The organism is Pseudomonas machongensis (assembly GCF_034961125.1).
GTDB classification, from domain to species: domain Bacteria; phylum Pseudomonadota; class Gammaproteobacteria; order Pseudomonadales; family Pseudomonadaceae; genus Aquipseudomonas; species Aquipseudomonas machongensis.
This window is the reverse complement of record NZ_JAYFUI010000188.1, coordinates 1-94,638: the sequence shown is the minus strand read 5'-3', so window position 1 is coordinate 94,638 and position 94,638 is coordinate 1. Positions and strand designations below refer to the sequence as shown.

The following is a 94,638-nucleotide window of genomic DNA, read 5'->3' as shown; positions in this document are numbered from 1 at the left end:
TGAAGCAAAACCGCATGTGGCGTGAATGGCCTGAACCTTTCACTGCCGCTGCACCGTCAATGGACGCCACAGTTCTAAAACTGGAGCGGGAAACGAGACTCGAACTCGCGACCCCGACCTTGGCAAGGTCGTGCTCTACCAACTGAGCTATTCCCGCATTGGCGTCCCCTAGGGGACTCGAACCCCTGTTACCGCCGTGAAAGGGCGGTGTCCTAGGCCACTAGACGAAGGGGACACACTACAACTTCACTGCCTGCTGCGTTTGGCTGTGTGCTTTACGCTGCAAGTGGCGCGCATTCTATGGATGCCTCGACAAGCCGTCAACCCCTTTGTGGAAATTTATTTAAATCAACGACTTCCGCCCCTGTACATAGGTCGCGCATGATGCGCCCGGGGATTGGCGTTGCTTTTCTGACGCCAGCCCGGCAAGCTCGCATCAAAGTGCCAGCACTGTAGATTTTTGCCCTTGAGCCGACACCCATGGGTAGAGCCTGTCCGCCAGGCTGCACTGTTCGCCCCCTGGCGAACTCACTACACTCAATGATGCAAAACTTCTTCATGAGGCGTTAACGGTGACACCACTTCTGATCACCCTGCTCATCGTGGCGGGTATCGCGTTGCTGATCGTGATCGGCTACCTCAACAATGTCGTGGAAAACGCCAAGCTCGAGCGCGCGCGCCTTAAAGTCGAGCTGACCGAACGCCTGCGCCGCTGCGGCGAGATCACCGAAACCTTCCCCGGCCAACTGATGACCCCGGCGCTCAAGCTGCTGCTGACCCGCCTGGAGCTGAATCTCAATCAGCGCCTGCTGGCGCTGGACAAGCACAACGGCGATTTCAAGGCGCGCATCGTCGAACTCGAAGGGTTGATTGCCAAGGGCGACAAGTTGCCGGTCAACAACCCGCCGAGCCCGATTCAGACCGAGGTCAAGGCCAAGGACGTGCGCTTCCTGCTCGAGTCGCTGCACAACCAGATCGTGCGCGCTACCCAGGAAAACTTCCTGCAGTCCAACGAAGGCAAGTACTGGGTCAGGGAAATTCGCCACATCCTGGTGCTACTGCACATCGAATTCTTCAATAACCTGGGCCAGCAGGCGTTGCAGCAGAATCAACCAGGCCATGCGCGCCTGGCGTTCGAACGCGGCGTGCAGTACCTGCGCAAACAACCGGAACCGAAACAATATGAAGAGCAGCTGACCTACCTGGAAAAACTGCTCGCTCGCGCCAACGCGCAAGTACTGGACCAGATGGAACCGGCCGAAAATGACCAGAACGCGCTGACCCAGGGTCTGAAAACCGATGAAGACGAGACGTGGAAAAAGCGGGTGATCTACGACTGATCCACAACCATTGAAAACAAGAAGGGCCGCAAAAGCGGCCCTTCTTGTTTTTCAGCAGTCGCTCAACGCCAGGAAGATCGACGCCAGGCGTTCCAGCCCTCGCTGATCGGCCTCACTGAAACGCGCAAGGCTCGGGCTGTCCAGGTCGAGCACGCCAATCAGCCTGCCCTCCTTTACCAGCGGAATCACCAGCTCGCTGTTGGATGCGCTGTCACAGGCGATGTGTCCAGGGAAGGCATGCACATCCTCCACTCTCTGGGTCTGCAGGGTGGCTGCTGCCGTGCCACACACACCCTTGCCGAATGCGATGCGCACGCACGCCACCTGCCCCTGGAACGGCCCGAGCACCAGTTCTTCGTTGCGGTTGAGGTAGAAACCCGCCCAATTCAGGTCTTCCACCTGGTGGTAGAGAAATGCCGAGAACTGCGCGGCGTTGGCGATGAAATCACGCTCGTCGGCGAACAGCGCCTGCACTTGCGCAGCCAGCAGGTCGTAGCCATCGAGGCCTTTGCCACTGGCGTTGAGGTCGATCATTGGTTCTGCTCCAGCAATTGCAGTCCAACCCAGTAGCGGGCGAACTGGTAGGCACAACGGCCATTACGGTTGCCGCGGCCGGTGGCCCAGCGCGCAGCGAGGATGTCGAGTTCTTCTGTGCGCTGCCAGGCCAGCCCGGCCGGGCGCGCCAGTTGGCCGATCCAGTGCTCGACCACGTTGAGGAAATGCTCCTGGGTGAACGGGTAGAACGACAACCACAAGCCAAAACGGTCGGACAGGGCGATCTTGTCTTCCACCGCTTCGTTGGGGTGCAGTTCGCCGTCGATCATCTTCCAGTTTTCATTGTCGCTCTGCTTCTCGGGCACCAGGTGACGGCGGTTCGAGGTGGCATAGAGCAGGACGTTGTCCGGCGCCTGTTCGAGCGAACCATCGAGCACACTCTTGAGCACCCGGTAATCGCCCTCTCCTGCTTCGAACGAAAGGTCGTCGCAGAACAGGATGAAGCGTTGCTCGAGCTTTTGCAGTTGCTCGACCACCCGCGGCAAGTCGGCCAGATGATCGCGCTCGATCTCGATCAGGCGCAGGCCCTGCCCGGCATGTTCGGCCAGCAGCGCGCGTACCAGCGACGACTTGCCGGTGCCCCGCGAGCCCCACAGCAGGGCGTGGTTGGCGGGCATGCCATTGATGAACTGATGGGTGTTGCGGCCCAGTTGCTCACGCTGCTGATCGACCCCGATCAGGTCCGAGAGCCGGATGTCGAGGCTGACTTCCAACGGCATGAGGTAGCCGCTGCGGCCATCACGCTGCCAGCGCGCAGCGAGGGTCGACGACCAGTCGATCTGCGGGCGGGGCGCCGGCAGCAGTGGTTCGAGGCGCGTCAGTATGGATTCAGCGTGTTCCAGGAATGCAATGAGGCGGGTGTCCATGAAGGTTTCCTTAATCAAGACCGGTTCAGGAGCCGAGGCGCAGCCATTGCGGGACGACACTGCCCCTACAGAGCCAACACGGGTTGTGGGAGCGAGCTCGTCTCGCGATGGCCGCGCACCGGCCCATTGATTGGATCGCTCGAAACAACAGACAGACCCGCCAGCAGCCGGGGCTGATCGGCTATGCTTGCGCAGCGCAAGGGGCGTTGAACCGGCTCGGGAACCATGGATATCAAGTTCACCAATCGCCTGTCATACAAGCAAGCCCGGTTGACAGTCCTGGTCGGCTTCATCCTGGGAACATTGCTCAGTCTCATCCAGATCGGCATCGATTATGCCAGCGAAGACGCGTCCATCAACCGCGAAGTGCAGGCATTGCTGCAAATAAGCCATGACCCGGCCTCGCGCATCGCCTACAACATCGACGCGGAGCTGGCGCAGGAGCTCACCGGCGGGCTGCTGCAATCGCCAGCGATCATCCGCGCACGCCTGATCGACAACAACGATACGGTGCTGGCCGACGTCCATCGCCCGCGCCAGGAAGACAGCTATCGGCCGCTCAGCGACTTCCTGTTCGGCGAGCAGCGCCAGTTCAAGGATCGCCTGTTCCTCGCCCACATGCCCGACGATTACCTCGGCACCCTGTACCTGGATGTCGACACCTACGCCTTCGGCAGCCGCTTTCTCGACCGAGCCGGCATCACCCTGCTCAACGGCTTCGCCCGCAGCCTGGTGCTGACCGGCATTCTCCTGGGGTTGTTCTACATCATGCTGACCAAACCCCTGGTCACCGTCATCGGCGCCCTGAGCGGCAGCGACCCACGCCAGCCCGGCCAGACTCGTCTGGACTACCCCAACGGTCATGAGCACGACGAGATCGGGGTACTGGTGAAGGTCGCCAACCAGCAATTCGTCAGCATGGCCACCGAGATCCAGCAGCGGCGCAACGCTGAAAACCGCCTCACCCAGTACCTCAACGAACTGGAAGACATCGTTTCGGCCCGCACCGAAGAACTCAAGGCCAGCAACAGCCGGCTGAGCCAGTCCAACGAGGAACTGGAGGAAGCCCGCCGCCGCGCCCTGGACATGGCCCAGGCGCGCGCCGCCTTCCTGGCCAACATGAGCCACGAGATCCGCACGCCGCTCAACGGCATGCTCGGCATGATCGCCCTGGCCCTGGACAGCGGGCTGAACGCCGAGCAACGCCAGCAGCTGTCGATCGCCCACGACTCAGGCAAGGTGCTGGTCGAGCTGCTCAACGATATCCTCGACCTGTCCAAGTTCGATGCCGGGCAACTGGAGCTCGAACGCATCCCATTCGACATGGGGGCAATGGTCGAGGACACCGCCAACCTGCTGTCGCAGAACGCCGCGCCCAGTGTGGAACTGACCTGCCTGATCGCTCCGGACTTTCCCAGCTCCGTGCTCGGCGACCCCACCCGGGTACGCCAGATCGTCAGCAACCTGCTGTCCAATGCGCTCAAGTTCACCCGCTTCGGGCGTGTCGACCTTCGTCTTTCGAGCATCGTTGGCGGCGTACGCCTGGAAGTGTGCGACACCGGTATCGGAATTCCGGAGGAAGCCCAGGTGCGCATCTTCCAGCCCTTCACCCAGGCTGGCGCAGGCATCACCCGCCAGTATGGCGGCACCGGCCTGGGCTTGGCCCTGACCCGTAACCTGTGCAAGGCCATGCACGGGCATCTGCATATCAACTCGCAAACCGGCTTCGGCAGCCGCTTCAGCGCCGATCTCCCGCTGCCCACGCACACCGAAGCAGTCCCGCCTGCGCCGCTGAAGGGTCAGGTGGTGGCACTGAGCAACGCCTCCAGCGGTCTGGCTGAACTGTTGCATGGCCTGCTGCCAAGCTGGGGGCTGGATTATCAGCGACGCGACGATGCCAGTGGGCTCGACGGCATGGCCATCGACCTGCTCATCACCGACGACACCGAGCACCTGTTCGAACTGCGCCCCGGTATCAACGCACCGATCCTGCTGGTCACGGCCTATGGCAACTTCCTGCCCGCAGAGCAAACCGCGCAATTGGCCCCTTTGCACCAGCAGGCTCGCCCGCTGGCGCGCAATGCCCTGTACCAGATGCTGCGCCGCACCCTGCAAGGCGAAAACGCTACACCCGCACCCTCCGAGGTCGGCCGCCTGCTGGAGCGACGCGCACAGATCCTTCTGGTGGAAGACAACCCCGTGAACCAGTTGGTAGCCAAGGGCATGCTCGCCAAGCTCGGCTGCCAGGTGCAGGTTGCCGCCCATGGTGCCGAAGCGCTGGAGATCCTCGAGCGCGAAGGCTTCGACATGGTGCTGATGGACTGCAACATGCCGGTGATGGATGGCTACGAGGCCAGCCGACGCATCCGCCAGAGCGGGCGCTGGCCCGACCTGCCGATCGTCGCCCTGACCGCCAACGCCATGCCCGAAGAGCGCGAACGCTGTCGCGCCGCGGGCATGAACGACTACCTGGCCAAGCCGTTCCGGCGCGAAGAATTACTCGCCCTGATCGACCATTGGGTGCCGGTCAGCGGCTGAGCAGACGCTCGATATCGGCTTCCAGCGCCTGTGGCTTGGTGGTCGGTGCGTAGCGCGTGACCTTGCCACTGGACGGGTCGACCAGGAACTTGGTGAAGTTCCACTTGATCTTCTGCGTCCCCAGCAGGCCGGGCGCACGCTTCTTCAGCTCGGCGAACAGCGGGTGGGCGCCCGGGCCGTTCACCTCGATCTTGCGAAACAGCGGGAAGCTCACGCCAAAGTTGAGTTCACAGAACTGCGAGATTTCCAACGCATCGCCCGGTTCCTGCTTGCCGAACTGGTTACACGGAAAGCCCAGTACGACGAGGCCCTGCGCGGCATGGTCCTGCCACAGCTTCTCAAGCCCCTTGTACTGCGGTGTGAAACCGCACTGACTGGCGGTATTGACCACCAGCAGCGCCTTGCCGGCGAAGTCGCCGAGTTTTTTCTGCTCCCCCTTGAGGGTGACGCAGGGAATGTCCAGCAACGCATCGGCCATGTCGATCTCCCTTCACGCTTGCGGTTTGAAATCCAGGCATACCGAGTTGATGCAGTAGCGCAGCCCTGTCGGTGGCGGGCCGTCCGGGAACACGTGGCCCAGGTGCGCGTCGCACTGGGCGCAGGTGACCTCGGTACGGATCATGCCGTGGGAGGTGTCGCGGATCTCGATCATCGCGCTTTCCTCGATCGGCGCGTAGAAGCTCGGCCAGCCGCAACCGGAGTCGAACTTGGTCTGCGAATCGAACAACGGCAGGCCACAGCAGATGCAGTTATAGATGCCGGCGCGCTTTTCGCTGTTGTATTTGCCTGTGAACGGTCGTTCGGTCCCCTTCAGGCGGCATACCTGGTATTGAGCGGGGTCGAGCATCTCGCGCCATTCTTCAAGTGTTTTGTCGATCTTTTGCATGGATGGACCTCGGCAGGCTGAATTTCACCCTGCGCCGTCTTTTCCCTGGCGCGGGTGGCACGTATATTAGTTGGCTTGTGTGCAGACGATCAGTCTGGCACCCGCGCCCCGTCCTTTTCAAACCTTTTGACGACCGCGCCCCGCGACTTATCCATTCGGGATCACATCATGCAGTTCAGCAAATCGAACAAGCTCGCCAATGTCTGCTACGACATTCGCGGTCCGGTGCTCAAGCACGCCAAGCGTCTGGAAGAGGAAGGCCAGCGCATCCTCAAGCTGAACATCGGCAACCCGGCGCCCTTTGGTTTCGAGGCGCCGGACGAAATCCTCCAGGACGTGATCCGCAACCTGCCGACCGCCCAGGGCTACAGCGACTCCAAAGGCCTGTTCAGCGCGCGCAAGGCGGTGATGCAGTACTGCCAGCAGAAGCAGATCGAAGGCGTCGGCATCGAGGACATCTACCTGGGCAACGGTGTGTCCGAGCTGATCGTGATGTCGATGCAGGCGCTGCTCAACAACAATGACGAGGTGCTGATCCCAGCCCCCGACTACCCACTGTGGACCGCAGCGGTGAGCCTGGCCGGCGGCAAACCCGTGCACTACCTGTGCGACGAGCAGGCCGACTGGTTCCCCGACCTTGACGATATCAAGGCCAAGATCACCCCGAACACCAAGGCGCTGGTGATCATCAACCCGAACAACCCGACCGGCGCGGTGTACTCCAGGGAGCTGCTGCTCGGCATGCTGGAACTGGCCCGCCAGCACAACCTGGTGGTGTTCTCCGACGAGATCTACGACAAGATCCTCTACGACGAAGCCGTGCACATCAGCACCGCCTCGCTCGCCCCGGACGTGCTGTGCCTGACCTTCAACGGCCTGTCGAAGTCCTATCGGGTCGCAGGCTTCCGCTCCGGCTGGCTGATCATCTCCGGGCCCAAGCACCACGCGCAGAGCTATATCGAGGGCATCGACATGCTGGCCAACATGCGCCTGTGCGCCAACGTGCCGGCGCAGCACGCCATCCAGACCGCCCTGGGTGGCTACCAGAGCATCAACGACCTGGTATTGCCGCCGGGCCGCCTGCTCGAACAGCGCAACCGCACCTACGAGTTGCTCAACGCCATCCCCGGCGTCAGCTGTGTCAAGCCAATGGGCGCCTTGTACGCCTTCCCGAAAATCGACCCGAAGGTCTGCCCGATCCACAACGACGAGAAGTTCGTCCTCGACCTGCTGCTGTCAGAGAAACTGCTGATCGTCCAGGGCACCGCCTTCAACTGGCCGTGGCCGGACCACTTCCGCGTCGTCACCCTGCCGCGAGTGGATGACCTGGAGCAAGCCATCGGCCGCATCGGCAACTTCCTGCGCACCTACTCGCAGTAAGCGATCAAGGCCTTGTCGTGCCAACCGGCCGTGTTGGCACGACGCCCTCCGCCCCACGGATGAATTCTTACATCCTGCAACGGTCTATCTCCCGGCGACTCGCCGCGGCTCTGTCATACTTCGCGGTACACAGTTTGAAATAGTCGGCCAGTTGAATCGCCTCGGCCGCCACCTTATATACCCCGCAGTAGAGCGACATTTTCATCCGTCAGGAGAACGTAACAACCATGATGCGCATTCTGTTGTTTGTAGCCACCAACCTTGCGGTGGTGCTGGTTGCAAGCATTACCCTCAGCCTGTTCGGTTTCAACGGGTTCATGGCGGCCAACGGCGTCGACCTGGACCTGGGCCGCCTGCTGGTCTTCTGCGCCGTGTTCGGGTTTGCTGGCTCGCTGGTTTCGCTGTTCATCTCCAAGTGGATGGCGAAGATGACCACCGGTACCCAGATCATCACCCAGCCGCGCACCCACCACGAACAGTGGCTGCTGCAGACGGTCGAGGAGCTGTCCCGCGAGGCGGGCATCAAGATGCCGGAAGTGGGCGTGTTCCCCGCCTACGAGGCGAACGCCTTCGCCACAGGCTGGAACCGCAACGACGCACTGGTCGCCGTTTCGCAGGGCCTGCTCGAGCGCTTCTCGCGGGACGAAGTACGTGCGGTACTGGCCCATGAGATCGGCCACGTCGCCAACGGCGACATGGTCACCCTGGCACTGGTCCAGGGCGTGGTGAACACCTTCGTGATGTTCTTCGCACGTATCATCGGCAACTTCGTCGACAAGGTGATCTTCAAGAACGAAGAAGGCCAGGGCATCGCCTATTACGTCGCGACCATCGTCGCCGAGCTGATCCTGGGCATTTTGGCCAGCATCATCGTCATGTGGTTCTCGCGTCGCCGCGAGTACCGCGCCGACGAAGCCGGGGCTCGCCTGGCAGGCACTGGCGCGATGATCGCTGCCCTGCAGCGCCTGCGCTCGGAACAAGGTATGCCGGTGCACATGCCAGATACGTTGAAGGCCTTCGGCATCAACGGCGGCCTCAAGCAGGGCCTCGCCGGCCTGCTGATGAGCCACCCGCCGCTGGAAGACCGTATCGATGCACTGCGTCGTCGCGGTTGATTCAACGCGGTAAATGGAAAGGGCGACTCAGGTCGCCCTTTTCTTTGCTCGTATTCTGGCCAGAAGGCCGATCAACGCTGCAACCGATAGACCCGCTCCACCAGGCTGCCGACTCCCGCCTTCTGGAACTTGGGGCTGTCCTCGATAATGTCCGGGGCCTCCAGCTCGGCTACTTGCCATCCAGCAAGTCCGCGCCGGACTTCGTCATCCGGCACCGAGAACGGCGGCCCATCCAGACGCGACTGATCGTAGTCCAAGGTGACCATCAGCCCCTGGCAAGCAGCCGGCAGGCAGGCAGAAAGCAACTCAAAGTAATGGGTACGCAGCGCCTGCGGTAGTGCAATCACCGCAGCGCGGTCATAGAGCCCCGCGCACTGTGCCAGATCTTCCGCTTGCAAGGCGAAGAAGTCACCACACCACAGCTCCACCAGGCCGCTGCGCCAAATCTCGAAGGCGCCATGGCGAGACACCTCGGCCTCAAGGCTGTGCTCCCGGAAGAAATCCGCCACCGCACGTTGCGACACTTCCACCCCTAGGACGCGATACCCCTGCCCCGCCAACCAGGCGACGTCCAGGCTCTTGCCGCACAAGGGCACCAGCACCTGGTTGCCGGGGGCCAGCATGGGCCAGTGTGCCTGCAGGTACGGGTTCACCTGCGACTGGTGAAAGCCGATCTGGTTGTCCGCCCACCGCTTGTGCCAGAACGCTGGCTCCATGACTCCTCCGATTTTTTCGATAGATAACTTGCAAAACTTATATTGGATGTCGATCGGTAACTGATCGAAGATGGCGGCATCTTAACCGCTCAGGACCCCGCCATGCTGCCTAGCCTGTTCATTTCCCATGGTTCGCCCATGCTCGCCCTGCAACCCGGCGCCAGTGGACCGGCACTGGCCCGCCTGGCGGCAGGCCTGCCGCGGCCGAAGGCGATCGTGGTGGTTTCCGCGCACTGGGAGAGCCAGGGACTGTCGGTGATGAGTGGCGCCCAGCCCCAGACTTGGCACGACTTCGGCGGCTTCCCTGCTGCGCTGTACGCCGTGCAGTATCCGGCCCCTGGCGCCCCCGAGCTGGCGCGCCAGGTGGCAGGCTTGCTCGGTGACGCCGGACTGCCCGCTCAGCTTGATGTACAACGCCCCTTCGACCACGGCACCTGGGTGCCGCTGTCGCTCATGTACCCGGATGCTGGCATCCCGGTAATCCAGGTTTCGCTGCCCAGCCGCCAGGGCCCGGCCCTGCAGTTGCAGGTTGGCAAGGCCCTGGCCGGCTTGCGCGCCCAGGGCATACTGCTGGTCGGCTCCGGCAGCATTACCCACAACCTGGGCGAACTGGACTGGCATGCCGGGCCAGACGCCATCGAGCCCTGGGCACGCGCGTTCCGCGACTGGGTGGTCGAGCAATTGAAGGCAGAGGATACGGCCACGCTGGAAGACTATCGGCAGCGGGCACCTTACGCGGTGCGCAACCACCCGAGCGATGAGCACCTGCTGCCCTTGTTCTTTGCCATGGGCGCAGGCGACAGGTTCGGGATCGTGCACCAGGGCTTCACGATGGGAGCACTGGGAATGGATATCTACAGGTTCGACTGATTCCAAACACCTCAATCGGCAGGCAAAAAAATCCCCGGCAAGCCGGGGATTTTTCATTGCTGCAGGACTCAGTCCTCGCGATAGCGGCGCAGCTTCAGTTGCTTACCGGCCACGCGGGTGTCCTTGAGCTTGGACAGCAGACGCTCCAGGCCCTCTTCCGGCAGCTCGACCAGGCTGAAGCTGTCGCGCACCTGGATGCGACCGATAGCGTCACGGGCCAGGCCGCCTTCATTGAGGATCGCACCCAACAGGTTCTTGGCGGCGATACCATCACGGGCACCCAGGGCGGTACGGCAACGCACGCGGCCTTCGGCCAGCGGCATCGGCGCGCGACGCTCGCGGTCACCGCGCTCGCTGCGCTCACCACGATCACTGCGCTCGCCGGTGCGCTCACGCGGCGTGTAGTTCGGCACCAGCGGTTGCTCGCGCTCGACGGCAGCCAGGTCCAGCGGCTGGCCATTGGTGGCCTTGCGCAGCAACGCGGCAGACAGCGCGCGAGCCGAGCAGCCCAGGTCGGCGGTCAGGCGGTCGAACAGCTCACCATGGGTGGCCTCAGCTTCAGCCACCAGCGGTGCGAGGCTTGCGGTCAGCTTCTTGATGCGCGCATCCAGCACGGCCTGTGGGCCAGGCAGACGAGCCTCGGCAACCTTCTGCCCGGTCACACGCTCGATCACCTGCAGCATGCGACGCTCACGCGGCGTCACCAGCAGCAGTGCGCGGCCATCGCGACCAGCACGACCGGTACGGCCGATACGGTGCACGTAGGATTCCGGATCGTATGGCATGTCCACGTTGAACACATGGGTGATGCGCGGTACGTCCAGGCCACGGGCAGCGACGTCGGTAGCGACGACGATGTCCAGGCGACCGTCCTTGAGCGAGTCGATGACGCGCTCACGCTGGTTCTGAGCGATATCGCCGTTCAGCGCGGCAGCTTTGTAGCCCTTGGCTTCCAGCGCGGCGGCCAGGTCCAGGGTGGCTTGCTTGGTACGCACGAAGGCGATCAGCGCGTCGAATTCCTCGACTTCCAGCAGACGCAGCACAGCCGGGATCTTCTGGTCGGCGTGGACCATCAGGTGGGCCTGCTCGATCGCGGTGACGGTCTGGGTCTTGCTCTGGATCTTGACGTGCTTGGGCTCGCGCAGGTGACGCTCGGCGATCGAACGGATCGACGACGGCAGGGTCGCGGAGAACAGCACGGTCTGGCGGGTGGCAGGGATGGCGTCGAAGATCACTTCGAGGTCGTCCATGAAGCCCAGCTTGAGCATTTCGTCGGCTTCGTCGAGTACCAGGTACTGAACGGTGGACAGCACCTTCTCGTCACGACGCAGGTGGTCGCACAGACGGCCAGGCGTGGCGACGACGATCTGCGCACCGTTACGGATGGCACGCAGTTGTGGGCCCATCGGGGCACCACCGTACACAGCCACCACGTTAACGCCCGGCATCTGCTTGGCGTAGGTTTCGAAAGCGGTGGCTACTTGCAGCGCCAACTCACGGGTTGGCGCCAGGATCAGGGCTTGCGGTTCGCGCTTGCTCACGTCGATCTTGTTGAGGATCGGCAGGGCGAAGGCAGCGGTCTTGCCGGTGCCAGTCTGCGCCTGGCCGATCATGTCATGACCGGCGAGGATGATCGGGATCGACTGTTGCTGGATGGCCGACGGCTCTTCATAGCCGGTGGCCAGAACGGCGGCAACGATGTTCGGATGAAGATCGAGAGCGGCGAATCCGCCGGTTTCCTGGGTCATGGGTCTGCCTCTATGTGCATCCGCAAAGACCCATGCTCCAAAGCTGCACATGCCTTGAAAGACCCGGAGGTCACCCAGGCAGCTTTGGCGGCGGGGATTTGCGAAAACGATTGAAAAAGAATTACGTGGGAAAGGTCCGCCTAGCGGACGTGCAGCCGAAGCTGGACTCGGAGGGTTTGCACCACCTGATTTTGAGGTCCGCTAAAAGACCGGCGCGTACTATATACGAATTCGCGTTGATCTGTGAGAACTTTTTCACAAATAGTGGCCATTATAGGGCCACCATTTAGTCGAAAACTGAAACGTTTTTTCACGATTGGCGGCGACTGCTTCGCGGGCAAGCCCGCTCCCACAGGGGCAGCGCTGCCCCTTGAGCGTGGCGCCGACCCTGTGGGAGCGGGCTTGCCCGCGAATGAAGGCACCACCCACGCCGGATCAGCTCGCCGGCCGCACTTCCCTGATCAGGTACTCCAGCGAATACCCAAGCCTTGCCGCCAACGCACCGGCCCGTGCCCGCAACCCCTCCAGATCCAGCACCTGCTCCAGATCCGCCGGCACCAGCAGGATCACGTTGCCCTCCTTCACCGGCAGCTCCCAGTAATGCCGGTGATACAACCCACGCAACAAGGCCGCCCCCAACGGCCGACCATCGTCGCCCGCCCACTGGTTGATCACCAGCCAGCCTCCCGGATTGAGCTGCTGTTGGCACTGTTCCAGAAAGCCCCAGGCCAGATGGCCTACGCCCGGGCCATGATCGGTATAGAGATCGACGAAGATCAGGTCGGCCTTTTCAGCCGTGGGCAGCAGTTCCAGGGCATCGCCAACGCGCACGTACAAGCGCGGATCATCATCGAGCCCCATGTATTCCATGGCCAGACGCGGCACGTCCGGGCGCAGCTCGATGGCCTCGACATCCTCCAGCGGCAGGAACTTCAGGCAGGCCTGGGTCAGGGTACCGGCCCCCAGCCCCAGGAACAGTGCGCTCTCCGGCTGCGGATGGCAGAGTGCACCGACCAGCATCGCACGCGTGTAGTCGTACTCCAGCCAACTGGGGTCGGCGGTGAAGGTACAGCTCTGCTCGATGGCGTCACCGAATTCGAGGAAGCGATAATCCTCGACCTCGTACACACTGATGACCCCGTAGGCATCTTCCACCCGGGCCAGCAGCCGTTCTTCCCGCTCCGTCGCCATCGCCTGCCACCTGCACACACAAAAACCGGCATTGTCCGCCAATGCCTGCGGTGCAACAAGCGCGCTGCCAACTGTTAACATGGCAGGTACGCCTGAACCGACCACATCGAGCCCGTGATGAACCGACCCTGGACCCCCGACAGCTGGCGCGCCCTGCCGATCCAGCAACAACCGACCTACCCCGACGCCACTCACCTGCTCAAGGTCGAGCAGACCCTGGCCAGCTACCCGCCGCTGGTGTTCGCCGGCGAAGCCCGCGAGTTGCGCCGCCAGTTCGCCGAGGTCACCCAGGGCCGCGCCTTCCTGCTGCAAGGTGGCGACTGCGCCGAGAGTTTCGCCGAGTTCTCCGCCGCGAAGATCCGCGACACCTTCAAGGTGCTGCTGCAGATGGCCATCGTCATGACCTTCGCCGCTGGCTGTCCGGTGGTGAAGGTCGGGCGCATGGCCGGGCAGTTCGCCAAACCGCGCTCGGCCAACGACGAAACCATCGGCCAGGTCACCCTGCCCGCCTACCGCGGCGACATCGTCAATGGTATCGGCTTCGACGCCGCCAGCCGCGTCCCCGACCCTGAGCGCCTGCTGCAGGCGTACCACCAGGCCACCGCCAGCCTCAACCTGCTGCGCGCCTTCGCCCAAGGCGGCTTCGCCGACCTGCACCAGGTGCACAAGTGGAACCTGGATTTCATCGCCAACTCGGCGCTGGCCGACAAATACCATCAGCTTGCTGATCGCATCGACGAGACCCTGGCCTTCATGCGTGCCTGTGGCCTGGACAGCGCACCGCAACTGCGCGAGACCAGCTTCTTCACCGCCCACGAGGCGCTGCTGCTCAACTACGAGGAAGCCTTCGTACGCCGCGACAGCCTGACGGGGGACTACTACGACTGCTCGGCGCACATGCTGTGGATCGGCGACCGCACCCGCCAGCTCGACGGTGCCCACGTGGAGTTCCTGCGGGGCGTGCACAACCCGATCGGGGTCAAGGTCGGTCCAAGCATGAACACCGAAGATCTGATCCGCCTGATCGACGTGCTCAACCCGGACAACGACCCCGGCCGCCTGAACCTGATCGTGCGCATGGGGGCGAACAAGGTCGGCGATCACCTGCCCGGGCTGATCCGCGCCGTCGAGCGCGAGGGGCGCCAGGTGCTGTGGAGCTCCGACCCGATGCACGGCAACACCATCAAGGCCAGCAGTGGCTACAAGACCCGCGATTTCGCGCAGATCCTCGACGAAGTGCGGCAGTTCTTCCAGGTGCACCAGGCCGAAGGCAGCCACGCCGGGGGTATCCACATCGAGATGACCGGGCAGAATGTCACCGAATGCATCGGCGGCGCCCGGCCGATCACCGAAGATGGCCTGTCGGACCGCTACCACACCCATTGCGACCCACGGATGAACGCCGATCAATCACTGGAACTGGCATTCCTGATCGCCGAAACCCTCAAGCAGGTGCGTCGCTGAGGGCCTGACGCAACGGCCCTGCCGACTCGCGCGCGCAATCCAGGCGCACCCGCTCCAGGCCCAGCCAGCCCGCCAGCCGTTCCAGGCTGCGGGCCAGGGCCTGGAAGCCCTCCTCATCCAGCCCCTGAGCTTCCTCATGCACGGCATGTACCGCCAGCTCACCGCGTGCTCGCTCTGCACGCAGGTCCAGGCGCGCGGCGATACGGCCGTCGTGCAGGAACGGCAACACGTAGTAGCCATAAACCCGCTTGTGCGCCGGGGTGTAGATCTCCAAACGGTAGCGAAAGTCGAACAGCCGCTCGGTACGGGCGCGCTCCCAGACCAACGAATCGAACGGCGAAAGCAAGGCACTGGCCTCCACACGCCGGGGAATGCGCGGCGTGCCAGCACAGTACGCCGGCTGCTTCCAGCCCTGCACCGTGCAGTGTTGCAGGCGATCCTCGGCGAGCAGTTGCGCCAGGGCGGCCCGCGCCTGCGCAGGCGTGAGCCTGAAATAGTCGCGCAGGTCCTGCTCGGTCGCCACGCCCAAGGCCGTGGCGGCTTGCAGCAACAGTCCCTGCTGGGCTTCGCTGTCGGATAGCTCGGGCTGATCGAGGATCGCCGCTGGCAGCACGCGCTCCGGCAGGTCGTACAGGCGCTCGAACCCGCGGCGCCCGGCGACGGTGACCCGCCCGGCCGCGAACAGCCACTCCAGGGCATGCTTCTCCTCGCTCCAGTCCCACCATGGGCCGGCGCGCTCTTGCCGGGTCGACAGGCTCCCGGCGCCCAGGGCGCCCTGGTCGCGCACCGCAGCCAGCACGCGGGCAATGACATCCTGACGCTCGCGGCCGAACTGCGCCAACTGCCGGTAGATACCCTCGCCCTGTTGCGCGCGCGCCATGCGCCAACGCATCAGCGGATAGAGCGACAGCGGCAGCAAGGATGCCTCATGCCCCCAATACTCGAACAACTGGCGCTGACGCCCACGGCCCCAGGCCAACTGGTCGAGCGACTCGGTCGGGTAGTCCCCCAGGCGAGAGAACAGCGGCAGGTAGTGCGAGCGCACCAGCGCATTGACCGAATCGATCTGCACCACGCCCAGGCGCTGCAGCATGCGCTTGAGCGCAGCCGGCGTCGCGGCCTGGGGCTTACCGAAGCCCTGCGCAGACAGGGCCAGGCGTCGGGCCTGCTTGAGGGAAAGGCTGAAGGTCACGGCAACGGCTCCACGGCAAGTCGGCTCACAGTGTAGCGCCATGACCGTCTTTACCCAGCCTTTACCCTGCCCTGACCGCCCTTGACCTTGATCTCCCTAGACTGGGCTCATCCGGTAACCACCGGCCTCAGAAAGGAGAAACACCATGCGCAAGACCCTTATCGCCCTGATGTTCGCCGCAGCCCTGCCGACCGTAGCCATGGCCATGCCAGACGGCGGCCCACGCGGTGACGGCCCGCATCACCGCGGTGATGCGCCTTTCGCGCAGCTCGACCTGACCCGTGACCAGCGCCAGCAGATCGGCAAGTTGATGGGCGAGCAGATGAAGCAGCGCCGCGACGTCACCGAACGCTACCTGGCCAAGCTGCCGGCGGCGGACCAGAAAGCCATGCAGGACGAGATCAAGGCCGGTCACGACAAGACCCAGAGCCAGATCCGCGCCCTGCTCAAGCCAGAGCAACAGAAGCAGTTCGACGAACTGCAGAGCAAACGCGCGGCAGACAAGGCTGAATGGCAGCAGTTCCAGGCCTGGAAAGCTGAAAAAGCCGCCAAGGCCCAGTAAGCTGTCCGACCGGTGCCCGGCTCGCGTCAATGCGGGCCGGGCCTTTCTCGTGTGTGGGAGGTACTCGTCTTGCGTTCATTGTTCTGGCGCATCCTGGCCAGTTTCTGGCTGGCCATCGCCCTGGTTGCGGGCCTGTCGATCCTGCTTGGCCACATGCTCAACCAGGACGCCTGGATTCTCAGCCGCCACCCGGGCCTGAACACCCTGGCCAGCCGCTGGGTACAGCACTATGAACAGGAAGGCCTGGAGGCATCGCAGCGCTTTCTGGAACGACGCAAGCAGCGCTACAAGATCGACGTCCAGGTGCTCGACGACAGCGGCGATGCCGTGGTACCCGGAACCTTCCCGCGTCGCGCCGAAGATTTCGAGCGACGCCAGCACAACGACGAGCGGCGCCTGCCCTGGCGCCGCCTCACCGAGGAGTACACCAGCCCTGCCACGGGCGAAACCTACCTGCTGATCTACCGCATTCCCCACCCGGAGCTGATGGCCTGGCACCGTGAAAGCCTGATCTGGCCGCTCAGCGCCCTGGGAATCGCCCTGGTGGTGCTGACCTTGTTCAGCTTGCTGGTGACCCTCTCGATCACCCGCCCTCTCAGCCGCCTGCGCGGTGCGGTGCACGACCTGGGCCAGACCAGCTACCAGCAGAACAGCCTGGCGCGACTGGCGGTACGCCGCGACGAGTTCGGCGTCCTGGCCAACGACTTCAACAAGATGGGCGCCCGCCTGCAAAGTCTGATCGGCAGCCAGCGCCAATTGCTCCGTGACGTCTCCCACGAACTGCGCTCGCCGCTGGCGCGCCTGCGCATCGCCCTGGCCCTGGCCGAACGCGCCGAGCCCGAACAGCGCCAGGCCCTCTGGCCGCGCCTGACCCGCGAGTGCGACCGGCTGGAAGACCTGATCAGCGAAATTCTGGTGCTCGCCAGGGTCGATGCCGAGCAGGCACATGCCGAGCCCGTCGACCTCAACGCATTGCTCGGCAGCGTGCGCAAGGATGCCCAGCTCAGCGTGCCGGAACAGGAAGTACGCCTGGAGGCCGAGCCAGGGCTGACCCTGCAGGGCTGGCCAACCTTGCTGGAGCGGGCGGTAGACAACCTGGTGCGCAATGCGCTGCGCTTCAGCCCGGCAGGGCAGCCCATCGAGATTCGCGCCAGCCGCGAGCAGGAACACCTGCTGCTGAGCGTGCGCGACCACGGCCCCGGTGTGGCGCCAGAACACCTTGCGCAGCTGGGTGAGCCGTTCTTCCGCGCGCCGGGGCAGGACGCGCCGGGCCACGGGCTTGGCCTGGCGATCGCCCGGCGCGCGGCCGAGCGACATGGCGGGACGCTGGTGCTGGAGAATCATCCGCAGGGGGGCTTTGTCGCGCGGCTGGAGCTGCCGGTGGCCCAGGCAACGGCTTGAGCGTGCAAGAGCCGATGTGCCACGCGACTGGGCTGCGCAGCAGCCCAACACCCCCTCCGATCACTCGCCCCAGGCGCTGACGAACTCGGCCGTCTCCAGCACTGGCGGGGTACGCGGTTCATTGATCGGCGTGCCCAGGTACAAGTAACCGATCAGTTCTTCGTTCTCGGCCAGGCCCAGGCCTTTGTTCACATGGGCATCGAACGCCATGTCGCCGGTGCGCCACACCGCGCCGATCCCCTGGGCATGTGCAGCGATCAGAATGCCGTGGGCAGCGCAGCCTGCCGCCAGGCGCTGCTCCGACTTCGGCACCTTGAAGTGATCCTGCAGACGGGCAATGACCACGATCAGCAAGGGCGCGCGCAGCGGCATGGCCCGGGCCTTGTCCAGTGCCGCCTGGCTGGCATCGCCTTTGGCCTGCACGGCTTCGGCGAACAGCTCGCCGAGCTTTTCGCGCCCCTGCCCTTCGATGGTCAGAAAACGCCACGGGCGCAGCTGGCCGTGGTCCGGCGCACGCAACGCCGCCTGGAACAACCCCTCGCGTTGCGCGGCATTGGGCGCCGGTTCGGTCAGGCGTGGCACGGAAACACGGTTGAGCAATGCGTCGAGAGCCTCCATCGGCTACCCTCCTGGCAGAAGAAATGTGCCGCCATTCTAAAGGACCTCGCGTACATGTGGAGTCGACTTGCCGGCGATCGCGATCAAAAGTCCGTACCCCCACCGCCGGGCACACGTTTACATCCCGCGACCCACAGGTAGAATGGCGCCCTTTCCGTTTCGAGTCAGAGCAGATCACATGGCGTTGCCGACCTTAAGGATCATTGGTTTCATCATCGGCATCTTCCTGATCACCCTGGCGGTGAGCATGGTCGTGCCCATGGCGACCCTGCTGATCTTCGAGCGCACCGGCGACATGCCGTCGTTCCTCTGGTCGAGTCTGATCACCTTCATCGCAGGCCTGGCGATGGTCCTGCCGGGCCGCCCGGAACACGTGCACCTGCGCCCCCGCGACATGTACCTGCTGACCGTCAGCAGCTGGCTGGTGGTCTGCGTGTTCGCCGCCCTGCCCTTCCTGCTGACCCAGCACATCAGCTACACCGACGCCTTCTTCGAAAGCATGTCCGGCATCACCGCCACCGGCTCGACGGTGCTCAGCGGCCTGGACAACATGTCGCCGGGCATCCTCATGTGGCGCTCGATGCTGCACTGGCTCGGCGGTATCGGCTTCATCGGCATGGCGGTGGCGATCCTGCCGTTGCTGCGCATCGGTGGCATGCGCCTGTTCCAGACCGAGTCCTCGGACCGTTCGGAAAAGGTCATGCCGCGCTCGCATATGGTCGCCAAGTTCATCGTCGCGGTGTACGTCGGCATCACCGTACTCGGCAGCCTGGCGTTCTGGTGGGCGGGGATGAGCCCCTTCGACGCGATCAACCACGCCATGTCGGCGATTTCCACCGGCGGTTTCTCCACCTCCGACCTGTCGCTGGCCAAGTGGGACATTCCTGCGGTGCACTGGGTCGCGGTGGTGGTGATGATCCTTGGCAGCGTGCCCTTCACCCTTTACGTGGCCACCCGGCGCGGCAATCGCCGGGCGCTGATCCGCGACCAGCAGGTACAGGGGCTGCTCGGGTTGCTGGTCGCCACCTGGGTCGTGCTCGGCACCTGGTATTGGGCCACCACCGACCTGCACTGGCTCGACGCCTTCCGCCACGTGGCACTGAACGTCACCTCGGTGGTCACCACCACCGGATTCGCCCTGGGCGACTACAGCCTGTGGGGCAACTTCTCGCTGATGCTGTTCTTCTACCTGGGCTTCATCGGCGGCTGCTCCGGCTCGACCGCCGGTGGCATCAAGATTTTCCGCTTCCAGGTCGCTTACATCCTGCTCAAGGCCAGCCTCAACCAGCTGATCCACCCGCGCGCAGTGATCAAGCAGAAATACAATGGTCACCGCCTCGACGAAGAAATCGTGCGCTCGATCCTGACCTTCTCGTTCTTCTTCGCCGTGACCATCTGCGTCATCGCCCTGTTGCTGTCGCTGCTGGGCGTGGACTGGATGACCGCCCTGACCGGCGCGGCCAGTACCGTTTCCGGCGTGGGGCCAGGCCTGGGCGAGGTGATCGGCCCGGCCGGCAACTTCGCCAGCCTGCCGGATGCCGCCAAGTGGATTCTCGCTGGCGGCATGCTGCTCGGCCGCCTGGAGATCATCACGGTGCTGGTGTTGTGCATGCCTGCGTTCTGGCGTCACTGACCACTGACGCCTCCAGGCGCGCGCGGTACTCGCTGGGCGTGACGTCGAACCAGCGGCGGAAGGCCCGGTAGAAATTGCTCGGATCGGCAAAACCCAGCAGATAAGCGGTTTCCAGCAGGGTCATGCCTGGCTGCGCCAGGTATTGCTCGGCGAGCTCGCGCCGGGTGTCGTCCAGCAGGGTCTGGAAACTGGTGCCTTCCTCCTGCAAGCGCCGCTGCAGCGTGCGCTGGGACAGGTGCAAGGCCTGGGCCACGGTTTCGCGCTTGGGTTCGCCCTGGGGCAGGATACGGCACAGGGTCTGGCGCACCCGATGGGTGACGCGACTTTCCGAGAAGCGCGCCAGGTATTCGCCCGCAAAACGGTCATGGAGAATTGCCATCGCTTCGTTGGCGGTGGGCAACGGCGCTTCCATGTCGGCTCGCTCGAGCACCAGCGCATCGTGGGGCGCCCCAAACACCAGTGGCGCGCGGAACGCGACCCGATAAGGCTCGACATTCCTGGGTTGAGGCCCCTGGATCATCACCCGGCGCGGCTGTACCGGACGACCACTGAGCCAACTGCACAGCGACAGTGCGCAGGCCAGCGAGGCTTCCGAGCTGTGCCGGGTCGGCGGCAGGTGATCACCGTGAACGGTAAGAATCAGCGAATAGCCCTCAGGCCCGAGACGAAAACTCAGGTCGGAGCTTTCGGCGATGATCCGCTGATAACGCACCAGCCGCTCGAAACCTTCGGCCAGCGTACGGCTGGACATCAGCGCATAGCCGACCACGTGGAAGGACGCCGGCCGCACCACTCGCGCCATGTTCAGGCCAATGGCCTCGTTTCCCGACAGCTCCACCGCCAACTGCCAGAGGCGGGTCATGGCGTCCTGAGGGAAGCGCGCATCCGGATCATCGAGGGCGGCGAAGTCCAACCCGAGTTGCTTGAACATGGCACGACAGTCGAGCCCTTCCAGCTCGAGCGCCTTGACGATCCCTGATGCCCAGCTGGCTGACGTGGTTCTTTCACTCATGACAGGCTTCTTGTGCTGACCGCTCCAGCGGTGAATCGAAAGGATATTCAATTGGCGCCAATTGTCACTGGTAGCCACTCCCAGTGACTCTAGACTCGAAACAGGCTCCACGCCGTGTATCCTGAACAAAAACGCACCTGCGGGAACACAGCCCATGAACAGCACAGCGCAGTTTCGCAGTTTTGCCGAATTCTACCCCTACTACCTTGGCGAACACGCCAACCCCACCTGCCGACGCCTGCACTTCGTCGGCACCAGCCTGGTCATCGCCCTGCTGGCCTACACCATTGGCAGCGGCAACTGGCTGCTATTGCTGGCCATACCGTTTGCCGGGTACGGCTTCGCCTGGGTCGGACACTTCTTTTTCGAGAAGAACCGACCGGCCACCTTCACGTATCCGCTGTATAGCCTGATTGGTGATTTCGCGATGTTCCGCGATATCCTGCGAGGCAAGATCAGTCTTTGAGAGGCCTGCGGCCGCGCCGCATTACGCTGGCTCGCGCAAAGCCGCAACGCGCTCGGTCTCCCGCGCCTGGGCATCGGCCAGACGGTACAGCTCGATGTGGCCGTCCCAGTGCTCGATCAACGCCGTGCACGATTCGACCCAGTCACCGCAGTTGAGGTACTCGACCTCGCCCACCTTGCGGATCTCGGCGTGGTGAATATGCCCACACACCACGCCCTGGAACCCGCGGCGTGTACACTCATGGGCAATCGCATCCTCGAAGTCGCTGATGAAATTCACCGCACCCTTGACCTTGTGCTTGAGGTAAGCCGACAACGACCAGTAGCCATACCCATAGCGGGCACGCCAATGGTTGAGCCAACGATTGAGCACCAGGGTGAATTCATAAGCACGGTCGCCCAGAAATGCCAACCAGCGGTGATAGCGGGTGATCACATCGAACTGGTCACCGTGCACCACCAGCAGGCGCCGACCATCGGCGGTAAGGTGCTCGGCCTCGTCGACCAGTTGGATATTGCCCAGGATCAGCTTCGAATAACGGCGCAGGAACTCGTCGTGGTTGCCGGTGACGTAGATCACCTCGGTACCGCGCTTGCTCATGGTCAACAGGCGACGAATCACATTGGTATGGGCTTGCGGCCAATAGATACCGCTACGCAGCTTCCAGCCGTCGATGATGTCGCCGACCAGGTAGACGCGGTCGGCCTGGTAGCCCTTGAGAAACTGCGACAAGTGCTCGGCCTGACAATCCCGGGTGCCCAGGTGCACATCGGAGATCCACAGGGTGCGCACCCGCTGCTTGCGTGACGGACGGACAAGTTCGGCATGTGTCATGGGGCGGCCTCCGGCGCTGTTTGCAGGAGACTGGCAGGTGCGCATGACAGATCGGTGGCAGTCGTGTGACGAGTGGTCGGGCGCGGATTGCGCATTGTTTACCTTTCGCGGCTAAAACCGCTCCCCCTGCGCGGCACTGCGATACACTGCTCCCCCGCCCCAAGGATGCTCCCATGGTCGGTCCGATCCTGTCCCTGCGCCATTACCGCGACGAGTTGCTCGCCCACAGCCACGAACACCCGCAACTGGTGTTCGGCCTGCGTGGGCACCTCGATTTCGAGGTACAGGGCCGAGGCACGCGCATCGATCGCCAGGGGCTCATCGTGGTCCCCGCCGGTTTTCACCACACCTGCGCCAGCGACGCGGGCAGCCACTGCCTGGTGCTGGATATTCCAGGCGAACACTGGCTGCGCGAACAGATGGGCGGCCACGCCGAGGCCAGCCACCGCCTGCTCGAACGCCCAGCGGCGCTGCTGCTCGACGGCCGCCAGCAGCAATTGGTGGACTGGCTCGCAGCGAGCGCGGTGGACGATCCGCTGATCAGCCGCCAAGGTGCACTCCTGCTGCTGGCCAGCCTGAACACCGCCGCCGCCCCCACCACCCCCAGCAAACGCCTGCCCTACGCAGCCTTCGATGCGCATATCGAGCGTCATGCCGCACACCCTCTGCAAGTCGCCGACCTGGCAAGGCTGGCCGGTTTGTCAGGTGCTCGCCTGCACGCACGCTTCATCGAGGAATGCGGCATGACACCGATGGACTACATCCGCCAGCGGCGTTTGTTCAAGGCGCGGCAACTGATCGTCCTTACCTCGCTGCCGATGGGCGAAATCGCCGCACAGGTGGGTTACAGCTCGCAGAGTGCATTTTCGGCGGCGATATTGCGGGCGTTCGGCCTTACGCCGCTGGCGCTGCGACGAGAGTCTGGCGACAACTGACGCCAGGATGGCGACAGAATCTGTTTTCCCCGGGCTCTACACTGTGCCTGTGCCAGCCTGTGGGTACGGTCTACCCGCGCAAGTGCCAGCAAAGACCTCGAGCAAGGACTCACCATGAACCACCGTACTGCCCTCGGCGCCCTGCACATCGGCGCGCTGTTCTTCGGCCTCACCGGCGTCTTCGGCAAACTGGCCGCCAGTGCCACGCCCTCGATCATCGTCTTTGGCCGCGCACTCTTCGCGGTGCTCGCCCTGGCCCTGTTCGCCGGCCTCGCCCGCAAGGGCTGGCAGCGACTCAGGGCTCAGGACCTGGGGCGCCTGCTGCTTGGCGGCATATTGCTGGCCGGGCACTGGGTGAGCTTCTTCATCGCCGTGCGGGTCGGCGGCGTTGCCATCGCCACCCTCGGCTTTGCCAGCTTTCCAGCGTTCACCGTGATCCTCGAAGGCGTGCTGTTCCGCGAGCGCATCCGTCGCAACGAAGCCCTGCTGGTACTGCTGGTAAGCATCGGCCTGGTGCTGGTCACCCCGGCGTTCAACCTGGCCAGCGAGGCCACGGGCGGCCTGCTCTGGGCCTTGCTTTCGGGCCTGCTGTTCTCGCTGCTGTCGCTGACCAATCGAGCCGGCTCCGGCCGCGTGCCTGCGGTACAGGCTGCGCTGTGCCAGAACCTGGTGGTCGGTGTGTGCCTCCTGCCCTTCGCCTTGCCGGGGCTCGGCGCGGTGAAGCCCATGGACTGGCTATGGATCGCCCTGCTCGGCATCTTCTGCACCGGGGTAGCGCACAGCCTGTTCGTCGCCAGCCTGGCAGTGATCAAGGCCCGCACCGCCTCGGTGGTGTTCGGCATGGAGCCGGTCTACGGTATCGCCGTGGCCTGGATGGTGTTCGCCGAGACGCCTACCCTGCGCATGCTCGCTGGCGGGGCGCTGATCATCTTTGCCATCGTGCTGTCCAGCCGCCTGTCTGCCGAGCCACCGCCAAGGAGGGAACGCCTGGCCGAAGGCGCATGATCAACGGTCGTTGTGGCCCAGGTCTCGCTGCGGGTCGATCTGGTCACGCACCCGCTGCTTGAGCACCTTGGCCTCGGGGAAGCCACCATCGAGCTTGCGCTCCCAGATCTGCGCGCCGTTGCAGGTGATGCGAAACACCCCACCGGTGCCCGGCTCCAGGGCCACTCGCGCAAGATCGTCGGCAAAGGTGCTGAGCAGCTCCTGAGCCAGCCAGGCAGCACGCAGCAGCCATTGGCACTGCGTGCAATACGTGATGACAACTTCTGGCTTGGTATCGGCCATGTGGAGACAGTTCCTGGTGAGTGAGCCGCTTATACTAGCGGTCTTTGCCCATCGCGTTGAGACTCACGATGCATCATCTGCTGTTATGCCTGTTGCTGGCGCTCACCTCGTTCACCGCCCTGGCCGTGGAGCCGCCTCGGCCCAAGGTCGGCCTGGTGCTGTCGGGGGGTGCTGCCCGCGGCCTTGCGCATATCGGCGTGCTCAAGGCCCTGGAAGAACAGGGCGTGCACATCGACGCCATCGCCGGGACCAGCATGGGTGCGGTGGTTGGCGGCCTGTATGCCTCCGGCTACAGCATCGAGGAGCTCGAACACCTGGCCCGTACCCTCGACTGGCAGCAGGCACTTTCCGACGCTCCGCCGCGCAAGGATGTGCCGTTTCGCCGCAAGCAGGACGACCGCGATTTCCTGGTCAAGCAGAAGCTGAGCTTTCGCGATGACGGCAGCCTTGGCTTGCCGCTGGGGGTGATACAGGGCCAGAACCTGTCATTGCTGCTGGAAAGCAAGCTGGCCCACACCGCTGACATTCGTGACTTCGACAAACTGCCGATCCCGTTCCGCGCCGTTGCCACCGACATCGCCAGCGGTGAGAAGGTGGTGTTCCGCCGTGGTCACCTGCCTCAGGTGGTGCGCGCCAGCATGTCGATTCCGGCAGTGTTCGCCCCGGTCGAGCTCGACGGGCGCCTGCTGGTGGACGGTGGCATGGTCGACAACATCCCGCTGGATGTGGTGCGCGAAATGGGCGTGGACATGGCCATCGTCGTCGATATCGGCACCCCGCTGCGCAGTCGCAAGCAACTGGCCACGGTCGTGGACGTGCTCAACCAGTCGATCACCCTGATGACCCGGCGCAACTCCGAAGAACAACTGGCCAGCCTGCACCGCGACGACATCCTGGTACAGCCAGCACTGGCAGCCTTTGGCGTGACCGACTTCGGCCGTGCCCAGGACATGATCGACGCCGGCTACCGCGCCACCCGCGCCCTCGACGCACGCCTGGCGGTGCTGCGCCAGGCAGGCGGCGACAGCCAGTTGGCCGTGGCACGCTCTGCGCAACAGCGCACGCCCATCATCACGGCGATCAAGGTGGAGAACGATTCAAAGGTCAGCGATGACGTGATCCGCTACTACATCCGCCAGCCCCTGGGCGAGCCGCTGGAGCTGGAGCGCCTGCAAACCGATATGGGTACCCTCTACGGCCTGGACTACTTCGACCGGGTGCAGTACCGCGTGGTGCACAAGGGCGAGGAGAACACGCTGGTGATCAACGCCCGGGGTAAACGCGGCGGTACCGACTACCTGCGCCTGGGCCTGAACCTGTCCGATGACATGCGCGGCGACAGCGCCTTCAATCTGGGTGCCAGCTATCGGATGAACGGCATCAATCGCCTGGGCGCCGAATGGCTGACCCGGGCACAGATCGGCGATCAGCAGGAGCTCTACAGCGAGTTCTACCAGCCGCTGGACGTCGGCTCGCGCTACTTCGTCGCCCCGTACCTGTCGCTCGGCTCGCAGAACATCGAAGCGACCCTGGACAACGACCCGGTGGCCGAGTACCGCCTGGAACGCTACGGCTTTGGTCTGAACCTGGGTCGACAGATCGGCACCTACGGGGAAGTACGCCTGGGCGTAGGCAAGGCCTGGGGTGAAGCTGAAGTGCGCATCGGCGACCAGGACCTGCCAAAGGTCAGCTTCAATGAAGGCTTCTACGAACTGAAATACTCCTTCGACACCCTCGACAACGTGTACTTCCCCCACAGCGGCGAAGACATCGGCCTGACCTTGCGCAAGTACGACCGCTCGCTGGACTCGGACAGCGACTACCGACAGTGGCAGTTCAACATCGACAAGGCGTTGAGCTACGGGCCGAACACCTGGGTATTCGGCGGCCGCTATGGCCGCACCCTGGACGATACCGAGGTGGTGACCTCCAGCTTCGTGCTTGGCGGCGCTCGGCAGCTATCGGGCTTTCGCCAGGACTCGGTGTCGGGGCAGAACATCAGCCTGATGCGCGTGGTCTACTACCGTCGCCTGACACCGCGCGCCTACCTGCCGCTGGACTTCCCGCTGTACCTGGGCGGATCGCTGGAGCGTGGCCGCGCCTGGAACAACGACAACGAGTTCGACAGTGGCTATATCAACGCCGCGAGCATCTTCCTCGGGCTGGACACGCCGCTTGGGCCGCTGAACATCAGTTATGGCGCCAACACCGAGCACCAGAAGGCGGTGTACCTGAATCTGGGACACACCTTCTAGAGCGTACGAAGGCGCGACATAAAAAAACGGATAGGGCGTGAGCCACTATCCGTTTTCTTGTACCGCCAAGCGTGGTGCGGGGGTCAGGACTTCTCGAGATTGCCAAGAATTTTCGCGTGCACACGCATGCACACCTCCAGATCCGCCTCATCGACGCCCGTGAAGAGTTCGGCGCGCAGGGCATTGGCAATGGTTTCGATCTGATCGATGAGCGGTTTTGCAGGTGGGCACAGCAGGATTTTCTTGGCGCGCCGATCTTCCATGACCGCTTGGCGCCGTACCAGCCCCTGACTTTCCAGGCTGTCGAGCAGACGCGCCAGGGTCGGGCCCTCGACGCCGACACTCTGCGCCAGCTCACGCTGGGTCGGCGACTCGTCGAAACGGGCCAGGTGCAACAGCACCAGCCAGCGGGCCTGGGACAGGTTCAGCCCGGCCAGGCGGCGGTCCAGTTCGGCACGCCAGCCCCGGGACATCTGGGCCAGCTGCATGCCGAAGCGGTGTTGGTTGTCGGTCAGGGGCATAAGCAACTCGATCGATAGAACTAATTATTAGTCAGCTAATCATGCCCCGCAGTATCAGGCAAGGCTCGACGAGTGGGAAAGGTCCGATAATCGACAAAAAGAATGACAAAGGTCAGGAATGGCCGGGATATCCGGCGTTGTCAGCGGCACTCTACGCTTGCGGCAGCATGCACTGCTGCCTCAAAGCTCGAACTCCGCCGCCAGCGCCGCCCGCACGCAATACAGCACCCCTTCCGGTACGCGTTGGCCAAACTGCGGGGCGATGGCCGAAACCGGCGGCAGTTCACCCTCCCCGTCGAGGAATGCGTCCTGCACCTCCATCATCAATTCTTCTGGCAAGTCCAGCGCCTGCTCCAGGCTCAGCTCCTGGCGCCCGATGGCCTCAGCCAACAGGCTGTAGACGTTTTTCTCGCTGCAGTTCAACTGCCCGGCGATCTGCGCCGGGGTCATGCCAGCGCGGGCCAGGCTGACCAGTTCGTGCCGCAGGTCGAGCACCACCTTCGGCGCCTCCTCGGTGCCGCCGGCGCCGTTGAGCACTTCCAGGAACGCCTGGCCATAGCGCTCCAGCTTGCGCGCCCCCACGCCGCTGACCTGGGCCATGTCGCTGAGACTGGTGGGCTGGCTGCGCAGCATCTCGAGCAACGTCGAATCGGGGAAGATGACATAGGGCGGCACGCTGTGCTCCTCCGCCAGCTTGCGGCGCAGTGTGCGCAGCGCTTCCCACAGCTCGCGCTCTTCGGCACGCACCAACTGACTGGCTGGGCTGCCTCCGCCACTGCCCGAGGACTTGGCCACGGTCTGCGGCTTGAGATCGCGGCGCAATTGCAGGTTCACTTCGCCGCGCAGCAATGGCCGGCAGGTGTCGGACAGACGCAGGCCGCCATAACCCTCGAGGTCGATATCCACCAGGCCGCGAGCAACCAACTGACGGAACAGCGACCGCCATTCGTGCTCGCCCAGCGCCTTGCCGACGCCGAACACCGACAGCTTCTCGTGACCGAAATTGCGTACCTTTTCGGTGTCCTTGCCCAGCAGGACATCGACCAGATGGCCGACCCCATAGCGCTGGCCAGTGCGAAACACGGCCGACAGCGCCTGGCGGGCAGGCTCGGTGGCATCCCAGGTCTGCACATTGTCGACGCAGTTGTCGCAATGGCCGCAGGGCTGCTCGAGCACCTCATCGAAGTAGGCCAGCAGCGACTGGCGCCGGCAGCGCGTCTCTTCGCACAGCGCCAGCATCGCGTCGAGCTTGTGCTGCTCGATACGCTTGTGACGCTCATCGCCTTCGGAGTTCTGCAGCATCTGCTTGAGCATCACCATGTCCTGCAGGCCATAGGCCATCCAGGCATCGGACGGCAGGCCATCACGCCCGGCCCGGCCGGTTTCCTGGTAGTAGGCCTCAAGCGACTTGGGCAGGTCCAGGTGAGCGACGAAACGCACGTTGGGCTTGTCGATGCCCATGCCGAACGCGATGGTGGCGACCATGATCAGCCCTTCCTCGTTGAGGAAGCGGTGCTGGTTGGCCGAGCGGGTCTCTGCTGCCAGGCCGGCGTGATAGGGCAGCGCCGGGAATCCCTGCTCGCAGAGGAAGGCGGCGGTTTCATCGACTTTCTTGCGCGACAGGCAGTAGACGATGCCGGCGTTGCCGCGCCGCTCGCCGAGAAACGCCATCAGTTGCTTGCGTGGCGACTCCTTGGGCACGATGCGATAGAAGATGTTGGGCCGGTCGAAGCTCGACAGGAAACGCTCCGCGCCCTGCAGATGCAGGCGCTGGACGATTTCCTCACGGGTGCGCATGTCGGCGGTGGCGGTCAGGGCAATACGCGGCACATGCGGGAACAGTTCGGCAAGCTGGCCCAGTTGCAGGTACTCGGGGCGGAAATCATGCCCCCATTGCGACACGCAATGCGCTTCGTCGATGGCGAACAGCGCGATATCCAGGTCGCGCAGGAACTCCAGCATGCGTGGCTGCACCAGGCGTTCAGGCGCCAGGTACAGCATCTTCACCTCACCGCGGCGCAGGCGCCCAGCGAGGTCGCGCTGCTGCTCGGGGCTGAGCGTCGAGTTCAGCGCGGCCGCGGCCACCCCCAGCTCGTCGAGGGTGGCGACCTGGTCGTCCATCAATGCGATCAGCGGCGACACCACCACGGTCAGGCCCGGCCGCAGCAGGCCTGGCACCTGGAAACACAGCGACTTGCCACCACCGGTGGGCATCAGGACCAGTGCATCGCCCCCGTTGGCCACGCATTCGATGATCGCCGCCTGGCGACCTCGGAAGCTGTCGTAGCCGAAGATATCCTTGAGGACGCGCTGAGCCTGTTCGAGCATTTGCCACTCCAAATCGCCGTACCATCCTGGACACAGGCTGGACGATAAATCCGCCGCGCGCACACCGAATGCGTAAGCGGTTTTTGCCGGGCTGCGCAGAAACGCCAGCTGGCTTGAAAAACCGCGGAGTATACCCGACTGCCCTGCTCTGCGGCAGGCTACGGTGACAGACGTTCCCTTTGCCCCGCCAAGGCTGCAAGGTGCTAGAATTCACTATCGTTTATTCCCCAAGGTAGCCCTGTAATGTCCTTCGCCGAGCAACTGACCCGCCTGCAAGCCTTCCTCGACGCCGACGAGCTGCACGAGGAAGCACTGGACTACGTCGCCGCACACGGCTACCTGACCGCGTTGTCGATCTGTGCCGAGGACGTCCCCGAGCGCGAATGGATCGACGCGCTTTTCGCCGAAGAACCTCACTACGCCAGCGAAGCCCAGCGCACCGAGATCGAAGCGACGCTGGTGGCCCTCAAGGGCCACATCGCTCGCCAGCTGGCCAGCGACGAAGAGTTCGACCTGCCTTGCGAGCTGGACCTGACCGACGAGCCGGACGATTCCGACCTGCGCGGCTGGTGCATCGGCTTCATGGAAGGTGTATTCCTGCGTGAAGAGGCCTGGTTCGAGAACGCCGAAGAGGAAGTCAGCGAAATGCTGCTGCCGATCATGGTTGGCTCGGGTCTGTTCGACGAGCAACCTGAGTTCGCCGACATCGCCAGCAACGCCAACCTGCAGGACGACATGGTCGTGCAGATTCCCGAGGCACTCAGCGCGCTGTTCCTGCTGCTGCACGCGCCGGATGAAAAACCAGCCCTGCTCAAGCCGCGCCACCACTGATTCGCAGTGGTGCGCTACCTGCTGCTGGCCGTCGGCTGGCTCAGTGTCGCGCTGGGGGTGCTGGGGATCTTCCTGCCGGTGTTGCCCACCACCCCTTTCCTGCTGCTGGCGGCAGCCTGTTTCGCCCGCAGCTCACCACGATTCCACGACTGGTTGGTGAACCACCCCAGGCTCGGACCGTGGATTCGCGACTACCTCAACGGCGACGGTATCCCGCTCAAGGGCAAGGTCTACGCCATCGGCCTGATGTGGGCGAGCATCGGGCTGTCGTGCTATCTGGTGCCGCTGTTCTGGGCCAGGGCCTTCATGCTCACCAGTGCCGTACTGGTCACCCTCTACATCCTCAAGCAGAAGACCCTGCGCCTGCCCTGAACACGCGCCTACAGAAGGCAAGTCGTCACACGGTATCCACCTTCAACGAATGATCGTTGAGCATGCCGTTGATGACGGTCGCGGTATCGTGCCCCGCCGCGATCATGCCCCCCGCTCCCGCCGTCACCCCGTAATGCTGGGCCAGGTCGACACCGGCAAGATCGATGGTCTGGGTCGCCGCAGCGCCCGCCACGCTGCTGACCTCAATGGTCGAGACCACATTGACCCCACTGCCACTGACCTTGAAGTGCAGGTAGTCATCCAGTGACGCCGCCGTGGCGTTCTCGCCCTGCAGCAATTGCGACAGGTCGAGCCGGTCGCTGCCCGGCGTGAAGTCGGTCACCCGGTCGTGCCCGGTGTCGCCTTTCTGCCAGACGAAGGTATCGTTGCCGCTGCCGCCGGTGAGTGTGTCGTTGCCTGGCCCGCCAATGAGGATGTCGTTACCGCCACCGCCGATGAGGATGTCGTCCCCCAGGCCACCGCTGAGCACATTGTCCCCATCGTTGCCGATCAGCGTGTCGTTGTAGTCCGAGCCGATCAGATTCTCGATGCTGACCAAGGTGTCGAGCCCCGCACCGCCGGTGTTCTGCGCACCGACATGGCCGAGATCGACCGTCACCCCGGCAGTGGCCGACGCGTAGCTGGCGGTGTCATTGCCTGGCCCACCGTCCAGCAGGTCGTTGCCAGGGCCACCGATCAGCAGATCATCCCCCTCCCCGCCATACAGGGCATCGTTCCCCACCCCTCCCACCAGCACATCGTGACCGGCACCACCGTTCAAGGTGTCGTCGCCATTGCCCGCCAGCAGTACATCGTCGCCCGCCGTGCCCTGCAAGATGTGACCTGCCTGGTAGGTGATGTCCACCGCCCCCGAGGCGCTGCCACCATGGTTGTCGCTGAGCGTGTAGCTGCCCTGGTAGACCTCGTTTTCGGCATGGCTGTAGTCGATCACCAGGCTCAGCTTGTAGTTCTCCGCCGCCTTGCTGTTGCCCACGGCGTTCTCGCTGTTGATCACATGAATGCTGTACACACCGTCGTGGCTGGCCGTGAAGCTGCCACCGTCGGCGATGGGCTGGTAGTTGCCATTGGCATCCTTCCATTCCAGCATCAGGTTGCCTGCCGGGCGGTCATGGTCGAGGCTGAGGCTTTCACCCTTGCGCAGGGTCACGGTCAATGTGTCCTCATCGTTGGCATTGCCGGTGCTGATCGAACCCAGGTAGCCAGCAATCACCAAGGCCGCCGTCATGGAACCCGAGACCGCAGTGAAGTCACTGCGCGCCAGGTCCTTGAGCTGGTTCTCGGGCTTGTTGGCGGTGCCGTCGAACTTGAGCGTCTGCACCTGGCTGCCCACCGTGAAGCCCGCGCCCTTGTCGGCAAAGCCCGTGTTGAAGGTGATGGGTGCAGCGCTCAGAGGATCGTGATCCGCATCGCTGTCATTGGCCAGCAGCGCCTCGGCCGGTACGGTGACGCTGGCACCGGCGATGTTGGTGATGATGTGGTCGGCCCCCACCACCGGGGCGCTGTTGCTGTTGATCTTCACCACCAGGCTGGCACTGCTGGTGTCGCCGTCGTTGTCGCTGACAGTGAAGCCGAATTTCTCGACCTGGCTGCTGCCGGTGTCCTTCGGCGGCGTGTAGGTAAATTCGCCGGTGTCCATGTCCACCAGCAGCGTGCCACCGAGCGCTGTCTTGATCGACAGGGTATTGCCGGTGGTGTCGAAACTGGCCTTGTCCGGGCCACCGGCGACCGTATAGCCGCCCTGGCCGGCGTTGGCTTTCGGGTCGAAGGTGTAGGTGGTGCCATCGACCAGCAGCGCCTTGATGAAGCCGCCATCGGCACCGAAGTGGCCACCGCTCATAAGGCTGCCGGTAATCGGCGTACCTTGTACCGTGCCGGACAGCACCGCGCTGAGCTGGCTCAGATCGGTGACCACCACCGAGTCGGTGTCGACATGGCTGCTGCCATCGTAGGCCAGCGGGTCGAGGTTGGCCTGGTTCACCCCGGTGCCGAGGCCAATGGCGTAGGACTTGATCCCGTTGTTGTCTAGGAAGCTTTCCCAGGCTGTTTCGCGCACGGCGGTCATCGAATGGCCATTGGTGGGCACGCCATCGGAGAAGAAGTAGCTGATGTTCTGCGCCCCCGCGATCTTGCCACTGCTGGCAAAGGCCTCCTGAGCCTTGGTGGCCGCCGAGTCGTAGTAGGTCGAACCATCGGCAGTCAGCCCGGCGACGATGCTCTTGGCCTCGGCGATCGACACCCAGACCGGCGTCTTGACCCAGGCCCCGGTGGCGAAGGTGACGATCTGCACCTTGATATCGCCCATGTCGTCGTACTTGTCGAGCAAGGCGTTGATCGCCTGCTTGGCCAAGGCCAGACGGCTCAGCCCCTGCACACCAGAGTCAACGTTCATGCTGCCGGAGACATCGATCACCAGCAGGATATTGGAGTCCACCTGGCCGGGCGTGATGCTGCGCTCGGCGCACGCGGCCTTGGGCACATCATCGACGATGGAAATGGCGATGCTGCTGGTGACACTGTTGCCCAGTGAATCGGTGGCCTTGTAGGTGAAGTACTCGACGACTCGATTGGCGCCATCGTCCGCCCCACCCGGCGTTTTCGGTGCCGAGGTCAGGGTGTAGGTGTAGGAGCCGTCGGCGTTGATCTGGATTTGCCCGAACTGGCCGACAGCATTGCCCACCAGGCGATAGGTCAATGCACCAACACCCCCGCCGACCGATCCCACCAGGCTGCCGGAGGCGGTTTCCGCCGTTGAGTGCGGGTCGCTACCCGTGACCGTACCCGCCGCCAGGTCGTTACCGTCCTTGACCAGGTCGAGCGCTTTCTCGTACACGGTGACGTCACGGTCCTCACAGGCCACCAGCTTGCTGTCCTGCACATTGATGGTGATGGTCGTGGTGCTCTCGTCACCATCGGCATCGCGAATGGTGTAGACGAACACGTCGCTAGCGCCGGCCTTGGACACACTGTCAGGGTTGGCGTGATAAGTCGCATTGCCCTGGGCATCGAGGGTCAGGTAGCCGTACTGGCCCATGACCTGGCTGCCAAGCTGGCCAATTGCCGAAGTCGAAGTATCGGAGCCTGCGCGCACGCCGACCACATACTGACCATCTGCCCGCACATCGGCACCGACAATGTCGTTGTCCAGCACATTGCCGCTGACCACACCACCTTCAGTCACGCTGGTCACATCGCAATGGGCCTTGGGTACGTCGTCGACGATGGTGATGACGATGGTGCTGGTGGTCGAGTTACCTACGGAGTCCGTCACTTGATAAGTGAAGGACTCGGTCAGGCTGTTCGCACCATCATTGATGTTGCCCGGCGTTTTCGGTGCCGAGGTCAGGGTGTAGGTGTAGGAGCCATCGGCATTGAGCTGGATCTGCCCATATTGCCCCGTGGCGTTGCCCACCAGGCTGAAGGTCAGCGCGCCCACACCCCCACCCACCGAGCCCGCGAGGCTGCCGGATGCAGTTTCCGCTGTCGAGTGCGGGTCGCTGCCGGTGACATTGCCTGCCGCCAGGTCGTTGCCATCCTTGTTCAGGTCCAGTGCTTTCTCATACACCTTCACTTCGCTGTCTTCGCAAGCCACCAGTTTGCTGTCGTGCACGTTGATGGTGATGGTCGTGGTGCTCTCGTCGCCATCGGCATCGCGCAGGGTATAGACGAACACATCGGTAGCGCCGGCCTGGGCCACGCTGTTGGGGTTGGCGTGGTAGGTCGCATTGCCCTGTGCATCGAGGGTCAGGTAGCCGTACTGGCCCATGATCTGGCTACCGACCTGGCCAATCGCCGAGGTCGAGGTGTCGGAGCCGGCACGCACGCCGACCACGTACTGGCCGTCCCCCCGCACATCGGCGCCGACAATGTCGTTGTCCAGTACGTTGCCGCTGACCACACCGCCTTCAGTCACGCTGGCCACATCGCAGTGCGCCTTGGGCACATCGTCGACGATGCTGATGACAATGGTGCCGGTGGTAGAGTTGCCCAGCGAATCCTTCACCTGGTAGGTGAAGGACTCCGTCAGCGTGTTCGCGCCGTCGTTGACGTTGCCCGGCGATTTCGGCGCCGAGGTCAAGGTGTAGGTGTAGGAACCATCGGCATTGAGCTGAATCTGCCCGTACTGCCCCGTGGCGTTGCCCACAAGGGTGAAGGTCATCGCCCCGATACCGCCACTCACCGACCCGGCCAGCGAGCCCGATGCCGTCTCGCCTGGGGAATGCGGATCGCTGCCGGTGACGCTGCCCGGCGCCAGATCATTGCCATCCTTCACCAGGTCCAGCGCCTTCTCGTACACCGTCACACCGCCATCAGGCGTCGCGACCAACGAGCAGTCGTGGATATCAATGGTGATGGTGGTGGTGCTCTCGTCACCGTCGGCATCGCGGATGGTGTAGACGAACACATCCGTGGCACCGGGCGGCGCGACGCTGTCGGGGTTGGCGTGATAGGTCGCGTTGCCCTGGGCATCGAGGGTCAGGTAGCCATACTGACCGACCACCTGGACGCCCAGCTGGCCGATGGCCGACGTGGAAGTATCCCCGCCTGCGCGAACCCCGACCACGTATTTGCCATCGGCCACCACATCGGCACCGAACACATCATTGACCAGTACGTTGCCACTGACCGTGCCGCCCTCGAAGACATTGGCAAAATCGCTGTGTGCCTTGGGCACGTCGTCGACGATGGTGATGACGATGGTGCTGGTGGTCGAGTTGCCCAGCGAATCCTTCACCTCGTAGGTGAAACTGTCGGTCAGACTGTTCGGCCCATCATTGAGGTTATCCGGCGATTTCGGTGCCGAGGTCAGCGTGTAGGTGTAGGAGCCGTCGGCATTGAGCTGGATCTGGCCATACTGGCCCACCGCGCTGCCCACCAGCGTATAGGTCAGGGCACCGACGCCACCGCTCACGGAACCCGCCAGGCTACCCGAGGCGGTTTCGCCGGTGGAGCTCGGCGCGCTGCCGGTGACGGTACCCGGCGCCAGGTCATTGCCATCCTTCACCAGGTCCAGCGCCTTCTCGTACACCGTCACGCCATCGTTAGGCCCCGCGATCAGCGAGCAGTCCTTGACGTTGATGGTGATGGTGGTGGTGCTTTCGTCTCCGTCGGTGTCGCGAATGGTATAGACGAACACATCGGTGGCACCGGCCGGCGCCACGGCATTCGGGTTGGCATGGTAGGTGGCGTTGCCGGCGGCATCGATGGTCAGGGTGCCGTACAGGCCACCGATCGCGGTATTGAGATTGCCGATGGCCGAGGTCGAGGTGTCGGCCCCCGCCCGCGCGCCCACCACCACATTGCTGGTGCCAGCCTGGTCGGCGCCCAACTGATCGTTGAGCAGCACATTGCCGCTGACCGTGCCACCTTCCACCACGCTGGCCGAATCGGGCTGCGCCTGGGGCACGTCGTCGACGATGTTCACATCCAGGGTGGCCGTGGCGCTGCTGCCATCGGTGTCCTGGGCGATCACGCTGAAATGCTCGCTCAGGCTGTTGGTGCCCTCGCCCACGGGATGGCCTTCGTTACCGAACAAGGTGTAGCTGTAGCTGACCACGCCGGTGGTCGGGTTGTAGCCGGTGATGGTCAGGGTGTTGCCCAGCGCGGTCGTGAGCGACTGCGGGAAGCCCGCCACCAGGCCGCCGCTGACCACACTGATACCGCCGACCGTCAGGGTCTGCAGGCCGTCCGGTGCACTGACGGTAAAGCTGCCGCTCTGGGTCAGGGCGGTGCTGTCCGGCGCACTGCCGTTGCTCAAGTGCTTCTCGTAGACCGTCAGTTCACCGCCCTTCACATCCAGACCACCGAGCGTTACCGGATCGTCGAGGTTGGTGATGTTCAGGGTCAGGGTCGCACTGCTGGTGTCACCGTCCGCATCCTTCAGGGTGTAGGTGAAGGTCTCGACGCCATGTCCGCCACCGTTGAGGTTCTTGAAGTCCGCATCCTCGGGGTTGAGCGTGTAGGTGTAGGAGCCGTCCGCAGCGAGCACCAGGGTGCCGTAGGTTCCGACGTAGGTACCGGCTACCACGGGGCCGCCGACCACCCGATCGGCGCCCTGGACGTCGTTGTCCAGCACGTTGCCGGTAAGTTGGGTGTGCTGCTCGGTGGCAGTGACCGCATTGGTGTCGTTGACCGCCGTGGGCACATCGTCGCGAATGATCACGTCCAGCGAACCACTGGCCACATCGCCATCCGTGTCGCTGACCAGCACCGGGAAATGCTCGCCGAGTTCGTTGTTGCCCGCTCCGTCCGCATGCTGCTCGGCGCCGGTGAGGGTGTAGCTGTAGCTGACCACGCCCGTGGACGGGTTGTAACCGGTGATGGTGAGGATGTTGCCAAGGCCCGTGGTGATCGACTGGCCCACGCCGGTCACCACCCCGGCAGTCACCACGTTGATACCACCGACGCTGAGGTTGAACACACCATCCGGCGCGACCACGGTGAAGCTGCCGGACTGGGTCAGGGCCGCCGGGTTGCTGGCCGACCCCAACGGCAGGTTCGCTTCGTTGAGGGTCAGTTCGGCGGGGCTCAGGTCGAGCCCGCGCAGGGTCACAGGATTGTCCGGCGGTGTGACAGGCGGATTTACAGGAGGATTGATCGGAGGAATGGCCGGAGGCCCGAACGGCCCTGCATTGTTGTCGACATCCAGGGTACCGATGTAGCGGTTGGCCAGTTCCGGAATACCGTTGAAGCCTGCGGTAGGGAAGCCGATGGTCGGATCGACCCGCCCGGCCACTTCGGTCAGCAACACGAAGCTGTGCCCGCCCCCCAAGGCCCCGGGCGCGCCATTGGCGCCAGGCCCGGCGGCGGGTGCCTCGCCCTCCTGCGTCGGGTCGGCACCTGCGGCAATGGCTTGTTGCAGGCGCTCGACATCGCTGAGCTGCGCCTGGCTGGGCAGCGTATCAGGGGCATGTACGTGGGGAGCTCGATTGGCCAACAGGTCAGGAGTCATCTCCAGGCTGCTGCCTCGTCCCAACGTCAGCTCGGCGCCGTTGTGCAAACGTACGGCCACAGCACCCGCGGCTCCGGTTTCCAGCTGCTCGCCCGCGAACAGCCGATCGCCCTCCACCAGCAGGCGCTTGGCACCGTCGCTGCCCACCGCGAATACCTGACCTATGACCTTGCTGACCACGCCAATTGATTTAGCCATGAACGCACGCCTCCCCTGCCGATTGGCTTTCTGCAGTGGCGGACAGGCCAGGTAATGCGGGAAGCGATCCTTTGCGGGTCTCGCGTCTGTCACAAGGGTGAGAAATCACCTTCACCAAGACAGCTCAACACGTGCGGTAGTCGTAATTGGCCATTATTCTAATGCCAATTTTTTGTCGCCAAATTCCGCCGTTGTTGTCCTCTCCAGGGTCCTTAGCTGCAAAAAATCTGGAACTTTCTCAGAAGCCCGGAAATCAGGTACTGCAGCCGATTTACCCGAGCGCTTGAATAGAACAATGTCTCGGTTTGCTTAGACCGCATAAGTTTTTTTTCGCATAGACCTTATGAAAAAATCTTCTTAGCTCGCCCGTTAAATGTTCTTAGCTCTGTTGTTACAAACCTGAAACGGTTTCAACTCAATTTTTCGTCATTTTTTTGGCGAATAGCAGGATCTTTTTAAAGACCAGGGAGAAGTACCCCATGCGCGTGTTAACCCCCATCACCAGTGCGATTCTGTTGGCCATGGCCTGTGCCAACGCTCAGGCGATGTCGATCACCGAGGCTGTCCAGAGCGCCGTGGACTACCACCCTCAGATCAGCTCCAATCGCAACAGCAAGCTGTCGGCCGATGAGGATGTGAAGTTCGCGCGCGGAGGCTACTTCCCCACCGTCGACCTGGTGGCCGGCTATGGCCGTCAGCGCTCGGACAACCTCAATACGCGCGGCATCAACCCCGACGGCACGCGCAATCACAACAAGGAAACCCTCAACTACACACAGTCCGAACTGCGCCTGCGGCAAATGATCTTCGACGGCTTCAACACCTCCAACGAAGTCGGGCGTACCGAATCAGTGGCCACCTCGCGCGCGTACTACACCCAGGCCATCGCCCAGGATGTCGCCCTGCGTGCCATCGAGGTGTACCTGGAAGTACTCAAGCGCCGTGAGCTGGTGACCCTGGCCAAGAACAACCTGCAGGCGCACCTGCGCGTCAACGACCAGATCGGCCTGCGCAGCGAACGCGGTGTCGGCAGCACCGCCGACCTCGACCAGTCCCGCGCCCGCCGCGCCCTGGCGGAAAACAACCTGGACACCGCCGAGGTCGACCTGGCCGACGCCGAGGCCAACTTCTACAGCGTCATCGGCCGCCAGCCGGACGAGCTGGAAACGCCGACCTCGATCAAGATCCAGATGCCCGGCACCCTAGACGAAGCCCGCCAGGGCATGCGCGAGAACAACCCGTACCTCAAGTCCGCCCAGGCCGATGTCAACGCGGCGGAGAAACAGTACGAAGTGGCCAAGTCGCCGTTCTACCCACGCCTGGACGCAGTGCTGGCCACCGGCGCCAACAACAACCTGGGCGGCGAGCGCGGCCACAGCAACAACGACTGGCAGGCCGGCGTCGAACTCAGCTACAACCTGTTCCGTGGCGGCAGCGACAAGGCGCGCCTGCAGTCCGATGCGCACAAGATCAACCAGGCCATGGACATCCGCAACAATGCCCTGCGCGAGCTCACCGAGAACCTGAGCCTGGCCTGGAACGCCATGAACAACGCGCGCAAGCAGACCCCTAGCGCGCGCGAATACGCGGAGACCACCCAACGCGTACGCGGTGCCTACCAGGACCAGTTCGGCCTGGGCCAGCGCACCCTGCTCGACGTGCTCGACAGCGAGAACGAGCTGTACAACGCCAACCGCCGCTACACCGAGGTGCGCTACACCGAAGAGTTCTCCATGTACCGGGTGCTGGCGACCATGGGCGAGCTGCTGAGCAAGCAGCGCATCTCGCTGCCACCGGAAGCCATCGCCAAGACCGACGTACGCAACGAGGCCCAGTTGCCCGACATGCGCTAGGTCCTGCAACGCGGCCTGGCAACGCCACGGCCGCTTCCCGTCCACTGCGGCAGGAGTAGGCCATCGTGACCAGTATGCAAAGCACGCAGCCCAACCTGGCTGCGGATGATCCGTTGCTCGATGGCCTGCTGATCCTGTGCAAGGTTCATGCGTGCCCGGCCAGCCGTGCCAGCCTGTGCGCCGGCCTGCCGCTGGCCGACCAGCGCCTGAGCCTCGAACTGCTGCCCCGCGCCGCCGCCCGCGCCGGCCTGCAGGCGCGCGTACTGCGCCGCGAACTGGGCGCCATCAGTGCGCTGAACCTGCCGGTATTGTTGCTGCTCGGCGATGGACGCTGCGCCGTGCTGCAACGCTGGAGCGAAGATGGACGGGCGCTGATCCTGCCGTGCGAGGCCGAAGGTGGCGAGCAATGGGTCGAGCGCCAGGCGCTGGAGCAGGCCTACAGCGGGCAAGCCCTGTTCGCCCGCCCACGACATACCCTCGAAGACCTGCGTACGCCACTGCTGCCACGGGTCGAAGCCTGGTTTCGCGACACCCTCAAGCATTCGCGCTGGCTGTACAGCGATGCCCTGCTGGCCAGCCTTCTGATCAACCTGCTCGGGCTGATGGTGCCGCTGTTCGTGATGCAGACCTACGACCGCGTGGTGCCCAACCAGGCCCTCTCGACCCTGTGGGTGCTGGTCATCGGCCTGTTCATCGGTACCGCCTTCGAGCTGGTGCTGCGCATGGTCCGCGCACACCTGTTGGACCAGGCCGGCAAGAAGACCGACCTGATTCTTTCCGCGACCCTGTTCGAGCGCATCACCGGCATGGCCATGAAGGCGCGCCCGGCCAGCGTCGGTGGCTTCGCCCAGAGCATCCACGACTTCCAGGGCCTGCGCGAATTCCTCACCGCCGTGACCCTGACCAGCATCATCGACCTGCCCTTCGTGGTGCTGATGTTGCTGGTCATCGGCCTGCTCGGCGGCTGGCTGGTGGTTATCCCGCTGGTCGCCTTCCCACTGGCGGTGGGCGTGGCGTTGTTCATCCAGATACGCCTGCGCGATACGGTGCAGAAAAGCCTGAGCCTCGGCGCCGTGCGCCAGGCCTTGCTGATCGAAACCCTTGGCGGCCTGGAAACCCTCAAGGCCTGCGGCGCCGAAAGCGAGCGCCAATACCAGTGGGAACACACCAACGGCGCCATCGCCCGTCTCGACGCCCACGCCCGCAACCTGTCGGCCATGGCCAGCAACGGCACGCTGTTCATCCAGCAGTTCTGCGGCATGGCCACCATCGTCGCGGGGGTCTATTCGATCATCGCTGGCAGCCTCAGCGTGGGCGCGCTGGTCGCCTGCTACATGCTCGGCAGCCGCGTGCTGGCGCCACTGGGCCAGATCGCCGGGCTGATCACCCGCTACCAACAAGCACAACTGACCATGCGCAGCACCGACGCACTGATGAGCTTGCCGCAGGAGCGCCAACCCGGTCAGCAGGCGCTGGAGCATACGGTGCTGCAGGGCGGCCTGGGCATCAGCCACGTGACGTTCCGCTACCCCGGCCAGGTCGCCGCCGCACTGAACGATATCAACCTGTCGATCAAGCCCGGCGAGCGCATCGGCATCATCGGCCGCAGCGGTTCGGGCAAGAGCACGCTCGGGCGATTGTTGATGGGGTTTCATCACCCTGACGAAGGCCAGGTACTGCTGGACAACCTCGACCTGCGCCAACTGGATATCGCCGACCTGCGCAATCAGCTTGGCTATGTCGCCCACGACATGCCCCTGCTGGCAGGCAGCCTGCGCGACAACCTGACCCTGGGCGCACGCCACGTCAGCGATGCGCGCATGCTCGAAGTCGCCGAGCTGACCGGTGTCAGCGAACTGGCCCGCCAACACCCGCAGGGCTTCGACCGCCCGTTGGGCGAGCGCGGCCAACTGCTCTCCGGCGGCCAGCGCCAGGCCGTCCTGCTGGCCCGTGCACTGTTGCTGGAGCCGCCGATCCTGATCCTCGACGAACCCACCAGCCACATGGACAACAGCAGCGAAGACCAGCTGCGCCAACGGCTGCTGGCCTGGGTGCCCGGCAAGACCCTGCTGCTGGTCACCCACCGCAGCTCGATGCTCAGCCTGGTGGATCGGCTGGTGGTACTCGACAACGGCAAGGTGGTGGCCGACGGGCCGAAGGACGCGGTGATCGACGCCCTGCGCAAAGGCCGTATTGGCGCAGCCCTGTAAACGACGTGAAGGACGGCGCTGCCACAGGCACCGTGGTTTTCATCGGAGGTAGACATGCCCCTCAGCCATAGTGTGCGCAGCCAGCTCTCCGGAGCCGACAAGCATGCCGAGCGCGACTACATGCCGGAGCTGGCAGGTGCCACCCTGCAGGACTCGCCGCGCCTGTCGCGCATCACGGTGTGGCTGGCAGCAGCGCTGTTGCTGGTGGCCCTGGTCTGGGCCAAGTTCGCCGTGCTCGACGAGGTCACGGTCGGCGAAGGCAAGGCCATCCCCTCGAGCAAGGTGCAGGTGATCCAGAACCTCGAAGGCGGCATCGTCACCGAGATCTTCGTGCGCGAAGGGCAGATGGTCGACAAGGGCGCCACCCTGCTGCGCCTGGACGACACCCGTTTCAAGTCGAACAAGGGCGAGAGCGAAGCCGACCGTTATGCGCTGACCGCACAGGTCGAGCGCCTGTCGGCCGAAGCCGAAGGGCGACCCTTCGCGCTATCGGAAGAAGTCCGCGCCAAGGCACCGCAGGTGGCCGAAGACGAAATCGCCCTCTATCAATCACGCCAGCGCCGGCTCGCCAGCGAGAAGCAGACGCTCAACGAACAACTGCGGCAAAAGACCCAGGAACTCGCCGAATTCCGCTCAAAGGTCGAGCAGTACCGCTCGGCTGTGGGGCTGCTGCAGCAGGAGCTGGACATGTCATCACCCTTGGTGAGCAAGGGCGCCATTTCGCCGGTGGAGATCCTGCGCCTCAAGCAGCGCAGCGTCGAAGCGCGCGGCCAACTGAACGCGACCAACCTCGCCATCCCCCGCGCCGAAGCGGCCATCGCCGAGATCCGCAGCAAGATCCAGGAGTCCGACGCGAGTTTTCGCTCCGACGCCGCCAAGGAGCTCAACGACAAGCGCACGGAGCTGTCGAAGATCACCGCCACCAGCATCGCCATCGACGACCGGGTCAACCGCACCACCGTGGTGTCGCCGGTACGCGGCATCGTCAAGCTGCTCAAGGTCAACACCATCGGCGGCGTGGTCCAGCCCGGCAGCGACCTGGTGGAGATCGTCCCGATCGAGGACAACCTGCTGATCGAAGCCAAGGTGCGCCCGCAGGACGTGGCGTTTCTGCATCCGGGGCAGGTGGCGATGGTCAAGTTCAGTGCCTACGACTACACCATCTATGGCGGGCTCAAAGCCACGCTCGAGCTGATCAGCGCCGACACCGTCACCGACGACAAGGGCAATGCGTTCTACCTGATCCAGGTGCGCACCGAGAAGAACCATTTGGGCGGGGACAACAAGCCGCTGCTGATCATCCCGGGGATGACCGCGACGGTGGACATCATCACCGGGCAGAAGAGCGTGCTGGATTACCTGCTCAAGCCGGTGATGAAGGCTAGGACCGAGGCGATGCGTGAGCGGTGAGGGCCGTGGGACTGGTGGTGGCCTTTTAGCGGGCAAGCCCGCTCCCACAGGGGCCCCACAGCATTCAGAATGCTATGGGGCAGTCCAATTTGTGGGAGCGGCGGTTCGCCGCTGCGACTTGCCCGCGAAAAGGCCCCCGCCAATCTGTCATCCTTCCCCATGATTCCGAGCAAAGGTCTCAGCCCCCATGGCGCTGATCTGCCCCTCGATCAATGCCTCGAACGGCCTGAGCAATTCATCGAAATTCGCGGGCTGCTCCAACATATTCAACACCTGCACCACCGCCTCGATGGTCGACACCGCACCCGCCTCCGGCGCCTTGCGCAGTCGGTAGCGCGATGGCTGGACCTGGCCGAGCGTCACCCGCGGAAGTTCCTCCAGCAGCGGGTTGAGGTACAGCAACTTGCGTGCCTTGCGCCAGGTCCCGTCTGGGACGATCAGCAGCAACGGCAACGCATCGCCTTCGCCATAGGCCGACACCACCTCGGCCTGCTCGCCCGGGAACAGCAGCACCGGACGATAGCCGGGAGTGGCCAGCAGTGCGGGCAGATCCTCGAAGACCTCACCAATCAACAGCTCCGCATTGCGCAGCCCCAACGCTGCCAGGCGTGCGGTGTTCAGGGCGTGGCTGGTTTCACTGGGGTGCTGCAGCAGGACCACGCGGGTGCGGCTGTCGAGTGATGGGATCAGTGGGCAGAGGCAATGGGCGAGCGGGCGCTGGCAGCGCTCGCAGCGGGGTCTGGGCATGGGGGTCTCCGTTGGCGGAGGGATTTTGCCATATGCCGGGGCTATATGCCGGAAATCGGGGCCCGCCTTGCGGGCCATTCGCGGGACAAGTCAGGACGCCGAACCGCCGCTCCCACAGGACAGCACCGCGTTCGAGGCATGTGGTGCACTTGTGGGAGCGGGCTTGTCCCGCGATGGGCCGCGCAGCGGCCCCAGGATCTGTGCAGCTACACAGGATGCACAGGGCTGCTACGCAGCCCTTTCGCGACATCCAGCAGATCGCAGTACCTGGCAGGAGCAGGTTTGTCGGCGTCGCCATACCCCTCTAACGATTGAACCGCTCCGCCAGGCTATGCAGGTACTCCGCCATCCGCTCCAGGTCCTGGCTGATCTCGGCGCCCTGCTTCGCCTGCCCGGCGCTTTCGTCGCACAGGTGGGCAATGCGCACGATCTGCTGGTTGATATCCTCCGCCACATGGCTCTGCTGCTCGGACGCGGTCGCCATCTGCTGACTCATGCCGGTAATGCGGCTCACCGCCTGGACGATACCGGTCAGCGCCGACTGCACCGCCTCGACGCTATGCACGCTGTCGCGGGAAATCTGCTCACCGCGGCTGGCGCTGCTCACCGCACGCTCGGCACCGGCCCGCAGCGAGGCGATGATCTGGTGGATTTCCTCGGTGGAGGTGCGGGTGCGCTGGGCCAGCGAACGCACCTCGTCGGCCACCACCGCAAAGCCCCTGCCCTGCTCCCCGGCACGCGCCGCTTCGATAGCGGCATTGAGCGCGAGCAGGTTGGTCTGCTCGGCGATCGAGGTGATCACATCCACCACACTGCCGATCGACTGGGTCTGCTCGGCCAGGGCATTGACCGCCTGGCCGATGTCGTTCACCGCCTCGCTCATGCTGCCCATGGCCCGCAGGCTCTGCTGGGCGAGGTCACTGCCCTGCTGCGCCAGCTGGTCGGCATCGCCGGCCGCATGGGCGGTGCTCTGCACGTTATGGGTGACCTGCTGGATGGTCGCCGCCATCTGCGCGATGGCGGTGGCCGACTGGTCGGTTTCGCTGCGCTGCCGGTCGAGCATCTGCGCCTGGGCATCAGACAGTTCCGCTGACTGTGCGGCCCGTGACTTGACCCCAACGCCAGCGTCCACCAGCCGCGTGAGCGCAGTCTGCAGACGTGCCTCTTCGCTGATGATCGCCAGGTCGAGCTGGCCGCGCAGACCGGGGTTGTCACTGTAGGTCAGGGCAACCAGCGGGCTGGTGAAGGCCTTGGGATGCTCGGCCAGGGTACGGCGGATGGCCTGGTTCTGCCGGTGCTCGATCAGGTACCAGGCACTGAACAGGCTGACCATCAGCAGGCCCAGCGCCGCATAGGGCGGTAGCCACAGGTAGCCTGCCGCCGCAATCAGCCCGGCACCCACCAGTGGCCAGCCAGTCCCCAGGCCATGCGCCAGCCGCGCGGCCCAGGGCACTGGCGAGCGATCGGCCCGCAGGCGTGCGTACAACGCTTCGGCACGACGAATCTGTTCGCGGGTCGGCACCGAACGCACCGATTCGTAGCCACTGATGCGGCCGTTCTCGTAGACCGCCGTGACATAGGCGCTGACCCAGTAGAAATCGCCGTTCTTGGCGCGATTCTTCACCACCCCCATCCACGGCTTGCCCTGCTTGATGGTTTCCCACATCTGGCCGAACACCGACGGCGGCATGTCGGGATGGCGCACCAGGTTGTGCGGCTGCCCCACCAACTCGTCGTAGGTGAATCCGCTGATCGCCACGAATGCATCGTTGCAGTAGGTGATCCGGCTATTCAGGTCGGTGGTGGAAATCAACCGCTGCTCGCTGGAGAACGTTCTTTCATGCTCGGTTACGGGCAGATTCGTGCGCATCTCGGGCGGTCCTTGCTTGTCTAGACGAGGGGGAAATTTCATCAAAGTAAGTAAAGGTTTAGCAGAGCATTTTCACGTGCGGGATCAGCATTTGTAAGAAAAGTTCCCGACCTGATGGAATGTATTTTCGGCAACGCCGATCAGCCCACATTCAACTGCGACTTGAGCAGGTCGCGGAAGGTCTGGATCAACGGTTCGCGGCTGCGCCCACGCCGGATGATCAACGAAAATGGCGCCTGGTAGCCGAAGGTAGACGGCGATAACACTCGCAGATCACCTTTGTCGGCCCAGGCCTGGGCATAGTGCTCGGGCAGGTAACCGATGTAGGCACCGGACAGGATCAGGATCAACTGCGCCTCCATGCTTTCCACGGTCGCGGCGCTGTGCTTGAAGCCGTGACGAGCCAGCTCCGCCTGGCTCCAGTAACCGCGCCCGACCATGCGCTGCTGGGTGATGACTTGCGCCGGAATGCGCCGCTCGTTGAACAGCGGGTGGCGGCTGCTGCAGTACAGCCAGTGCTGCTCGCGGTACAACGGCTGGTACACCAGGCCGCTCATGCGCGAAGAGAAGGCGCCGATGGCCAGGTCCAGGCGGTTGTCCTGCACACCCAGCTGCAGCTCGTAAGGGCTGGAAACCGACAGGTGCAAATGCACGGCCGGGTGCTCCTGGCTGTAGGCGCCGATCGCCTCGGCCAGGGGCAGCGCGCGATCGCCGACGGTGGAGTCGATCACCCCCAGGTTGAGGGTGCCGCGCAGCTCACCCTTGAGCGCCGCAGCGTATTGCTCGAAACCGTCGAGCTCGCCCAGCAGGCGCAAGGTCTCCTGGTGGAACAGCTCACCCTTGCTGGTCAGGCTGAAACCACCACGGCCGCGGTGGCACAGCACCAGGCCCAGGGCACTTTCCAGCTGGCTCATGTAGGTGCTGATGGCCGACGTGGAAAGGTTGAGGTCACGCTGGGCGTTGGCGAAACCTTGGTGACGCACCACGCTGACGAAGATGCGCAGCAGTTTCAGGTCGGGCAGCGATGAGGCCATGGCGCACAGGTTCCGCAGACTGGAAATCCGTCAGAGTCTACCGCGCCTTCGTCGCGATAGTTCAGAAATTCCTGAAGTAAGTATTTGTCGGTAGCGATTCTTCCGGCGCACTACCTTGCGCAGACTTGGCCGAAATGTCCCTGGTCGCCGGCGTCTTCGCGCTTGCCGAGCGTGCCGCGACACAGGTTCGAACAAACAGAACAATCGACCGACTGATGAGGCCCACCGTGGACAAGATTCTCCACCAACCACTGGGCGGCAACGAAATGCCGCGTTTCGGCGGCATCGCCACCATGCTCCGTCTTCCCCACCTGCAAAGCGCCGAAGGCCTGGACGCCGCCTTCATCGGCGTGCCGCTGGACATCGGCACCTCGCTGCGCTCCGGCACCCGTTTCGGCCCGCGGCAGATCCGCGCCGAATCGGTGATGATCCGCCCGTACAACATGGCCACCGGCGCCGCCCCGTTCGACTCGCTGTCGGTCGCCGACATCGGTGACGTGGCGATCAACACCTTCAACCTGCTCGACGCCGTACGCATCATCGAAGAAGCCTACGACGAGATCCTCGAACACAACGTCATACCCATGACCCTGGGTGGCGACCACACCATCACCCTGCCGATCCTGCGCGCCCTGCATAAAAAGCACGGCAAGATCGGCCTGGTGCACATCGACGCCCACGCCGACGTCAACGATCATATGTTCGGCGAGAAGATCGCCCACGGCACCACCTTCCGCCGCGCTGTCGAGGAAGGCCTGCTGGACTGCGACCGCGTAGTGCAGATCGGCCTGCGCGCCCAGGGCTATACCGCCGATGACTTCAACTGGAGCCGCCGCCAGGGCTTCCGCGTTGTGCAAGCCGAAGAGTGCTGGCACAAGTCGCTGGAGCCGCTGATGGCCGAAGTGCGCGAGAAGGTCGGCGGTGGCCCGGTGTACCTGTCGTTCGACATCGACGGCATCGACCCGGCCTGGGCGCCAGGCACCGGCACCCCGGAAATCGGTGGCCTGACCACCATCCAGGCGATGGAAATCATCCGCGGTTGCCACGGCCTGGACCTGATCGGCTGCGACCTGGTCGAGGTCTCGCCACCGTACGACACCACCGGCAACACCTCGCTGCTGGGCGCCAACCTGTTGTTCGAAATGCTCTGCGTGCTTCCCGGCGTAGTGCGTCGCTGATCACCTGAAACACCTGCAATACCCAGGCAGGAGCCGTGGGACAGGGCCATAGAGGCCCGCCAACACTCGATGAGGAGCGCCGGACGCGGTGAGAGCGTCCGAGCGATCGATCTCGCATAATAAAGATAATCGGAGACACCCATGGCCTTGGACATCATTGTTGTACTGATCTACGCCGCTGGCATGCTCGGGCTTGGCTGGTACGGCATGCGGCGTGCGAAGACCCACGAAGACTACCTGGTCGCCGGACGCAATCTCGGCCCGACCCTCTACATGGGCACCATGGCCACCACCGTGCTCGGCGGTGCATCCACCGTCGGCACCGTGCGCCTGGGCTATGTCCACGGCATTTCCGGTTTCTGGCTGTGCGCGGCCCTGGGCCTGGGCATCATCGCCCTGAACCTGTTCCTCGCCAAACCGCTGCTGCGCCTGCGCATCTTCACCGTGACCCAGGTCCTGGAGCGCCGCTACAACCCGATGGCGCGCCAGGCCAGTGCAGTGATCATGCTGGCCTACGCGCTGATGATCGGCGTGGTCTCCACGCTGGCCATGGGCACCGTGCTGCAAGTGCTGCTCGATGTGCCGTTCTGGATGGCCTTGCTGTTCGGCGGTGGCGTGGTGGTGGTCTACTCGACCATCGGCGGCATGTGGTCGCTGACCCTCACCGACATCGTGCAGTTCGTCATCAAGACCGTGGGCCTGATGTTCATCCTCCTGCCGGTGTGCCTGTACAAGGCCGGTGGCTGGGATGCACTGGTGGCCAAGCTGCCGGCGGCGAGCTTCCAGCTCACCACGATCGGCTGGGACACCATCATCACCTACTTCCTGATCTACTTCTTCGGCATCCTGATCGGCCAGGACATCTGGCAGCGTGTGTTCACCGCACGTGACGAGAAAGTCTGCCAGCGCGCCGGCACCGCCGCAGGCGTGTACTGCGTGATCTACGGCCTGGCCTGCGCGCTGATCGGCATGGCCGCCCACGTGCTGATGCCAGACCTGGCCAACCCGAACAACGCCTTCGCCGAGATGATCAAGACCACCCTGCCCGACGGCATCCGTGGCCTGCTGATGGCGGCGGCACTGGCGGCGATGATGTCGACCGCAAGCGCCGGCCTGCTGGCGGCGTCCACCACCCTGACCGAAGACCTGCTGCCCAAGCTGCGTGGTGGCAAGCGCTCGAGCCTGGGCGTGAACCGCCTGTTCACCCTGCTCACTGGCGTGGCCGTGCTGGTGATCGCCCTGGCGGTGAACGATGTGATCAGTGCCCTCACCCTGGCCTACAACCTGCTGGTTGGTGGCATGCTGATCCCGCTGATCGGGGCGATCTTCTGGAAACGCGCCACCACTCCAGGCGCAATCGCCAGCATGTCGCTGGGCTTTGCCACCGCGCTGTTCTTCATGTTCAAGGACGGCCTGGATGCCAACTCGCCGATCTACTACAGCCTGGCGGTGGGCCTGGTGAGCTTTGTCGTGGTCAGCCTGATGTCGCGTAAACCGACGGCGGCGGTGAACCTGGCCTGATCTCCAGGGCAGAAAATCTCCGGACCAGCCCGCCCCTACCCTGTGGAAGCAGCTGTCTGTTCAAAATCTAAAGGTCAGCCCAATCCCTGTAGGAGCGGGCTGGTCCCGCGATCACCGGCGAAGCCGGTGCCATGCACTGCGAAAGCCACACCACAGATCCCCCTTGCAAAAACGCAAAAGGCCGCCGCATCCCCCAAGGATGCAGCGGCCTTTTTCCTGCGCTAATCAGCGCCGACGCGGCTGGCGCTTGCGCTGTTCTTCGTCGGTGGGGATCGGTACCGGTTGCAATGGCGGCGGTACCAGGCCAAGGGCGACGGCAAGGTCGTGGAGCCAGTTGTACATGCGCTTGTTCATAGTGCCCCCTTCACGGGTCAGCCTTGCGGCAAATCAGTCCTGCGATGCTTCATACAGATCATAGTCCCATGTTCTGTATATCGCCTGCGTCTAATCTTACAGATATGGGCGATTTTGCCGCAGATCAAGCGGAAACGCCGTACTCCGACAGCCGGTTTACTGTTTCACCTTGTTGCAGGTCGATCCACGCCTGCAAATTCGCCCCGCACATACCCTGGCGCCACATCAGCCAGGTCTCGGCATGATCGAACGGCGCCTGCAGCGGATGCGCGCTGACCCGCTCGCGGCCCGGCAGGCTGTCGAGCATCGACTGCGACATCATCGCCACCCCCGCCCCCGCGATCACGCACGCCAGCATGCCCTGGTACGACTCGATCTCCATCACTCGCCCCATTGGCGTGTGGTCGTGCGCATACCAGGCCTCCAGACGCATGCGGTAGGCACACCCCTGGCGGAACGTGAACACCGAACGCCCGGCCACATCACGCGCACTGTGCACCGGCGGATGCTCAGGGCTGGTGATCAGCACCAGCCGTTCCTCGCACAACGGCACGCCATCGAGCCCGGCCAGCCCCGGCGGGCCATCCACCAACGCCGCGTCCAGACGGCGCTCGAGCAGGCCCTGCAACACCTCGCCACTGGGCGCGGCCTGCACCTGCAGGTTCACTGCCGGATAGGCCTGATGGTACCGCGCAAGCAACGCCGGAAGCTGGATGGCCGCCGTGCTGTACATGGTCCCGATGATGAAGTCCCCAGCTGGCTGACCACCCTGCACCGCCGCCATGGCTTCATCGCGCAGTACCGAAAGCCTGTGCGCATAGTCCAGCAACACCCTGCCGGCCGGCGACAGCTGCAAGCGCTGACGCTCGCGCAGGAACAACTCCACGCCCAGCTGCTCCTCGAGCTGACGCAGGCGCGTCGACAGGTTCGACGGCACCCGGTGCAGGCGCTCGGCGGCGCGAGTCACTGACCCCTCCTCGGCGACGGCCTGGAAGATCCGCAATTGGCTGAAGTCCACGACATTCTCCAAAACAGAACAACTTGATCATCATTATTCAATTTTATTGAAAGTCAAGAACTCCTAACCTGCCATCCATCGCTTACCACTGCGCAGGAGTCTTACCATGTCGCCCCTACTGCAACTCATGGCCAGTGCCGTCGCACTGATGATGGCCATGGGCATCGGCCGCTTCGCCCTGACCCCGCAGATGCCCCGCCTGATTGCCGAGGGCCAGTTCGACCTGACCGCAGGCGGCCTGGTGGCCGCTGCCAACTATCTCGGCTATTTCATGGGTGCCGTGGACGGCATGTTCGCCCGCCACCCGCACCAGGTGCGCCTACGCCTGCATGCCGGGCTGTGGTTGTGCGTGCTGCTGACCCTGGCCTCCTGGGCTGCCAACGGATTCTGGAGCCACCTGCTGCTGCGCTTCGGCACCGGTGTGGCAAGCGCCTGGGCATTGGTGATGCTGACCAGCCTCAGCCAGCACGTGGCCAGCAGCCATGGTCGCGCGCGACTCGGCGCACTGGTGTTCGCTGGCCCAGGCGTGGGGATCGCCATCACCGGTTTCCTCGCACTCGGTGCGCACCTGCTCAGCCTCGACTCGGCGGCGCTGTGGTTGATGTACTCGGTGGCCGCGCTGGTGATGCTGCTGGCTGTGCTGCCGTGGCTGCCGCGCGCCCACCTGCTGACGCCTGCGACCACTAACGCGCCAGTACAGACTCATCCACGCCAGGGCGGCATCGCCCGCTTGGCGGTGGTCTATGCGTTGTACGGTGTCGGCTACATCCTCCCCGCCACCTTCCTCTCGCAGATGGCCAGCCAGCAGTTCCAGGGGCAATGGCTTGCCGACCTGTTCTGGCCCGGCTTCGGCCTTGCTGCAGCGCTTGGCGTGGTGATCGTCAGCCTGCGCGGCCCGGGTCGCACCAGCGTCTGGCTGACCGCCACGCTCTGGCTGCAAGCCTTGGGTGTGCTGGCCTGCCTGCTGGGCGGCGGGATTGGTCTGGGGCTCGGGGTACTGCTGTGCGGTGCGCCGTTCCTGGCCTGCATGCAATTGGTGATGCAGCGTTCGCGAGAGCTCGCGCCCCACGCCACCCAGCGCAACGCCGGCCTGCTGACCGCCTGCTTCGCCCTCGGCCAACTCAGCGGCCCCTTGCTGGCCGCGCTGAGCAACCACTTCAGCGGCGGGCTGCAACCCGCACTGTTGCTGGCGGCTGCGGGACTGGGGGTCGCCGGGTTGCTGGTGGCGACAAGCAGATCGGATCAACGCGCCGCCGAGCAACTGGCGACCCCTGTGTAGGAGCAGCTGTCTTGCTCAAAATCTAGATACCAGCCCAGGCCCTGTGGGAGCGGCGGTTCGGCGCCCCGACTTGCCCGCGAACACGGGCGTAGCCCGTGCCAGGCAGCGCGATATCTTCTTCGCGGGCAAGCCCGCTCCTACAAGTCGAGGCGGTTTCATAGCCGGGCTGTGGCCTCAATGCACCGAGTTACGCCCAACCTCCAGGTCGTTCAACAACGCCTTCGCCATCGCGCTCAGGTAGTGCAGCGCGGTGATGCTCACCGGGTCCACCTGTTCCTGCTCGCTCAATTCGCGGACACAGCCAAGGATCACCGACACTTCTTCCAGCACCCGCTCGAAAGGAATGCCAGGTTGTACGCGGTACATGTCCAGGAAAGTCGCCACACCTGCGGTGGTGTAGCCATTGGATAGATCAGACATGGTCACATCTCCTCACTGTGGTGTGGGGAATGTGCGTTAGGCGGGGTGGATCGGGGACGAGCTTTTTCATGGCATGACTCCCATCGTGAAAAACAGGAACTGCCACTCGCTCGTTCTCACAGGATTGGGTGGCAGTCGTACGCGGGGTGAGAACCCGGCCACGATAGGGGAACCGGTCAGGACGAACCTGCCCGCGCACGGCTGCCATAGCAGAGCGGACGCTATCGTGATTAGGGTTCTCACACCCTGTCGTTTGGACGACCCGGCGAAGTTATCCCTGACGCATTTCCACGACAATTAAGACGCTTCCGCAAGCTGCGTAGGATAGATCCTAACGACTCAAAACCTGAAACCGGCGCCCGAGAATTAGGAAAAATCAGACACGCCACAGCACGCTCTACCCCACCACCCGGCGCAACTGCCGCCGCACCCAAGGCTCGGCACTCACCAGCACCACACCACCGAGCACCATCGCCGCCCCCACCACAAAATTCACGCTCAGCGGCTCATCCAGCAACAGCACCCCGAACGTCACCCCGAACAACGGCGTGATGAACGAAAACACCGCCAGGTTCGACGCCAGGTACTGGCGCAGCAACCAGAACCAGGTCAGGTAACTGAAGAACGACACCACCAACCCCTGGAACAGCACGCTGCCCAGTGCCAACGGCGTGAACGACACCGCACCGATCTGCCCGCTGAACAACGCCATCAGCAGCAAGCCGACGAAGCCCACCATCAGCTGGTAGAACAGCGTCAAGGTCGCCGGCGCCTCCGACAGCCGCGAAGCCCGCACCACCACCGTGGTCGCACCCCACATCAGCCCGGCCAGCACCGCCATGGCATCGCCGAGCAGCACCCGCCCATCGAGTTGATCCAGCGACAGCCCGCCCGCAAAGGCCAGGGCAATCCCAGCAAACGCCAGCGCAATCCCCAGCCACTGCAACAAACGCAGACGCTCGCTGGGCAACATGAAGTGCAGCCCCAGCGCGGTGAACACCGGGGCGGTGTAGAGAAACACCGACATATGCGCCGCCGAGGTCAGCTTCAGCCCCTCGGCGATGAACAAGAACTCCAGCCCGAACAACGCCCCGGCCAGCAAACCCGCGCGCCAGGTGCTGCCCAACTGCGCCCAGCCGCCCCGCCAGCACATCAGCAGCCCGACCAGCACCGCAGCGATACCGGAGCGAAACGCCGCCTGCATCACCGGCGCGATATCCACGGCAGCCCATTTGATCATCACCTGCTGGGAGCCCCAGATCAGGCACAACCCCAGCATCACCTGCAGGGCAAAGGCGTCGGTGTTCTTGCGGGCCGCGCTCATAGGCGGGCCTCGTAGCGGGTCAGGGGCATGGGCAACGCTCGGCAGTCGGAAAATGGATCCATTGCCGATTATCGGTGCGCCCGCCCCGCTGATACCAGCCTAAATCGCACCTGGTGTGATCTGCGGCTTGCTCGAGACCTGATCGAAGGTGGACTCATCCAGCGCATCTGCCTGCTGATCCAGCTTCGAGCGTGGGCTGTCCGCTCCTGGAATCGCGCTGTCGATGAGGCTGAGCAGGCGCGAGCCCCTCTCGGTGAGCACGAAGTTCTCACCATTGCCGCCATCCTCTTCAGGCCGGCTTTCGATGAAGCCGCGCTGGAACAGCAGCTTTTCGTATTCACAGGCGCGGGTTTTCAGCTGATCCAGATCGCCCACCGGCTGGCCCTTGGCGGCCATCGCCGCAGCATGCTGCTCGGCGTAGGGGCGTGGCGTGAAGCTTTGACCTGCGCCGTTCTGCACCTCGTGCAGCAAGCGTTCGATCAGGTCCCAGTCGTAGGTGCTCATGGCAGTGGCCTCTTGCTGTGGACGGTGGGTACACAGCATGGGACCGGAGGCCTGCCGTATCCGTTCAGCCGAGTTACTTCGCCATAGCGTTGAGCGATCTGAACTTATCAGCCTCGTCCAACCTCAACCGAACAACCCTCACAGAGGCCATCTCAATGAATACGTTATGCCGCATCGCCTTCTTCGCCACCCTGTCCTGCGCCCTGCCCGCCTGGGCCTGCACACCGGAAGAAGCCACGCAAAAGCGCGAAGAACTGGCCAAGCTGGTGACTCAACTGACCGAGCAGAACCCGCAGAAGGCCAAGGAGATAAATGATGAGCTCCAGGGCATGGAGCTGGGAACGGCGAGCAAGGACTTGCCAGACAAATGCCAGCTGATCGACAAGCGGGTGAAGGAGTTGAAAGAGGCGGAGCAAAAGGCGGGTTGAATCAAAGCTGCCGTGCACCGCATACCACTTGTAGGAGCGGGCTTGCCCGCGAAAAAGACACCGCGCAGCCTGGCACGGGCTACGCCCGTGTTCGCGGGCAAGCCCGCTCCCACAGGGGGATTGGGCTGGCCTTAAGATTTTGAACAAGACAGGTGCTGGGGTTACTCCGCCTTCGGCGTACGCTTCTTCAGCGGTGCCAGGCCATCGGAGCTGGCCAGCGGCGCGTTCGGGCGCGGCTTGGCGGTTGGTTTACGCTTGGCGGCGGTCTTCTTCTCGCCGGTCTTCTTGTCGACCTTTTTCTTCTTCGCGCCCACTGCCTTGCCCGAAGCCTTGACCTTCTTCGGCCCGCTGTAGGTGCCCTTGACCTCCTTGATGACGCGGCGCTCGAACTGCTGCTTGAGGTAGCGCTCGATGCTCGACATCAGGTTCCAGTCGTTGTGGGTGATCAGCGAGATCGCCAGGCCTTCGCCACCGGCACGGCCGGTACGGCCCACGCGGTGCACGTACTCGTCACCACTGCGCGGCATGTCGAAGTTGATCACCAGGTCCAGGCCGTCGATGTCCAGGCCACGGGCCGCCACGTCGGTGGCCACCAGCACCTTGGAGCTGCCCTGCTTGAAGCGCTCGATGGCCAGCTTGCGGTCCTTCTGGTCTTTCTCGCCGTGCAGGACGAACGCCTTCACATCCTTGGCCACCAGGTGACCGTAAATGCGGTCGGCCAAGGCGCGGGTGTTGGTGAAGATGATCGCCTTGTCGAAGGTCTCGTTGGCCAGCAACCACTGCACGATCGCTTCCTTGTGCTGGTCGTGGTCGGCGGTGATGATCTGCTGGCGAGTGCCTTCGGCCAGTTGCGAGACGCTGTTGAGCATCAGGTGCTCAGGGTCTTTCAATACCTTGCCGATGATGTCGCGCAGCGCTGCACCGCCGGTGGTGGCGGAGAACAGCAGGGTCTGCTCGCGGTTCTCGCACTCCTTGCACAGGCGCTCCATGTCTTCGGCAAAGCCCATGTCAAGCATGCGGTCGGCTTCGTCGAGGATCATCACCTGCACATGGGAGAGGTCGAGGTTGCCGGCATTGAGCTGCTCGAGCAGGCGACCTGGCGTGCCGATCAGCACGTCCGGCACCTTGCGCAGCATCGCCGCCTGTTCCTTGAAGTCTTCACCGCCGGTGACCAGGCCGGACTTGATGTAGGTGAACTGCGAGAACAGTTGCACCTGCTTGAGGGTCTGCTGCGCCAGCTCGCGGGTCGGCAGCAGGATCAGCGCACGGATCTCGACCCGCGGCCCGCTCAGGTCGACCAGGCGGTTGAGCAGCGGCAGCACGAAAGCTGCGGTCTTGCCGCTGCCGGTCTGCGCTGTGACCCGCAGGTCACGCCCTTGCAGGGCCAGGGGAATGGCCGCCGCCTGCACCGGGGTCGGCTCGACAAATTTCAGCTCGGCCACGGCTTTGAGCAGGCGTTCGTGCAGGGCGAATTGGGAAAACACGGGTGTACCTCAGACAGATGCGGACAATTCGGTTGCATAGGGTAACGTTTTCCGCGGCTGTAGCCGAATATCTTTTGGCAACATTCGCGGTTTCCGCGCTCTAATGGCGCTCCGTTCGACCCACTGAATGCATTGATTACATGGATATCCAACGAATCTGGCACGACACCCTGGACCTCTGGGGCACCCTCGACCAACACCCAATGCTGCACGCCTCCCTCGGCGTGGTGGTCCTGCTGCTGGTCTCGCTGCTGGTCGGCCGCCTGGCGCGCTTCCTGCTGCTGCACAGCACCCGCCTGCTGGCCCGCCAGCCGCCGCTGCGCTGGCTCGACGACCTGCGCCACAACAAGGTCTTCCACCGCCTGGCGCAGACCACGCCGTCACTGATTCTGCAGTTCGGCCTGAAACTGGTGCCGGAGCTCTCGGCCACCGCCCAGCATTTTCTCGGCAACCTGGCCCTGGCCGTCACCCTGCTGTTCCTCACCCGCGCCCTGTCGTGCCTGCTCGACGGCCTGCTGGACATCTACGCCCGCACCGAACACGCCCGCACTCGCTCGATCAAGGGCTATGTGCAACTGGCGAAGATGGTGCTGTGGGTGTTCAGCGCCATCGTCATCGTCGCCACCCTGATCGACCGCTCGCCGCTGTTGCTGCTGTCGGGCCTGGGTGCGATGTCGGCGGTGCTGCTGTTGGTATACAAGGACACCCTGCTGTCGTTCGTTGCCAGCGTGCAGTTGACCAGCAACGACATGCTCCACGTCGGCGACTGGATCGAAATGCCCCAGGTCGGCGCCGACGGTGATGTGATCGACATCACCCTGCATACGGTCAAGGTGCAGAACTTCGACAAGACCATCGTCTCCATCCCCACCTGGCGCCTGATGAGCGAGTCGTTCCGCAACTACCGGGGCATGCAGCAGTCCGGCGGGCGGCGCATCAAGCGCAGCCTGTTCATCGACGCCACCGGCGTGCGCTTTCTCACCCTCGAAGAAGAACAGCGCCTGGGCGGTGTGCGCCTGCTCGGCGACTACCTGGCGACCAAACGCAAGGAGCTGCACGACTGGAACGAAGCCCAGGGCCTGGTAGCCGAACTGTCGGCCAACCGCCGCAAGCTGACCAACATCGGCACCTTCCGCGCATTCGCCCTGGCCTACCTGAAGAACCATCCCGACGTGCACCCGAACATGACCTGCATGGTCCGCCAGATGCAGACCAGCGCCGAGGGTGTGCCGCTGGAGATCTACTGCTTCACCCGCACCACGGTGTGGGCCGAGTACGAACGGATCCAGGGGGATATCTTTGATTATTTGCTGGCGGTGTTGCCGGAGTTTGGCTTGAGTCTGTATCAGCAGCCTAGCGGTAGTGATATGCGCTCGGGGCTGGCGGCGCGGGTTGAGCGGATGAGCGAGGCCTAAAAAGCGCTCCCCCAATGGATGCGGCGGTTCGCGCCCCGACTTGCCCCGCGAAAGGGCCGCAAAGCGGCCCTCTGCAACGAAAAGCCGCATCCGATAGCCAATGGAAGCTCAAACTCTTGGGTTTCCACCTAAAAGCCGCATAGCAACTCGCGCCTCCCTGCCAGTACCTCGCTTGCGCAACGCGTAGTCGTGCTTATCGGTTCCCCCCAAACCGCAATGATCTGCGTGCCGACCGATCGTGTCGCCGAACCATTTGAGCAAGTCCTATGTCAACGACAGAGCCGCGTACAGATAGGGGCGCGCTGGCCTACAGTGCAGGAAGTGCTTTGGACTGGTGGGCATCAGACGGCAGCTTTATCAGCCCTGCGCGCGACCAGTAACTGCCCATCGCGCTCCCCCTTGTTTTTAGAGACTGCGTCCATGGAACACTCAAGCTGCGCCGCTTCGCACGACCGTGCCCTTGACTGGCTGAACTTCTTCCTGGCGGACGTGCGTGACGGACTCGGGCCCTACCTCGCCATCTACCTGCTTGCCGTGCACCAGTGGCAGCCGGCGAGCATTGGCCTGGTGATGAGCCTGGCAGGCATCGCTGCACTGGTGGCGCAAACTCCGGCTGGAGCCTTGATTGACCGCACCACAGCCAAACACGCGGTGGTCGTGACCGCCGCCGTGCTGGTGACCGGCAGCTGCCTGCTGCTGCCGTGGATTTCGTCGTTCGCCGGGGTGGCCTTGACCCAGACGATCGGTGCCATAGCAGGCTCGCTGTTCGCTCCGGCGATTGCCGCCATCTCGCTGGGCATCACAGGCCCCAAGGCCTTTACGCGAAGGGTGGGTCGCAACGAGACGTTCAACCATGCGGGCAATGCCTGCTCAGCATTGCTGGCCGGTGGCTTGGCGTATCTGTTCGGCCCGGTGGTGGTGTTCTATCTCATGGCGGTCATGACCGTAGCCAGCATTGTGGCGATGTGGCGTGTGCCAGCCGCCGCCATCGACCACCAGGTGGCTCGCGGCCTTGTCCATGGTCCGGGTTGTGCTGAAAACCTTGCCAGGTTCAGGGTCCTCCTGCACAACCGCACGCTCTTGGTATTCGCTGTGTGCTGCGCTTTGTTCCACTTGGCCAACGCGGCGATGCTGCCGCTGGTGAGCCAGAAGCTATCGCAAGTCGACCTGCGCTTGGCCACTCCACTCACATCCGCCTGCATCGTCGCAGCGCAGTTGGTGATGGTGCCGATGGCGCTGCTGGTAGGGGCAAAGGCCGAGACCTGGGGGCGCAGGCCGTTCCTTCTGGCCGGTTTTTTCATCCTACCGCTGCGCGGAGCCCTGTACGTGGCGTCCGACAACCCATTCTGGCTGGTTGGCGTGCAATTGCTCGATGGAATCGGCGCAGGCATCTTCGGAGCATTGTTCCCGATCGTGATCAAGGATTTGACCGAAGGTACCGGGCGCTTCAATTTCAGCCTTGGCGCGCTGACGGCGGTGTTCGGACTGGGCGCTGCGCTCAGCCCTGGGATTGCCGGGCTGGTTGTTCAAGCAGCCGGCTACGATGCGGCATTCCTGACCTTGGCCGGCATTGCCGCGGTCGCCTTCGCAATAGTGCTGATGGCGCTGCCGGAGACTCACCCGGGCGTCGCGCCATCGCCCCTGCCTACCCCTGCCGGAAACTAGACGCCTCATGCCTTACAGCGAAAACGCCTCGATCATCTGGACGGTAGCCGCTCTGGCAACCTGCGGTGTCATCCTGCGCCCCTGGCGGATCCCGGAATACGTCTGGGCCATGGGCGGTGCGCTGCTACTGACAGGCCTGGGCCTGATCACACCGCGCAGCGCTCTGGCGGCAGTGGCCGAAGGCGGCGACGTGTACCTCTTCCTGATCGGCATGATGGTACTGGCCGAGCTTGCACGCCAGGAGGGGCTGTTCGACTGGCTGGCCCGCTACGCGGTCCGCCACGCCCGAGGTTCGGGGCAAAGGCTGTTCGACCTGGTATTTCTGGTGGGTACGCTGGTCACCGTCTTCCTGTCCAACGATGCAACGGCGGTGGTGTTGACTCCTGCGGTGTATGCGGCGTGCAAGGCTGCCAAGGCCGAGCCTTTGCCCTACCTGTTGATCTGCGCCTTCATCGCCAACGCCGCCAGTTTCGTGCTGCCGATTTCCAATCCGGCCAACCTGGTAGTCTTCGGCCGCCAGATGCCCCCGCTACTGGAGTGGCTGAGGCAGTTCAGCTTGCCATCGCTTGCGGCAATCGCTTTGACCTATCTGGTGCTGCGCCTGACCCAACGCCGGCAGATCCGCCAACCGCTGACTCTGGATGTGGATAACCAGCCGCTGTCTCCGGGCGCCCGTCTATGCGCGGTGGGCATCGTGCTCACGGCAATTCTGCTGCTGGGAGCCTCAGCGCTGGACCGGGCACTAGGCCTGCCGACCTTCTGTGCCGGCGTGGCAACCACAGCACTGATCCACTTACGCCAGCGGCGCAGCCCGATGCCGGTACTACGCCATGTAGCGTGGGGTGTGCTGCCGTTGGTGGCGGGCTTGTTCATACTGGTCGAAGCTGTCGCCCAGACCGGCCTGATAGTGCAGCTTGCCCAGCGGCTGGCTGCTCTGGCCGCAGAGTCGACGATCGGGGCGAGTTGGGTGGGAGGCGTGGGCGTGGCCATCGCCAGCAACCTGATGAACAACTTGCCGACGGGATTGATAGCCGGGTCCATGGGGTCGCTGGTGGCCCTGCCGCAGCAGGTGACCGCGGCGCTGCTGATCGGCGTCGACCTGGGGCCGAACCTGTCGATTACCGGATCACTGGCCACCCTTTTGTGGTTGGTGGCGATCCGTCGCGAAGGGGCGCATGTCAGCGCCTGGAACTTTTTGCGCCTAGGGCTGCTGGTGATGCCGCCTGCACTTGCAGCAGCACTGCTGGCGCTTTGGGTGTGAGTCAGTGCGCACGTGCTCCCACGTCCTGCATGGTCAGCCAGATGCAGACCAGCGCCGAGGGTGTGCCGCTGGAGATCTGCTGCTTTACCCGCACCACGGTGTGGGCCGAGTACGAACGGATCCAGGGGGATAGCTTCGATTACCCGTTGGCGGTGTTGCTGGAGTTTGGGTTGAGTCTGTATCAGCAGCGTAGCGGTAGTGATATGCGCTCAGGGCTGGCGGCACGGGTTGAGCGGATGAGCGAGGCCTGAAGCCCCTGTGGCGAACTTTGCGGGATCAACTGTCTTGTTCCGGCCCAATCCCTGTAGGGGCGGCGGTTCGGCGCCCCGACTTGTCTCGCGAAAGGGCCGCAAAGCGCCCCCCCTGCAATCAAAAACAGCGTCCTATGAACAATGGAATATCAAACCCTATAGTTCACACCTACAGGCCGCATAAGAGTTCGCGCCTGACTTGAAGAGCAATTGCTGCGAAGCCCTTGCCAGTACCTCGCTTGCGTAACGCGTAGTCCTGACTTGCAGAAACATCCTCCCATTGACTCACCGACTCCACGTACCTATGAGTGCCATCGGTGTCAATTTCAAACGCTATGAACCGCTCCGCGTGAGTGAGTAAAAGACCATAAAGGTTTGGCATTCCGGGAAAGTCGACCTCAAGATTGAGTACGATGGTTTCTGACCATCGAATGCCTTTTGACTCGCCATAGTGTTTCAAGGCAACGGGAATTCCTCTGACCAACCACGCTTTGGCCGTTTCCATGAGTCTGTGGGCCACAAGAGTATTTTGCTCTTGCACGTTCAGTTGCCGCTTTTTTAACAGACGGTCAATGTCCACTTCAGTTGCCTCTAAAAATCGTCGCTTTAAGAATGCCGATGACCTAGCAAATACGCAAAACCTGAGATAATTCTCATCTCCACGCGGCTAGCGTAGCGAGGTTCCAATATCGTTATCGAAGGACTTTTTCTGCCCCTATTGCACTTCAGACGCGATAAGCAGCCATTCGTGGATGGCAGCTATCGACCCAAAGCTGCCCTTCGCATGAGGCAGAAAACGGCCAAAAGCAGTCAGAGTTTTTACAAAGCTGGGCGATTTAGTTGGCAACTCAAGGCAGCATGCCTCAGGGATGCAAACGCCGCTGAATGTCCGCTTCGGTGTCCTCTCTCCTTGCTTCATGGTCATATGTCTTGGCTAATGCCATCAGCAGCTTCGAAGCAACAAACGGATGAGATATCTGTAGCTCCCTTCCCCAGCCGCGATATTTTTCAGCCAGCACGCGCTCTTGCTCCCCCCCTTCACCCCGCCAATGCACACCACGTGAGTTATAAACTCCAGTGTGAGCACCTCGCATCATCGCCTCCGATTGAATGTCCTCCATCACAGCACGCACCGCTTCACAGGGCCAAACACCGTCCTTTCCCTTAGATGCATGTGATAGAAGCTCGCCAATACGGCTGTCCCCAACATCTGCACGGCTCAGTTCGCTACATGACTGCCGAACATTGGTGATCCACGCCGCCAAGCGCGCCCCGTTAACCTCGCCAGAGGCCATCTCGCCAGGAATCCGACCTAGCGCACTCAGCAGCTTGTATCCGCGCGTAGCCATTTCACCTACACGCTCGGGTGGCACACAAAACTCATCTGGGTCGACCCCGCCATCCGCACGCTTAAACATCCAGCATATAGCCTGGACGAAAAGCTCCGGGTGCATCTCTACGTACTGCTCAAGGTGCGGTATGTTCGATATCGCTCGCCTCGCAAATGGCTGACCCAGAACCTCGATATAGGCGAACTCCAAACCTGCCTTCTGTTCAAGCGACAAACTCGAGCAGTCGCTCATACGTTTGAACGCCTCCTCTACGTAGTAGGGCTCCAGCATATGTTGCCCAGGCAGGTCTCTACCTCCACGGGCCATCTCCGACATCAATCGGAAAATAAGCTCTGGATCCGTTTTAGATAGCGCATAACGAATGCAAGAAAATGCTGCCCTCGGCCTTTCCGCTTTGAGAAGTCGCTCAATAGCCTCATTTCGCTCAGCCTCTGAATCGCTGATCCAATCTGGAACCACTTTGCTCCAGTACTCAGACTGAATCTGCTCGTCCAGAGCATCTATCAAACTCCAAGTCGAGCGTCCAAAAGGAGCGAGCAGCAACAAATCAACTACAGATTCTGCAGGCAAGCCTTCCATTAAACTCGACAACACCCCATTGCGCCGGTCATCTGGCAGAGCTTGTAGCGCTCCGCTAATAAGATTCCTATGCGAATGCCCCACGTCCCCATCGGAATGGATTGCTTCAAACGCATTACGAAGTAACGTCAGTAATTCGGGCTCAGGCAACACGACTCTGGCGGCAAGAGAACCGACAATCCATGCTGCATTTCCACGCTCAGCCAGCTCAAGAATCCCACTGGGCCCGCGATGCGCAAGAATGTCGCCTAGTGCTTCTACCCTCAGGCGATTGATCCTCTCTTCGCGCTCACGATGGTCGAGCGTCGCAAAGTCCTCCAACTCGTCCGCAGATTCCTCGACCCATCCAGTGCGGAACAGCCACAAATGCCTATTCAAAATGTCATGAGGCTCTAACGCCTCATAGACAGACTTTCCTGCTATAACCAGCGCCGCATAATCGCTATCCTTTTTTGCACGCAGCGCAGCACGTCGCGACAGTGTCGATCTCCGAACCTTCTCTCGCATTGCAGCCTTGTCAGCGTCACTAGCTTGAGTAATCGCCCAATCTTCGATCATCGCCCAAACTCGAGTCTGATCATCTTCATTCAGCCCCTGCAAGCGTTCGACCAGCTCACCGAGCATGTCCAACGTGTAGTGCGTAGGCCAATTCAGTACCAGTGCAATCACTTCCTTCTTAAACTCAAGTATTGGACTCCATGTCTCAAAGGGCTCACCGTAGCCATAACCATCATCACGCCAACGTGGTTTGTGACTGTAATCACCTATGCCGTTGTCAAGGCTGAGCTCTGCCATGCAGATGCTCCAAGCGACATCAGGAAACTTGGCAACTAGATTCTTGAGCAACCCCACTCGCTGCTGAAGGCTAGCGGCAGTCTGTGGCATCCAAGAGCGGAAAACTGATCCCAGTGAGTGCGCGGGCTTGTTGGTCCAGTTATCCTTGATCTCGATCTGTGAGAGTTGCGCAAGAATAGACACTGCATGCGCAACAGTTTCAGGGCTCCAGCAGAGGCCTTCAAGCGCCCAGAGCAGTCCTGTGCGACTTGGAGTAGCGCCGAAAACTCCAGAGCTCACCGGCCGCAAAAGACCATAAACAGCGGGATTTTCAGCCTGAAGGTCTTGTCTGATGATGGATAGGAACTCGCTGGGAGCAGCCTCTGCATAGGTTGGGAGGTCCTGATCATGGGCCTCCAGCACTCGCGCAGTTAACGGAGGGCGCAACAAATCGCGCACAACGCTATTAACCTCGCTTTCGATATCAATGCCCAGTCGCCCTTTAAAGACTTCAAGGCCGTGTACAGAAAGCAATACTAGCGTCTCCAAAACTCCGTCTCGGAAAGCACTGGAGAACTCGCGCACCTTACCCTCGGCTGCCGCCCTCCAGCGCTGATCTTCATCCAGATCAAGAGCAGGGTCGTCTTCTCCCAGCACGACTCGCGCTACCTCGAAGTAACGCCTCATATCAGAAGCCGTCACCTCAGCGGCAACAGCAAAGAGCAGATCCAGCTTTGAAATTACCCCTCTCGCCGCACCCGCCATCCAAACTGGTGCATCGTTAAGCGTGGCCAAGCTCTGGCAGTCTTTCTCAAGCTCGTCGTAGGGGCGCCCCCCAGCCATCTTCGACAGCCAAGATTTATCGGCCTCATTGCGGCTATCCCAAGCCCCTACAAATAGGAATGGAACAAGCTTGGCTGCCGTTTGAGGATCTGCGGCCCACGCCGGCAACTTAACAGCAGGGAGTGAAGAAAGCTGGCGGCGGAGTACCGTTAGAGAACGGCCAGAGGCCTTCGCTAGGCGAGTAATTTCATCCCGGCTCATGTTCATACTCTCAAGCGCCGCAGTGAACGTCTGGGAACTAGCTGGCTTAAGCAAGACGCTAGGAGAAGCGACCACCGCGTTGCGTGGATAGACCACAAATGAGTGCATGGATTTTGCGTAGGGCGCGAGTTCTTTCTCTACATCACGCGTATAGACGACAGAAATGAAGGCTTGTTTAGCCGAGGCTAACCGGGGCAGAGCTCCCGGCCTGTCAAAGACCAACACTCGATCTCGATATGAAGCCAATTCTTCACCACCATGCTCGCTGAGAAGCTGAGCAAGGAATGCAAGCGCTTCCTCAACCGAGTCGGCGGCTACCACGAAAGGGCCAGTAGAAGAACTCGACAGGTAAGAGGCTACAGCCCGTTTAGCATCTTCGATCGCTGAAGCAAATAGACCTCCCGCTAACGGTGGATTCGATACCTCCGCCCATTCGGTCCAGCATTTGTCGAGTGAGCGCACATCTTGAGCCGGGATATGTGTTTCGCTTGCAAACCATGCCTGCCCAGGTAGCGACTGCTCTAGCCACTGCTCAAGGTCACTCGCGTCGTATGCACGAACATCTTTCCACTCTTTCAACGCTTGCTTAGAAACCACCCAAGAACCTTTACCGGGCCAACGGCGAGGCGTGACGAATATGAAGGTCATATTCCTACGAACTGATGGCTCAAGAGCAATCACGCTCTTGTCATAGTCTCCATTGGCTTTCGTGAGTGGTTTTTCGTTGGTGCCAAACTCCCACCCCGAACAGCCTTCTGGGACCCATGGCGTACCCTCGCCGGCCTCAACCAGGCCGTCCCAACCCGGACGCTCAGCATCGTCATTGCCTGGGAAATCAACCTTCGCAAGCCCAACACCTGTCGAGTGAACCAAAGTACGCAGAAACACCGCAAAGCGGGATCTCGCCTGAATGTTATGAGAAGCCCAGTCTTCGATGGCTTGAGCCTTGATCTCCAAAAAAGGCGGGACATAGGTCATTGCACTGGCTGGCTTTACTTTCCTGCTGGCCTGAGCAGCCTCATATTGAGCCTGCATCTCCATCAGTTCTTTGAGCGGCACCTTAAAAGCTTTCTCCAGCCGCGCAGCCATCTCGGCCGACAAGGCTGAATTGCCATTGAGGAGATTTGATAAGGCTGGACGCCCCACCCCCATTAGCGATGCAGCCTTAGTTACTGTCATCCCTGCCGGGATGACCTCCGCCTTGATTCGCAAACCTGGGTGAGGAAAATCTTGGAAGGTCATTGATGAGTCCTGTGGGCGCAGTAAGGGGGGGAGCAAGGTCGGGAAAAGTATCGTGTATTGCGTAGCGATACACAATACACATATTGCCTTTCCGACATACTCTCCGATCACCTACCTTCAACTCTCGAAGCGAGCCGCTACGCTAAAAAATCTTTGCCGATTTAGCTCCAGACTTCATACGCGAGCACGTGGGAAAGAGCGGGTGTCAGCGGAGCTGCTCAGGTCGAGCGCTCATTCCCGAGGGCACGGCGTGGGCAGAGGCCCGACAAACATCCTCAATTGGCCGGTTCCTGTTCTTCTAAAAGGCCGCTGGCCGACTGATGCCTTCCATGAGAGGCGGTTATGGGTCGATAGCAGACGCTCACGACCGGCTGCTTTCGACCCAAAGCAGTCTCCCGCCAATTGAGCGCTAGTTCGCGCGGATGAGCCTCTAGACGCTGAAAGCTAGCCCCAGCAGCGGCGTGCCGCCTGCAACCGCAATCCGCCAGTTTACGAAAGCTGCGCATTCCACCAGCGCTTCGAATTGATCAGGGCAGCGGCGTTTGAACGCTTGAGCATTGTCTATGACCAGTGAAAGCGTCTGCCCAGGCTGAACGTGGATAGAAGTCATTTCTGCGGCCGGGTCATCAAGAGAGGAAAGACAATCGATCCAAGCGTCCATATTGCCGCCATAGAAGCTGGGGAAACCGAACTTTTCCGCGAAAACACTGTGAAATGTTGGCCAGTCAGTAATTTGGTTTCCATCCACATGCACTATCATCAAATAATTTTCCATCGCACCTATGTTTAGACATCCCGATTCCGCGAGGCGAAGTCAAAGATGGCTCATAACAAATTTCCTTCAATCAAGTGGGCTGTGGTCCGTCCTGCGTGGTCGATTGTTGCCCCACGTCTGATCTTGACTTACGCGCTTGGAAAGCTACGTTCGACTAACTGCTATTGGGTCACGCTCTGTCCATTTCCTCGTATGCAGCATCGACGAACGTGATGTGCTCATACCAAGCGGCCTCAGCCAGATCCCGGATAATTTCAGCGAGCGTTTCGACGTTTACCCCCTGAGCTTCGATGCAGGCCGAGCGTCCGGGTGACCAGTCGATGACAGAACACTGTGGATATTGCTCCAGCAGTGCGGACAGCGCCGTCTGAGGCGGCGCTTTGTGGGTATACATGAAGTCAAAGTATGGGGCACTGGTATCAAGAAACGGGTACATCAAAGCCCAAGCGTTTGATGGCCCGGGAAAGCACAGGTGGACGTAACGATGCGCCCATTCCGGCCCACTGTACTTGATGTGGCGAAGTACTCCGATGATCGAATGACAGTCGGTCATGCGGACCATTCGATCAGGGTCAAAAGTCCAAGCAGGCCCAAGCTGGCTTGCTGCGTTACTGGCCAGAAGTGCAGCAACCATTCTTGCTTTTTTCTTCATCGCATTACCTTGGGTCGAACGTCTGCCCCTGGCCGGTTTCTACCGGTCATCACCGATCGCTTTGGGGGCTTGGATGCACCGCTCCCGACTTTAATCCCAGTCCAATTTGATGTTCTGTTGTTTCCTGAACGCGTCCAGCACAGTCTCGAAACAGGCGCGTTCGAAAGCCAGGTCCGGTATTGAGTCATACCAACTAACGGCAGGGGATTGCAAAGTGATTGAATCCCTCAGCAAACCAAATCGCCGCCACTGAACGTGGTGCTCATCGGCGCGCTGCTCAGCGACAATGACGGTACATGTCAGGTCCGAGTCATCAGGGCAAACAAGCAGAGGGACCAAGGTCTCCCAGCCCGGAGCCGTGGAGTAGATCCGGTCCCATACCAAATCGGTGTCGTCATCGTCGTTCAGGCCTGAATGAGCTGATACGAGGTGTAACTCAGCTTCCCGATTGTGCTGAGGTAGCCAAACCTCCAGAGGTACTCCGTCAATGGCAAACGTCGGGTAGAAGCCGAGGCTGTACTTGGATTTATGGCTTGTAATGGATAGCAGGTTACTCATTCCAGCTCTTGGCCCCCCTGAACTCTGAAGAGGTTACTTTTTCCAGGTGCGGATGTCTTCCTTTGGTAGATAGCGACGCTCCGCGTGACGGGCTGCTTTGGGTCGATAGCAGTCAGTGATGACAGGTCGCGTTCGATCCCAAACGGCCCCCTCCGCAATTCATACGTTGGCCTTGATGGCTGCGACGGCGCCCAGGTAGGCATCATTGCCAATCCCGACCTGACTCCATATCTCGCGTGCCTCCCCGCCGTCTCGGTCATACTGTTCATCCGCATCCCAAAGCGTAAGGATCTGGTTTGGGAAGCAATATTCATAGCTGTTGAACTCATGCGGGCCAGAATTATCGGCCTCGGCCATCAGCGAGAAAAGGTCGGGAGCTGCAAGGTTAAAAACGTCGAAGCCTTTGAATGTCACCTTGAAAGTTGAACTTCTAGATACGCCAATGAAGATTACTGTCTCGTCGATGTCATACGAAATTTGCATAGCATTACTGGAAAAATAATCGAGATGATCACGAGCAGCTTCCAGCGGGTATCCAATGGCGGCCATTACCTCCCTCGTTTCCATACGTGTAGCACCAAGGCGTACTGGACCGATGGCTTGCAATGGCAAAATTTCAAAAGTAGGCATCTTGAGTTCACCCTGAAAGCAGCAAAGCTGACGATGAATCGAAAGGACCGAGGGCTGGGTTGGGTGGATGGAGTGTATCAAGCGACAGGCCGTAAAGGGTCGAGAGCAGTCACTCACGAGCAGCAGCTACCCATCCAAAGCCACGACGCGCCTCCAAGCCTATTTCAAACACTCTAATTACCCCGAATCCTGCGCAGGTCCTGTAGGAGCGGGCTGTCCCGCGCTCACCGGCATAGCCGGTGCCATCCACCGCGGTGCTCTTTTCGCGGGCAAGTCGGGACGCCGAACCGCCGCCGCCACAACCCACTCAACTCCAGGTCCAATAAGCCCGCTTTTACCGTCGCATCCCCAGCTCCGCATCGTCCATCAATGCCTTCGCCAATGCACTCAGGTAATACGAAGCCCAGACCAGCTGCGGGTTCTCATCCATCACCCCACTCAAGGTCATGTCACGCACATACCCCATCAACTCCGAGGCCTGCTCACGCGCTCGCTCGCACGGGATGCCCGGCTCGATACAGAACAGCGGCTGGGTCAGGCCCTTGCCTTGGTAGAATCGTGTCTTGCCGACGGTGGTGTTCGGTGTGGTATCGCTTGTATCCATCCCTTCATCTCCCTGAAAACCTCGATGCTCGCTGAACAACTCTGATGTGAGAGTGGCGGTTCGGCGCTCCGACTTGCCCGCGAAGAGGCCAGCCCAGCCACATCCCATTCAACTCAGTGAGCCGTCTGCGGCTCTGCCGGCATCTGAACCTGTATCAAAGCCGACTCCAGCAAAATTCTCAGCGCTTCCATTTCATGAATGGCAGCCATTATCAGGAGCGAGACGGGGGACTTGGGTTGGAGGAGGACCGCTTGATGAGCCACGGTTTGTGCGCAGAGTGCGTACTCGGTGGCTTGGATGATGGTGTCTTCGAGGGAGTGATTGTTGTGAGGTGGGTCGGGAACGATCTTCAACATGGCATAGATCCTTTGCTCGGACCGCCACCTGCCTGCTGTCAAACGGGAGGGTGGCAGCTGTACGTGGGTTGACAGACCGGCGGACTATGCAAGTTCCGGCGCACGCAAGCGTGCCCGCACGTACAGCCGCCATGGAAAGCAGCCGTATGCATAATACCGTCGCAGCCTGTCAAAGCTGTGTCGTTGATGTGCAACGACGCGCCGAGACTAGAGCGCTGCCCAGGGGGCCGCAACGGAAAAAAGGCGGTAGGAGTATCTTTGGGAAATGGACTACACGAAAGGCGCATTTTCTGATTTTCGAACAGTCAAACACGCTCTTGAAGAAGCCCAAAGCCTCAGCCAAATACCGCCCCCCACATTCCCCCGCTGTCAATCGACTTACGATGCGGATCACTCACTGAATCCCTGTCTTACCAATTTGTCACAACCTCCTGACGCCATTAAGATCGCGTCTTTCCCCTTCAGGAATCTCCAGGCAATGGACATGCGTCGCCTTTTAACTCTCTCCTGCAGCAAAGCACTACTCCCCCTGTTCCTCGGCCTGTGCTCCGCTAATGCACTGGCCAGCAGCCTCAGCGAAAGCCTGGTCTCGTGTGAGCCGTCTTTCTTCAAGCAGCTGTATTCCCAGCGCGCCGATCTGGGCAAGACCGTCAAGCTGACCCGCAACGATCAGCGCGGCCTGGCCTGGCTGCCGGTGCCAGACCGCCGCGACTTCGACACCGCGTTCCAGCACTTCAGCCCCGCTGTCGACGACCAGGGCCTGCGCCTGACCAGCTACTACGACCGGGTCATGGACCTCGGCGAGCAAGGCACTTACTACTTCTGGGGCTTCGAAATCGATGCCACCCGCGAGCAGGTCATGGCCAAGTTGCCGCGTGCGCAATGGCAGGAAGCCGGCGAGTACTTCATTTCCAGGCCGAAGATCAAAGCGGATGCCAATTCCCCCTGGCAGGACAACCCTGCGGCGGCCTCGGGCATCGCTCCGGCAGCGGGTTCTGCGGAGAAGCTCCTGATGCTCAGCGTTGAGGACGGCAAGACCCGCCTGCTCTGCTCGTTGCAGGGCAGCGTGGATGAACGTTTGTTGCAGCAGGAACGTCCGGACATCGCGCAAGGGGCCACACGATGAAACGCCTCGCATACCTGGCCGCGGTATTGCTGCTGGGCGGCTGCGCCCACGGCACTGCACCGCACAAGGCCATGGCCGAAGCGCCAGTCACCCGACCTCCGGGCATGTTCAAATTGCTGGAGGACGCGGAACTGGCAACCTACTTCGACGCCCGTTCCGTCGCGCTGTACCAGGGCAATCCGCAGTTGCGTCAGTTCTACCTGATCAACAATTACCTCGGACCCGCCGCCTCCGGCGATAAGTCGCCAGAGATCCGCAGTTCGCAGGTGGTCCGGGTGATCAACTGCGAGCAGGACCAAACGGCGCAGTTCGGCCGGGTGTATTTCTCTCTGCCCTTTGCCCAAGGGCAGGAAGTGGCGCGCAAGAACGATATTGCGCAGTGGAAGCCGTTGCAGCGGCAGTCGCTGATCGGGAATCTGCGCGATGCGGTGTGCAAGATCGATGCGACGCATCTGCGGGCGGGTAAGGCGCAGTAGCTGGGCCGATACATGGGCAACCTGGTGTACGCGACAATACGCAACAGGCGCCCCGATGGGCGCCTTTTTCGTGTTTGTCAGCCCGCCACACCCAGCAGGTACATGAGCCCGGTCAGGGTCAGCAGCGAAGCCACCGTCGACAGCAGGATGGTGCGCGAAATGAGCCCCGCCTCGCGGTTGTAGTACTCCGCCAGCATGAACGGCCCGGTCCCGGTCGGCAGCGCCGCCAGCAGCACCGCCGAGGTCGCCCACATGGTCGGCAGGCTGAACACCTTGAAGGCCAGCACCCAGGTCAGTGCCGGTTGCCCGACCAGCTTGAGCCCCACCAGCGGCCAGGGGCTGGCCTGCGCGCCGCTGCGTTTCTGCGCCAGGAATGCCCCCAGCGACACCAGCGCGCAAGGCGTGGTGGCCAGAGCGAGCATGTCGAGAAAGTGCATCACCGGCTCGGCCAGGCCCAGGCCGGACATGGCCCAGGCGGCGCCGGCCAGTGGCGAAATCACCAGCGGGTTCTTTGCCAGTGCCTTGGCCACCAGCAATACGGCGCGGCCGATCTGGCGTTCTTCCTGCAGACCGATCTCGATCAGGGTCAGGGAAATCGCGAACACCAGGCAGACCACGATCAGCGACGAGATCAATGCCGGTTGCAGCCCTGGCTGGCCGAACAGCAAAAGGCACAGCGGGATGCCGATGTAACCGGTGTTGGCATAGCCTGCGCTCAGGCCATCGATGCTCGAGGCCACCAGGCTGTGGCCGCTGAACAGGCGCCAAGCGAGGGTGATGAAGAACATTGCCAGCGCGCCGGCACCGAAGGCGACGATGAAGCCGGGGTGCCAGATTTCGCTCCAGGTCGCGGTGGCGGTCACCTTGAACAGCAGCGCCGGCAGGCACAGCCAGACCACCATGCGGTTGATTTCGGCGGCGGCCTGTTCGCCGAGCTTGCCGGTCTTGCGGCACAGGTAGCCGACCAGGATCAGGGCGAAGATCGGCGCGACGATGACCAGGATGGTATGCATGGGCGCCTCAGGCCTTGCCGGCCAGCGCCGGGCTGCGGCGGTCGCCCAGGCGACTCAGCCACACCGAGGCGAGGATCACCGCACCGCCGATGAACAAACGCCCCAGCGGCTCATGCTGGTTCCAGATCAGCAGGTTGAGCAGCAAGCCCACCGGCACGTGCAGGTTGTTCATCACCGCCAGGGTGCCGCCGGAAACCAGGCAGGCGCCCTTGTTCCACCAATACAACCCCAGCGCGGTCGGGCACAGGCCGAGGAACAGCAGCACCAGCCATTGCACGTCGGTGCTCGGCAGGTGCTGGGCGTTGCCGAACAGCAGGAAGGCCGGCAGCACGACGATCAGCGCGCCCAGGTAGAAGTAGCCAAAGCGCTTGTAGTGCGGCAGGTCGCTGGGGTGGCGGGCGATCAGGTGGCGGTAGAGGACCTGCCCGGCGGCGTAGGTGAAGTTGGCCAGTTGCAGGAGCAGGAAGCCCATGAAGAACTCGCCGCTGATGCTGTCGAAGCGGATCACCGCTGCGCCGGCCACCGCGACCAGCGCCGCAAGCAGCGCCCAAGGGTTGAAGCGGCGGTTCAGTGCATCTTCGATGAGGGTGACGTGCAGCGGGGTGAGGATGGTGAACAGCAGCACCTCAGGCACGGTGAGCACGCGAAAGCTCAGGTACAGGCAGACATAGGTGATGCCGTACTGCAGCGCGCCGATCAGCAGCATCGAGCGCATGAAGCGCGGTTCGACCTGGCGCCAGCGGGTCAGCGGCAGGAACACCAGCCCTGCCAGCAGTACCCGCGCCAGCACGGCGAAGTAGCTGTCGACATGGCCGGCCAGGTATTCGCCGATCAGGCTGAAGGAAAACGCCTGGATCAGCGCGACGATAATCAGGTAGCCCATGGTTGCCTCTCGTGGATCAAGGCGGCGACCTTAGCGGGTACGGGGTGTTCTGGGCAACCGGGAGGAAGATGAAGATGCGGCGGTGGATGGCATCGGCTGTGCTGGTGCCATCCACCGCAGCGACCTTTTCGCGGGCAAGCCCGCTCCTACAGGGGATTGGGCTGGTCTTTGGATTTTGAAACAGACAGTTGCTCCAGCCAGAGCTTGCCTGTCAGCGCTGCGCGTCGAGCTCGGCCATCAGCACCTCGACCAGCTGCGCTGCCGGCATGGCGCGCGCCCGATAGGCGCCGGTACCGGCCCATTGTGCGGCGAAATCGCTGCAGCCCTGGGCAGTCGCCACGCTATTGAGCGCCTTGTTGGCATCGTAGGCGCGGGGATAATCCGGCACGCCCGCAGCGCTCGCCACCTCGAACGCGCGGTTGACCATACCCCGCGCAGGCCGTCCAGAGATCGCGCTGGTGATCTGCGTCTGCCGCGCCCGTGGCCCGGTCAGCGCCTCACGATAGGCCGCGTTGGTCGCCGATTCCGGGCATAGCAAGAACGCTGTACCCAACTGCGCCGCACAGGCGCCCTGCGCGAACGCCTTGGCGATGTCTGCGCCGTCCATGATCCCGCCGGCCGCGATGATCGGCAGTTGAACGTGATCAGCCAGCAGGCGTACGAGTGCCAGGGTGCTCAATCGATCATCATGATCCTGGTCGAAGATCCCGCGGTGGCCGCCCGCTTCGTAACCCTGGGCGATCAGTGCATCGACCCCGGCTCGCTGCACCTGCAGCGCCTCATCCACATTGGTCACGCAGGCCAGCAGCACGATACCGGCCGCCTTGAGCGCCTCGATGAACGACTGTGGCGGCAGGCCGAAATGAAAGCTCACCACTGCCGGCTTTTCTTCCAGCAGCATCTGCAGCATCTCGGGGTCTTCGACGAACGAGCGATAGATTTCCCGCAGGCCCTTCGGCGGCTGGGCGTGAAACTCGGCAAAGCGCGCTTCGAGCGCTTGCAGCCAGGCATCCTCGCGTACGTCATCTCGCAGTGCAGGGCGGTGGCAGAACAGATTCACGTTGAACGATTCTTGGGTCAGCGCGAAGGTTTCGCGTATGGACTGGCGAGCCTGGTCGACCGAGCACGCGCCGATCGCGATCGACCCCAAACCACCCGCATTCGATACCGCCGCCGCCAGCGCTGGCGTAGAAACGCCCGCCATGGGCGCCTGGATGATGGGGAAACGGATGTTCAGCAAAGCCTGGATGTCAGTGGTCATTGAGGTTGCTCATCATGGATCGCTCATCGCAACACAGACGACGGCGGGTGGCTCATGGCGGGCGCGCGTGTCCGTTGGCGTGGAGCGAGCCCAGAGTCGACCTTAAACACACCCATGAATTTTCACAAATGATGATAAATGATGAATTCCATCACTGATCGTGAACCAGCAGACGGGATCGGTTGCCTCCAAGCCACTGGAAAGCCGTACATGAAATGATGCATAAACATGCCATCAATCATCATCAGTGATAGGTAGACCTCATGGAAATGCGCCAGTTGAAGATTTTCTGTGCCGTGGCCGACCTGGGCAGTTTTACCGCGGCCGCAGCCAGGATCAACACCGTGCAATCCAACGTGACCATGCGCATCAAGGAGCTCGAGGCGGAGCTCAATCGCGAGCTGTTCATCCGCAGAAAATCCGGCGTCGTGCTCACGGCTGCGGGCGAGACGTTTCTCGGGTATGCCCGGCGCATCCTGCAACTGACCGAAGAAAGCCGCAGCGCCCTGCTCGATACCGGCGTCCCCAACGGCCCGCTGCGCCTGGGCTCGATGGAGACCACCGCCGCCATTCGCCTGCCGAAGATCCTCACCCGCTACCGCGAGCAGCATCCCGATGTGCAACTGTCGTTGCTTACCGGCACCACTGCCGAACTGATCAAGGCCATCGAGTCCCACCGGATCGATGGCGCTTTCGTCGGAGGGTTTCACCAGAATCCGATGCTTGCCCAGCAAGAGGTGTTCTGCGAGGAATTGGTGCTGGTCAGCAGCGACCAGTTCGATTCGCTCGACAGCTTGATGGCGCGAATGCCCTCGCAGACAGTGCTGGTGTTTCGCAGCGGCTGCTTCTACCGCTCTACCTTGGAGAACTGGTTCTACCGGGTTGGCCTGGTGCCCAACCAGATCATGGAGATGGGCACCCTGGATGGCATCCTTACCTGCGTGTCGGCCGGAATGGGCGTGACCCTGTTGCCCAGGTCGGTGACGCAGAACTGCAGCGTGCGCCATGCGATTCGCTGCCATGAGCTGCCAGCGGAATTCTCTCGCGTGTCCACGGTGTTCATCCGTCGCCAGGATTCGCTGCCGACTTCGGCGATGAGCGCCTTCATGGAGATGGCGCAGCAACGCAGGGAAGTGGCGGATCTGCACTGAGCCTTGCGCGCAAAAAAAAGCCCGGCCATTCGCCTGACCGGGCACATACACCCAAAGGAGCAACAGGTGTCAGGGTTGGGAATTCGTGGGCACCTCGCGCCTCAAGCCACGGCGGCCAGCTTGGCCTTGGCCTGGTTCAGGCCTTTCTCGTGGAAATCGCCACTCATGTTCAGGCCCTCGGCGTGAATGAAGTTCACCTCGTGGATACCGATGAAGGCCATCACCTGGCGCAGGTAGGGTTCCTGATGATCGCTGGTGGCGCCGGTATGGATGCCGCCACGGGCAGTCAGGACGATCGCTCGCTTGCCGTTGAGCAGCCCCTGCGGCCCGGTCGGGGTGTACTTGAAGGTGATGCCGGCACGCAGCACGTGGTCGAGCCAGGCCTTGAGGGTGCTGGGGATGGCGAAGTTGTACATGGGCGCGGCCATCACCAGTACGTCGGCGGCCAGCAACTCATCGGTCAGTTCGTTGGAACGGGCCAGCGCTTCGATTTCAGCCGCGCTGCGCTGTTCCTCGGGTTTCATCCAGCCACCAAGCAGGTTGGCGTCCAGGTGCGGCACCGGGTTGACCGCCAGGTCGCGTACCTTGATCTCGTCGGCAGGATGCGCCGCTTGCCACTGCTGGATGAAGTCACGGGTCAGTTGACGGGAAACGGAATCCTGCTGGCGGGCGCTGCTTTCGATGATCAGTACGCGGGACATGGGGTGCCTCCATCGGCAAAAAGGGTTGCGATTCGATGGAGGTGAGATTAAGGCTTGACCTATCGATAAAAAAGCGTAAAAAGTGGGTTCAATCTATCGATTAATCTGTTTTATTCAGGTTTGCAGTTCAGGTCGATGCGCAGCTTGATGATCTGCCGGTTGAACTTGGCAGTGACGTCGACGCTCTTGCCGGCCGGCACGTTGACCCGACGCACCCTGGGCGCTTCCGGGCCGTTGCGCATCGTGACCTTGCAGGCAGCCGGCACCTGCCCATAGTTGTTCAGGCTGATGCTGCCGATGTCGTAGGCGGTGTCGTACGCGGTGTAGTCGAGCTTGACCCCTTCGATCTCCTTTTGCACATCGATCGGATAGGCCATGGCGCTCAGGGGCAGGGACGTCAGCAGTACCGCAAACCATTTCTTCATTTCGCGCTCTCCTTGTAGTGAGCGCAGCTTAGGACAACAGGAGCCGAAGATGAAAGCGCCGCGCGTGACCCTGGATCAATGGCGGACCCTGCAGGCGGTCGTCGATCACGGCGGCTTCGCCCAGGCCGCCGAAGCCCTGCACCGCTCGCAATCCTCGGTGAGCTACACCGTGGCACGCATGCAGGAGCAACTGGGTGTGCCGCTGCTGCGCATAGACGGGCGCAAGGCAGTACTGACCGAGGCCGGCAGCGTGCTGCTGCGTCGCTCGCGGCAACTGGTGAAGCAAGCCAGCCAGCTCGAAGACCTGGCTCACCACATGGAACAGGGCTGGGAGGCCGAAGTGCGCCTGGTGGTCGATGCCGCCTACCCCAGCGCCCGCCTGGTGCGTGCGCTCAGCGCCTTCATGCCGCAAAGCCGCGGCTGCCGGGTGCGCCTGCGTGAAGAAGTGCTGTCCGGGGTCGAGGAAGTGCTGCACGAAGGCATCGCCGACCTTGCCATCAGCAGCTTCAACATTCCCGGCTATCTGGGCGCCGAGCTGAGCGCGGTGGAGTTCGTCGCCGTCGCCCACCCCGAGCACAGCCTGCACCGCCTGGGCCGAGAGATCACGTTCCAGGACCTGGAAAGCCAGTTGCAGGTGGTGATCCGCGACTCTGGCCGCAGCCAGCCACGCGACGTCGGTTGGCTAGGCGCCGAACAACGCTGGACCGTCGGCAGCCTGGGCACCGCGGCGACCTTCGTCGGCAGTGGCCTGGGCTTTGCCTGGCTGCCCCGGCACATGATCGAACGCGAGCTGCGCGAGGGCCTGCTAAAGCCTCTGCCGCTCGATCAGGGTGGCAGTCGCCACCCGCTGTTCTACCTTTACTCGAGCAAGGAAAAGACCTTGGGTCCGGCCACGCAGATCCTCATCGAGCTGCTGCGCAATTTCGACACCGCGCCACTGGACGTGCCCTTCGCAGCCCCCCCGCAAGCCTGAGAGGACCGCGCCCATGGCCTGTTTCGAACGTGACGGATGCCTGCTGCACTATGAGGAACATGGCCAGGGCGAGCCCTTGGTACTGCTGCACGGCCTCGGTTCGAGCAGCCAGGACTGGGAACTGCAGGTCCCCGAGCTGAGCCGTCACTATCGGGTGATCCTGATGGACATCCGCGGCCACGGCCAGTCGGCCAAGCCTCGCCACGGCTACCAGATCAAGACCTTCAGCGAAGACTTGCTGGCCTTGCTCGACCATCTGGACACCGGCCCTGTGCACTTCGTGGGCTTGTCCATGGGCGGCATGGTCGGCTTTCAGTTTGCCGTCGACCATCCGCAGTGGCTGCGCAGCCTGTGCATCGTCAACAGCGCCCCCGAGGTCAAGCGCCACAATCTCGAACACTGGATCTGGTGGGCCAAGCGCTGGAGCCTGGCACGCCTGCTCAGCGTCGAGACGGTCGGCCAGGGCCTGGCCGCGCGCCTGTTCCCCAAGCCCGAGCAAGGTGAACTGCGCCGCAAGATGGCCGAGCGCTGGGCGCGCAACGACAAGCGCGCCTATCTCAAGAGCTTCGACGCCATCGTCGACTGGGGCGTGCAGGAACGCATCGGGCAGATCCAGTGTCCGACGCTGGTGATCGCCGCCGACCACGACTACACCCCGATACAGCAGAAAGAACGCTACGTTGCCCTGATGCCCCACGCGACACTGGCGGTCATCGAGGATTCGCGGCACGCTACGCCCCTGGACCAACCCGAGGTCTTCAACCAGACCCTGCTGCGCTTTCTCGCAGCCGCATCCACCTCTCAAGGATCATTGAGCCCATGCTGAAGAAACTCCTGCTCACCGCCTGCTCGTTCGCCTTCGCCGCCAGTGTCATGGCCTCCGACAAGACCCCTCACGTGCTGCTGGACACCAGCTTCGGCCAGGTGGAGATCGAACTGAACGCCGAAAAAGCGCCGATCAGCACGAAGAACTTCCTGCAGTACGTCGACAGCGGCTTCTACAACAACACCATCTTCCACCGTGTGATCCCGGGCTTCATGGTCCAGGGCGGCGGCTTCACCGATCAGATGGTGCAGAAGAGCACCAAGGACCCGATCCGCAACGAAGCCAGCAACGGCCTGCAGAACACTCGCGGTACGCTGTCGATGGCGCGCACCTCGGATCCGAACTCGGCCACCAGCCAGTTCTTCATCAACGTGGCCGACAACGATTTCCTCAACCCTGGTCGTGACCGTGGCTACGCGGTGTTCGGCAAGGTGACCAAGGGCATGGAGGTGGTCGACCAGATCGTCAACTCCCCCACCACGGTCAAGAAAGGCATGCGCGATGTACCGGCCGATCCGGTCTACATCAAGTCGGCCAAACGTATCGACTGATCGCGGGTCTCACAGGATGTGAAGCCGCCCGCGAGCGGGATCAACAGGAGTTTCCATGCTGTACCGTCGCTTCGAGCAACTGATCGACATTTTCCGTGAGGCGCCCAGCGAGGCGCCGCCGAGCACGGTCTGGCCGTTCTACCTGTACTACCTGCGTCAGGTCTGGCCGAGCTTTCTCGCCTTGCTGGTGGTCGGCCTGGTCGCCTCGCTGATCGAGGTGGCCTTGTTCAGCTACCTGAGCCGGATCATCGACCTGGCCCAGGGCACGCCCAACGTCAACTTCTTCAGCGAGCACAGCACCGAGCTGATCTGGATGCTGGTGGTCGTGCTGGTGCTGCGGCCGGTGTTCTTCGGCCTGCACGACCTGCTGGTGCACCAGACCATCAACCCGGGGATGACCAGCCTGATCCGCTGGCAGAACCACACCTATGTGCTCAAGCAGAGCCTGAACTTCTTCCAGAGCGACTTCGCCGGGCGCATCGCCCAGCGCATCATGCAGACCGGCAACTCGCTGCGCGACTCGGCGGTGCAGGCGGTGGATGCGCTGTGGCACGTGCTGATCTACGCGATCAGCTCGTTGGTGCTGTTCGCCGAGGCCGACTGGCGCCTGATGATTCCGCTGCTGGTATGGATCGTCGGCTATATCGCCGCGCTCTACTACTTCGTGCCACGGGTCAAGGAACGCTCGGTGGTGTCGTCTGACGCACGCTCCAAGCTCATGGGGCGGATCGTCGATGGCTACACTAACATCGCCACCCTCAAGCTGTTCGCCCACACCGACTACGAACAGCAGTACGCCCGCGAAGCGATCAGCGAGCAGACCGAGAAGACGCAACTGGCTTCACGCGTCATCACCAGCATGGATGTGGTGATCACCACCCTCAACGGCCTGCTGGTGGTCGCCACCACTGGCCTGGCACTGTGGTTGTGGAGCCAGTCGCTGATCAGCGTCGGCGCCATTGCCCTGGCCACCGGCCTGGTGATCCGTATCGTCAACATGTCCGGTTGGATCATGTGGGTGGTCAACGGCATCTTCGAGAACATCGGCATGGTCCAGGATGGCCTGCAGACCATTGCCCAGCCGGTTTCCGTCACCGACACGCCCAATGCCCCAGCATTGAAAGTCAGCCGGGGCGGTGTGCGCTTTGACGATGTCGACTTCCACTACGGCAAGGGTGGCAAGGTCATCGATGGGCTGAACCTGGATATTCGCCCGGGCGAGAAGATCGGCCTGATCGGCCCGTCCGGTGCGGGCAAGTCCACGCTCGTCAACCTGCTGCTGCGCCTGTACGACGTGCAGGGCGGACGCATCCTCATCGATGGCCAGGATATCGCCCAGGTCAACCAGGCCAGCCTGCGTGCGCAGATCGGCATGATCACCCAGGACACCTCGCTGCTGCACCGCTCGATCCGCGACAACCTGCTGTATGGCAGGCCGGACGCGAGCGACGAGGAGGTCTGGGAGGCGGTGCGCCGCGCCCGGGCTGACGAGTTCATCCCGCAGTTGTCCGACGCCCAGGGCCGCACCGGCTTCGACGCCCATGTGGGCGAGCGTGGGGTCAAGCTCTCCGGCGGCCAGCGCCAGCGCATCGCCATTGCCCGCGTGCTGCTGAAGAACGCGCCGATCCTGATCATGGACGAGGCGACCTCGGCGCTGGACTCGGAAGTCGAGGCGGCGATCCAGGAGAGCCTTGAAACTCTGATGCAGGGCAAGACTGTGATCGCCATCGCCCACCGCCTGTCGACCATCGCCCGGATGGATCGGCTGGTGGTGCTGGAGAAGGGGCGTATCGTCGAGAGCGGCAGCCATGCCGAGCTGCTGGCTCAGCAGGGGTTGTACGCCCGGTTGTGGCATCACCAGACGGGCGGGTTCGTCGGGGTGGATTGAGGGGTTCTAACCGGCCCTATCGCGGGGCAAGCCCGCTCCCACAGGTACCGCGCTGTCCGTCAGTGCAACGCGGTACCTGTGGGAGCGGGCTTGCCCCGCGATAGGGCCGGCACAAACCCCACTCAATCCCGCCGATACGGCAGCATCTCCCGCGCCTGCAGCGCATACTCCCTTACCCCGTCCCGCTCCTGCGCCAGGAACTCGTCCACTGCCCGCCGCAACCCCGGGTGCAGCAGGTAATGCCACGAGCGCGTCAGCACCGGCTCGAATCCGCGAATCAGCTTGTGCTCCCCCTGGGCCCCAGCGTCGAACCGCTGCAACCCTTCGGCAATCGCATAATCCATGCCCTGGTAGAAGCAGGTCTCGAAATGCAGGCGGTCGAATTCGTCCAGGCAGCCCCAGTAGCGACCGTAGAAACTGTCGCCTCCGACCAGGCTCAAGGCCATGGCCACGTCGCGGCCGCTCTGCCGTGCGACCACCACCCGCAGCGCCTCGGGCATGCGCTCGGCCAGCAGGCTGAAGAACTCGCGGGTCAGGTAGGGCGCACGTCGCCGCACCGCATAGGTGTTGGCATAGCAGCGGTAGACGAAATCCCAACGCGCCTGGTCAAGCTCATCGCCACGCAGCCACTGGAAGTCGATGCCCTGCCCGGCCACCTGTTCGCGCTCCTTGCGCATCTGCTTGCGCTTGCGCGAACTGAGGGTGTCGAGAAAGTCCTGAAAGTCCCGGTAACCACGGTTGCGCCAGTGGAACTGGCAGCCCAGGCGCTCCATCCAGCCCGGCTGGGCGAGCATCTGCTCGTCCAGGCTGCTGTCGGTGAAGTTGATGTGCGCACCGGACAGCTCACCCTTGACCAGGTACTCCGGCAACGCCTGCAACAACAGCAGGGCGTCAGCGGGGTCCGCGCTCAGCAGTCGCGGCCCGCTGACCGGGCTGAACGGCACTGCCCCGAGCAGCTTGGGGTAATAGGCGATACCCGCACGCTCACAGGCATCGGCCCAACCATGGTCGAACACGTACTCACCGAACGAATGCCACTTACGGTAGGCCGGCAGTAACGCCCGCACCTCGCCGTCACGCTCCAGCACCAGGTGCTCGGCGGCCCAGCCGGTCTGGCGGCTGACGCTACCGCTGTCTTCCAGCGCACTGAGAAAAGCATGGCTGAGGAACGGCTGGCCGGCAGGCACCAGCGCGTCCCAGGACAGTGCCGGCAGATCACGCAGGTGGGCAAGGCTGTAGAGGCTGGTCACGACGTCGGCTCCCTGAACACAGGTCGCCAGTATCGCCAAAGGCGCCGGATCGCTCAAATGACGATGACTGTTCTTATAACCATGTGAGTAATTACTTAACAGCAGTGCCACTAAATAGACATTATTCTGTAATCCCCCCTCGCAATACTTGCGCCTGTTTTTCGGATGCCGAGAACCTGTCTAGTCAGGCCTTTTCCGGAGACATGCCAACTTGGGGGTGGGCGCACAAAAGCCTCCCCACACTTTTCCAATAGGGAGAACCTTATGCGTCTTGTTTCTACACTTACCGGAGTTAGCCTCACCGGCATGATGCTGGCCCTGAGCGCCCCGGCCAGTGCTGCAGTCGACGCCAAGCTGCTCGAAATGCTCCGCGCCAACGGCTCGATCAACCAGGCGCAGTACAGCGAACTGCAGGCCGATCTGGCAAAAGAAACCAAGGAAAAGGCCGACCAGAAGGCACAGTCCGAGCGCCTGAGCTCCTTCGAACAGAAAGTGGCATGGGCCGCCAAGACCCAGATCAAGGGTGACGTGCGCCTGCGTTACGAAGACGTCAACGTCGACAACCCACGCAGCGGCAGCGGCAACCAGGACCGTGAGCGCGTCCGTGCCCGCGTCGGCTTCTACAGCGAAATCAACCCGCAGGTCGACGCTGGCGTGCGTATCGCCACCGGCAGCAGCGCCGATGGCCGCTCGACCAACCAGAGCCTGGACAACTACTTCGAAAAGAAATCGCTGTGGGTCGACCTGGCCTACCTCGACTGGCACCCGACCGCCATCCCGAACCTGCACCTGATCGGCGGCAAGATGCAACAGCCTTGGGTGAGCATGGGCGACATCATCTGGGATAGCGACCTGAACCCTGAAGGTGTGGCTGTCACCTACAAGACCAACCTGGGCGGCGCCGAGCTGTTCGGTAGCGCCGGTCAGTACACCCTCAAGGACAACGTCGACGGCGACGGCGTGCAGTTCAAGCACGACGCCCAGCTGTACCACGGCCAGTTGGGGGCTCGCTTCGCACCGGCTGATACCCTCAAGGTCACCGTTGGCGGCAGCATCTACGGCTACGACAACGACAAGGAATCTGCCGCTCTGCGTCAGTTCGGCAACACCACCACCGAGTTCAACCTGGTGGAAGGCTTCGGTCAGATCGACTTCACCGGCTTCGCCATCCCGCTGGCCGCCTACGGTCAGTACGTGAAGAACACCGACAGCACCGACGGCGAAGACAAGGCCTGGCTGGCGGGTGTGAAGACCAAGCTCGGCGCCTGGAGCCTGGACTACAACTACCGCGACGTACAGCGCAACGCTGTGGTCAGCGCCTTCACCGACTCCGACTTCGGCAACGGCTTCACCGGTAACCGTGGTCACAAGTTCAAGGTCGGTTACGAAATCGACAAGAACTTCGCTGTCGGCGCGGCTTACCTGATGGCCAAGACCGACCGTTCGCAGCTGCCGAACACCGACGCGGATGTCGACACCCTGCAGGTCGACCTGGAAGCCAAGTTCTAAAAGAACGCTCCCCTGCGTAGCTCAGCGGGAAGTGCCGACCCCATCCGGCGCTTCCCGCTTTTTTTCGGCTGCTGAAAATACCACGGCCTTTTCACGGGCAAGCCCGCGAAAAGGCCGCCGCCGTTATCAGCGCTTGCGCAGAATCACACTACCAATCGAATACCCCGCCCCGAACGAGCTCAGCACCGCCACCGATCCTTGCTCCAGGTCATCCTGGTACAGGTGGAAGGCAATCACCGAGCCGGCCGAACTGGTGTTGGCATAACGGTCGAGAATCACCGGTGCCTCCTGCTCGCTCACCTCACGTCCCAGCAGCTTCTTGACGATCAGGTGGTTCATGCTCAGGTTGGCCTGGTGCAGCCAGAAGCGCTTGACGTCGGAAGGCTGCAGGTCGTTCTCGGCCAGGTGCTTGCCGATCAGCTCGGCAACCATCGGGCAGACTTCCTTGAACACCTTGCGCCCTTCCTGCACGAACAGCTTGTCGCGGGTGCCTTCACCCTCCTCCGCCGCACGGTTGAGGAAGCCGAAGTTGTTGCGGATATTGTTGGAGAACGAGGTCAGCAGCTTGGTGCTGACGATGTCGAACTGATGCTTCGATGTGGCCTGGTCGGCGCGCTCGAGCAATACGGCAGTGGCGGCATCACCAAAGATGAAGTGGCTGTCGCGGTCACGGAAGTTCAGGTGGCCGGTGCAGATCTCCGGGTTGACCATCAGGATCGCCCGGGCCTGGCCGAGCTGAATGCTGTTGGCGGCGTTCTGGATGCCGAAGGTGGCCGAGGAGCAGGCCACGTTCATGTCGAAGCCGAAGCCCTGGATGCCCAAGGCCTGCTGTACCTCGATGGCGATCGCAGGATAGGCGCGCTGCAGGTTGGAGCAGGCGACGATCACCCCATCGACGTCGGCAGCGGTACGACCGGCGCGCTCCAGCGCCTGGCGGGCTGCAGCCACGGCCATTTCGCAAAGAATGGAGTACTCGTCATTGGAGCGCTCCGGCAGGCGTGGCTTCATGCGCTGCGGGTCGAGGATGCCGGCCTTGTCCATGACGAAGCGGCTCTTGATGCCTGATGCCTTTTCGATGAACGCCGCGTCGGACAGCGGCGCCGGCTCGACCTCGCCACGCTCGATGGCGGCGGCGTTGTCTGCGTTGAACTGTTGCGACCAGGTGTTGAAGGATTCCACCAGTTCTTCGTTGGAGATGCTCTGGGCCGGGGTATACAGGCCGGTGCCGCTGATCACGACGTTGTGCACGGTCGTTCCTCTGGTCTGTGGCCTGCGCCTGGCGGGCGTTGGCCGGGATGGGCTGTGATTAATGGCACTTTAGTGCCAACTTGAGATCGTCAGCGAGGGCTGCGCCCTCGATCGCGGGGCAAGCCCGCTCCCACAAAGTGAGAGCGGGGTTGTCATGCGATGGGCCGCAACGCGGCCCAAATTGCGCCAATATTGCCACAACTCAGGGAATTTAGGCTTCCACCAAACTCCACTGCTTGCTCAATCGCTTATCGGAAACCGCCACTTTCGTCCCCAACTGCTGCGCGAACAGCGACACCCGGTATTCCTCCAGCAACCAGCGATACAGGGTCAGTTCGGCGTCACGCTTGCCCTCCTGGGCATGCTTGTCGGCGCGGGTCTTGTACTGCGTCCACAGGTTGCCCAGCTCGCCGCTCCAGACACGGTCCTTCTGCACCTGCGAACCCAGCTTCTCCAGGCGCAGCTCGATGGCCTTCAGATAGCGCGGCAGTTCCTTGAACCACTGCGACGGCGTCTCGCGCACGAAGCCTGGGTACACCAGGTTGCCCAGTTGCTGCTTGATATCGTTCAGCGCCACCGCCTGGCTCAGGTCGATCTTGCCCTTGAAGCGCTTCTGCAGGCCATGCCACAGCTTGAGCACTTCCAGGGTCTGGCGTGCCAGCCGCTCGGCATGCTCGGTCCAGTCGCCACGCTTGCGTTCAGCGAGCGAGGCCAGCGCGGCGCCGTCGCGCGGCAGTGGCGTCTCGCCTTCGAGCACACAGCTGTCGAGGCTGGCCAGCAGGATATCCTCGACCAGCGATTCGACCCGGCCCAGCTCGCGGTACAGCAGCCCCAGCTCGGTCAGCCCCGGCAGCTTACCGCGCAGGAACTTGGCAGGCTCGGCCAGCTGTTGCAGCAACAGGCGCTGCAGCGCGCGGCGGTGCTGGAATTCGGCTTCGGCCTGGGTCGAGAAACGCCCCTCGCGCACCGCGCCGTTGTCTTCCACCAGTGCTGGATACACCGTCAGCGAAAGGCCGGCGATCTTCTGCTGGGCAGTCTGCGCCACCTGGGCGAAGGCCTTGGCCTGCACCGGCTGTTCGGTTTTCTCGCTACGTGGCAACGCCAGCGCGGCCTGGCTGGCAGCGGCGAACCGCGCGGTCAGCTCGGCCAGGTCGCGGCCTTCGCCGAGGAACTTGCCCTGGCCGTCGACCACCTCGATGTTCATGCGCAGGTGTCCTTCGACCTGCCCCGCCGATTCGGCCCACGCCTCGTCCGAGACGCGCGCCCCGGTCATGCGCAGCAGTTCCTGGCCCAGGGCCTGCGGCAAGGCGCCCTGGCCGAAGGTCATGCGCGACAACGCCGCCTTGACGAAGTCCGGCACCGGCACGAAGTTCTTGCGCAAGGCCTTGGGCAGATTGCGCACCAGGGCCACGCACTTGGCCTCCAGCAGCCCCGGCACCAGCCACTCCAGGCGTTCGCCCGGCAGGTTCGGCAACAAGGGCGCTGGCACCCGGACGGTGACACCGTCGCGCGGGTGATTGGGTTCGAAGTGATAGCTCAACGGCAGGCGCAGGTCGCCCACCTGCAGGTGGTCCGGGTACTGCGCGGCGGTGACTTCGCTGGCCTCACGGGCGAGCACGTCCTCTTCGCGCATGATCAGCAGGTTGGCGTCCTTCTGGCTGTTCATCCGATACCAGCTGTCGAAGGTCGCGGTCTGGTGGATCTCTTCCGGCAGGCGCGCCTCGTAGAAGGCGTACAGCGTCTCTTCGTCGGCCAGGATGTCACGACGGCGGGCCTTGGCTTCCAGCTCATCGAGCTGCTCGAGCAGGCGCTTGTTGGCCGACAGGCACTTGGCCCTGGACTGGATCTCGCCACCGACCAGCCCCTCGCGGATGAACAGCTCGCGCGAGGTCACCGGATCGATCGGACCGAAGTGCACCGGGCGTCGACCGACCAGGATCAACCCATACAGCGTGATCTGTTCATAGGCGACCACCTGCCCGCGCTTCTTCTCCCAGTGCGGCTCGAAATGGTTCTTCTTGATCAGGTGCCCGGCCAGCGGCTCGATCCAGTCCGGCTCGATCTTGGCGACCATGCGCGCATACAGCTTGGTGGTTTCCACCAGCTCGGCCGCCATCACCCACTGCGGGCGCTTGCGGCCGATGCCGGACGAAGGGTGCACCCAGAAGCGCCGCTGGCGCGCGCCCTGGTAATCACCCTCTTCGGTCTTGTGGCCGATCTGGCTGAGCAGGCCGCTGAGGATCGCCTTGTGCATGCGTTGGTAGTCGGAGGCATCCTTGTTCACCGCCAACTGCAGGTCACGGCAGATCAGCGACAGCTGGCGATGCGCATCCCGCCACTCGCGCAGGCGCAGGTAGCTGAGGAAGTTCTTGCGGCACCAGTTGCGCAGCGGATTGGCGGTCAGCGCCTGGCGCTGCTCCTCGAAGCCGCGCCACAGGTTGACCAGCGCGGCGAAGTCCGAATCGACATCTTTCCACTGCGCGTGCGCCTGGTCAGCGGCCTGCTGGCGCTCCGGCGGACGCTCGCGCGGGTCTTGTACCGACAGCGCACTGGCGACGATCAGCACTTCCTGCAGGCTGCCCTGGCGGGCACCTTCGAGCAACATGCGGCCCAACCGCGGGTCGATCGGCAGGCGCGCCAACTGGCGGCCAAGCGGCGTGAGCTGGTTCTCGCGGTTGACCGCCGAGAGCTCCTGCAACAGGTTGAAGCCGTCGCTGATGGCCTTGCCATCCGGCGGCTCGATGAACGGAAACGCGTCGATCTCGCCCAGGCGCAGGTGCAGCATCTGCAGGATCACCGCCGCCAGGTTGGTGCGCAGGATCTCGGGGTCGGTGAACGCTGGGCGGCCGTTGAAATCATCTTCGCTGTAGAGACGGATGCAGATACCCGGCTCGACCCGCCCGCAACGGCCTTTACGCTGGTTGGCGCTGGCCTGCGACACCGCCTCGATGGGCAGGCGCTGGACCTTGGCGCGGTAGCTGTAGCGGCTGATGCGCGCGGTACCGCTGTCGATCACGTAGCGGATGCCCGGCACGGTCAGCGAGGTTTCGGCAACGTTGGTCGCCAGCACCACGCGTCGGCCACTGTGGGACTGGAAGATTTTCTGCTGCTCGGCCGGCGTCAGGCGCGCGTACAGCGGCAGGATCTCGGTGTGGCGCAGCTGCGCCTTGCGCAGGATCTCGGCGGCATCGCGAATCTCGCGTTCGCCGGGCAGGAACACCAGCACATCGCCCGGGCCCTTGCCCTGGCTGCGTTCGTGCTGGGCGATTTCATCCAGCGTGGCGAGGATCGCCTGGTCGACCGTGAGGTCGTCCTCGACCTGGTTGCCCTCCTCGTCCTGCTCGCTGGTGAGCGGGCGGTACCAGGTGTCCACCGGGTAGGTACGGCCGGACACCTCGATGATCGGCGCGCCATCGAAGTGCTTGGAGAAACGCTCCAGGTCGATGGTCGCCGAGGTGATGATCAGCTTGAGGTCGGGGCGCCGGTGCAGCAGGGTCTTGAGGTAGCCGAGCAGGAAATCGATGTTCAGGCTGCGCTCGTGGGCTTCGTCGACGATGATCGTGTCGTAGCGTTCGAGGAAGCGGTCGTGCTGGGTTTCGGCCAGCAGGATACCGTCGGTCATGAGCTTGACCAGGGTGTTGGAGTCGCTCTGGTCCTCGAAGCGCACCTGGTAACCGACCAGCGCCCCAAGGGGTGTGCCGAGCTCTTCGGCAACCCGCGTCGCCACGCTGCGCGCGGCGATCCGGCGCGGCTGGGTATGGGCGATCAGGCCATGACTGCCGCGGCCCAGCTCCAGGCAGATCTTCGGCAACTGGGTGGTCTTGCCCGAACCGGTTTCGCCAGCGATCACCAGCACCTGGTGCTCGGCCAGGGCTTTCTTGATCTCGTCGCGCTTGGCGGCGATGGGCAGGCTGTCGTCGTAGCGGATACTCGGCACGCTCTGCTGGCGCGCGGTGACCTGGGCGCAGGACGCCTGGACCTTCTCCACCCACTGCGCCAGCTTGCCCTCGTCGGGGCGCTTGCGCAGTTCGTGCAGTTGCCGCCGCAGGCGATGGCGGTCGGCGATCATGGCGTGGTCGAGGTTTTGCAGCAGTTTGTCGATGGCGTGGTCAGTCATGGGGCTTTCTGATGATGCAGGTGAGCCTGCTTTTGCATGATCGGCATTCTTGAGGATGCGCGATTGTCGCAGATTTGCCGGTTCTCTGCTGCCTGTACCGGCCTCTTCGCGGGCGAGCCCGCTTCTATGCAAGAGCGGCCCGTGCAGGAGCAGGTTTATGCCGCGATAGAGCCGGGCAGATCATCACAATGTTTAGCCAAAACCGATCTGAACATCACCACTCACTGCTTTAATCAACCTTACCCACCATGTGAGTATCCAGGGCATGATTCCCGACCCGATCACCGCGCCTCCGCTATCACGCCCTTCGCTGCCGAAGGTCAGGGCCCGCGCCGGTGAAAATCCGTTGGTCCACGTCATCCTCGCCTTCTGGGCCCTGTGGCACTGCCGCCATGCTCGCCCGCCGGATACCTCGCTCGCTGCCCATTGACGCCTACCGCAGCCCTGCGGCTGCCTGAATCCGTCCGACGCACCGCGCCAACCCGCGGTGGTCTTGTGCGCCCCTGAACGACAGGGGCGCGAGCGAGCCCCCATGCACTTTGCCAACCCCGAGCAAGCCCGCCGTTTCTTGGCCGAAAACCCCGACATCGACCTGATCGAACTGTTCATCCTCGACGCCAACGGCGTGCCGCGCGGCAAGCTGCTGCACCGTGACGAGCTGATGGCGGTGTATGAAAGCGGCCGGCCGCTGCCCAGCACCATCCTTGGCCTGACCCTCAATGGCGACGATGTGGAAAACTCGGGCCTGGTCTGGGATGTCGGTGACATCGACTGCCGCGCCTACCCCCTGGACGGCAGCCTGGTACGCCTGCCCTGGCGCCGGGTGCCGACCGCCGCGGTGCAGGTCAGCATGCACCCCAGCGAAGGCCTGCCCGCCAGCATTGCCGACCCGCGCCATGTCCTGCTGCGCACCATCGAGGCCCTGAACGCCGACGGTTATCACCCGGTGATGGCCTGCGAGCTGGAGTTCTACCTGCTCGACCAGCAGCGCGATGCCCAGGGCCGCCCGCAACCGGCGCTCGACAGCGACGGCGGCCGACCACGCAGCACACAGGTTTATGGCCTGCGTGAGCTGGAACAGATCGAGCCCTTCCTCGCCGACCTGTATGCCGCCTGCAAGGCCCAGGGTATTCCGGCACGCACGGCGATTTCCGAGTATGCCCCCGGCCAGGTGGAAATCACCCTGGAGCACGGCGATGCGCTGGCAGCGATGGACCAGGCCGTGCGCTACAAGCGCCTGGTCAAGGGCGTGGCCCATGCCCACGGCATGCAGGCCTGCTTCATGGCCAAGCCCTTCGCCCAGATCGCCGGCACCGGCATGCACATGCACCTGAGCCTGGCTGACAGCGAAGGCCGCAACCTGTTCGCCAGCGAAGACCCGGCCGGTACGCCGCTGCTGCGCCAGGCCGTGGCGGGCATGCTGCGCCACCTGCGCGATTCGCTGCTGCTGTTCTGCCCCAACGCCAACTCGTTCCGCCGCTTCCAGGCCAACAGTTATGCGCCGCTGGCGCCGACCTGGGGTGTCGACAACCGCACCGTGAGCCTGCGCGTACCCGGCGGCCCGGCCCCCAGCCGACACATCGAGCACCGTATCTGCGGCGCCGATGCCAACCCTTATCTGGCTGCCGCGGCCATTCTCGCCGCCACGCACCAAGGCATTCGCGAACAACTGGACCCCGGCGCTCCGGTCGAGGGCAACGGCTATGCCCAGGCCACCGAGCACCTGCCCACCGACTGGCTCACCGCCCTCGATGCACTGGAGCACTCGGTTTGGGCTCGCGAAGCGCTGGGCGATGCGTTCCTCGGGGTATACCTGAAGGTCAAACGCGCCGAATACCGCCAGCTCATGGCCGAAGTCAGCGAACAGGACTGGCGCTGGTACCTGCACCAGGCTTGAGCCCTACCCTATTCAGAACAAGGAACACCCCATGAACGCAGCACTGAACAACGGCCCGGCCCAGCGCGCACCGTCCTACTACAGCGCCACCCTCAACGACCGGACCGAGTACCCGACGCTCAAGGGCACCGAACAGGTCGACGTGGCGATCATCGGCGGCGGCTTCACCGGCGTCGCCACCGCCGTGGAGCTGGCAGAGCGCGGCCTGAAGGTCGCCATCGTCGAGACCAACCGCATCGGCTGGGGCGCCAGCGGGCGCAATGGTGGCCAGGTGACTGGCAGCCTGTCCGGCGACGAGGCCATGCGCACGCAGATGCGTGACCGGCTCGGCAGCGAGGTGGACGATTTCATCTGGCACCTGCGCTGGCGCGGGCACCAGATCATCGAGCAGCGCGTGGCGCGCTACGGCATCCAATGCGATCTCAAGCGCGGCCACCTGCATGCCGCGATGAAACCGTCGCACCTGGAGGAACTGCGCGCCTTCGAAGCCGAGGCCCAGCGCCGCGGCATGGGCGACCAGGTGCAACTGCTCGACCGCCAGGGCATCTCGCGCCACCTGGAGAGCCCGCTGTACCTCGGGGCACTGAAGAACACGCGCAACCTGCACCTGCATCCGCTCAATCTGTGCCTGGGCGAGGCGCGGGCTGCGCACAGCCTCGGCGCGCTGGTCTTCGAAAATTCGGAAGTGCTGGATATCGTCCACGGTCCGAGTCCGGCAGTGGTCACCGCCAATGGCCGGATCGAGGCTCGCCAGATCCTGCTGGCAGGCGATGTGTACCACAAGCTCGAGCAGCGCCAGCTCAAGGGCAAGATCTTCCCGGCCATGGGTGGCATCGTCACCACCGCGCCGCTGGGCGAGCTGGCCGAGCAGATCAACCCCGAGGACCTGGCGGTGTACGACTGTCGCTTCGTGCTCGACTACTACCGCCTGACCGCCGACAAGCGCCTGCTGTTCGGTGGCGGCGCCAACTATTCGGGGCGTGATTCGCGGGACATCGAAGCCGAGCTGCGCCCCTGCATCGAGCGCACCTTCCCGGCGCTCAAGGGCGTGCCGATCGAATTCAAGTGGAGCTGCGCCATGGGCATCGTGGTCAACCGCATCCCACAGCTGGGCAAGCTGTCGGACAACGTCTGGTACTGCCAGGGTTACTCCGGGCATGGCATCGCGACCAGCCACATCATGGGCGAGATCATGGCCGAGGCATTGACCGGGACGCTGGAGAAGTTCGACACCTTCGCCGCGTGCAAGCACATCAAGGTGCCGATGGGGGATTTGCTGGGCAATCCGCTGCTATCGGTGGGGATGTGGTACTACCAGATGCTGGAAAAGTTGCGCTGAAACCAAAACCGGCCCGCTCTTGCAGGAGCGGGCCGGTGTGAATCAGGCGATCTTCTTCAGCCCCAGCTTCTTCATCTCTTCGTCGCGCAGCTCACGACGCAGGATCTTGCCGACGTTGGTGGTCGGCAGGGCATCGCGGAACTCGATGAACCGCGGCACCTTGTAGCCGGTGACGTTGGCACGCATGTGCTCCATCACCTGTTCCTTGGTCAGCGTGACACCTGGCTTGGCGACGATGAACATCTTGATCACCTCGCCCGACTTCTCGTCCGGCACGCCGATCGCGGCACATTGCAGCACGCCCGGCAGGGCGACCAGCACGTCTTCCAGCTCGTTGGGATACACGTTGAAGCCCGAGACCAGGATCATGTCCTTCTTGCGGTCGACGATGCGCATGTAGCCGTCGGGCTGAATCACCGCGATGTCGCCAGTCTTCAGCCAGCCTTCGCTGTCGAGGATCTCGGCAGTGGCGTCTTCGCGCTGCCAGTAGCCCTTCATCACCTGCGGGCCCTTGATGCACAGCTCGCCGACTTCGCCCAGCGGCAGTTCCTGGCCGCTGTCGTCGATGACCTTGCACAGGGTGGACGGCACCGGGATACCGATGGTGCCGATCTGGTTGGCTTCGGACGGGTTGACCGCCGCCACCGGGCTGGTCTCGGTCATGCCGTAGCCTTCGCAGATGGCGCAGCCGGTGACCGCCTTCCAGCGCTCGGCCACGCTCAGTTGCAGGGCCATGCCGCCGGAAAGGGTCACCTTCAGCGCCGAGAAGTCCAGGCTGCGGAAGGTTTCGTTGTTGCACAGGGCGACGAACAGGGTGTTCAGCCCGACGAAACCGCTGAACTTCCACTTGCCCAGTTCCTTGACCATCGCCGGCAGGTCGCGCGGGTTGCTGATCAGCACGTTGTGGTTGCCGATCAGCATCATGGCCATGCAATGGAAGGTGAACGCATAGATGTGGTACAGCGGCAGCGGCGTGATGATGATCTCGGAGCCTTCCTGCAGGTTCGAGCCCATCAAGGCGCGGCACTGCAGCATGTTGGAGACCAGGTTGCGGTGGGTCAGCATCGCGCCCTTGGCCACACCCGTAGTGCCGCCGGTGTATTGCAGCACAGCCACGTCATTGGCTTGCGGGCTGGCCTCGATGACCGGCTGGCCGCGGCCCTTGGCCAGTGCGTCGTTGAAGCGCACCGCCTGGGGCAGGCTGTAGGCCGGCACCATCTTCTTCACATACTTGATGACGCTGTTGATCAGCACGCGCTTGAGCGGCGGCAGCAGGTCGGCCACCTCGGTGACGATGACGTGCTTGACCTGGGTCTTGGGCAGGACCTTCTCGACCAGGTGCGCCATGTTGGCCAGGCACACCACGGCCTTGGCACCGGAGTCGGTGAACTGATGCTCGAGTTCACGCGCGGTGTACAGCGGGTTGGTGTTGACCACGACCAGGCCGGCGCGCATGGCACCGAACACAGCGACGGGATATTGCAGTACATTGGGCAGTTGCACGGCGATGCGATCGCCGGGCTTGAGGTCGGTGTGCTGTTGCAGCCAGGCCGCGAAAGCGCCGGACAGGGTATACAGCTCGCCGTAGGTGAGGGTCTTGCCGAGGTTGCTGAACGCCGGTTTGTCGGCAAAACGCTGGCAGGATTGCTTCAGTACGGCCTGGATGTTGGGGAATTCGTCAGGATTGATTTCCGCCGTAATTCCGGCTGGGTATTTATCCTTCCAAAAATGTTCGATCATGGAAGCCCACTCCTTTAGCAACAGCGAATTCTTCACGCGTCGATGCGTTTATTATTGATATGAGATGAAGGGATTCATTGCAAACCGCATCATCTGAAAGCGCGCCGAGAGTAACAGCTTTGCCTGGGGTCGCCTAGAGGGCTTCGCAAGCCTCAATAGTCACCAAAGTGACTCAATGAAAGCTATAAGTCATTTCTAGAGTATTTAATCAAAATGTCGCATTGCGGTGCGTGCTGCAGCCGACTCGGTCCCTGTAGGAGCGGGCTTGTCCCGCGATCGGGCGCGAAGCGGCCGCAAGCCAGGCAGTCGAGATCGTCCTGATAAATCTCGGTGCCAGGTTCTACGGCCGCTTCGCGCCCGATCGCGGGACAAGCCCGCTCCCACAGGG

75 protein-coding genes, 2 tRNA genes and 2 pseudogenes are annotated in these 94,638 nt (G+C 62.9%); 36 read left to right on the top strand and 43 right to left on the bottom strand.

Annotated elements, in window-relative coordinates:
• Positions 1-81 precede the first annotated feature (81 nt).
• A tRNA-Gly gene (locus VA602_RS22115) sits at positions 82-157 on the bottom strand.
• Between the two features lie 2 nt (positions 158-159).
• Positions 160-235, bottom strand: a tRNA-Glu gene (locus tag VA602_RS22110).
• Positions 236-572: 337 nt separating this feature from the next.
• On the opposite strand from VA602_RS22110, the gene VA602_RS22105 reads away from it, so the two are divergent.
• A complete protein-coding gene (locus VA602_RS22105) occupies positions 573-1,340 on the top strand; it encodes a hypothetical protein (RefSeq protein WP_054893050.1) in 768 nt (255 codons plus the stop codon).
• Between the two features lie 51 nt (positions 1,341-1,391).
• Here VA602_RS22105 and VA602_RS22100 read toward each other — a convergent pair whose 3' ends face one another.
• Together VA602_RS22100 and VA602_RS22095 are read right to left on the bottom strand one after the other, a co-directional pair.
• Positions 1,392-1,874: a GAF domain-containing protein gene (locus tag VA602_RS22100; protein WP_063543810.1), complete on the bottom strand. Its 483-nt coding sequence runs from the start codon at positions 1,872-1,874 to the stop codon at positions 1,392-1,394.
• On the bottom strand, positions 1,871-2,761 hold the full coding sequence (locus VA602_RS22095) for an ATP-binding protein (protein WP_112897744.1): 891 nt from the start codon (positions 2,759-2,761) through the stop codon (positions 1,871-1,873). The genes VA602_RS22100 and VA602_RS22095 overlap by 4 nt, the downstream gene beginning before the upstream one ends.
• Before the next feature lie 225 nt (positions 2,762-2,986).
• Here VA602_RS22095 and VA602_RS22090 point away from each other — a divergent pair, with 225 nt between their 5' ends.
• Positions 2,987-5,299 (top strand): hybrid sensor histidine kinase/response regulator, encoded by a 2,313-nt coding sequence (locus tag VA602_RS22090; protein WP_323454347.1) that lies wholly within the window; start codon positions 2,987-2,989, stop codon positions 5,297-5,299.
• On the opposite strand, the gene VA602_RS22085 is transcribed toward VA602_RS22090, so the two are convergent.
• Both VA602_RS22085 and msrB read right to left on the bottom strand, forming a co-directional pair.
• The gene (locus VA602_RS22085) at positions 5,289-5,777 is read right to left on the bottom strand and encodes a glutathione peroxidase (protein ID WP_063543806.1); all 489 of its coding nucleotides are present in this window, start codon (positions 5,775-5,777) and stop codon (positions 5,289-5,291) included. The two genes, VA602_RS22090 and VA602_RS22085, sit on opposite strands and share 11 nt — an antisense overlap.
• A 12-nt stretch (positions 5,778-5,789) precedes the next feature.
• Positions 5,790-6,185, bottom strand: a complete 396-nt coding sequence (gene msrB / locus VA602_RS22080; RefSeq protein WP_323454346.1) for a peptide-methionine (R)-S-oxide reductase MsrB — start codon at positions 6,183-6,185, stop codon at positions 5,790-5,792.
• A 168-nt stretch (positions 6,186-6,353) separates the two neighbouring features.
• Between msrB and VA602_RS22075 the strand changes: the two genes are divergently transcribed.
• A complete protein-coding gene (locus VA602_RS22075; protein ID WP_054893044.1) occupies positions 6,354-7,565 on the top strand; it encodes a pyridoxal phosphate-dependent aminotransferase in 1,212 nt (403 codons plus the stop codon).
• Between the two features lie 227 nt (positions 7,566-7,792).
• Positions 7,793-8,680: a protease HtpX gene (gene htpX, locus VA602_RS22070; protein ID WP_065861217.1), complete on the top strand. Its 888-nt coding sequence runs from the start codon at positions 7,793-7,795 to the stop codon at positions 8,678-8,680.
• Between the two features lie 71 nt (positions 8,681-8,751).
• Here htpX and VA602_RS22065 read toward each other — a convergent pair whose 3' ends face one another.
• Entirely contained in the window at positions 8,752-9,396 is a 645-nt protein-coding gene (locus VA602_RS22065) for a thiopurine S-methyltransferase (protein ID WP_323454345.1), read from the bottom strand.
• A 102-nt stretch (positions 9,397-9,498) separates the two neighbouring features.
• On the opposite strand from VA602_RS22065, the gene VA602_RS22060 reads away from it, so the two are divergent.
• Positions 9,499-10,266: a DODA-type extradiol aromatic ring-opening family dioxygenase gene (locus VA602_RS22060; protein ID WP_323454344.1), complete on the top strand. Its 768-nt coding sequence runs from the start codon at positions 9,499-9,501 to the stop codon at positions 10,264-10,266.
• A gap of 68 nt (positions 10,267-10,334) precedes the next feature.
• Here VA602_RS22060 and VA602_RS22055 read toward each other — a convergent pair.
• Positions 10,335-12,048 (bottom strand): annotated as a pseudogene (locus VA602_RS22055) (DEAD/DEAH box helicase).
• Positions 12,049-12,449: 401 nt separating this feature from the next.
• On the bottom strand, positions 12,450-13,205 hold the full coding sequence (locus VA602_RS22050) for a spermidine synthase (protein ID WP_323454343.1): 756 nt from the start codon (positions 13,203-13,205) through the stop codon (positions 12,450-12,452).
• A gap of 117 nt (positions 13,206-13,322) precedes the next feature.
• On the opposite strand from VA602_RS22050, the gene VA602_RS22045 reads away from it, so the two are divergent.
• Positions 13,323-14,669 carry a class II 3-deoxy-7-phosphoheptulonate synthase gene (locus VA602_RS22045; protein ID WP_151924189.1) on the top strand — a complete coding sequence of 449 codons (1,347 nt, stop codon included), beginning with the start codon at positions 13,323-13,325 and terminating at the stop codon, positions 14,667-14,669.
• Here VA602_RS22045 and VA602_RS22040 read toward each other — a convergent pair.
• Positions 14,650-15,903: a winged helix-turn-helix domain-containing protein gene (locus VA602_RS22040; protein ID WP_407682530.1), complete on the bottom strand. Its 1,254-nt coding sequence runs from the start codon at positions 15,901-15,903 to the stop codon at positions 14,650-14,652. The two genes, VA602_RS22045 and VA602_RS22040, sit on opposite strands and share 20 nt — an antisense overlap.
• A gap of 103 nt (positions 15,904-16,006) precedes the next feature.
• On the opposite strand from VA602_RS22040, the gene VA602_RS22035 reads away from it, so the two are divergent.
• Both VA602_RS22035 and VA602_RS22030 read left to right on the top strand, forming a co-directional pair.
• Entirely contained in the window at positions 16,007-16,423 is a 417-nt protein-coding gene (locus VA602_RS22035; RefSeq protein ID WP_054893255.1) for a Spy/CpxP family protein refolding chaperone, read from the top strand.
• 69 nt (positions 16,424-16,492) lie between these two features.
• A complete protein-coding gene (locus VA602_RS22030) occupies positions 16,493-17,824 on the top strand; it encodes a sensor histidine kinase (protein WP_063543796.1) in 1,332 nt (443 codons plus the stop codon).
• Between the two features lie 60 nt (positions 17,825-17,884).
• Here the strand turns inward: VA602_RS22030 and VA602_RS22025 are convergent, their stop codons facing one another.
• Positions 17,885-18,442 (bottom strand): NAD(P)H nitroreductase, encoded by a 558-nt coding sequence (locus tag VA602_RS22025; protein ID WP_054893256.1) that lies wholly within the window; start codon positions 18,440-18,442, stop codon positions 17,885-17,887.
• A 178-nt stretch (positions 18,443-18,620) separates the two neighbouring features.
• On the opposite strand from VA602_RS22025, the gene VA602_RS22020 reads away from it, so the two are divergent.
• Positions 18,621-20,075 carry a TrkH family potassium uptake protein gene (locus VA602_RS22020; RefSeq protein WP_323454341.1) on the top strand — a complete coding sequence of 485 codons (1,455 nt, stop codon included), beginning with the start codon at positions 18,621-18,623 and terminating at the stop codon, positions 20,073-20,075.
• Here the strand turns inward: VA602_RS22020 and VA602_RS22015 are convergent.
• On the bottom strand, positions 20,032-21,087 hold the full coding sequence (locus VA602_RS22015; RefSeq protein ID WP_323454340.1) for an AraC family transcriptional regulator: 1,056 nt from the start codon (positions 21,085-21,087) through the stop codon (positions 20,032-20,034). The genes VA602_RS22020 and VA602_RS22015 overlap by 44 nt on opposite strands.
• Positions 21,088-21,241: 154 nt before the next feature.
• On the opposite strand from VA602_RS22015, the gene VA602_RS22010 reads away from it, so the two are divergent.
• Positions 21,242-21,553 carry a DUF962 domain-containing protein gene (locus tag VA602_RS22010; protein WP_054893259.1) on the top strand — a complete coding sequence of 104 codons (312 nt, stop codon included), beginning with the start codon at positions 21,242-21,244 and terminating at the stop codon, positions 21,551-21,553.
• Between the two features lie 21 nt (positions 21,554-21,574).
• Here the strand turns inward: VA602_RS22010 and VA602_RS22005 are convergent, their stop codons facing one another.
• Positions 21,575-22,387: a UDP-2,3-diacylglucosamine diphosphatase gene (locus VA602_RS22005; protein WP_125930451.1), complete on the bottom strand. Its 813-nt coding sequence runs from the start codon at positions 22,385-22,387 to the stop codon at positions 21,575-21,577.
• Between the two features lie 173 nt (positions 22,388-22,560).
• On the opposite strand from VA602_RS22005, the gene VA602_RS22000 reads away from it, so the two are divergent.
• Together VA602_RS22000 and VA602_RS21995 are read left to right on the top strand one after the other, a co-directional pair.
• Positions 22,561-23,322, top strand: a complete 762-nt coding sequence (locus VA602_RS22000; protein WP_323454339.1) for a helix-turn-helix transcriptional regulator — start codon at positions 22,561-22,563, stop codon at positions 23,320-23,322.
• A gap of 114 nt (positions 23,323-23,436) precedes the next feature.
• On the top strand, positions 23,437-24,327 hold the full coding sequence (locus tag VA602_RS21995) for a DMT family transporter (RefSeq protein WP_063543788.1): 891 nt from the start codon (positions 23,437-23,439) through the stop codon (positions 24,325-24,327).
• Here the strand turns inward: VA602_RS21995 and VA602_RS21990 are convergent, their stop codons facing one another.
• Entirely contained in the window at positions 24,328-24,609 is a 282-nt protein-coding gene (locus VA602_RS21990; protein WP_323454338.1) for a SelT/SelW/SelH family protein, read from the bottom strand.
• Positions 24,610-24,677: 68 nt separating this feature from the next.
• Here VA602_RS21990 and VA602_RS21985 point away from each other — a divergent pair, with 68 nt between their 5' ends.
• Complete coding sequence (locus VA602_RS21985) at positions 24,678-26,864, top strand: patatin-like phospholipase family protein (protein ID WP_063543784.1); 2,187 nt, start codon at positions 24,678-24,680, stop codon at positions 26,862-26,864.
• A gap of 83 nt (positions 26,865-26,947) precedes the next feature.
• Here the strand turns inward: VA602_RS21985 and VA602_RS21980 are convergent, their stop codons facing one another.
• Together VA602_RS21980 and recQ are read right to left on the bottom strand one after the other, a co-directional pair.
• Entirely contained in the window at positions 26,948-27,385 is a 438-nt protein-coding gene (locus tag VA602_RS21980; protein WP_054893265.1) for a MarR family transcriptional regulator, read from the bottom strand.
• A gap of 180 nt (positions 27,386-27,565) precedes the next feature.
• Positions 27,566-29,713: a DNA helicase RecQ gene (gene recQ, locus VA602_RS21975; protein WP_151924192.1), complete on the bottom strand. Its 2,148-nt coding sequence runs from the start codon at positions 29,711-29,713 to the stop codon at positions 27,566-27,568.
• Between the two features lie 243 nt (positions 29,714-29,956).
• On the opposite strand from recQ, the gene VA602_RS21970 reads away from it, so the two are divergent.
• Positions 29,957-30,544, top strand: coding sequence for a YecA/YgfB family protein (locus tag VA602_RS21970; protein WP_054893267.1), 588 nt, complete (start codon positions 29,957-29,959; stop codon positions 30,542-30,544).
• 9 nt (positions 30,545-30,553) lie between these two features.
• The gene (locus tag VA602_RS21965; RefSeq protein ID WP_054893322.1) at positions 30,554-30,916 is read left to right on the top strand and encodes a YbaN family protein; all 363 of its coding nucleotides are present in this window, start codon (positions 30,554-30,556) and stop codon (positions 30,914-30,916) included.
• 25 nt (positions 30,917-30,941) lie between these two features.
• Here VA602_RS21965 and VA602_RS21960 read toward each other — a convergent pair whose 3' ends face one another.
• A complete protein-coding gene (locus VA602_RS21960) occupies positions 30,942-38,084 on the bottom strand; it encodes a retention module-containing protein (RefSeq protein WP_323454337.1) in 7,143 nt (2,380 codons plus the stop codon).
• A 479-nt stretch (positions 38,085-38,563) separates the two neighbouring features.
• Here VA602_RS21960 and VA602_RS21955 point away from each other — a divergent pair, with 479 nt between their 5' ends.
• From VA602_RS21955 to VA602_RS21945, 3 genes are all read left to right on the top strand, one after another.
• Entirely contained in the window at positions 38,564-39,937 is a 1,374-nt protein-coding gene (locus VA602_RS21955) for a TolC family outer membrane protein (RefSeq protein WP_125930456.1), read from the top strand.
• Between the two features lie 74 nt (positions 39,938-40,011).
• A complete protein-coding gene (locus VA602_RS21950; RefSeq protein ID WP_323454348.1) occupies positions 40,012-42,147 on the top strand; it encodes a type I secretion system permease/ATPase in 2,136 nt (711 codons plus the stop codon).
• 54 nt (positions 42,148-42,201) lie between these two features.
• Positions 42,202-43,557 (top strand): HlyD family type I secretion periplasmic adaptor subunit, encoded by a 1,356-nt coding sequence (locus VA602_RS21945; protein ID WP_054893271.1) that lies wholly within the window; start codon positions 42,202-42,204, stop codon positions 43,555-43,557.
• Positions 43,558-43,704: 147 nt separating this feature from the next.
• Here the strand turns inward: VA602_RS21945 and VA602_RS21940 are convergent, their stop codons facing one another.
• From VA602_RS21940 to VA602_RS21930, 3 genes are all read right to left on the bottom strand, one after another.
• Positions 43,705-44,304: a tRNA-uridine aminocarboxypropyltransferase gene (locus VA602_RS21940; protein ID WP_323454336.1), complete on the bottom strand. Its 600-nt coding sequence runs from the start codon at positions 44,302-44,304 to the stop codon at positions 43,705-43,707.
• A gap of 304 nt (positions 44,305-44,608) precedes the next feature.
• Entirely contained in the window at positions 44,609-46,174 is a 1,566-nt protein-coding gene (locus VA602_RS21935; protein ID WP_323454335.1) for a methyl-accepting chemotaxis protein, read from the bottom strand.
• A 140-nt stretch (positions 46,175-46,314) separates the two neighbouring features.
• Positions 46,315-47,208 carry a LysR family transcriptional regulator gene (locus VA602_RS21930; protein ID WP_054893274.1) on the bottom strand — a complete coding sequence of 298 codons (894 nt, stop codon included), beginning with the start codon at positions 47,206-47,208 and terminating at the stop codon, positions 46,315-46,317.
• 227 nt (positions 47,209-47,435) lie between these two features.
• Here VA602_RS21930 and speB point away from each other — a divergent pair, with 227 nt between their 5' ends.
• Both speB and VA602_RS21920 read left to right on the top strand, forming a co-directional pair.
• Positions 47,436-48,386, top strand: coding sequence for an agmatinase (gene speB / locus VA602_RS21925; protein ID WP_063543768.1), 951 nt, complete (start codon positions 47,436-47,438; stop codon positions 48,384-48,386).
• A 141-nt stretch (positions 48,387-48,527) separates the two neighbouring features.
• Entirely contained in the window at positions 48,528-49,907 is a 1,380-nt protein-coding gene (locus tag VA602_RS21920; RefSeq protein ID WP_063543766.1) for a sodium:solute symporter, read from the top strand.
• A 225-nt stretch (positions 49,908-50,132) separates the two neighbouring features.
• On the opposite strand, the gene VA602_RS21915 is transcribed toward VA602_RS21920, so the two are convergent.
• Positions 50,133-50,261, bottom strand: coding sequence for a PA1414 family protein (locus VA602_RS21915; protein ID WP_256093825.1), 129 nt, complete (start codon positions 50,259-50,261; stop codon positions 50,133-50,135).
• A 124-nt stretch (positions 50,262-50,385) separates the two neighbouring features.
• Positions 50,386-51,279 carry a putrescine utilization regulator PtrR gene (gene ptrR, locus VA602_RS21910; RefSeq protein ID WP_323454334.1) on the bottom strand — a complete coding sequence of 298 codons (894 nt, stop codon included), beginning with the start codon at positions 51,277-51,279 and terminating at the stop codon, positions 50,386-50,388.
• 106 nt (positions 51,280-51,385) lie between these two features.
• Between ptrR and VA602_RS21905 the strand changes: the two genes are divergently transcribed.
• On the top strand, positions 51,386-52,558 hold the full coding sequence (locus VA602_RS21905) for a YbfB/YjiJ family MFS transporter (protein ID WP_323454333.1): 1,173 nt from the start codon (positions 51,386-51,388) through the stop codon (positions 52,556-52,558).
• Positions 52,559-52,732: 174 nt separating this feature from the next.
• Here the strand turns inward: VA602_RS21905 and VA602_RS21900 are convergent, their stop codons facing one another.
• From VA602_RS21900 to VA602_RS21890, 3 genes are all read right to left on the bottom strand, one after another.
• A complete protein-coding gene (locus VA602_RS21900; RefSeq protein WP_200603980.1) occupies positions 52,733-52,978 on the bottom strand; it encodes a DUF3077 domain-containing protein in 246 nt (81 codons plus the stop codon).
• A gap of 397 nt (positions 52,979-53,375) precedes the next feature.
• Positions 53,376-54,302 carry a DMT family transporter gene (locus tag VA602_RS21895; protein ID WP_323454332.1) on the bottom strand — a complete coding sequence of 309 codons (927 nt, stop codon included), beginning with the start codon at positions 54,300-54,302 and terminating at the stop codon, positions 53,376-53,378.
• 99 nt (positions 54,303-54,401) lie between these two features.
• Positions 54,402-54,806, bottom strand: coding sequence for a transcriptional regulator (locus VA602_RS21890; protein WP_323454331.1), 405 nt, complete (start codon positions 54,804-54,806; stop codon positions 54,402-54,404).
• 155 nt (positions 54,807-54,961) lie between these two features.
• Between VA602_RS21890 and VA602_RS21885 the strand changes: the two genes are divergently transcribed.
• Positions 54,962-55,234, top strand: coding sequence for a ribosome-recycling factor (locus VA602_RS21885; RefSeq protein WP_323454330.1), 273 nt, complete (start codon positions 54,962-54,964; stop codon positions 55,232-55,234).
• A gap of 161 nt (positions 55,235-55,395) precedes the next feature.
• Here the strand turns inward: VA602_RS21885 and VA602_RS21880 are convergent, their stop codons facing one another.
• Positions 55,396-56,718, bottom strand: coding sequence for a DEAD/DEAH box helicase (locus tag VA602_RS21880; protein WP_065861475.1), 1,323 nt, complete (start codon positions 56,716-56,718; stop codon positions 55,396-55,398).
• A gap of 140 nt (positions 56,719-56,858) precedes the next feature.
• Here VA602_RS21880 and VA602_RS21875 point away from each other — a divergent pair, with 140 nt between their 5' ends.
• The 4 genes and pseudogenes from VA602_RS21875 to VA602_RS21860 form a co-directional block, all read left to right on the top strand.
• Positions 56,859-58,133: a mechanosensitive ion channel family protein gene (locus VA602_RS21875; RefSeq protein ID WP_323454329.1), complete on the top strand. Its 1,275-nt coding sequence runs from the start codon at positions 56,859-56,861 to the stop codon at positions 58,131-58,133.
• A gap of 420 nt (positions 58,134-58,553) precedes the next feature.
• Positions 58,554-59,798, top strand: coding sequence for an MFS transporter (locus VA602_RS21870; protein ID WP_151924301.1), 1,245 nt, complete (start codon positions 58,554-58,556; stop codon positions 59,796-59,798).
• Positions 59,799-59,805: 7 nt separating this feature from the next.
• Positions 59,806-61,059, top strand: a complete 1,254-nt coding sequence (locus tag VA602_RS21865; RefSeq protein WP_323454328.1) for an arsenic transporter — start codon at positions 59,806-59,808, stop codon at positions 61,057-61,059.
• Between the two features lie 23 nt (positions 61,060-61,082).
• Positions 61,083-61,310: pseudogene (locus VA602_RS21860) on the top strand (mechanosensitive ion channel family protein); the annotation flags it as partial.
• Between the two features lie 169 nt (positions 61,311-61,479).
• On the opposite strand, the gene VA602_RS21855 reads toward VA602_RS21860, so the two are convergent.
• The 8 genes from VA602_RS21855 to VA602_RS21820 form a co-directional block, all read right to left on the bottom strand.
• Positions 61,480-61,890: a hypothetical protein gene (locus VA602_RS21855; RefSeq protein ID WP_323454327.1), complete on the bottom strand. Its 411-nt coding sequence runs from the start codon at positions 61,888-61,890 to the stop codon at positions 61,480-61,482.
• A 283-nt stretch (positions 61,891-62,173) separates the two neighbouring features.
• Complete coding sequence (locus VA602_RS21850) at positions 62,174-66,301, bottom strand: HigA family addiction module antitoxin (RefSeq protein WP_323454326.1); 4,128 nt, start codon at positions 66,299-66,301, stop codon at positions 62,174-62,176.
• A 430-nt stretch (positions 66,302-66,731) separates the two neighbouring features.
• Positions 66,732-67,076 (bottom strand): barstar family protein, encoded by a 345-nt coding sequence (locus VA602_RS21845; protein WP_323454325.1) that lies wholly within the window; start codon positions 67,074-67,076, stop codon positions 66,732-66,734.
• A 169-nt stretch (positions 67,077-67,245) separates the two neighbouring features.
• Entirely contained in the window at positions 67,246-67,728 is a 483-nt protein-coding gene (locus tag VA602_RS21840; RefSeq protein WP_323454324.1) for a hypothetical protein, read from the bottom strand.
• A gap of 90 nt (positions 67,729-67,818) precedes the next feature.
• Positions 67,819-68,286: a hypothetical protein gene (locus VA602_RS21835; protein WP_323454323.1), complete on the bottom strand. Its 468-nt coding sequence runs from the start codon at positions 68,284-68,286 to the stop codon at positions 67,819-67,821.
• 159 nt (positions 68,287-68,445) lie between these two features.
• Entirely contained in the window at positions 68,446-68,916 is a 471-nt protein-coding gene (locus VA602_RS21830; RefSeq protein ID WP_323454322.1) for a hypothetical protein, read from the bottom strand.
• A 334-nt stretch (positions 68,917-69,250) separates the two neighbouring features.
• Positions 69,251-69,520 (bottom strand): DUF3077 domain-containing protein, encoded by a 270-nt coding sequence (locus VA602_RS21825; protein WP_054894681.1) that lies wholly within the window; start codon positions 69,518-69,520, stop codon positions 69,251-69,253.
• A 113-nt stretch (positions 69,521-69,633) separates the two neighbouring features.
• Positions 69,634-69,876 (bottom strand): hypothetical protein, encoded by a 243-nt coding sequence (locus VA602_RS21820; RefSeq protein WP_054894680.1) that lies wholly within the window; start codon positions 69,874-69,876, stop codon positions 69,634-69,636.
• A 478-nt stretch (positions 69,877-70,354) separates the two neighbouring features.
• On the opposite strand from VA602_RS21820, the gene VA602_RS21815 reads away from it, so the two are divergent.
• Together VA602_RS21815 and VA602_RS21810 are read left to right on the top strand one after the other, a co-directional pair.
• A complete protein-coding gene (locus tag VA602_RS21815) occupies positions 70,355-71,002 on the top strand; it encodes a hypothetical protein (RefSeq protein WP_323454321.1) in 648 nt (215 codons plus the stop codon).
• Positions 70,999-71,478, top strand: coding sequence for a surface-adhesin E family protein (locus VA602_RS21810; RefSeq protein ID WP_323454320.1), 480 nt, complete (start codon positions 70,999-71,001; stop codon positions 71,476-71,478). Before VA602_RS21815 ends, VA602_RS21810 begins: the two co-directional genes overlap by 4 nt.
• A 77-nt stretch (positions 71,479-71,555) precedes the next feature.
• On the opposite strand, the gene VA602_RS21805 is transcribed toward VA602_RS21810, so the two are convergent.
• The 3 genes from VA602_RS21805 to VA602_RS21795 form a co-directional block, all read right to left on the bottom strand.
• The gene (locus VA602_RS21805; protein WP_323454319.1) at positions 71,556-72,491 is read right to left on the bottom strand and encodes an AEC family transporter; all 936 of its coding nucleotides are present in this window, start codon (positions 72,489-72,491) and stop codon (positions 71,556-71,558) included.
• A 7-nt stretch (positions 72,492-72,498) separates the two neighbouring features.
• On the bottom strand, positions 72,499-73,374 hold the full coding sequence (locus VA602_RS21800; protein WP_054893292.1) for a carboxylate/amino acid/amine transporter: 876 nt from the start codon (positions 73,372-73,374) through the stop codon (positions 72,499-72,501).
• 211 nt (positions 73,375-73,585) lie between these two features.
• The gene (locus tag VA602_RS21795) at positions 73,586-74,635 is read right to left on the bottom strand and encodes an NAD(P)H-dependent flavin oxidoreductase (RefSeq protein ID WP_323454318.1); all 1,050 of its coding nucleotides are present in this window, start codon (positions 74,633-74,635) and stop codon (positions 73,586-73,588) included.
• A gap of 263 nt (positions 74,636-74,898) precedes the next feature.
• Between VA602_RS21795 and VA602_RS21790 the strand changes: the two genes are divergently transcribed.
• Positions 74,899-75,786: a LysR family transcriptional regulator gene (locus VA602_RS21790; protein ID WP_054893294.1), complete on the top strand. Its 888-nt coding sequence runs from the start codon at positions 74,899-74,901 to the stop codon at positions 75,784-75,786.
• 101 nt (positions 75,787-75,887) lie between these two features.
• Here VA602_RS21790 and VA602_RS21785 read toward each other — a convergent pair whose 3' ends face one another.
• Entirely contained in the window at positions 75,888-76,487 is a 600-nt protein-coding gene (locus tag VA602_RS21785; RefSeq protein WP_153772355.1) for an FMN-dependent NADH-azoreductase, read from the bottom strand.
• Positions 76,488-76,597: 110 nt separating this feature from the next.
• A complete protein-coding gene (locus tag VA602_RS21780; RefSeq protein ID WP_200603389.1) occupies positions 76,598-76,912 on the bottom strand; it encodes a 3-phosphoglycerate kinase in 315 nt (104 codons plus the stop codon).
• Between the two features lie 49 nt (positions 76,913-76,961).
• On the opposite strand from VA602_RS21780, the gene VA602_RS21775 reads away from it, so the two are divergent.
• The 4 genes from VA602_RS21775 to VA602_RS21760 are packed head-to-tail and all read left to right on the top strand — an operon-like array spanning position 76,962 to position 81,150.
• A complete protein-coding gene (locus tag VA602_RS21775) occupies positions 76,962-77,885 on the top strand; it encodes a LysR family transcriptional regulator (RefSeq protein WP_054893297.1) in 924 nt (307 codons plus the stop codon).
• 13 nt (positions 77,886-77,898) lie between these two features.
• Entirely contained in the window at positions 77,899-78,711 is an 813-nt protein-coding gene (locus VA602_RS21770) for an alpha/beta fold hydrolase (protein ID WP_323454317.1), read from the top strand.
• The gene (locus VA602_RS21765; protein ID WP_065861462.1) at positions 78,705-79,262 is read left to right on the top strand and encodes a peptidylprolyl isomerase; all 558 of its coding nucleotides are present in this window, start codon (positions 78,705-78,707) and stop codon (positions 79,260-79,262) included. The genes VA602_RS21770 and VA602_RS21765 overlap by 7 nt, the downstream gene beginning before the upstream one ends.
• A gap of 55 nt (positions 79,263-79,317) precedes the next feature.
• Complete coding sequence (locus VA602_RS21760) at positions 79,318-81,150, top strand: ABC transporter ATP-binding protein (RefSeq protein WP_054893300.1); 1,833 nt, start codon at positions 79,318-79,320, stop codon at positions 81,148-81,150.
• A 122-nt stretch (positions 81,151-81,272) separates the two neighbouring features.
• Here VA602_RS21760 and VA602_RS21755 read toward each other — a convergent pair whose 3' ends face one another.
• Positions 81,273-82,400, bottom strand: coding sequence for a GNAT family N-acetyltransferase (locus tag VA602_RS21755; RefSeq protein WP_323454316.1), 1,128 nt, complete (start codon positions 82,398-82,400; stop codon positions 81,273-81,275).
• Positions 82,401-82,664: 264 nt separating this feature from the next.
• On the opposite strand from VA602_RS21755, the gene VA602_RS21750 reads away from it, so the two are divergent.
• A complete protein-coding gene (locus VA602_RS21750) occupies positions 82,665-83,909 on the top strand; it encodes a putative porin (RefSeq protein WP_054893302.1) in 1,245 nt (414 codons plus the stop codon).
• A gap of 126 nt (positions 83,910-84,035) precedes the next feature.
• On the opposite strand, the gene VA602_RS21745 is transcribed toward VA602_RS21750, so the two are convergent.
• Together VA602_RS21745 and hrpA are read right to left on the bottom strand one after the other, a co-directional pair.
• Complete coding sequence (locus VA602_RS21745; RefSeq protein ID WP_054893303.1) at positions 84,036-85,157, bottom strand: beta-ketoacyl-ACP synthase III; 1,122 nt, start codon at positions 85,155-85,157, stop codon at positions 84,036-84,038.
• Between the two features lie 211 nt (positions 85,158-85,368).
• Complete coding sequence (gene hrpA, locus VA602_RS21740) at positions 85,369-89,274, bottom strand: ATP-dependent RNA helicase HrpA (RefSeq protein WP_323454315.1); 3,906 nt, start codon at positions 89,272-89,274, stop codon at positions 85,369-85,371.
• Positions 89,275-89,806: 532 nt separating this feature from the next.
• Here hrpA and VA602_RS21735 point away from each other — a divergent pair.
• Entirely contained in the window at positions 89,807-91,171 is a 1,365-nt protein-coding gene (locus VA602_RS21735; protein WP_323454314.1) for a glutamine synthetase family protein, read from the top strand.
• Between the two features lie 31 nt (positions 91,172-91,202).
• On the top strand, positions 91,203-92,510 hold the full coding sequence (locus VA602_RS21730) for an NAD(P)/FAD-dependent oxidoreductase (protein ID WP_323454313.1): 1,308 nt from the start codon (positions 91,203-91,205) through the stop codon (positions 92,508-92,510).
• A gap of 42 nt (positions 92,511-92,552) precedes the next feature.
• Here VA602_RS21730 and fadD1 read toward each other — a convergent pair whose 3' ends face one another.
• Positions 92,553-94,250, bottom strand: coding sequence for a long-chain-fatty-acid--CoA ligase FadD1 (gene fadD1 / locus VA602_RS21725; protein WP_065861455.1), 1,698 nt, complete (start codon positions 94,248-94,250; stop codon positions 92,553-92,555).
• Positions 94,251-94,638: the final 388 nt, after the last annotated feature.

Coding starts and splice junctions, on each gene's coding strand:
- VA602_RS22010 (WP_054893259.1), top strand. CDS start 21,242: ATGAACAGCACAGCGCAGTTTCGCAGTTTTGCCGAATTCTACCCCTAC.
- VA602_RS21890 (WP_323454331.1), bottom strand. CDS start 54,806: ATGAGCACCTACGACTGGGACCTGATCGAACGCTTGCTGCACGAGGTG.
- VA602_RS21835 (WP_323454323.1), bottom strand. CDS start 68,286: ATGAGTAACCTGCTATCCATTACAAGCCATAAATCCAAGTACAGCCTC.
- VA602_RS22015 (WP_323454340.1), bottom strand. CDS start 21,087: ATGAGTGAAAGAACCACGTCAGCCAGCTGGGCATCAGGGATCGTCAAG.
- VA602_RS22100 (WP_063543810.1), bottom strand. CDS start 1,874: ATGATCGACCTCAACGCCAGTGGCAAAGGCCTCGATGGCTACGACCTG.
- VA602_RS22090 (WP_323454347.1), top strand. CDS start 2,987: ATGGATATCAAGTTCACCAATCGCCTGTCATACAAGCAAGCCCGGTTG.
- VA602_RS21815 (WP_323454321.1), top strand. CDS start 70,355: ATGGACATGCGTCGCCTTTTAACTCTCTCCTGCAGCAAAGCACTACTC.
- VA602_RS21995 (WP_063543788.1), top strand. CDS start 23,437: ATGAACCACCGTACTGCCCTCGGCGCCCTGCACATCGGCGCGCTGTTC.
- VA602_RS21895 (WP_323454332.1), bottom strand. CDS start 54,302: ATGAGCGCGGCCCGCAAGAACACCGACGCCTTTGCCCTGCAGGTGATG.
- VA602_RS21935 (WP_323454335.1), bottom strand. CDS start 46,174: ATGCGCACGAATCTGCCCGTAACCGAGCATGAAAGAACGTTCTCCAGC.
- VA602_RS21915 (WP_256093825.1), bottom strand. CDS start 50,261: ATGAACAAGCGCATGTACAACTGGCTCCACGACCTTGCCGTCGCCCTT.
- msrB (WP_323454346.1), bottom strand. CDS start 6,185: ATGCAAAAGATCGACAAAACACTTGAAGAATGGCGCGAGATGCTCGAC.
- VA602_RS21940 (WP_323454336.1), bottom strand. CDS start 44,304: ATGCCCAGACCCCGCTGCGAGCGCTGCCAGCGCCCGCTCGCCCATTGC.
- VA602_RS21790 (WP_054893294.1), top strand. CDS start 74,899: ATGGAAATGCGCCAGTTGAAGATTTTCTGTGCCGTGGCCGACCTGGGC.
- VA602_RS21770 (WP_323454317.1), top strand. CDS start 77,899: ATGGCCTGTTTCGAACGTGACGGATGCCTGCTGCACTATGAGGAACAT.
- hrpA (WP_323454315.1), bottom strand. CDS start 89,274: ATGACTGACCACGCCATCGACAAACTGCTGCAAAACCTCGACCACGCC.
- VA602_RS21785 (WP_153772355.1), bottom strand. CDS start 76,487: ATGTCCCGCGTACTGATCATCGAAAGCAGCGCCCGCCAGCAGGATTCC.
- VA602_RS22050 (WP_323454343.1), bottom strand. CDS start 13,205: ATGGCGACGGAGCGGGAAGAACGGCTGCTGGCCCGGGTGGAAGATGCC.
- VA602_RS22000 (WP_323454339.1), top strand. CDS start 22,561: ATGGTCGGTCCGATCCTGTCCCTGCGCCATTACCGCGACGAGTTGCTC.
- VA602_RS21765 (WP_065861462.1), top strand. CDS start 78,705: ATGCTGAAGAAACTCCTGCTCACCGCCTGCTCGTTCGCCTTCGCCGCC.
- VA602_RS21735 (WP_323454314.1), top strand. CDS start 89,807: ATGCACTTTGCCAACCCCGAGCAAGCCCGCCGTTTCTTGGCCGAAAAC.
- VA602_RS21825 (WP_054894681.1), bottom strand. CDS start 69,520: ATGGATACAAGCGATACCACACCGAACACCACCGTCGGCAAGACACGA.
- VA602_RS21865 (WP_323454328.1), top strand. CDS start 59,806: ATGCCTTACAGCGAAAACGCCTCGATCATCTGGACGGTAGCCGCTCTG.
- VA602_RS21760 (WP_054893300.1), top strand. CDS start 79,318: ATGCTGTACCGTCGCTTCGAGCAACTGATCGACATTTTCCGTGAGGCG.
- VA602_RS21795 (WP_323454318.1), bottom strand. CDS start 74,635: ATGACCACTGACATCCAGGCTTTGCTGAACATCCGTTTCCCCATCATC.
- VA602_RS21805 (WP_323454319.1), bottom strand. CDS start 72,491: ATGCATACCATCCTGGTCATCGTCGCGCCGATCTTCGCCCTGATCCTG.
- VA602_RS21930 (WP_054893274.1), bottom strand. CDS start 47,208: ATGGCCTCATCGCTGCCCGACCTGAAACTGCTGCGCATCTTCGTCAGC.
- VA602_RS21780 (WP_200603389.1), bottom strand. CDS start 76,912: ATGAAGAAATGGTTTGCGGTACTGCTGACGTCCCTGCCCCTGAGCGCC.
- VA602_RS21850 (WP_323454326.1), bottom strand. CDS start 66,301: ATGACCTTCCAAGATTTTCCTCACCCAGGTTTGCGAATCAAGGCGGAG.
- VA602_RS21960 (WP_323454337.1), bottom strand. CDS start 38,084: ATGGCTAAATCAATTGGCGTGGTCAGCAAGGTCATAGGTCAGGTATTC.
- VA602_RS22020 (WP_323454341.1), top strand. CDS start 18,621: ATGGCGTTGCCGACCTTAAGGATCATTGGTTTCATCATCGGCATCTTC.
- VA602_RS22005 (WP_125930451.1), bottom strand. CDS start 22,387: ATGACACATGCCGAACTTGTCCGTCCGTCACGCAAGCAGCGGGTGCGC.
- VA602_RS21885 (WP_323454330.1), top strand. CDS start 54,962: ATGAATACGTTATGCCGCATCGCCTTCTTCGCCACCCTGTCCTGCGCC.
- fadD1 (WP_065861455.1), bottom strand. CDS start 94,250: ATGATCGAACATTTTTGGAAGGATAAATACCCAGCCGGAATTACGGCG.
- VA602_RS21955 (WP_125930456.1), top strand. CDS start 38,564: ATGCGCGTGTTAACCCCCATCACCAGTGCGATTCTGTTGGCCATGGCC.
- VA602_RS21830 (WP_323454322.1), bottom strand. CDS start 68,916: ATGCCTACTTTTGAAATTTTGCCATTGCAAGCCATCGGTCCAGTACGC.
- VA602_RS22085 (WP_063543806.1), bottom strand. CDS start 5,777: ATGGCCGATGCGTTGCTGGACATTCCCTGCGTCACCCTCAAGGGGGAG.
- VA602_RS22035 (WP_054893255.1), top strand. CDS start 16,007: ATGCGCAAGACCCTTATCGCCCTGATGTTCGCCGCAGCCCTGCCGACC.
- VA602_RS21875 (WP_323454329.1), top strand. CDS start 56,859: ATGGATATCCAACGAATCTGGCACGACACCCTGGACCTCTGGGGCACC.
- VA602_RS21920 (WP_063543766.1), top strand. CDS start 48,528: ATGGCCTTGGACATCATTGTTGTACTGATCTACGCCGCTGGCATGCTC.
- VA602_RS21950 (WP_323454348.1), top strand. CDS start 40,012: ATGCAAAGCACGCAGCCCAACCTGGCTGCGGATGATCCGTTGCTCGAT.
- VA602_RS21775 (WP_054893297.1), top strand. CDS start 76,962: ATGAAAGCGCCGCGCGTGACCCTGGATCAATGGCGGACCCTGCAGGCG.
- VA602_RS22045 (WP_151924189.1), top strand. CDS start 13,323: ATGAACCGACCCTGGACCCCCGACAGCTGGCGCGCCCTGCCGATCCAG.
- VA602_RS21990 (WP_323454338.1), bottom strand. CDS start 24,609: ATGGCCGATACCAAGCCAGAAGTTGTCATCACGTATTGCACGCAGTGC.
- VA602_RS22060 (WP_323454344.1), top strand. CDS start 9,499: ATGCTGCCTAGCCTGTTCATTTCCCATGGTTCGCCCATGCTCGCCCTG.
- VA602_RS21840 (WP_323454324.1), bottom strand. CDS start 67,728: ATGAAGAAAAAAGCAAGAATGGTTGCTGCACTTCTGGCCAGTAACGCA.
- VA602_RS21985 (WP_063543784.1), top strand. CDS start 24,678: ATGCATCATCTGCTGTTATGCCTGTTGCTGGCGCTCACCTCGTTCACC.
- VA602_RS22040 (WP_407682530.1), bottom strand. CDS start 15,903: ATGGCGCTACACTGTGAGCCGACTTGCCGTGGAGCCGTTGCCGTGACC.
- VA602_RS21810 (WP_323454320.1), top strand. CDS start 70,999: ATGAAACGCCTCGCATACCTGGCCGCGGTATTGCTGCTGGGCGGCTGC.
- VA602_RS21845 (WP_323454325.1), bottom strand. CDS start 67,076: ATGGAAAATTATTTGATGATAGTGCATGTGGATGGAAACCAAATTACT.
- VA602_RS21945 (WP_054893271.1), top strand. CDS start 42,202: ATGCCCCTCAGCCATAGTGTGCGCAGCCAGCTCTCCGGAGCCGACAAG.
- VA602_RS21730 (WP_323454313.1), top strand. CDS start 91,203: ATGAACGCAGCACTGAACAACGGCCCGGCCCAGCGCGCACCGTCCTAC.
- VA602_RS22075 (WP_054893044.1), top strand. CDS start 6,354: ATGCAGTTCAGCAAATCGAACAAGCTCGCCAATGTCTGCTACGACATT.
- VA602_RS21870 (WP_151924301.1), top strand. CDS start 58,554: ATGGAACACTCAAGCTGCGCCGCTTCGCACGACCGTGCCCTTGACTGG.
- VA602_RS21800 (WP_054893292.1), bottom strand. CDS start 73,374: ATGGGCTACCTGATTATCGTCGCGCTGATCCAGGCGTTTTCCTTCAGC.
- VA602_RS21820 (WP_054894680.1), bottom strand. CDS start 69,876: ATGTTGAAGATCGTTCCCGACCCACCTCACAACAATCACTCCCTCGAA.
- VA602_RS21750 (WP_054893302.1), top strand. CDS start 82,665: ATGCGTCTTGTTTCTACACTTACCGGAGTTAGCCTCACCGGCATGATG.
- htpX (WP_065861217.1), top strand. CDS start 7,793: ATGATGCGCATTCTGTTGTTTGTAGCCACCAACCTTGCGGTGGTGCTG.
- VA602_RS21905 (WP_323454333.1), top strand. CDS start 51,386: ATGTCGCCCCTACTGCAACTCATGGCCAGTGCCGTCGCACTGATGATG.
- VA602_RS22025 (WP_054893256.1), bottom strand. CDS start 18,442: ATGGAGGCTCTCGACGCATTGCTCAACCGTGTTTCCGTGCCACGCCTG.
- VA602_RS22095 (WP_112897744.1), bottom strand. CDS start 2,761: ATGGACACCCGCCTCATTGCATTCCTGGAACACGCTGAATCCATACTG.
- VA602_RS21900 (WP_200603980.1), bottom strand. CDS start 52,978: ATGTCTGATCTATCCAATGGCTACACCACCGCAGGTGTGGCGACTTTC.
- VA602_RS21980 (WP_054893265.1), bottom strand. CDS start 27,385: ATGCCCCTGACCGACAACCAACACCGCTTCGGCATGCAGCTGGCCCAG.
- VA602_RS21970 (WP_054893267.1), top strand. CDS start 29,957: ATGTCCTTCGCCGAGCAACTGACCCGCCTGCAAGCCTTCCTCGACGCC.
- VA602_RS22065 (WP_323454345.1), bottom strand. CDS start 9,396: ATGGAGCCAGCGTTCTGGCACAAGCGGTGGGCGGACAACCAGATCGGC.
- recQ (WP_151924192.1), bottom strand. CDS start 29,713: ATGCTCGAACAGGCTCAGCGCGTCCTCAAGGATATCTTCGGCTACGAC.